Source organism: Tessaracoccus massiliensis (assembly GCF_000826065.2).
GTDB classification, from domain to species: Bacteria; Actinomycetota; Actinomycetes; order Propionibacteriales; family Propionibacteriaceae; genus Arachnia; species Arachnia massiliensis_A.
In genome coordinates this window covers 76926-190069 of record NZ_LN623541.1, presented here as the reverse complement: position 1 = coordinate 190069, position 113144 = coordinate 76926, and the positions used below count along the sequence as shown (strand labels likewise).

Annotated in this window: 110 protein-coding genes (1 of these 110 only partly in view); 78 read left to right on the top strand and 32 right to left on the bottom strand. The window is 68.4% G+C overall.

Features of this window, described 5'->3' with window-relative positions; all coding sequences use genetic code 11:
* From BN1186_RS05085 to BN1186_RS05050, 8 genes are all read left to right on the top strand, one after another.
* A protein-coding gene (locus BN1186_RS05085; RefSeq protein WP_040283037.1) for a phosphoribosyltransferase crosses the window boundary here: on the top strand, positions 1–217 show its 3' portion. Its footprint begins 296 nt before the window's first position; only the last 217 of its 513 coding nucleotides appear in the window; its start codon lies off the left edge, out of view; its stop codon occupies positions 215–217.
* Positions 210–455 (top strand): hypothetical protein, encoded by a 246-nt coding sequence (locus BN1186_RS05080; RefSeq protein WP_040283036.1) that lies wholly within the window; start codon positions 210–212, stop codon positions 453–455. Before BN1186_RS05085 ends, BN1186_RS05080 begins: the two co-directional genes overlap by 8 nt.
* A gap of 153 nt (positions 456–608) precedes the next feature.
* The gene (tkt, locus tag BN1186_RS05075) at positions 609–2663 is read left to right on the top strand and encodes a transketolase (RefSeq protein ID WP_040283035.1); all 2055 of its coding nucleotides are present in this window, start codon (positions 609–611) and stop codon (positions 2661–2663) included.
* Between the two features lie 181 nt (positions 2664–2844).
* The gene (gene sppA, locus BN1186_RS05070) at positions 2845–4518 is read left to right on the top strand and encodes a signal peptide peptidase SppA (protein WP_052459820.1); all 1674 of its coding nucleotides are present in this window, start codon (positions 2845–2847) and stop codon (positions 4516–4518) included.
* Positions 4519–4609: 91 nt separating this feature from the next.
* The gene (locus BN1186_RS05065) at positions 4610–6340 is read left to right on the top strand and encodes a VanW family protein (protein ID WP_040283034.1); all 1731 of its coding nucleotides are present in this window, start codon (positions 4610–4612) and stop codon (positions 6338–6340) included.
* Positions 6341–6404: 64 nt separating this feature from the next.
* Positions 6405–6725 carry a ferredoxin gene (gene fdxA / locus BN1186_RS05060; protein WP_040283033.1) on the top strand — a complete coding sequence of 107 codons (321 nt, stop codon included), beginning with the start codon at positions 6405–6407 and terminating at the stop codon, positions 6723–6725.
* A 3-nt stretch (positions 6726–6728) separates the two neighbouring features.
* Complete coding sequence (gene dapC / locus BN1186_RS05055) at positions 6729–7820, top strand: succinyldiaminopimelate transaminase (RefSeq protein ID WP_040283032.1); 1092 nt, start codon at positions 6729–6731, stop codon at positions 7818–7820.
* A 4-nt stretch (positions 7821–7824) separates the two neighbouring features.
* Positions 7825–9126 (top strand): chromate transporter, encoded by a 1302-nt coding sequence (locus BN1186_RS05050; protein ID WP_052459819.1) that lies wholly within the window; start codon positions 7825–7827, stop codon positions 9124–9126.
* A 321-nt stretch (positions 9127–9447) separates the two neighbouring features.
* On the opposite strand, the gene BN1186_RS05045 is transcribed toward BN1186_RS05050, so the two are convergent.
* The 4 genes from BN1186_RS05045 to dapD all read right to left on the bottom strand — a co-directional run bounded on the left by BN1186_RS05045 (position 9448) and on the right by dapD (position 12927).
* Positions 9448–9774: a sulfurtransferase TusA family protein gene (locus BN1186_RS05045; protein WP_082031119.1), complete on the bottom strand. Its 327-nt coding sequence runs from the start codon at positions 9772–9774 to the stop codon at positions 9448–9450.
* A 26-nt stretch (positions 9775–9800) separates the two neighbouring features.
* Positions 9801–10871, bottom strand: coding sequence for a YeeE/YedE family protein (locus BN1186_RS05040; RefSeq protein ID WP_040283031.1), 1071 nt, complete (start codon positions 10869–10871; stop codon positions 9801–9803).
* Positions 10872–11158: 287 nt separating this feature from the next.
* Positions 11159–11992 (bottom strand): hypothetical protein, encoded by an 834-nt coding sequence (locus tag BN1186_RS05035; protein WP_052459818.1) that lies wholly within the window; start codon positions 11990–11992, stop codon positions 11159–11161.
* Positions 11992–12927 (bottom strand): 2,3,4,5-tetrahydropyridine-2,6-dicarboxylate N-succinyltransferase, encoded by a 936-nt coding sequence (gene dapD, locus BN1186_RS05030; RefSeq protein WP_040283030.1) that lies wholly within the window; start codon positions 12925–12927, stop codon positions 11992–11994. Before dapD ends, BN1186_RS05035 begins: the two co-directional genes overlap by 1 nt.
* Positions 12928–13023: 96 nt before the next feature.
* Here dapD and trhO point away from each other — a divergent pair, with 96 nt between their 5' ends.
* The 5 genes from trhO to BN1186_RS05005 are packed head-to-tail and all read left to right on the top strand — an operon-like array spanning position 13024 to position 16437.
* Positions 13024–13926 carry an oxygen-dependent tRNA uridine(34) hydroxylase TrhO gene (gene trhO, locus BN1186_RS05025; RefSeq protein ID WP_040283029.1) on the top strand — a complete coding sequence of 301 codons (903 nt, stop codon included), beginning with the start codon at positions 13024–13026 and terminating at the stop codon, positions 13924–13926.
* Between the two features lie 10 nt (positions 13927–13936).
* Positions 13937–15010 (top strand): succinyl-diaminopimelate desuccinylase, encoded by a 1074-nt coding sequence (gene dapE / locus BN1186_RS05020; RefSeq protein WP_040283028.1) that lies wholly within the window; start codon positions 13937–13939, stop codon positions 15008–15010.
* Positions 15010–15774, top strand: a complete 765-nt coding sequence (locus BN1186_RS05015; RefSeq protein ID WP_040283027.1) for an LOG family protein — start codon at positions 15010–15012, stop codon at positions 15772–15774. The genes dapE and BN1186_RS05015 overlap by 1 nt, the downstream gene beginning before the upstream one ends.
* A gap of 3 nt (positions 15775–15777) precedes the next feature.
* Positions 15778–16224 carry a DivIVA domain-containing protein gene (locus BN1186_RS05010; protein ID WP_052459817.1) on the top strand — a complete coding sequence of 149 codons (447 nt, stop codon included), beginning with the start codon at positions 15778–15780 and terminating at the stop codon, positions 16222–16224.
* A 45-nt stretch (positions 16225–16269) separates the two neighbouring features.
* The gene (locus BN1186_RS05005; protein WP_074436935.1) at positions 16270–16437 is read left to right on the top strand and encodes a DUF3117 domain-containing protein; all 168 of its coding nucleotides are present in this window, start codon (positions 16270–16272) and stop codon (positions 16435–16437) included.
* 111 nt (positions 16438–16548) lie between these two features.
* On the opposite strand, the gene glgA is transcribed toward BN1186_RS05005, so the two are convergent.
* Positions 16549–17736, bottom strand: a complete 1188-nt coding sequence (glgA, locus tag BN1186_RS05000) for a glycogen synthase (RefSeq protein ID WP_040283160.1) — start codon at positions 17734–17736, stop codon at positions 16549–16551.
* Positions 17737–17845: 109 nt separating this feature from the next.
* Between glgA and glgC the strand changes: the two genes are divergently transcribed.
* Positions 17846–19072: a glucose-1-phosphate adenylyltransferase gene (gene glgC, locus BN1186_RS04995; protein WP_040283026.1), complete on the top strand. Its 1227-nt coding sequence runs from the start codon at positions 17846–17848 to the stop codon at positions 19070–19072.
* Positions 19073–19152: 80 nt separating this feature from the next.
* Here glgC and dapA read toward each other — a convergent pair whose 3' ends face one another.
* On the bottom strand, positions 19153–20058 hold the full coding sequence (gene dapA / locus BN1186_RS04990) for a 4-hydroxy-tetrahydrodipicolinate synthase (RefSeq protein WP_342777354.1): 906 nt from the start codon (positions 20056–20058) through the stop codon (positions 19153–19155).
* 48 nt (positions 20059–20106) lie between these two features.
* On the opposite strand from dapA, the gene BN1186_RS04985 reads away from it, so the two are divergent.
* The 4 genes from BN1186_RS04985 to BN1186_RS04970 all read left to right on the top strand — a co-directional run bounded on the left by BN1186_RS04985 (position 20107) and on the right by BN1186_RS04970 (position 23661).
* Positions 20107–20751: an O-methyltransferase gene (locus tag BN1186_RS04985; RefSeq protein ID WP_040283025.1), complete on the top strand. Its 645-nt coding sequence runs from the start codon at positions 20107–20109 to the stop codon at positions 20749–20751.
* A gap of 425 nt (positions 20752–21176) precedes the next feature.
* The gene (gene sigE, locus BN1186_RS04980) at positions 21177–21770 is read left to right on the top strand and encodes an RNA polymerase sigma factor SigE (RefSeq protein WP_139650852.1); all 594 of its coding nucleotides are present in this window, start codon (positions 21177–21179) and stop codon (positions 21768–21770) included.
* Complete coding sequence (locus BN1186_RS04975) at positions 21771–23192, top strand: anti-sigma factor family protein (protein ID WP_040283023.1); 1422 nt, start codon at positions 21771–21773, stop codon at positions 23190–23192.
* Positions 23193–23220: 28 nt separating this feature from the next.
* Positions 23221–23661 carry a sec-independent translocase gene (locus BN1186_RS04970; protein ID WP_040283022.1) on the top strand — a complete coding sequence of 147 codons (441 nt, stop codon included), beginning with the start codon at positions 23221–23223 and terminating at the stop codon, positions 23659–23661.
* A 9-nt stretch (positions 23662–23670) separates the two neighbouring features.
* Here BN1186_RS04970 and BN1186_RS04965 read toward each other — a convergent pair whose 3' ends face one another.
* The 5 genes from BN1186_RS04965 to BN1186_RS04945 all read right to left on the bottom strand — a co-directional run bounded on the left by BN1186_RS04965 (position 23671) and on the right by BN1186_RS04945 (position 27413).
* Positions 23671–23985, bottom strand: a complete 315-nt coding sequence (locus BN1186_RS04965) for a YqfO family protein (RefSeq protein WP_040283021.1) — start codon at positions 23983–23985, stop codon at positions 23671–23673.
* A gap of 11 nt (positions 23986–23996) precedes the next feature.
* On the bottom strand, positions 23997–25163 hold the full coding sequence (locus tag BN1186_RS04960; protein WP_040283020.1) for an Mrp/NBP35 family ATP-binding protein: 1167 nt from the start codon (positions 25161–25163) through the stop codon (positions 23997–23999).
* A 94-nt stretch (positions 25164–25257) separates the two neighbouring features.
* Positions 25258–25659, bottom strand: coding sequence for a hypothetical protein (locus BN1186_RS04955; protein ID WP_139650850.1), 402 nt, complete (start codon positions 25657–25659; stop codon positions 25258–25260).
* Entirely contained in the window at positions 25637–26149 is a 513-nt protein-coding gene (locus BN1186_RS04950) for a DUF1003 domain-containing protein (protein WP_040283018.1), read from the bottom strand. Before BN1186_RS04950 ends, BN1186_RS04955 begins: the two co-directional genes overlap by 23 nt.
* Entirely contained in the window at positions 26142–27413 is a 1272-nt protein-coding gene (locus BN1186_RS04945) for a magnesium transporter MgtE N-terminal domain-containing protein (protein WP_052459816.1), read from the bottom strand. The genes BN1186_RS04950 and BN1186_RS04945 overlap by 8 nt, the downstream gene beginning before the upstream one ends.
* 30 nt (positions 27414–27443) lie before the next feature.
* On the opposite strand from BN1186_RS04945, the gene BN1186_RS04940 reads away from it, so the two are divergent.
* The 6 genes from BN1186_RS04940 to BN1186_RS04915 all read left to right on the top strand — a co-directional run bounded on the left by BN1186_RS04940 (position 27444) and on the right by BN1186_RS04915 (position 31491).
* On the top strand, positions 27444–28358 hold the full coding sequence (locus BN1186_RS04940) for an HpcH/HpaI aldolase/citrate lyase family protein (protein ID WP_040283017.1): 915 nt from the start codon (positions 27444–27446) through the stop codon (positions 28356–28358).
* 40 nt (positions 28359–28398) lie between these two features.
* Positions 28399–28650: a hypothetical protein gene (locus tag BN1186_RS04935; protein WP_040283016.1), complete on the top strand. Its 252-nt coding sequence runs from the start codon at positions 28399–28401 to the stop codon at positions 28648–28650.
* Between the two features lies 1 nt (position 28651).
* The gene (locus tag BN1186_RS04930; protein ID WP_040283015.1) at positions 28652–29074 is read left to right on the top strand and encodes a type II toxin-antitoxin system VapC family toxin; all 423 of its coding nucleotides are present in this window, start codon (positions 28652–28654) and stop codon (positions 29072–29074) included.
* A 32-nt stretch (positions 29075–29106) separates the two neighbouring features.
* On the top strand, positions 29107–29607 hold the full coding sequence (locus BN1186_RS04925; protein WP_052459815.1) for a general stress protein: 501 nt from the start codon (positions 29107–29109) through the stop codon (positions 29605–29607).
* A complete protein-coding gene (locus tag BN1186_RS04920) occupies positions 29604–30215 on the top strand; it encodes an SAM-dependent methyltransferase (protein WP_040283014.1) in 612 nt (203 codons plus the stop codon). The genes BN1186_RS04925 and BN1186_RS04920 overlap by 4 nt, the downstream gene beginning before the upstream one ends.
* Before the next feature lie 451 nt (positions 30216–30666).
* The gene (locus BN1186_RS04915) at positions 30667–31491 is read left to right on the top strand and encodes an alpha/beta fold hydrolase (RefSeq protein WP_040283013.1); all 825 of its coding nucleotides are present in this window, start codon (positions 30667–30669) and stop codon (positions 31489–31491) included.
* Between the two features lie 170 nt (positions 31492–31661).
* Here BN1186_RS04915 and BN1186_RS04910 read toward each other — a convergent pair whose 3' ends face one another.
* Positions 31662–33101 (bottom strand): aminopeptidase P family protein, encoded by a 1440-nt coding sequence (locus BN1186_RS04910; protein WP_040283012.1) that lies wholly within the window; start codon positions 33099–33101, stop codon positions 31662–31664.
* A gap of 23 nt (positions 33102–33124) precedes the next feature.
* Positions 33125–34090 (bottom strand): type I pantothenate kinase, encoded by a 966-nt coding sequence (gene coaA / locus BN1186_RS04905; RefSeq protein WP_052459814.1) that lies wholly within the window; start codon positions 34088–34090, stop codon positions 33125–33127.
* 172 nt (positions 34091–34262) lie between these two features.
* Between coaA and glmS the strand changes: the two genes are divergently transcribed.
* The 3 genes from glmS (at position 34263) to BN1186_RS04890 (ending at position 38047) form a co-directional block, all read left to right on the top strand.
* On the top strand, positions 34263–36098 hold the full coding sequence (glmS, locus tag BN1186_RS04900) for a glutamine--fructose-6-phosphate transaminase (isomerizing) (RefSeq protein ID WP_040283010.1): 1836 nt from the start codon (positions 34263–34265) through the stop codon (positions 36096–36098).
* 213 nt (positions 36099–36311) lie between these two features.
* Positions 36312–36662, top strand: a complete 351-nt coding sequence (locus BN1186_RS04895) for a holo-ACP synthase (protein WP_040283009.1) — start codon at positions 36312–36314, stop codon at positions 36660–36662.
* Positions 36659–38047 carry an NAD(P)H-hydrate epimerase gene (locus BN1186_RS04890; protein WP_040283008.1) on the top strand — a complete coding sequence of 463 codons (1389 nt, stop codon included), beginning with the start codon at positions 36659–36661 and terminating at the stop codon, positions 38045–38047. Before BN1186_RS04895 ends, BN1186_RS04890 begins: the two co-directional genes overlap by 4 nt.
* Before the next feature lie 182 nt (positions 38048–38229).
* Here the strand turns inward: BN1186_RS04890 and BN1186_RS04885 are convergent, their stop codons facing one another.
* Positions 38230–39435 (bottom strand): Dyp-type peroxidase, encoded by a 1206-nt coding sequence (locus BN1186_RS04885; protein ID WP_040283007.1) that lies wholly within the window; start codon positions 39433–39435, stop codon positions 38230–38232.
* 87 nt (positions 39436–39522) lie between these two features.
* On the opposite strand from BN1186_RS04885, the gene BN1186_RS04880 reads away from it, so the two are divergent.
* From BN1186_RS04880 to BN1186_RS04815, 14 genes are all read left to right on the top strand, one after another.
* Positions 39523–40041: a copper chaperone PCu(A)C gene (locus BN1186_RS04880; protein ID WP_052459813.1), complete on the top strand. Its 519-nt coding sequence runs from the start codon at positions 39523–39525 to the stop codon at positions 40039–40041.
* Positions 40042–40120: 79 nt separating this feature from the next.
* On the top strand, positions 40121–41260 hold the full coding sequence (locus BN1186_RS04875; RefSeq protein WP_040283006.1) for a glycosyltransferase family 4 protein: 1140 nt from the start codon (positions 40121–40123) through the stop codon (positions 41258–41260).
* Positions 41261–41493: 233 nt separating this feature from the next.
* Complete coding sequence (locus BN1186_RS15950) at positions 41494–43626, top strand: DEAD/DEAH box helicase (RefSeq protein ID WP_052459812.1); 2133 nt, start codon at positions 41494–41496, stop codon at positions 43624–43626.
* Positions 43627–43698: 72 nt separating this feature from the next.
* Positions 43699–44616 (top strand): tRNA (adenosine(37)-N6)-threonylcarbamoyltransferase complex ATPase subunit type 1 TsaE, encoded by a 918-nt coding sequence (gene tsaE / locus BN1186_RS04865; protein WP_074436934.1) that lies wholly within the window; start codon positions 43699–43701, stop codon positions 44614–44616.
* On the top strand, positions 44613–45254 hold the full coding sequence (tsaB, locus tag BN1186_RS04860) for a tRNA (adenosine(37)-N6)-threonylcarbamoyltransferase complex dimerization subunit type 1 TsaB (RefSeq protein ID WP_040283005.1): 642 nt from the start codon (positions 44613–44615) through the stop codon (positions 45252–45254). The genes tsaE and tsaB overlap by 4 nt, the downstream gene beginning before the upstream one ends.
* Complete coding sequence (locus tag BN1186_RS04855; protein ID WP_052459811.1) at positions 45251–45733, top strand: GNAT family N-acetyltransferase; 483 nt, start codon at positions 45251–45253, stop codon at positions 45731–45733. The genes tsaB and BN1186_RS04855 overlap by 4 nt, the downstream gene beginning before the upstream one ends.
* Positions 45726–46769 carry a tRNA (adenosine(37)-N6)-threonylcarbamoyltransferase complex transferase subunit TsaD gene (tsaD, locus tag BN1186_RS04850; protein ID WP_040283004.1) on the top strand — a complete coding sequence of 348 codons (1044 nt, stop codon included), beginning with the start codon at positions 45726–45728 and terminating at the stop codon, positions 46767–46769. The genes BN1186_RS04855 and tsaD overlap by 8 nt, the downstream gene beginning before the upstream one ends.
* Positions 46770–47006: 237 nt before the next feature.
* The gene (locus tag BN1186_RS04845; RefSeq protein WP_040283003.1) at positions 47007–48977 is read left to right on the top strand and encodes an ABC transporter family substrate-binding protein; all 1971 of its coding nucleotides are present in this window, start codon (positions 47007–47009) and stop codon (positions 48975–48977) included.
* 149 nt (positions 48978–49126) lie between these two features.
* A complete protein-coding gene (locus BN1186_RS04840) occupies positions 49127–50647 on the top strand; it encodes an ABC transporter permease subunit (protein ID WP_040283002.1) in 1521 nt (506 codons plus the stop codon).
* A 12-nt stretch (positions 50648–50659) separates the two neighbouring features.
* The gene (locus BN1186_RS04835; RefSeq protein WP_040283001.1) at positions 50660–51637 is read left to right on the top strand and encodes an ABC transporter permease; all 978 of its coding nucleotides are present in this window, start codon (positions 50660–50662) and stop codon (positions 51635–51637) included.
* Between the two features lie 12 nt (positions 51638–51649).
* On the top strand, positions 51650–53392 hold the full coding sequence (locus BN1186_RS04830) for an ABC transporter ATP-binding protein (protein WP_052459810.1): 1743 nt from the start codon (positions 51650–51652) through the stop codon (positions 53390–53392).
* Positions 53393–53401: 9 nt separating this feature from the next.
* Entirely contained in the window at positions 53402–54376 is a 975-nt protein-coding gene (locus tag BN1186_RS04825; protein WP_040283000.1) for an endonuclease/exonuclease/phosphatase family protein, read from the top strand.
* 32 nt (positions 54377–54408) lie between these two features.
* Complete coding sequence (locus tag BN1186_RS04820) at positions 54409–55515, top strand: class I SAM-dependent methyltransferase (RefSeq protein ID WP_052459809.1); 1107 nt, start codon at positions 54409–54411, stop codon at positions 55513–55515.
* Positions 55494–55973 carry an NUDIX hydrolase gene (locus tag BN1186_RS04815; RefSeq protein WP_040282998.1) on the top strand — a complete coding sequence of 160 codons (480 nt, stop codon included), beginning with the start codon at positions 55494–55496 and terminating at the stop codon, positions 55971–55973. Before BN1186_RS04820 ends, BN1186_RS04815 begins: the two co-directional genes overlap by 22 nt.
* 590 nt (positions 55974–56563) lie before the next feature.
* Here the strand turns inward: BN1186_RS04815 and BN1186_RS04810 are convergent.
* The 4 genes from BN1186_RS04810 to BN1186_RS04795 all read right to left on the bottom strand — a co-directional run bounded on the left by BN1186_RS04810 (position 56564) and on the right by BN1186_RS04795 (position 60366).
* Entirely contained in the window at positions 56564–56746 is a 183-nt protein-coding gene (locus tag BN1186_RS04810; RefSeq protein ID WP_040282997.1) for a hypothetical protein, read from the bottom strand.
* A 149-nt stretch (positions 56747–56895) separates the two neighbouring features.
* Positions 56896–58092 (bottom strand): MFS transporter, encoded by a 1197-nt coding sequence (locus tag BN1186_RS04805; RefSeq protein ID WP_040282996.1) that lies wholly within the window; start codon positions 58090–58092, stop codon positions 56896–56898.
* A 181-nt stretch (positions 58093–58273) separates the two neighbouring features.
* Entirely contained in the window at positions 58274–59329 is a 1056-nt protein-coding gene (gene bioB / locus BN1186_RS04800) for a biotin synthase BioB (RefSeq protein ID WP_052459808.1), read from the bottom strand.
* Between the two features lie 173 nt (positions 59330–59502).
* Entirely contained in the window at positions 59503–60366 is an 864-nt protein-coding gene (locus BN1186_RS04795; protein WP_040282995.1) for a hypothetical protein, read from the bottom strand.
* A 352-nt stretch (positions 60367–60718) separates the two neighbouring features.
* Between BN1186_RS04795 and groES the strand changes: the two genes are divergently transcribed.
* The 8 genes from groES (at position 60719) to BN1186_RS04760 (ending at position 69966) form a co-directional block, all read left to right on the top strand.
* Complete coding sequence (gene groES, locus BN1186_RS04790) at positions 60719–61015, top strand: co-chaperone GroES (RefSeq protein ID WP_040282994.1); 297 nt, start codon at positions 60719–60721, stop codon at positions 61013–61015.
* An 82-nt stretch (positions 61016–61097) separates the two neighbouring features.
* A complete protein-coding gene (gene groL / locus BN1186_RS04785) occupies positions 61098–62684 on the top strand; it encodes a chaperonin GroEL (protein ID WP_040282993.1) in 1587 nt (528 codons plus the stop codon).
* Positions 62685–62797: 113 nt separating this feature from the next.
* Positions 62798–66007 (top strand): nSTAND1 domain-containing NTPase, encoded by a 3210-nt coding sequence (locus tag BN1186_RS04780; RefSeq protein WP_040282992.1) that lies wholly within the window; start codon positions 62798–62800, stop codon positions 66005–66007.
* The gene (locus BN1186_RS15400) at positions 66007–66393 is read left to right on the top strand and encodes a WD40 repeat domain-containing protein (protein WP_040282991.1); all 387 of its coding nucleotides are present in this window, start codon (positions 66007–66009) and stop codon (positions 66391–66393) included. Before BN1186_RS04780 ends, BN1186_RS15400 begins: the two co-directional genes overlap by 1 nt.
* A 94-nt stretch (positions 66394–66487) precedes the next feature.
* Positions 66488–68011 carry an IMP dehydrogenase gene (gene guaB, locus BN1186_RS04775; protein WP_246043242.1) on the top strand — a complete coding sequence of 508 codons (1524 nt, stop codon included), beginning with the start codon at positions 66488–66490 and terminating at the stop codon, positions 68009–68011.
* A 13-nt stretch (positions 68012–68024) separates the two neighbouring features.
* Positions 68025–69125, top strand: coding sequence for a GuaB3 family IMP dehydrogenase-related protein (locus BN1186_RS04770; protein ID WP_040282990.1), 1101 nt, complete (start codon positions 68025–68027; stop codon positions 69123–69125).
* A 2-nt stretch (positions 69126–69127) separates the two neighbouring features.
* Entirely contained in the window at positions 69128–69436 is a 309-nt protein-coding gene (locus tag BN1186_RS04765; protein ID WP_040282989.1) for a chorismate mutase, read from the top strand.
* A gap of 113 nt (positions 69437–69549) precedes the next feature.
* The gene (locus BN1186_RS04760; protein ID WP_052459807.1) at positions 69550–69966 is read left to right on the top strand and encodes a hypothetical protein; all 417 of its coding nucleotides are present in this window, start codon (positions 69550–69552) and stop codon (positions 69964–69966) included.
* Between the two features lie 45 nt (positions 69967–70011).
* Here BN1186_RS04760 and BN1186_RS04755 read toward each other — a convergent pair whose 3' ends face one another.
* Positions 70012–70392, bottom strand: a complete 381-nt coding sequence (locus BN1186_RS04755; protein WP_040282988.1) for a globin — start codon at positions 70390–70392, stop codon at positions 70012–70014.
* Between the two features lie 58 nt (positions 70393–70450).
* On the opposite strand from BN1186_RS04755, the gene BN1186_RS04750 reads away from it, so the two are divergent.
* The 6 genes from BN1186_RS04750 (at position 70451) to BN1186_RS04730 (ending at position 74741) form a co-directional block, all read left to right on the top strand.
* Entirely contained in the window at positions 70451–71092 is a 642-nt protein-coding gene (locus BN1186_RS04750; RefSeq protein ID WP_040282987.1) for a TetR/AcrR family transcriptional regulator, read from the top strand.
* Positions 71089–71973, top strand: a complete 885-nt coding sequence (locus BN1186_RS04745; RefSeq protein WP_040282986.1) for an ABC transporter ATP-binding protein — start codon at positions 71089–71091, stop codon at positions 71971–71973. Before BN1186_RS04750 ends, BN1186_RS04745 begins: the two co-directional genes overlap by 4 nt.
* On the top strand, positions 71970–73601 hold the full coding sequence (locus BN1186_RS04740; RefSeq protein WP_040282985.1) for an ABC transporter permease subunit: 1632 nt from the start codon (positions 71970–71972) through the stop codon (positions 73599–73601). The genes BN1186_RS04745 and BN1186_RS04740 overlap by 4 nt, the downstream gene beginning before the upstream one ends.
* A 34-nt stretch (positions 73602–73635) precedes the next feature.
* Positions 73636–74214, top strand: a complete 579-nt coding sequence (locus BN1186_RS04735; RefSeq protein ID WP_074436933.1) for an NUDIX domain-containing protein — start codon at positions 73636–73638, stop codon at positions 74212–74214.
* On the top strand, positions 74214–74384 hold the full coding sequence (locus tag BN1186_RS15395; RefSeq protein WP_180349019.1) for a hypothetical protein: 171 nt from the start codon (positions 74214–74216) through the stop codon (positions 74382–74384). Before BN1186_RS04735 ends, BN1186_RS15395 begins: the two co-directional genes overlap by 1 nt.
* Positions 74385–74504: 120 nt before the next feature.
* Positions 74505–74741 carry a hypothetical protein gene (locus BN1186_RS04730; protein WP_040282984.1) on the top strand — a complete coding sequence of 79 codons (237 nt, stop codon included), beginning with the start codon at positions 74505–74507 and terminating at the stop codon, positions 74739–74741.
* Positions 74742–74827: 86 nt separating this feature from the next.
* Here BN1186_RS04730 and cysK read toward each other — a convergent pair whose 3' ends face one another.
* The gene (gene cysK, locus BN1186_RS04725) at positions 74828–75757 is read right to left on the bottom strand and encodes a cysteine synthase A (protein WP_040283147.1); all 930 of its coding nucleotides are present in this window, start codon (positions 75755–75757) and stop codon (positions 74828–74830) included.
* A 134-nt stretch (positions 75758–75891) separates the two neighbouring features.
* On the opposite strand from cysK, the gene guaA reads away from it, so the two are divergent.
* Complete coding sequence (gene guaA, locus BN1186_RS04720) at positions 75892–77442, top strand: glutamine-hydrolyzing GMP synthase (protein ID WP_040282983.1); 1551 nt, start codon at positions 75892–75894, stop codon at positions 77440–77442.
* 49 nt (positions 77443–77491) lie between these two features.
* Here the strand turns inward: guaA and BN1186_RS04715 are convergent, their stop codons facing one another.
* From BN1186_RS04715 to BN1186_RS04705, 3 genes are read right to left on the bottom strand one after another with little or no spacing between them, the layout of a single operon-like run.
* A complete protein-coding gene (locus tag BN1186_RS04715; RefSeq protein ID WP_040282982.1) occupies positions 77492–77761 on the bottom strand; it encodes a PspC domain-containing protein in 270 nt (89 codons plus the stop codon).
* Positions 77758–77955 carry a hypothetical protein gene (locus BN1186_RS04710; RefSeq protein WP_040282981.1) on the bottom strand — a complete coding sequence of 66 codons (198 nt, stop codon included), beginning with the start codon at positions 77953–77955 and terminating at the stop codon, positions 77758–77760. The genes BN1186_RS04715 and BN1186_RS04710 overlap by 4 nt, the downstream gene beginning before the upstream one ends.
* Positions 77952–79121, bottom strand: a complete 1170-nt coding sequence (locus BN1186_RS04705; protein ID WP_040282980.1) for a PspC domain-containing protein — start codon at positions 79119–79121, stop codon at positions 77952–77954. The genes BN1186_RS04710 and BN1186_RS04705 overlap by 4 nt, the downstream gene beginning before the upstream one ends.
* Before the next feature lie 113 nt (positions 79122–79234).
* Between BN1186_RS04705 and BN1186_RS04700 the strand changes: the two genes are divergently transcribed.
* Both BN1186_RS04700 and BN1186_RS04695 read left to right on the top strand, forming a co-directional pair.
* Positions 79235–80485 carry an ATP-binding protein gene (locus BN1186_RS04700; protein WP_040282979.1) on the top strand — a complete coding sequence of 417 codons (1251 nt, stop codon included), beginning with the start codon at positions 79235–79237 and terminating at the stop codon, positions 80483–80485.
* Positions 80482–81147: a response regulator gene (locus BN1186_RS04695; RefSeq protein WP_139650848.1), complete on the top strand. Its 666-nt coding sequence runs from the start codon at positions 80482–80484 to the stop codon at positions 81145–81147. Before BN1186_RS04700 ends, BN1186_RS04695 begins: the two co-directional genes overlap by 4 nt.
* A 4-nt stretch (positions 81148–81151) precedes the next feature.
* Here BN1186_RS04695 and BN1186_RS04690 read toward each other — a convergent pair whose 3' ends face one another.
* On the bottom strand, positions 81152–81493 hold the full coding sequence (locus BN1186_RS04690; protein ID WP_040282977.1) for a hypothetical protein: 342 nt from the start codon (positions 81491–81493) through the stop codon (positions 81152–81154).
* Positions 81494–81660: 167 nt separating this feature from the next.
* Here BN1186_RS04690 and BN1186_RS04685 point away from each other — a divergent pair, with 167 nt between their 5' ends.
* Positions 81661–81939, top strand: coding sequence for a GlsB/YeaQ/YmgE family stress response membrane protein (locus tag BN1186_RS04685; protein ID WP_040282976.1), 279 nt, complete (start codon positions 81661–81663; stop codon positions 81937–81939).
* Positions 81940–82003: 64 nt separating this feature from the next.
* On the opposite strand, the gene BN1186_RS04680 is transcribed toward BN1186_RS04685, so the two are convergent.
* The gene (locus BN1186_RS04680) at positions 82004–83236 is read right to left on the bottom strand and encodes a phospholipase D-like domain-containing protein (protein ID WP_040282975.1); all 1233 of its coding nucleotides are present in this window, start codon (positions 83234–83236) and stop codon (positions 82004–82006) included.
* 55 nt (positions 83237–83291) lie between these two features.
* On the opposite strand from BN1186_RS04680, the gene pcrA reads away from it, so the two are divergent.
* On the top strand, positions 83292–85715 hold the full coding sequence (pcrA, locus tag BN1186_RS04675) for a DNA helicase PcrA (RefSeq protein WP_040282974.1): 2424 nt from the start codon (positions 83292–83294) through the stop codon (positions 85713–85715).
* A gap of 96 nt (positions 85716–85811) precedes the next feature.
* On the opposite strand, the gene BN1186_RS04670 is transcribed toward pcrA, so the two are convergent.
* The gene (locus BN1186_RS04670; protein WP_052459804.1) at positions 85812–86870 is read right to left on the bottom strand and encodes a M23 family metallopeptidase; all 1059 of its coding nucleotides are present in this window, start codon (positions 86868–86870) and stop codon (positions 85812–85814) included.
* 230 nt (positions 86871–87100) lie between these two features.
* Here BN1186_RS04670 and sucC point away from each other — a divergent pair, with 230 nt between their 5' ends.
* Together sucC and sucD are read left to right on the top strand one after the other, a co-directional pair.
* A complete protein-coding gene (gene sucC, locus BN1186_RS04665) occupies positions 87101–88279 on the top strand; it encodes an ADP-forming succinate--CoA ligase subunit beta (RefSeq protein WP_040282973.1) in 1179 nt (392 codons plus the stop codon).
* A gap of 2 nt (positions 88280–88281) precedes the next feature.
* On the top strand, positions 88282–89181 hold the full coding sequence (gene sucD, locus BN1186_RS04660) for a succinate--CoA ligase subunit alpha (protein WP_040282972.1): 900 nt from the start codon (positions 88282–88284) through the stop codon (positions 89179–89181).
* A gap of 1 nt (position 89182) precedes the next feature.
* Here sucD and BN1186_RS04655 read toward each other — a convergent pair whose 3' ends face one another.
* Positions 89183–90829 carry a hypothetical protein gene (locus tag BN1186_RS04655; RefSeq protein WP_040282971.1) on the bottom strand — a complete coding sequence of 549 codons (1647 nt, stop codon included), beginning with the start codon at positions 90827–90829 and terminating at the stop codon, positions 89183–89185.
* A 97-nt stretch (positions 90830–90926) separates the two neighbouring features.
* Here BN1186_RS04655 and BN1186_RS04650 point away from each other — a divergent pair, with 97 nt between their 5' ends.
* The 5 genes from BN1186_RS04650 to BN1186_RS04630 are packed head-to-tail and all read left to right on the top strand — an operon-like array spanning position 90927 to position 95546.
* Complete coding sequence (locus BN1186_RS04650) at positions 90927–92204, top strand: cell division protein PerM (RefSeq protein WP_052459803.1); 1278 nt, start codon at positions 90927–90929, stop codon at positions 92202–92204.
* Between the two features lie 9 nt (positions 92205–92213).
* Entirely contained in the window at positions 92214–92789 is a 576-nt protein-coding gene (gene purN / locus BN1186_RS04645) for a phosphoribosylglycinamide formyltransferase (protein WP_040282968.1), read from the top strand.
* Positions 92786–94345 carry a bifunctional phosphoribosylaminoimidazolecarboxamide formyltransferase/IMP cyclohydrolase gene (gene purH, locus BN1186_RS04640; RefSeq protein WP_040282967.1) on the top strand — a complete coding sequence of 520 codons (1560 nt, stop codon included), beginning with the start codon at positions 92786–92788 and terminating at the stop codon, positions 94343–94345. The genes purN and purH overlap by 4 nt, the downstream gene beginning before the upstream one ends.
* A gap of 27 nt (positions 94346–94372) precedes the next feature.
* Positions 94373–95233 (top strand): bifunctional methylenetetrahydrofolate dehydrogenase/methenyltetrahydrofolate cyclohydrolase, encoded by an 861-nt coding sequence (locus BN1186_RS04635; RefSeq protein WP_040282966.1) that lies wholly within the window; start codon positions 94373–94375, stop codon positions 95231–95233.
* Positions 95217–95546 carry a DUF3017 domain-containing protein gene (locus tag BN1186_RS04630; RefSeq protein ID WP_052459802.1) on the top strand — a complete coding sequence of 110 codons (330 nt, stop codon included), beginning with the start codon at positions 95217–95219 and terminating at the stop codon, positions 95544–95546. The genes BN1186_RS04635 and BN1186_RS04630 overlap by 17 nt, the downstream gene beginning before the upstream one ends.
* Positions 95547–95720: 174 nt before the next feature.
* On the opposite strand, the gene BN1186_RS04625 is transcribed toward BN1186_RS04630, so the two are convergent.
* Positions 95721–96983, bottom strand: a complete 1263-nt coding sequence (locus tag BN1186_RS04625; RefSeq protein ID WP_082031114.1) for a PrsW family intramembrane metalloprotease — start codon at positions 96981–96983, stop codon at positions 95721–95723.
* An 86-nt stretch (positions 96984–97069) separates the two neighbouring features.
* Here BN1186_RS04625 and BN1186_RS04620 point away from each other — a divergent pair, with 86 nt between their 5' ends.
* Positions 97070–97735 (top strand): vitamin K epoxide reductase family protein, encoded by a 666-nt coding sequence (locus BN1186_RS04620; protein ID WP_246043240.1) that lies wholly within the window; start codon positions 97070–97072, stop codon positions 97733–97735.
* Between the two features lie 77 nt (positions 97736–97812).
* Positions 97813–98802, top strand: a complete 990-nt coding sequence (locus tag BN1186_RS04615) for a malate dehydrogenase (RefSeq protein ID WP_040282962.1) — start codon at positions 97813–97815, stop codon at positions 98800–98802.
* A 104-nt stretch (positions 98803–98906) separates the two neighbouring features.
* On the opposite strand, the gene BN1186_RS16450 is transcribed toward BN1186_RS04615, so the two are convergent.
* Genes BN1186_RS16450 through BN1186_RS04605 form a run of 3 tightly spaced genes read right to left on the bottom strand, consistent with a single transcriptional unit; the run spans position 98907 to position 100650 of the window.
* Positions 98907–99233, bottom strand: a complete 327-nt coding sequence (locus BN1186_RS16450; RefSeq protein WP_425471476.1) for a hypothetical protein — start codon at positions 99231–99233, stop codon at positions 98907–98909.
* Positions 99137–100336 (bottom strand): solute symporter family protein, encoded by a 1200-nt coding sequence (locus tag BN1186_RS04610; protein WP_425471472.1) that lies wholly within the window; start codon positions 100334–100336, stop codon positions 99137–99139. Before BN1186_RS04610 ends, BN1186_RS16450 begins: the two co-directional genes overlap by 97 nt.
* Positions 100333–100650 (bottom strand): DUF485 domain-containing protein, encoded by a 318-nt coding sequence (locus BN1186_RS04605; RefSeq protein WP_040282961.1) that lies wholly within the window; start codon positions 100648–100650, stop codon positions 100333–100335. The genes BN1186_RS04610 and BN1186_RS04605 overlap by 4 nt, the downstream gene beginning before the upstream one ends.
* A gap of 195 nt (positions 100651–100845) precedes the next feature.
* Between BN1186_RS04605 and BN1186_RS04600 the strand changes: the two genes are divergently transcribed.
* From BN1186_RS04600 to BN1186_RS04560, 9 genes are all read left to right on the top strand, one after another.
* Positions 100846–101685 carry a formyltetrahydrofolate deformylase gene (locus BN1186_RS04600; protein ID WP_040282959.1) on the top strand — a complete coding sequence of 280 codons (840 nt, stop codon included), beginning with the start codon at positions 100846–100848 and terminating at the stop codon, positions 101683–101685.
* A 13-nt stretch (positions 101686–101698) separates the two neighbouring features.
* Positions 101699–103042: a hemolysin family protein gene (locus tag BN1186_RS04595; protein WP_040282958.1), complete on the top strand. Its 1344-nt coding sequence runs from the start codon at positions 101699–101701 to the stop codon at positions 103040–103042.
* Entirely contained in the window at positions 103035–104246 is a 1212-nt protein-coding gene (locus BN1186_RS04590) for a phosphotransferase (protein ID WP_040282957.1), read from the top strand. Before BN1186_RS04595 ends, BN1186_RS04590 begins: the two co-directional genes overlap by 8 nt.
* 128 nt (positions 104247–104374) lie before the next feature.
* Positions 104375–105550 (top strand): BMP family lipoprotein, encoded by a 1176-nt coding sequence (locus tag BN1186_RS04585; RefSeq protein ID WP_040282955.1) that lies wholly within the window; start codon positions 104375–104377, stop codon positions 105548–105550.
* Between the two features lie 110 nt (positions 105551–105660).
* Positions 105661–107214: an ABC transporter ATP-binding protein gene (locus BN1186_RS04580; RefSeq protein ID WP_040282954.1), complete on the top strand. Its 1554-nt coding sequence runs from the start codon at positions 105661–105663 to the stop codon at positions 107212–107214.
* Positions 107207–108409 (top strand): ABC transporter permease, encoded by a 1203-nt coding sequence (locus BN1186_RS04575; protein WP_052459801.1) that lies wholly within the window; start codon positions 107207–107209, stop codon positions 108407–108409. The genes BN1186_RS04580 and BN1186_RS04575 overlap by 8 nt, the downstream gene beginning before the upstream one ends.
* Positions 108406–109710 (top strand): ABC transporter permease, encoded by a 1305-nt coding sequence (locus tag BN1186_RS04570; protein WP_040282953.1) that lies wholly within the window; start codon positions 108406–108408, stop codon positions 109708–109710. The genes BN1186_RS04575 and BN1186_RS04570 overlap by 4 nt, the downstream gene beginning before the upstream one ends.
* A complete protein-coding gene (locus BN1186_RS04565; RefSeq protein ID WP_040282951.1) occupies positions 109710–110099 on the top strand; it encodes a cytidine deaminase in 390 nt (129 codons plus the stop codon). The genes BN1186_RS04570 and BN1186_RS04565 overlap by 1 nt, the downstream gene beginning before the upstream one ends.
* 808 nt (positions 110100–110907) lie before the next feature.
* Positions 110908–111789: a transposase gene (locus tag BN1186_RS04560; protein ID WP_052459800.1), complete on the top strand. Its 882-nt coding sequence runs from the start codon at positions 110908–110910 to the stop codon at positions 111787–111789.
* Here BN1186_RS04560 and BN1186_RS04555 read toward each other — a convergent pair.
* Positions 111767–113091, bottom strand: a protein-coding gene (locus BN1186_RS04555; protein ID WP_139650766.1) for an IS3 family transposase whose coding sequence is annotated in 2 segments (ribosomal slippage) — positions 111767–112800 and positions 112800–113091 — 1326 coding nt in all. Because the reading frame shifts where the segments join, the coding sequence is not laid out codon by codon here. The genes BN1186_RS04560 and BN1186_RS04555 overlap by 23 nt on opposite strands.
* Between the last annotated feature and the right edge of the window lie 53 nt (positions 113092–113144).

Sequence of the window (113144 nt, the reverse complement as noted above, 5' to 3'; positions counted from 1 at the left end):
GACCCTCGTCGTCGACGACGTGGCTGATTCCGGACGAACGCTGCACCTGGTGATCAAGCTGCTGCGCGGCTTCGGCGCCGACGTGCGCTCCTGCGTGCTGTACGCCAAGCCCCGCACGATCGTGGCGCCGGATTACATTTGGAAGTCCACCGATCAGTGGATCGTGTTCCCCTGGTCGGCCGAGCCGCCTGTCACTGAGGAGGAGAGCCATGGCTGAGACCCGTAAGTTCGAGCCGGGAGACCCCGAGGGGCTGCAGAAGCTCGTGCGCGAGGCGCTGGGCGAGACGACCCGCCCCTTCCAGCCCGGCGAGGAGCGCTCCCGCAGCGAGCAGGCAGAGCCCGAGCACCCCGAGCAGCCCGACGCTGACGAGATCGCCATCGCCAAGGCCGGTGAGATCCCGGACGCCTGGTGGTCCGGCGGCGGCGCCGGTGGTGGAGGCGGCGGCGCCTGGTAGTCGGGCGGGCGGCTGTGCGTGAGCAGTTGCCCAATGTTGCCAGATGGGCCACCCGGCCCGTGGTTCCGGCCGGGGCGCGCGATAGGCTTGACCCATGATCGCCGCAGCAGAGACGCATGCGCTGCGCCAACCCCTATGAGTTAGGAACTAACAGTGACTCTTGAGTGGACCGAGAAGGACGCCCGCGCCGTCGACACCGCCCGGATCCTCGCCGTCGATGCAGTCGAGAAGGTCGGCAACGGGCACCCCGGCACGCCGGTTTCGCTCGCCCCCGCGGCCTACCTCCTGTACCAGAAGGTGATGAAGAGCGACCCCACCGATGACCTCTGGCTCGGCCGTGACCGGTTCGTGCTGTCCGTCGGCCACGCCTCCCTGACGCAGTACACGCAGCTGTACCTCGCCGGGATGGACATGGAACTCGACGACATCAAGGCACTGCGCACCTGGGGCGCCAAGACCGCCGGTCACCCCGAATACATGCACGCGAAGTTCATCGAATGCACCACCGGCCCGCTGGGCGCCGGCATCTCCAACGCCGTGGGCATGGCCATGGCCGCCCGCCGCGAGCGTGGCCTCTTCGACCCCGAAGCGCCCGAGGGCGAATCGGTGTTCGACCGCTTCGTCTACGTCGTCGCCGGCGACGGCTGCCTGCAGGAGGGCGTCGCCTCTGAGGCGTCCTCGCTGGCCGCCACGCAGAACCTCGGCAACCTGATCATGATCTACGACGACAACCGGATCACGATCGAGGGCAAGACCAGCATCTCGTTCACCGAGGACGTCAGCGCCCGCTACGAGGCCTACGGCTGGGATGTGCAGCACGTCGACTGGACCAACGGTGGCACCGAGTACAAGGAAGACCTCCAGGCGCTCTACGACGCGATCGAGAAGGCCAAGTCCGTCACGGACAAGCCCTCGTTCATCAAACTGACCACCATCATCGGCTGGCCCCTGCCCAACAAGCAGGGCCAGGCCGCCATCCACGGTTCGAAGATCGGCGCCGACGAGATCGCCGCGCTGAAGGATGCGCTCGGTTTCGAGCAGGAGCCCTTCGCCGTCGACCAGGACGCCGTCGCACACGCTCGTGAGAACGCCGCCGCCCGCGGCAAGGCCTTCCGCGAAGAGTGGGACGCCAAGTTCGAGGCGTGGCAGCAGGCCAACCCGGAGCGCGCCGCGCTGCTGGAGCGCGCCGCGGCCCGCAAGCTGCCCGAAGATCTGTCGCTGCCGGTGTTCGAGGAGGGCAAGAAGTCCACCCGCGCCGCCTCCGGCGAGGTGCTCTCCGCATTGGCCGGCCAGCTGCCCGAGTTGTGGGGCGGCTCCGCCGATCTCGCCGGCTCGAACAACACCACCATGAAGGGCGAGCCCTCCTTCCTGCCGAAGGAGCGCACCACCGACGCGTGGCCCGGCAACCCGTACGGGCGCACGCTGCACTTCGGCATCCGTGAGCACGCCATGGGCGGCATCCTCAACGGCATCAACCTCTCGGGCCTGACCCGCGCCTACGGCGGCACGTTCCTCGTGTTCGCTGACTACATGCGCCCCGCCGTCCGGCTGGCCGCCATCATGAAGGTGCCGTCGGTGTTCGTGTGGACGCACGATTCGGTCGGCGTCGGCGAGGACGGCCCCACGCACCAGCCCATCGAGCACCTCGCGTCGCTGCGTGCGATCCCGAACCTCGACGTGGTGCGCCCGGCCGATGCGAACGAGACCTCCGTCGCCTGGGGTGAGATCCTGCGCCGCACGGACCGCCCCGCCGGCCTGATCCTGTCGCGTCAGGACCTGCGCACGGTCGCCCGCGGCGAGAAGTACGCCTCGGCCGAAGGCGTCGCCAACGGCGCCTACGTGCTGAGCGAGGCCTCGGCGGAGCCCAAGGTGATCCTGATCGCCACCGGCTCCGAGGTCGCCATCGCGCTGGACGCCCAGGAACAGCTCGAGGCTGATGGCACGCCCACCCGCGTCGTGTCGATGCCGTGCCAGGAATGGTTCGAGGAGCAGTCCGACGAGTACAAGGAGTCGGTCCTGCCGAAGGCGGTCACCGCGCGCGTCAGCGTCGAGGCCGGCATCGAGATGGGCTGGGGCAAGTACGTCGGCGCCCAGGGCACCTCGATCAGCATCGAGCACTACGGCGCCTCCGCGTCGGGTGCCAAGTGCTTCGAGGAGTTCGGCTTCACTGCGGACAACGTCGTGAAGGCCGCCAAGTCCATCCTCTGACCCCCGCTGGTTGAGCCGCGCTCGGTCCCTGAGCGTGAGTTCTACGAACGACGAAGGGCTCCCGCAGCTTTCTGACACCTTGACCCGATGGTTGAGTTGTCGGGGACGCTGCGGGGGCCCTTCGTCGTGCCCGGGCTCGTTCCTCTCCGGGGCACGCTCAGGGACCACGTAAAGTGGATGCATGAGTCTCAAGGACGTGCTTGCCAAGATCGTCGGCGACAAGCCGGTGGTGCTCGAACTCGATCTGGCCAGGGGGGTGCTCGTCGCGAAGCCGAGCAATCCGCTGCAGGCCATCCAGTTGATCAACAGCCCCACGCTGCCCGCGCTGCGCCAACACCTGGCAGAGGCGGCAGACGACGAGCGGGTGCTCGGCCTCATCGTGCACGCCACCCCCACCCAGTTGACCATCGCGGACACCGAAGAGGTCTCCGGTCTCATCGAGGAGTTCGGCGCCAAGAAGAAGACCATGGCCTGGGCCGAGTCCTTCGGCGAACTGATCCACGGTTTCGGCGCCTACCGGGTGGCGGCCGCAGCTCAGGAGATCTGGGTCCAGCCCACCGGCATGCTGTCCATCGAGGGCCTCGAGGTGACCATCACCCTCCTGAAGGGCCTGTTCAACAAGGTGGGCGTGGAACCGCAGTTCGGTCAGCGGCACGAGTACAAGACGGCCGCAGACAGCTACGCAGCAGACCACGTCACCGAAGCCAACCGAGAGATGATGCAGCGCGTCGGCCAATCCATCGTCGACGAGATGGTCGAGGCCATCGCCCGGCTCCGTGGCGTGCCAACAGAGACCGTCTGGGACGCCGTCAACTCCGCGCCCGTGGAGCCTGATCGGGCCAGGGAACTGGGCCTGATCGACCACATCGGCTACCGCGACGAGGCCTACGACGCCGTGCTGAAGGCCTGGGGAGCCGAGCCGGAGAACCTCCTGTTCGCCCACCGCTACCAGTCGCGCTCCGCGCTCATGAAGAAGCTGCGCCCGAAGCAGGCCAAGGTGGCCGTCGTCAGCCTCCGTGGCGCCATCGTCACCGGCCGTGGCGTGCGCTCACCGATGGGAGGCCAGCAGGCCGGGGCCGACGTCGTGGACGAGCAGCTGCGCGCCGCGCTGCGCGACGATGACGTCAAGGCCGTGGTCTTCGACGTCGACTCGCCCGGCGGCTCCGCCGTCGCATCAGACTTCATCCGGCGATCCGTACTGCGGCTGAAGGAGGCGGGCAAGCCCGTCGTCGCCCACATGGGCGCCGCTGCTGCCTCGGGCGGTTACTACGTGTCGATGCCCTGCAACGAGATCGTCGCCCAGGCGGCCACCCTCACCGGCTCCATCGGTGTGCTCGCCGGCAAGATGGTCACCGAGGGCCTCTACGACAAACTGGGCCTGGTCCGCGAGACCATCCCCGTGGGCGCCGCCGCCGGCACCTTCTCCGACGCGCACGAGTTCTCGGAGGAGGACTGGGAGCGGCTCAACCGCTGGTTGGACCGCATCTACCTGGACTTCACCACCTTCGCCGCCCAGGACCGTGGCATGGACTACGAGGAGCTCGAGCGCCTCGCCCGTGGCCGCGTCTGGACGGGTGCGGACGCCAAGGAGCGGGGCCTCGTGGATCACATCGGCCGGCAGAGGCTCGCCGTCGAGCGCGCCTGCCGCCTCGCCGGGCTGGACCCTGAGGCCGCCAAGCTCACCCACATCGCCGACGCCGGGATCCTGGACCTGCTCAAGCCCGCCACGTCGTCCGAGACGGTGGCAGGGGGAGCGGCGGTGCCGGATGCCGAGCAGATGTTCAACGCGCTCGCGGCCCGCGTCGGGCTGCGCTCCCATGGGGCGCTGAGCATGCCTTTTGCCGTCAAACTGTGAGGCGACGAGGAGGACGCGCAGTTTTGGGAGTAGTTGACGTCTCAACGTACGATGGCGGGGTTGTGCCGTCACGGCACGTGGAGGGGTGGAAGTGAGTAGAGCCGGCAAGATCGCCATCGGAACCATCATCGGGCTGTTGATCCTCGTGGGCGGAGCCTATGTGGCTTCGTACTTCGTGGCCGGCAACCAGGTGCCAGCGAAAGCCTCGGTAGACGGGGTGGCCATCGGAGGCCTGTCACCTGAGCAGGCGCGGGAGAAGCTGGAAACCGAACTGGCCCCCAAGCTCGCCGAGCCCATCACTCTGAGCGCGGGCGGCACATCCGCAGACATCGTGCCCGCCGACGCAGGGCTGGGCTTCGACTACGAGGCCACTGTGCGGGCAGCGGGCGGCGGCCACTCCTGGAACCCCGCAGATATCTACGAGACCCTCACCGGCGGCGGCGAGGTAGACGTCGTCCGCACGGTCGATGAGGGTGCGCTCCGCTCGGCTGTCGAGGCCAAGGCGTCCGAGTTCGCCGTCGACGGCGTGGACGCCACCGTCAAGTTCGACGGCGGCAAGATCGTCCGCACGGAGGCCACCGACGCGCAGGCCATGGACGTCGACGCCACCACCGCCACCGCCAAACAGGCCTTCGAAGAGGCCAAGGGCAACGTGGCCGTGACCATCCAGAACACCCCGCCTGCGGTGACCGATGAGATGGTCGACGACGTGGTGACCAACTTCGCCGAACCGCTGATCAGCGGCCCCGTCGTGCTGACCCACGGCGACGTGCAGATGGAGATCGCGCCCGGCTCCCTGGCGGAGGCTGCCTCCCTGAACGTCGAGGGTGACAAGATCGTCGGCACGCTGGACACCAGCGAACTCTTTGAGCAGACCGCCGAGGCCCGGCGCTCCCTGGAACTGTCCGAACCCAAGAACGCGTCGCTGAAGTTCGAGGGCGGCAAGGTCGCCGTCGTGCCGTCGACCTCGGGCCAGCAGCTGACCGAGGAGGCGTTCACCGCCTCCGTCGAGAAGGCCGCCACCGCCACGGGCGAGGGTCGCACCGTGCCCGTCGAGTTGGAGGGCCAGGAGCCGGAGTACTCGACGGAGGACTTCACGGCGCTGGGCGAGTTCGTCGTCGTCGGGGAGTACACCACGCAGTACCCGCATGCCGCCTACCGCAACACGAACCTCACCCAGGCGGCGTCGTCGGTCAACGGCACCGTGCTGCTGCCTGGCGAGACCTTCTCCCTCAACGACACCCTCGGCGAGCGGACCACCGCCAATGGCTACGTCGACGGCTACGTGATCAACAAGGGGCGCCTCGTCAAGGAATCGGGCGGCGGCATCTCCCAGGCGGCCACTACGCTGTTCAACGCAGGGTTCTTCGCCGGCTACAAGGACGTGGAACACAAACCGCACAGCCTCTACTTCGACCGCTACCCGGCCGGCCGCGAGGCCACCGTCTACTACGGGGCGCTGGACATGAGGTTCCAGAACGACACCGAGTACCCGGCCATCATCCAGGGCTTCACCAACCCGTCGTCGTCCGGCAAGCGCGGCAGCGTCACGTTCAAGATCTGGTCCAAGCCCACCTATGACCTGCGTACCAACGACCAGGGCGGGGTGGCGCAGGCGATGTCCACCGAGCTGAAGAAGTCCGGCTTCTACCGCGGCACGGACCGTACCGTCACCGGCGATCCGAACTGTGAGTCGCAGGCGCCGATCCAGGGCTTCAGCGTCAACTGGGAGCGGATCTTCTACAAGAACGGCGAGATCGCCAAGCGCGAACCGTTCTCGTGGAAGTACAACGCCGGGGACCGCATCATCTGCCAACCCTGACCTTGCCTGGCAAGCCGGTCCGGGCGCGCTAAGCTGGGCACGCCCCGCTCTCGAAGGAGAAATTGTGACGTACATCATCGGACTTCCCTGTGTCGACGTGAAGGATCTCGCCTGCGTCGAGGAGTGTCCCGTCGATTGCATCTACGAGGGCAACCGCATGCTCTACATCCACCCGGAGGAGTGCGTCGACTGCGGCGCCTGCGAGCCCGTCTGCCCCGTCGAGGCCATCTACTACGAGGACGACGTGCCGGAGGAGCAGGCCCAGTTCTACGACGTGAACGTGCAGTTCTTCGACGAGATCGGCTCCCCCGGCGGCGCCGCGAAGATGGGTGCCATCGACAAGGATCACCCGGTCGTCGAGGCGCTTCCGCCCCAGGGCAACTGACCGATGGGCCTGGGGGCCCGGCTGCCCGATTTCCCCTGGGACACGCTGGCTGAGGCCAAGCGCGTCGCCAGCGCGCACCCCGGCGGTCTGGTTGATCTGTCCGTCGGCACGCCCGTCGACCCCACCCCGCAGCTCGCCATCGACGCGTTGGCGGAGGCGGGGGATGCGCACGGCTATCCGACGGTGTGGGGCACGCCGGAGGTCCGTGCGGCCATCCGGGGCTACCTGGAGTCACGCTGGGATTCGGTGCCGCTGACCGATGAGTGCGTGTTGCCGGTGGTGGGCACCAAGGAGTTGGTGGCCTGGCTGCCGCTGCTGCTCGGCGTCGGGAAGGACGAGGCCGTCGTCTTTCCGGAATGCGCCTACCCCACCTACGAGGTGGGCGCCCTGGTGGCCGGTGCGCAGCCGCTGCCGCTGGACGATCCGGACGACATCCCGGACAACGCCCGGCTGATCTGGATCAATTCGCCGGCCAACCCGACGGGTCGCATCCTGCCACTCGAGGAGCTGCGCGCCTTCGTGGCCGCGGCACGCCGCGTCGGCGCCGTGCTGGCCAGCGACGAGTGCTACGGCGAGTTCGCCTGGGACGCCGAGGCCATCTCCGTGCTGGACCCGCGCGTCAACGATGGGGACCACAGCAACCTGCTGGCCGTGCACTCGGTCTCCAAGCGCTCCAACGCCGCCGGCTACCGCGGCGGCTTCGTGGCGGGCGACCCCACCGTCGTGCTGCCCCTCGTTGGGGTGCGCAAACACCTGGGCATGATGCTGCCCGCCCCCGTGCAGGCCGCGATGGCCGCGCTGCTGGGGGACCAGGCCCACGTCGAGGAGCAGCGCGAGCGCTACCTCGCCCGCCGCGCCGTGCTGAAACCGGCGCTGGAGGAGGCCGGGTTCCGGGTGGACCACTCCGAGGGGTCGCTGTACCTGTGGGCCACCCGCGGCGAAGGGTGCCGCACCACCATCGACTGGCTCGCCGAACGCGGGATCCTCGCTGCGCCGGGGGACTTCTACGGAGCGGCCGCCGCACAGCACGTGCGCGTGGCGCTGACCGCCACCGACGAGCGGGTCGCCGCCGCAGCGGAGCGCCTCAGGGGATGATGATGTGAAGCTTGCCGGTCTCCTGGGCTCCATGCTCAAGGTGGGCACCATCGGCTTCGGCGGTGGCGCAGCCCTCATTCCGGTCATGGAGAAGGAACTCGTCGGCAAGGCGCTGGACGAGCGCACCTTCGGCACGCACACCCTCATCGCCAACATCACGCCAGGGGCCCTGCCCGTCAAGCTCGGCGCCCTCGCCGGAGCCGAATCCCACGGCTGGCTGGGCTCGCTGCTGGCCGCGTTCGCCGTCTCACTGCCCGGCACGCTCGCCACGGTGGGCCTGCTGGCCGGATTCAACGCCATCGGCGCCGGCGCCATCCGCTACGTCGAGTTCGCCGCCATCGGCATCGCCGCCTTCATCATCGTGCTGCTCGCCCTGTTCATCGCCAAGGTGTTGCGAGCCGGGAAACAGAGGCTGCGCGTCTACGTCGTCGTGGTGCTCGCCTCGTTTCTGGCCACCGGTGCCGACCAGGCCATCGCCGCGGTGGGCGAACTGTTCGGGCAACGCTGGGAAACGTCGCTGCCGCAACTCGACGCGCTCCAGCTCATCCTCGTGACACTGGTGGTGATCGGGGCCTGGTCCGTGGCCCGGCGCAGGGCCTCGACGCCGGCGGCTCCCGGAGCGCCGCCCACAGCATCGTCGCGGGCCGCATGGTGGTCTGCTGCCGCCTTCACGGTTGTCGTCGCCGCCGTCACGTTGGCCTCGTTCGTCGTGGGCGGCGCAGGTTTCCTCGGCCTGATCGGGTTGTCCACCGTCACCTCCTTCGGCGGCGGCGAGGCCTACGTCGGCGTGGCCGACGGATTCTTCGTGGCCAGCGGCATCGTGCCAGGCAGCGAGTTCTACGGCCAGGCCGTGCCCGTGGCCAACGCACTGCCCGGGCCCATCCTGGTCAAGGTCGCCGCTGCGCTGGGCTACTCCTACGGGCTGCAGTCCGGCGGTTGGCAGTTGGGCCTGCTGTTCGCACTGGCCACCTTCCTGCTGTCGGTGGCGGCCTGCTCCGCGATCGCCATGCTGATCATGGGCGGCTACGGGAAGGTGTCGAACTCCGCGTTCGTGCGTCGCCTGGGCGCCTACGTGCTGCCCGTGATCTGCGGGCTGTTGATCACCACCTGCCTGTCGATGCTGCGCGCCAACATGGCGATCGCCAGGAACGCCGACGTCAACGCCCCCACCGTCGGCTGGGCCACCATCGTCGGGGCGGCGGGGCTGTGGCGGTTGGACCGCCGCTTCCATCTCCACGACGTCCTGCTCCTGCTGGTGGCCGGCGGCCTCAGCCTCCTCGGCATGACGCTCCTCACCGCCGGGTGAGCCTGCGAGCTTGATCAGCCAATTTGTTGGTTGAGCCTGCGAGCGCAGCCAGCAGTGTCGAAACCTCTGCAGCGTTTCTGACACCGTGATGAAAACTTGGTCCCGCAGTCTTTTGATGGGGCCTTCGCCGCCCATGGCGGAGGCGGTCGCTCGGTGGCAGCTCCGAGGTGCGTGGCGCATGGTCGCCGCCACGGTTCGGCGCCTGTTCCACTGCGGGTGGGCGCTGCCGAGGCTGGGGACTCTTTGGCCTCTGTTGTGCTGTGGTGAAGGGTTTGGTACCGACTGCGGTACGAAACCCTTCACCTAAGACCAGACTGGCGGCTACGCCTTCTGGACCGTGATGGTCCAGGAGGCCTCGCCCACCTGCTGGAAGTTGGTCACCGGGTAGCCGGCGGCCGCGGCCCAGTGGGGGATCGAGTCGGTGGCCTGGGTGCAGTCGAAGTCGATGATCAACTCGTCACCGGCCTTGAGCCCCTTGATGGCCTGCTTCGCCTCGACGAGGGGGAACGGGCAGACCTGGCCGACGGTGTCCAGCTTGTACTGGCGTGCCTCGCCTGCGGGTGCGTCGTCGGCAAGTACGGCGGTGGCGGTGGGGCCGCCGTCGGCGCGGCCGAGGAGGGGCTTGGTGAGACGGTCGAAGAAGCTCATGATGTGGTCCTTTGCTGTGTGGGTGCTCAGTGGGTACGCACGAGGGTGCTGGGGGAGGTGACCTGGATGGGTGTTGCGCCGGCGCGCTTGTGGGTCTGGATGAAGAAGCGCGCGGCCACACCCACGCCGAGGAAGGTGAACAGGAACGCGGCCCAGCCCTGGTAGCTGAACAGGGCGGTCTGGACCAGCGAGTTGCCGATGGTGCAGCCGCCGGCGACCGCGGCGCCGACGCCCATGAGGGTGCCGCCCGCGATGGCGCGGATGGTGGTCTTGGCATCGGGGGCGCGGAGGCGGAACTCGCCTGCCAGCTTCGCGGCGATGTAGGAGCCGGGGATGAGGCCCAGCACGAACAGCACGCCCCAGTCGATGCGCGAGGCGTCGCCGGTGGTGAGGAAGTTGACGATGTTGGCCGACGGCGTGGTGATGCCCAGGCCCGAGTTGCGGCCGGTGGCGTTGGACAGGGGGTAGGCGACAGCGGCCAGGACCCCGACGACGATGGCGGAGGCGTAGGGGCTCCAGGGACGCTCGAGCAGGAGATGGGCGAAGCCGGAGCGTTTCGTCTCGAGGCGCGCCACGGGCTGCTTGGCCACGCGCTGCTGCCAGATCAGCCAGCCGGTGACGCCGGCGAGGACAGCGACCAGCAGCCACGGGCTGATGCCGAGCGATTCGTGCACGGTGGTGAGGCCGGACTTCTGGGCCAGGGCCGCGTCGGTGACCGGCTTGAGCGCGCCGTACTTCATGATCGAGGCGAAGCCGGCGTAGAAGATCAGCGCGATCCAGGAGCCGATCAGGCCCTCGCCGGAGCGGTAGTAGGTGCCGGTGGCGCAGCCGCCGGCGAGCACGATGCCGATGCCGAACAGGAATGAGCCGCCGATGACGGCGAGCCATGCGATCTCAGGCACCTTTGCGGTGATGAGGCCCTGGCCCAGCAGGCCCTGGACCAGTACGGCCTGTACGACGATGGCGAGGAGGAATGCGGTCAGCCAGCGCTTCGAGCCGCTGAGCCACACGTCGCGGAAGGCTCCTGTGACGCAGAAGCGGCCGCGTTGAAAGACGAATCCGAGGGCGATGCCCAGGGCGAGACCGGTGAGGATCATGGGGGTACTCCAGAAGAAGAGGATGGGAAATGGGCATGCTGGACAGGCCCTGAGAAGAGGGGATGCAAAAGGTCAACGCCCGGACGGCGTGCGGCACGAATGTGTGCGGATGGGGGTCTGTGCGTCAGTGCAGACAACAGCAGCGACAGCCACGGATGTCGCTACAAGCGCGGCCGAAGAATCGGGCGCGAGCCGGGATCAAGCTCATGGCCGAGATCCTGCCACGGGGACAGGCCGGTGGGAACCGCTGTCCACGCCGTTTCGCCCCCGGCGGAACCGGGAATATCTCAACCGGCGAAAGTGACCAGGACCGTGAGCCCCGAGTCGCGGCTGTCCGACTCGATCCAATCGCGACTCTCCGGCTCCCAGACGTGGGTCCCGAGTTGCACACGCGTCACTGCCGCCGCGTAGGAGTTCGCGACGACGTGGTGGGCCGCCGCCCAGGCGGAGGCCTCGTCCGTGGCGGTGATGCGCAGCCCTCCGTCGGTACGCTCGACGGTGAGCGCGGCCCCGAAGGCCCCGAGCGCCTTGTCGAGGTCCGCGCTGTCGGGGCTGGCGTCCGCCTCGAAGCTCACGCAGCCCAGAGATGCGGGCTTCGCCCCTCGCAGCGTCGCCGCCACGGCCCTGGAGTTGCCCTCGTGCTTGCGGTAGGCCTCCGGGTGGCCGCTGCGCTGCACCTTCTGCGCGATGTCGTTGACGTCGGTGGTCTCCCAGTCGGTGAACTTCACCAGTTCCTCGTAGAAGCGGTGCGAGGCGTACCAGGGGTCCATCAACTGCTCGGGTGTGCCCCAGCCGTACGAGGGACGCTGCTGGAAGAGGCCGAGGGAGTCACGGTCGCCGTAATCCAGGTTGCGCAGGCCGGACTCCTGATACGCGGTGGCGAGGGCGATGACCGCCGCCTGCTCCGGGAGCCCCCTCTCGACGGAGGCCGCCACGATGATGGACGCGTTGCGCGCCTGGGCCGGCGACAGCGACAGCAGGCGCCCGTGGTCGGAGAGCTGCACGTGACAGACCTCAGGTGTGATGCGCTCGTGGACGAAGCGGTAGCCGAACCAGCCGGCCACCCCCAGCCCGGCGACCACCAGGACCGTGACGAGCGCCACGATCAGGGGCCGCTTCATCAGTCGTTGGCGTGCAGCGCGGAGTTGAGCTCAACCTTCTGGCCGCGACGGTGGCGGGCCATGACCGAGCCGTGCACCGAGTCGCGCAGGAACAGCAGGTCGTCCTGGCCGCTGAGCTCGCGGGCCTTGACGACGGACCCATCCGCCAAGGTGACCTTCGTGCCGGCGGTGACGTAGAGACCGGCCTCCACCACGCAGTCGTTGCCCAGCGAGATGCCGACGCCGGCGTTGGCGCCCAGCAGGCAGCGTTCACCGAGGTGGATGGTCTCCTGACCGCCGCCGGAGAGGGTGCCCATGATGGAGGCGCCGCCGCCGATGTCCGTGCCGTCTGCCACCACCACGCCGGCCGAGATCCGGCCCTCCACCATGGAGGTGCCCAGCGTGCCGGCGTTGAAGTTCACGAAGCCCTCGTGCATGACGGTGGTGCCCTCGGCCAGGTGGGCGCCGAGGCGGACGCGGTCCGCGTCGGCGATACGCACGCCGCTGGGGGTGATGTAGTCCACCATGCGGGGGAACTTGTCGATGCCGTAGACCGTGAGTTGTTCGCCGCGGGCGCGCAGCAGCACCCGCACGCGGGGCACATCGCCGAGGCGGACCGGCCCGATGGTGGTCCAGGCGTTGTTGGGCAGCACGCCGAAGATGCCGTCGAGGTTGATCGCGTGCGGCCGCACCAGGCGGGCGCTCAGGAGGTGGAGCCGCAGGTAGGCGTCCTCCACCGTCTCAGGCTTCTCATCGAGGTTGATCTCCACCCGGACCGTCTTGGCCTCCACCTGGCGGATCTCGTCGACGTACTGGGCGTCGGTGAGCAGCGAGTTGGGTTCGTCGGTGATCTGCGAGCCGAGCTTCGGCTCCGGGAACCAGGCGTCGAGGACGGCGCCGGTGGTGTGGACGGTGGCCAGGCCCCAGGCCCAAGCGGTGCGGATCTCATCGGTCATGCGCGCAAGTCTAATCGTGCGCTGGCGAGGAACTACCCCTCAATGGCTGGGGTGGGCACTGCGGGTGAACGGTGCGGCGTGGCTACACTGCCGTGCATGTCAGTGGCGAAGATCCTCCTGTTCTACCGGTTCACACCCCTGGCGGATCCTGAGGCGGTCAAGCTCTGGCAGGTGGAGTTGTGTACGCGGCTGGGGCTGCGCGGCCGCATCATCGTCTCCCCGCACGGCATCAACGGCACCTTGGGTGGGGAACTCGACGCCTGCAAGGCCTACCTGAAGGCCACCAAGCGGTACGCGCCCTTCAAACAACTCGACGAGAAGTGGTCGCCCGGTACCGGCCTCGACGGCGGGGGTGGGTCCCTGGACTTCCCGCGGCTGAGCGTCAAGACCCGCCCCGAACTCGTGGCCTTCGGGGAGCCCGGCCTCGCCGTCGATGATGAGGGCGTGATCGGCGGGGGAGGCCGCCTCACGCCCGAGGAGGTGGACGCCTTCGTCGCAGCGCACCCCGGCGCGGTGTTCTTCGACGGCCGGAACAAGGTGGAGGCGGCCGTGGGCCGCTTCGAGGGCGCGGTGGTGCCCGAAGTGGCCACCACGCACGACTTCGTCCCCGAGCTGGAATCAGGAAGGTACGACCACCTCAAGAACCGCCCGGTGATCACCTACTGCACCGGTGGGGTGCGCTGCGAGATCCTCAGCAAGCTGATGAAGGACCGCGGCTTCGAGGAGGTCTACCAACTCGACGGCGGCATTGTGCGCTACCTGGAGTGCTTCGGCTCCGGCTCCCACTGGAAGGGCGCGCTCACCGTCTTCGACGGCCGCGAGACGGTCGCGCCCGAGGGGGCTGAGCACATCGGCTGCTGCCACCGGTGCGGATCGCCCACCTCGAAGCTGGTCAACTGCGCCGATCTGGCGTGCCGGGAGCGCCTGGTCACCTGCGAAGCCTGCGCCGAGTCGCCTGTTGGCTGCAAGGAACACGCTGAGGCGCTGAACAATCGGTAGTCTCGGGGGCATGACCGCCGAGATCGCGAAGCTGCTGCAGGAGATCATGGACGTGGAGTCCGTGTCCGGGAACGAACGGCAGTTGGCAGACCGCGTCGAGCAGCGACTCAAGGCACTCGGCCACCTCACACTCTTCCGCGACGGCGACTGCGTCGTCGCCCGCACCACCCTCGGGCGGGCGGAGCGCGTCGTGATCGCCGGGCACCTCGACACGGTGCCGGTGGCCGGCAACCTGCCGTCGCGCTATGTCGAGCATCCCGACGGCGACCGCATCTGGGGGCGGGGCGCATGCGACATGAAGGGCGGTGTCGCCGTCATGCTGCACCTCGCCGAGCAGCTCACCGAGCCCAACCGTGACATCACCTGGATCTTCTACGACAACGAGGAGGTGGAGGCCACCCGCAACGGGCTCGGCCGCCTCTCCCGCAACCGCCCGGATCTCCTCGAGGCGGATTTTGCCGTCCTCATGGAGCCAACCTCCGCGCACATCGAGGGCGGCTGCCAGGGCACCATCCGCGTCGAACTGACGACGACGGGCGCAGCCGCGCACTCCGCCCGCGCCTGGATGGGGCACAACGCCATCCACGACCTTGCTCCCGCGCTGCAGACGCTCGCCGAGTACCGCTCGGAGGAGATCGAGGTGGACGGCCTGGTGTACCGGGAGGGCCTCAACGCCGTCGCGGTCTCCGGAGGCGTGGCCTCCAACGTGATCCCACCCGAGGCGACGCTCACCATCAACTACCGCTTCGCGCCGGACAAACTGGGCGACGAGGCGCTCGCGCGACTGGGGGAGTGGTTCACGGGCTACGAGCTCAAGGTCACCGACCTCTCACCCGCGGCGCGCCCCGGCCTGGACCTGCCCCTCGCGCAGGATTTCGTTGCCGCCATCGACGAGCCTGCAGGGCCCAAGTACGGCTGGACAGACGTGGCCCGCTTCAGCGCGCTGGGCGTGCCCGCCGTCAACTACGGGCCAGGCGATCCCAGCTACGCGCACCGCGACGACGAATTCTGCCCGGTTTCCGATCTAGAAAAATGTGCAGCGGGGCTCACCCGCTGGCTCAACCCAGCCAAGGAGAACAGCTGATGACTGAACCCCGCCCCCAAGATCTGCAGCCCGGCAACCGCCGCCGCCAAGGGCCCATCGTCCTGCGCGGCGAGGAGATGCGCCAGCCGATGGCGGACCGCGCCCTCCTCGAGGACAAGGACCAGAAGGACTGGAACCAGCGGGATCCGTGGCGGGTGCTGCGTATCCAGTCTGAGTTCGTCGACGGCTTCGACGCCCTCTACGACCTGCCGCCGTCGGTCAGCATCTTCGGTTCGGCACGCACCAAGCCCGGCGACCCTATGTATGAGGCGGGCGAGGAACTCGCGCGTCGCCTGGTGCGGAAGGGCTTCGGCATCATCACCGGCGGCGGCCCCGGCATCATGGAGGCCGGCAACAAGGGCGCCATGGAGGCCGACGGCTGCTCCGTCGGGCTCGGCATCGAACTGCCCCACGAACAGGGCCTCAACGAATACGTCACCCTGGGCATCAACTTCCGCTACTTCTTCGTGCGCAAGACGATGTTCCTCAAGTACAGCCAGGGCTTCATCACCATGCCCGGCGGCTTCGGGACCCTCGACGAACTCTTCGAGGCGCTCACACTGATCCAGACCGGGAAGGTCACGCACTTCCCGATGGTGCTGTTCGGCACCGAGTACTGGACCCCGCTCATGGAATGGGTCAGGGACACCGTGCTGGGCGGGGGCTACATCTCGCCAGGCGACCTCGATCTGGTCACCGTGACCGACGACATCGACGAGGCCGTGGAGGTCATGGGCGAGCCCGGCCAGTTCGGTACTGTTTAGCCCATGTGGATCGCCATTGTCGCAGTCGCCGTCGCCGTGCTGGGGGCCGCCGTCTACGCCGGCCGCGGCACGTTGGGGGAGATGCCCGCCTCGGCCGTCAACGACCGCCCCAAAGGCGTCGTCCCCGACGGCCCGGTCACTCCGGAACTGTTGGCCGAGCTGCGCATCCCCGAGGCGCTGACCGGCTACCGCCGCGACCAGGTGGACGCGTACCTCGACGACGTCGCCGTCGGCATCGCAGGCCCCGCAGCCGCGCAACATTTTGACGTGGTGCGCGGCGGCTACGACATGCAGGTGGTCGACGACCTCATCGAGCGTCCCCGCGTCGACGAACTTGCCAACGTCTCTGCTGCCGAGGCGCCGACGGGAGAGGAAACACGGCCTCAGGAGCCAGTTGACGGGGACTCATTGGACACCCAACCGGGCAGAGATTTGCCGGATGCGGAATAATAGAGGTCAACCGCAGTTCGATTATCTACAGAATGAGGGTTGCAGATGGCAGCGATGAAGCCCCGCACCGGCGACGGTCCGATGGAAGTCACGAAGGAGGGTCGCGGCATCGTCATGCGCGTTCCCGTTGACGGAGGTGGACGTCTGGTCGTCGAGATGAACCCCGACGAAGCCACCGCCCTCCTCGATGCCCTCAAGGACGTCGTCGGCTGAACACCTGAAACTCTGACCCGCGAAGGGCCGCCCCGTACGGGGCGGCCCTTTTCGCGTCGTGCGCTGGTCCCTGGCTCGCAAGCTCGCTGGCGGACGCTCAGGAGCGCCCACTCAGCCAGCGTGGTGCGACTCGATGGCCTTCTGGTACACGTCGACGGTCTCCTGGGCGATCTTGGCCCACGAGAACTCGTCGATGCAGCGCTGGCGGCCGGCCTTGCCGAAGCGTTCAGACAGCGCGGAGTCGCGGGTGACCTGGTTGACCTTCTCCGCGAAACCGGCCTCGAACGCCGAGACGTAGCCGGGGTCCTCGGCCTGTGCCGGGTCGTAGGGCACCAGCAGGCCCGTCTCGCCGTCGACGACGACCTCGGGGATGCCACCCACGGCGCTGGCGACCACGGGGGTCTCGCACGCCATCGCCTCGAGGTTGACGATGCCGAGGGGCTCGTAGATCGAGGGGCAGGCGAAGACCGTCGCGTTGGTCAGGACCTGGCGCACCGAGGCGCGCGGCAGCATCTCCTGCACCCAGATCACCGGGGCGCTGCGCTGCTGCTGCAGCTCGGCGAACGCGTCGTTGAACTCGGCCGCGATCTCCGGGGTGTCCGGCGCGCCGGCCAGCAGCACCACCTGGGTGTCCGGGTCGAACTGGGTGGCTGCGCGCACCAGGTGCACCAGACCCTTCTGGCGCGTGATGCGGCCCACGAACGCGACCGACGGGCGGTCGAGGTCGACGCCCAACTCCTTCACCACCGTGGTGTCGTGATCCGGCCGGAACTCGTCGGTGTCGATGCCGTTCTTGACCACATGCGTCTTCGCGGGATCCAGGTTGGGATAGGACTCCAGCACGTCGGAGCGCATGCCGGCGCTGACGGAGATGACGGCATCTGCAGCCTCGTAGGCGGTCTTCTCCGCCCACGACGAGACGCGGTAGCCGCCGCCCAACTGCTCGGCCTTCCACGGGCGGTGGGGTTCCAGCGAGTGCGAGGTGACCACGTGGGGGATGTCGCGCATCAACGCGCCCAGGTGCCCGCCCATGTTGGCGTACCAGGTGTGCGAGTGGATGATGTCGACATCACCGATCGCGGCGGCCATCGACAGGTCGGCGCCGAATACCCGCAGGGCCGCGTTCGCGTCGGGCGGAAAGTCCTCCGCGTGCGCGGTGGCGCCGTCGCGGGGCTCGCCCATGCAGTGCACCTCCACGTCGATCAGCTTGCGCAGCTGAGGCACCAGTTGGGCGACGTGGACGCCGGCACCCCCGTAGATCGACGGCGGGTATTCACGGGTCAGGAGGGACAACTTCATCGTCATGCAAACATCGTTGCACATACTGTCTGTCTCAGCGCCCGAGATGGGGGTAGGCAATTCATGGAAACACAGGCAACCGACCCTGAAAGGCAATAGGTTCATTGTCATGCTCGCACGTCCCAAAGTCTTGTCCATTGTCCTTGCCGGCGGTGAGGGTAAGCGGCTGATGCCGTTGACCGCGGACCGCGCGAAGCCAGCGGTGCCCTTCGGCGGCACATACCGGCTGATCGACTTCGTGTTGTCGAACCTCGCCAACTCCAACCTGCGTCAGATCGCGGTGCTGACCCAGTACAAGTCGCACTCACTGGACCGGCACATCTCGAAGACCTGGCGGTTCTCGACGATGCTGGGCAACTACGTCGCCCCGGTGCCCGCGCAGCAGCGGCTGGGGCCCCGGTGGTACCAGGGTTCTGCCGATGCGATCTACCAGTCGCTCAACCTCATCCTCGACGCGAAGCCTGACTACATCGTCGTCCTCGGCGCGGACAACATCTACCGCATGGACATCGAGCAGATGCTCGACGCGCACATCGACTCCGGCCTGGGCGCCACCGTCGCCGGCATCCGCGTGCCCCGGCACGAGGCCTCCGCGTTCGGCATCATCGACGCGGCCGCCGACGGCAAGATCAAGAGCTTCCTCGAGAAGCCGGCTGACCCGCCTGGCCTGCCGGATTCGCCGGACGAGTCGTTCGCCTCGATGGGCAACTACGTCTTCTCCAGCAACGCGCTGATCGAGGCGCTCAAGGCTGACGCCGACGACCCCACCGCCCGTCACGACATGGGCGGCGACATTATCCCGTGGTTCACGGACCAGGGCCAGAGCCAGGTCTACGACTTCAAGCAGAACCGCGTCCCGGGCGCCACGGAGAAGGACATCAACTACTGGCGCGACGTGGGCACCATCGACGCGTTCCACGAGGCCCACATGGACCTGGTCAGCGTGGAGCCGGAGTTCAACCTGTACAACGACGACTGGCCCATCTGGACAGATCAGGTGCAGGCGCCCGGCGCCAAGTTCGTGATCCGCGGCCGCGCCGAGGATTCCATCGTCAACGCCGGCTGCATCATCTCCGGCGGCGAGGTGGAACGTACCGTGCTCAGCCCCAACGTGCACATCGACAAGTGGGCCCAGATCTCGGATTCGGTGCTGATGGAGAACGTCCGCATCGGCCGCGACGCCGTGGTGCGCCGCGCGATCATCGACAAGAACGTGGTGGTGCCCGACGGTGTGCAGATCGGTGTCGACACCGAGCACGACAAGGCCCGCGGGTTCGACGTCTCGCCCGGCGGCGTCGTGACGATCGGCAAGGGTGTCACCGTTCCGCGCGACTGATCTCAACAGACAACGGGCCCGGCATGATGCCGGGCCCGTTTCGTGTCTGAGCCAGCCGCTCGCGGCTGGTCGAAGGACGCTCAGGCGTTGAAGCCCAGGTTCTCCAGCAGTTGGGCGTACCGGGCCGCCACACCGTCGGGCACGACCCCCATGGGCGCGCGGCAGGGGCCGACGTCGAACCCGCGCAGCGCGAGGGTCTCCTTGACCATCATGCAGCCCTGCGTGGCGAAGACACCCTGGAATGCAGGCAGCGCCTGCTGGTTGGCCATGGCGGCCTCCTGGACGCGGCCACTGCGGTACAGGTCGATGATGGTGCGCGCGGCCGCGGCGGTGAAGTGCGTCGAGGTGCCCACCACGCCGACCCCGCCGACGGACAGCAGCGGCAGCAGGTAGGCGTCGTCGCCGGCGTAGTAGGCGAGGTTGGTCTGTGCCAGCACGTTGGAGGTGGACACGATGTTGGCCTTCGCGTCCTTGACGGCGCGGATCCGGGGATGGGCGACGAGGCGGATGAGCATGTCCTCCGGGATGGGCATGCCGGAGCGGTGCGGGATGTCGTAGAGCATCACCGGAAGCTCCGTCGCGTCGGCAACAGTGGTGAAGTGTGCCTCCAACGCATCCACCGGGGGGCGCGAGTAGTAGGGGGTCACGACGAGCAGCCCATCGGCACCCACGGAGGCGGCCTGCTGGGCGAGCTCGACGGAGTGCGCGGTGTTGAAGGTGCCGACGCCGGCCACGATGCTGGCGCGGTCGCCGACGGCGGTGATCACCGCGTCGAGGATCTGCCGCTTCTCCACATCCGTGGTGGTGGGTGCCTCGCCCGTGGTGCCGTTGACGATCAGCCCGTCGTTGCCCAGGTCATCGACCAGATGCGCCGCCAGCCGTGCGCACTGCGCGTAATCGACCTCCCGACCATCGGGGGTCATGGGCGTCACCATTGCGGTGAGGACCCGGCCGAACACCGGCATCATGTCGTCGTCTGGACTCATGCGCCACATCTTAGGTCAAGACACCAGTGGGCTTAGTAGGCTGGGGGCGTGAGCACACCAGTCGAGACCCCCACCCCCGCCAGTTGGACGTTTGCGGAGGACCATGTGTCGCCGTCCGAAGCCGTCGCCGAGGCCCGTGATGAGGCCACGGTCTCCGGCCTGACGCCCATCACCACCGGCGAAGCCGCCATGCTGAAGGTGCTGACGCGAGCGGTCCGCGCGCGGGCCGTCGTCGAGATCGGCACGCTCATGGGCGCCACCGGACTGTCGTTCCTCGAGGCGATGGAGCCTGACGGCATCCTGACCTCCATCGACGCGGAGGCCGACAACCAGAACCCCGCCCGCCAGTTCTTCACGAAGGCCGGCTTCCCGACGTCGCGGTTCCGCCTGATCGCCGGTTCGCCCATCGAGGTGATGCCGAAGCTCCGCGACGGCGCCTACGACATCGTCTACGTGGCCGGCGACAAGCTGGAGTACGTGGAGTACGTCGCCGGCGCGCTGCGCCTGCTGCGCCACGGAGGGCTGCTGATCGTGGGGGACGTGCTGTGGCACAACAAGGTCGCCGACGAGTCCGACGAGTCCGATGAGGCGATCATCATCCGCGAGGCGCTCGAGGCGATCACGGAATCCGAGTCCTACACCCAGGCGCTGACGCCCGTCGGCAACGGCCTCCTGGTCGCCGTCAAGGACTGACCCGCTTCCTCGCTGCAGGCATTGAAAACCCTGCTCGTCGTACCCGCGTGTCCGCCCCTTGCTGCGGCGCGGGAGGGCGGCCGCTCGTCCGAAGTCCCGGCTCCCGCGCTGCGCTGCGGGGCTGGGCCGGGTGGTTGCGCTCGGTTGCAAGGTGACCGTTCTGCCTCGGCGCCAACGGAGATTCGTCGTCGACAACGTAGATTTCTCCGCGCCTGAGCTGTTTTTCGTCGCCGGCGACACATCACAGGCGTCGAGTAACAGCCCTGGCTCGGAGAAATGTGGATTGGCGGGGAGCACCTGAGCGCTGGCGGGGAGGATCGGTTCATTGGCGGCGAAACCGGAAGCGGGAACTTTCTGAGAGCCCCGGGCGTTATACATAACGAGTCCACAGCTTGTTCACAGGTTGGGTCGGCAAGGTAAGGCACATGGAAAGGCGCGCGATGTTCCGAGGTGGCAAGGCGGCGAAGGCCGCTGAGCAGACCTGGGTCGCGCCCACCTGGCAGGAACTGGTCCGCGACCACTCCGCTCAGGTGTACCGCCTCGCCTACCGCCTCACCGGCAATCAGCACGACGCGGAAGATTTAACTCAGGACGTGTTCGTGCGCGTGTTCAAGTCGATCCACAACTTCCAGCCAGGGACTCTCAACGGCTGGTTGCACCGCATCACGACGAACCTCTTCCTCGACCAGGCCCGCCGCAAGCAGCGCATCCGCATGGACGCACTGTCTGTGGCCCCAGACCACGTCTGGGGTTCCGCGACCGGCCCCGAGGAACTTCACACAGACGCCGAGCTTGACGCCGACGTCGCCGCCGCCCTCCGCGCGCTCAACCCTGAGCAGCGGGTCGCGGTGGTCCTGTGTGATATCGAGGGGCTGAGCTACGAGGAGATCGCCAAGGTCCTCGACGTCAAGCTCGGCACGGTGCGCTCCCGGATCGCCCGCGGCAGGGCCGCACTGCGCGAGGCACTCGCGCACCGTGCGCCAGCCGAGGGACGAACGCGCTATGCCGGAGTGTCATAGATGGCCAAAGGCCCCTGCGATCGCTTCACCCCGGACCTGTCAGCCTTCGCCGACGGCACGTTGCCGCCCAAACGCTGGGAGCAGGTCGGCTACCACTTGGCCGGCTGTGAGACGTGCCGTGAGGAAGTCGCCGCCATCAGCCAGGTCTGCTCGACGCTGAGCGCCTCACGCCGCTCCGATACCCCCGAATCGCTCAAGGCCCGGCTGGAATCCATCGCCGGGGAGCACGCCTCGATGCCCCTCTACATGGCCAACGGCACAAGCGAGCTACCGTCGGCCCGACGCCAGCGCGTGCGCCGTGCCGCCCAGGGCAGCGTCGCGCTCATCGCGGTGATGGTCTCCGCCGTCGTCATCGCCGTGCTGGTGGCCCCCGCCCCTGCCAAGATCACAGACCCGGTGAAGGCCGCGCGCGAGCACTACTCCCGCTCCCTGGCCGCCATCAGCGTCAACGAAGCCGTCGGTGCCATGCTGCTGGCCAATGAGCGAGGCGCGGATTTCGGGGTCTCCGAGACCTACGAGCCGCGACTGTCGGAAACTGAATCGATCGGCATCTCCCGCGAGTTGGCGGCGAACCTGCTGCGCCGCGCCGCAGACGTCGACCTCAGCCTGAAAGGGATCCAGCAGGTGTGGGCCAGCGACGCGGAGGGGATGTACCGCACCGCCGACGTGCGCACCAGCAAGATGGCGGGCTACGGCGCCCAACTCGAGGTGCTCGACGTGCGCGGCAACCTCTTCAGCTCCAGCTTCCTGCCCGACCGGGGGACGCCCCACGTGGAGGCGCCCTGGGGGTGGAGCTACGTGCGCAGCGCCACCGTCGAGCAGATCGCCGGGCGCGACACGGTGCGCATCCAGGCCAACGCGGACGGCCAAGTGGTGGCCAAGTGGTGGGTCGACGCCGCCACGGGTCTGATGATGTGGTCCGAGCGCTACGGCCCCCTCGGCGAGGTGAACCTGGCCGTCGGCTACAAGCAACTCACCCTGGACGATGCCTCCTTCCGACCCGACGACGGGGCCCAGCTGATCTCGCTGCAGCCCGCGTCGTCCTCGCAGGGCGGGGACTGGTGCCGGGGCTTCGAACACTGCCCGCAGACCGTCGACGAGTTGGCATTGGTGGCGTACTCATCCTCCGGCTCCGAGGATGACTTGGCGATGAACCTCGTCTACTCCGACGGCTTCCACACCGCGGTGGTGGGGTGGCGGCACGGCGTGCTGGACGACGGAGCGCTCACACGTTCTGATCGAGGCGCGGACATGGCTGTGGAGGTGTGGCAATCCGGCGACGCCGTGATCTCGGCAACCTGTGACTGCCCTCCGGCCCTGCTGTCGGCCATCGTCGCGGAGCTGCCGGGGGAGGAGCCCTACCGGAAGACGGTGGGGGAGAAGATCGCCGAAGGTCTCGACCGGCTGACCGGGGTGCGCTGAACCGCCCGGAGACGGGTAGCCTAGAGCCGTGTTTGGTATCAGTGCGACGGACCTCGTCCTCATCCTCGTACTTGCCATGGTCATGTTCGGTCCCGAGAAGCTGCCGGAGTATTCGCGCAAGGCCGCGCGGCTGTTCGTCTACTTCCGCGACATCGCCAACAGCGCCAAGACCACGCTGCGCACCGAACTCGGCCCAGAGTATGCAGATCTCGAGCTGAAGGACCTGCACCCGAAGACGTTCATCGCCAAGCAACTCCGCGAAGAGGTGGCCCTCATCGAGGACGCCAAGAGGGAACTGCTGGACGCCTCGAACACGCTGAAGGACTCCGCGGCCGAGGTCAAGAACGCCACGGACCTCAGCGCCTTGAAGGCCGCAGCGGCCGGCGATTCGGCGCTCGCCGAACCACCGTCGGACGCCATGGCACTGGTGGCCCCCGTCACCTCGCCGTTCGACCCTGAGGCCACCTGACGGAGAGCCTCAGCCCAGGTTGAGGGTCTCGTAGGAGTGCCAGGCCGGCTCCTCGTACGGGTGTGCGGCCAGCATCGCGGCCACCGCTTCCTTCGCCCGCTCCGGCGTGCAGACCGCCTCGATGCGCACCTCGTCGACGACGCTCAACTCACCCTTCGTGCCGGAGAACGGGTCTGCGTTCTCCGACGGGCGGAAGCGACCCTCGCCCCGGGCGCTGAAGCTGCAGGCTGAGTACTCGCCGAGCCGCCCCGCGCCGCCCTCGGCCAGGGCGGTGCGCACGGCGTCAGCGTGGGATGGCGGGGCGAAGCAGACGATGACGATCATCGGGCTCGGCCTCAGTTCGTGTTGAGGGGAAGGCGCTGGCCCAGCAGGCCGCGCTTCTTCTCGGCGATCCTGTTGGCCAACTCCACCAGAGCGGTGGCCGACGGGTGTTCGGGGTGGGACTCCACGATCGGGGTGCCGCGGTCGCCGCCGGCCAGCAGCGCCTCGTCGAAGGGGATCTGCGCCAGCATGGGCACCTCGTAGACCACCCGGTCCGTCAGCGCCTCGGCCACGAGGGTGCCGCCGCCGGCGCCGAACAGCTCGACACGGTGGGTCTCCTCGCAGTGCGGGCACGTCGTCTCGAGCCAGCTCATGTTCTCGACGACGCCGATCACCCGCTGCTCGAGGATGTGGGCCATGGTGCCCGCCCGCTCGGCGACTTCGGAGGCGGCCGACTGTGGTGTGGTCACCACCAGCACCTCGGAGTTGGGGATCTTCTGACCCAGCGACATCGCCACGTCGCCGGTGCCGGGAGGCAGGTCCAGGAGGAGGTAGTCGAGGTCGCCCCAGTAGACGTCCGCCAGCAGCTGGGTGAGCGCACGGTCGAGGATCGGGCCGCGCCAGGCGACCACCTGGTCACGCGACGGCTTCAGCATCCCCACCGAGATCACCTTCAGGCCGCCGAGGGCGGGCACCGGCATGATCATGTCGTCGACGACGGTGGGACGGGCGTCGCCCAGACCCAGCAGATCAGGGATGGAGTGGCCGTAGATGTCGGCGTCCAGGATGCCCACGGAGCGGCCCTGCTTCGCCAGCGCGAGCGCGAGGTTGACGGTCACCGATGACTTGCCCACGCCGCCCTTACCGGAGGCCACCGCGATGACCCGGGTGAGGTTGCCGGGCTCGGCGAACTGGATCTTGCGCTCCTCCACACCGCCGCGCAGCATCGTGCGCATCGCGTCGCGCTGCTCGTCGTTCATGACGCCGAGTTCGACGTCAACACTGGTGACGCCCTCGACGGCCTCAACGGCACTGGTGACGCGCCCGGTGATCTCAGAGCGCATCGGGCACCCGGAGACGGTCAGCAGGACGCGGACGAAGACCTTGCCGTCGTCGTCGGCCTGGATGTCGTCGACCATGCCGAGGTCGGTGATCGGGCGCCTGATCTCGGGATCCTCCACGGTGTGGAGGGCGGCGCGGACGTGCGGGATCAGAGGGTGTTCAGTCACGGTGTCCTTCATAGCGGATGAGTTGATGGAATCCAACGTACCCGTCCGGTACGGGGAAGGGGCATCCGGACCGGCTGCGGGGGCCCCTCGCCGTGCCCGGGCTCGTTCAGGAGCGTTCGTTGAGGGTGTCGCCGAGGATGACGACGCACGTGGCCACCAATGCGGGAACCCACAGGCCCGCCAAGCTGGCGATGATCACGACGATGGGGCCAGCGACCAGGCTCACCGTGAGCCGCTCCTTGTAGCCCAGACGAGCAGTTGACCCGGGGGCCAGCAGGAAGCGCCACAGCGCGAAGTAGCCCAGCACGAACAGCGCCCCCACAGCGGCGCCCACCCACCAGCCACCAGCGATCCGCCACAGGGCTACGGCGCCGATGGCCATGAGGGCCAGATGGCCCAGGAGCAGGACCACGCCGAACCAGCGCACCTCCGTCGCGGTGTCGGCGACCTCGGAGACCTCGTCCGGGTGCACGTCGGGGTGGGCGTCAGGGCCTTCGGTCACGCTCATTGCTCTCCTCATCGGCGCGTTCCAGCCGCTCTGCCAGATCGCGAAGTTCGCTGCGCAGCTCGCCGCGGACGAAATCCCGCGTCGCCAGGTCACCCAGATGCATCCGGATGGCGGCGATCTCACGGGCCAGGAAATCCATGTCCGCGCGCGACTGCTGCGCCACCCGTCGATCCTCATCGAGGCTCAACTTGTCGCGCAACTCCTGACGATTCTGCGCGAGCAGGATCAGGGGCGCGGAGTAGGAGGCCTGCGTGGAGAAGAACAGGTTCAGCAGGATGAACGGGTACGGGTCCCACTTCAGGCCGAACAGGCCCACGAGGTTGATGATCACCCACACCACCACGAAGACCGTCATGTAGACGAGGAACTTCGCGGTGCCCATGAAGCGCGCGAAGCTCTCCGCGAACACGCCGAAGGTCTCCGAGTCGACGGCGACCTTGGGCAGCCACGACCGCCTGCCCGGCGTCGACAGCGGGTTGCGCTCAGACATCGGCCACCTCGCTCACCTCGACCTCGTCCATGAGGTCGCCTCGCCAGTCGTCGGGCAGCATGTGGTCGATCACGTCGTCGACGGTGACCGCGCCCACCAGATGCCCCTCGCTGTTGACGACGGGGGCCACCACCAGGTTGTAGGTGGCGAAGAAGCGGCTCACCTGCGCCAGCGGGGTATCGGGCCTCAGCGGCTCGAGGTTCTCGTCGATCAGTGTGGTGACCATGATGGTGGGTGCCTCGCGCAGCAGCCGCTGGATGTGCACGGCGCCGACGTAGCGGCCCGACGGCGTCTCCAGCGGCGGGCGCGCCACGAACACCATCGAGGCCAGGGCGGGGGTCAGCGACTCGACGCGGGCCAGGGCCAGCGCCTGCGCGACGGTGGCGTCGGTGTCGAGGATGATCGGCTCGGGCGTCATCATGCCGCCGGCGGTGAACTCCTCGTAGGCCATGAGGCGGCGCACGTCGGCCTGCTCCTCGGGCTCCATCCGCTGCAGGAGGTCTTCGGCGACATCCGCAGGGAGGTCGCGGATCAGGTCGGCCGCGTCGTCGGGGTCCATCTCCGAGAGCACGTCCGCGGCGCGTTCAGTGTCGAGACCGGAGATCAGCTCGATCTGCTCGTCCTCGGGCAGTTCCTCGATGGCCTCGGCGAGGATGTCGTCGTCGAGCGCCTCGACGACCTCGGCGCGCGACTCAGAATCCATGTCGTGGAGTTCCTGCGCGATGTCTGCCGCCTTCATGTCGGTGAACTCGGCGATCAGGTGCGCGGCGGTGCGGCCGGTGGACAGGATGAGATCCGGGATCTCCTTCCAGTTGACCACCTCGGGCTTGCCGCGGCCGCCGAATCCGAAGCGGCTCACGACGGTGGACGCGCGCAGCGCCACCGACTCCAGCTCCCACACCCGGTTGCGCACCTGCACCATCGAGACATCCTCGATGCGCGTGGGGCGGTCGCGGGCGATGCTGCGATCCAGGAGATCCGCGGCGACGAGCACCTCGGCCTCGCGGCGCTGGAACCGGCGGGTGTCCACCTGGCCCAGGATGGCCACCTGGTTGGGCGTGATGTCGTGCACGCGCACCATCGGCACGAAGATGCGGGCCCGCGCGAACAGCTCGACCACGAGACCCTTGACGCGGGGCGCCCGCCCATCGGCGCGCAGGAAGCACACGACGTCCTTGACCCGCCCCACCTGGTCGCCCGCAGCGTCGACAATGGGCATGCCAAGCACACGCGAGATGAATACCTGCGTATCTTTGCTGACCATGGGGGTCAATCTAGTGGGAACGGAGCGGAAATGACTTCTCGGCCGCCGCGCGCCCGCCGCACGATCCTGGCGGTGCCGGGATCCAGCGAGCGCTTCATCGCCAAATCCACAGGCCTGCGGGTCGACGAGGTGTTCCTCGATCTGGAGGACGGGGTCGCCGTCGGCGCCAAGAAGGACGCCCGCGGCCAGATCGTCGAGGCGCTCACCACCCGCACCTGGGAGGCCCCGACGGTGGCCGTGCGCGTCAACGACTGGACCACACCCTGGACCTACGGCGACGTGCTCGAGGTGATCGGGGGAGCGGGCTCTCGCGTGGACGCGGTGATCCTGCCGAAGGTCTCCACTCCCGGGCACGTCGAGGCGCTCGACCTGCTGCTGACGCAGGTGGAACGCGAGCACGGCCTCGCCGTCGGGCGCATCGGCATCGAGGCCATCATCGAGGACGCGCGCGGGCTGGCTGCCGTGCAGGCCATTGCGGCGGCCAGTCCCCGGCTGGAGTCGCTGACCATGGGGCCGGGCGACATGATGGCGTCGCTGGGGATGCCCGGCCTGGGGGTGGGCGCGCTGGTTGAGGGTTACCCAGGGGACCCGCTGCACCACGTCTTCGCGCAGATCCTCGTCGCCGCCCGCGCCCACGGGCTGCAGGCCATCGACGGGCCGTTCGTCGGCATCCACGACGTCGACGGGTTCCGCGCCGCCGCAAGAAGGGTCGCGGCACTGGGCTACGACGGCAAATGGGTGCTGCATCCCGCCCAGGTGGAGGCTGGCATGGAGGTCTTCACGCCGTCGGAGGAGGCCATCGAGCGGGCCCGGGCGATGGTCGACGCCGCCGACCGGGCCGCCGAGGAGGGCATCGGCGCCGTGATGCTCGGCGACGAGATGGTCGACGAGGCGGGCGTGAAGCTCGCGAGGACACTCCTGGCGCGGCTGCCCTCGCACACCTAGTCGCATCATTGCATCACTGGTTGTGATGCTATGATGCAGTATGCGTACGACCATCACCCTTGACCCGGACGTGGCCCTGCTCGTGGAACAGGCGATGAAGGAACGCAACGCCAAGTTCAAGGACGTGGTCAACGAATTGATCCGGCGTGGGGCCGGGGCGGTGCCAGCCGCGGAGACACCCCTGCCGACGCTGTCCCTTGGCCAGCCGCTCGTCGATTTGACCTTCGCCAACAGCGTCGTCGAGCAGATGGAGGACGATGAGCGGATCCGCGCGATGCAGGTCGGTCGGTGACGTGCTGATTCTCGACGTCAACGTGCTGACCTATGCGGTGAACGAAGATGCACAGCAGCATTCGGTCACGCGCGGCTGGTTGGACAGCGTGCTCCCGACGCCGGAGATCGTGGGAATTCCGTGGATTGTGGGCCTGGGGTTCATCCGGTTGGCGACCAGTCCTCGGGTGATGTCGCGGCCCGCAACCCCGGAGGCCGCCCTGAGGGCGTTGGAGGGGTACCTTCAACTTCCCACTGTGGTGACTCCGGAGCCCACGGCCAGGCACTTCGACGTCCTCCGCGGGCTGCTGCTCAGCGCTGGCACGGCGGGCAATCTCACGACAGACGCGCACATCGCGGCACTCGCCGTCGAATACGGAGCCCGGGTGGCAACATTTGATCGGGACTTCGCACGCTTCGACGTCACCGTGGTCGTTCCGTCCTGACGTAGGCTTGATCCGGTTCGAAGGAGGACACGATGGCCGAGCCGGCATCCCCCATGGGCAAGATGATGAAGCTCAACTACCCCCAGCACGTGGTCGAGTATTCGACGTACGAGGAAGCGCAAACCGCCGTCGACTACCTCGCGGACAACAAGTTCCCCGTCGAGAACATCATGATCGTGGGCACCAACCTCAAGCTCCTCGAGCGCGTCACCGGCCGCCGCACGTGGGGCGGCGTCATCGCCGCCGGCGCCGCCTCCGGCATCATGACCGGCCTGCTCGTCGGCCTCATGCTGATGTTCTTCGTGGGCGACGGCAGCCTCATGATGCTGTGGGTGGGCCTGGCCATGGGCATCATCTTCGGCATCATCGCCCAGGGCCTCACATATGCGCTGAGCGGTGGCAAGCGCGACTTCAACTCGCAGCGCATCACCGTGGCCGCCAGCTACGAACTGTTGGCCGAACACAAGGTGGCGCAGGAGGCGCGTGACCTGCTCATGCAGCGCCCCGGCGCCCGGGCGGCGATGTTCGAGTGACCTCAGAGCTCTGGGATGACCGCTACGCGCACCCCAACTACCTCTACGGCTACCGGCCCAACGACTTCCTGAAAGACCAGGCCCGGCTGCTCAAGCCCGGCTCCCGCGTGCTGTGCCTGGGCGACGGCGAGGGACGCAACGGCGTGCACCTCGCCCAGCAGGGCCACAGCGTCGTCAGCCTCGACTTCTCCCGCGTCGCACTCGACAAGGCCGAGGCGCTGGCTGCCGAGAAGGGCGTCGAGTTGGAGACCTGGCACGTGGACCTCGCCGACTGGGTCGACCATCCAGATCCGTTCCAGCCATGGGACGCCGTGGTGTCGATCTTCGTGCACCTCCCCGTGGGGCTGCGTCGACGCGTGGCGGAGGTGGTCACGCGGCAGTCGCGCCCGGGTGCCAAGCTCATCCTGGAGGCCTACACGCCCGCCCAGCTGTCGCTCGGCACCGGCGGGCCGAAGGACCCGGAGCTGTTGATGAAGCGCGACGACGTGGCGTCGGATTGGCAGGGCTGGCACCTTGACGTCCGCCTCGTCGAACGCCGGATCTTCGAGGGCATGGGCCATCAGGGGCTGAGTTCGGTCGTCCAGGCGCTGGGGCTGCGCAGCTCCTGAGCGTTGGATGAGCTACGACGAGGGGCCCAAGCTCGGATCGGTCGCAGCCGGGCCCCGAGTCGCGCGAGTTTCGTTGGTGGTGGTCGGCGGCATCTGTGAGGTGGTGCGGCTTGAGCCTTGAGCTCGCGCGCTTCGGTGCCCGGCTGCGTCCATGTTCTGCGGCGTTTGTTGGTGGTGGTGTCCGCTGCTGTGGTTGCCCGGGTGCCGTCGTCTCCGCCCCTTGCTGCGGCGCGGGATTGCGGCCGCTCGTCCGAAGTCCCGGCTCCCGCGCTGCGCTGCGGGGCTGGGCCGAGTGGTTGCGCTCGCTTGCCGCGCTGCGGGGCTGGGCAGAGTGGTTGCGCCGCTCTTGTTCCCTGAGCCAGCCGCTCGCCGCCGGTCGAAGGGCGGGCCGGGCGAGTGGTTCCCACGGGGTCCCTTTCCGCTGAATCCGTGCTCGGGTAGGTTTTACCGCATGGATCTCAACTGGACGTACTACAACCCGAACACGCCCGCGGAGCGTGTGTTGCTCGTCGGGCCCAGCCTCGGCGGGAACGCCGCCCACCAGTGGACCAAGGTTGCCGCAGAACTGATCGACGACGCGCGCATCGTGTTCGTCGACCTCCCCGGCACCGGGCTGGGCGAGGTGTGGGACGACGCGGATGAGCCCACCCTTGACACCGTCGCCGAAGCGATCGCCAAGGTCGCAGACGAGGTGCGCTCAGACGTCGGCGCGGACGTGCCGGTGTACTTCGCCGGACTGTCGATCTCCGGCGCCACCGCGCTGCACCTGGCCCGCGACTACGACAAGACCTTCGCCGCCGTCGCCGTCGTGGCCTCCGCCGCCACCGTCGGCGAGCCTGACCGCTGGATCGAGCGCGCCGAATCCGTCGAGGCCAACGGCACCCAGCAGCTCATCGACGAGACCACCAAGCGGTGGTTCACCCCCGCATACCGGGCACAGCAGCCCGCCGTCGTCGAGGCCATCATGGAGGGCCTGGCCGCGGCCGATGACCACTCCTACGCCCAACTGTGCCGCGCGCTGGCCGAACACAACCTCGTCGACGACCTGCCGCTGATCCGGATCCCCGTCATGGTGATCGCCGGCGAGCGCGACACCTCCACCCCCATCCAGAACGTGGAATACGTCGTGGAGAACGTGCTGCGCGGCGTGCTGCGCGTCGTCGACGGGGCGGCGCACATGGCGCCCGTGTCGCACCCGGTGGAGGTCGCCGGGCACATCCGCAGCCTGCTCGAGCGTCCGCTGGCCAGCCGCGTCGTCAGCGAGTCGAACGACTGAGCGGTCCCTGAGCGCGCCCCGCGACGAAGGAGCCGGGCACGACGAAGGGCCCCCGCAGCGTGCCCAACACCTCCTCTACTGGAATGAGGTGTCACACGCGCTGCGGGGGCCCTTCGTCGTGACGCGGTCCTCGTACCCCGGGCGCGTCACGCCCAGGGACCAGACCGGCGCTACTTCTCGAGCTTCGCCATCCACTGCTCGACGGCGTCGGCCTCGCGGGGGAGCGACTCCGAGAGGTTGACCGGATCACCATCGGTGATCAGGATGTCGTCCTCGATGCGGATGCCGATGCCCCGGTACTCCTCGGGCACCAGCAGGTCGCCCTGCTTGAAGTAGATGCCGGGCTCCACCGTGATGATCATGCCGGCCTTCAGAGTGCCGCCGCGGTACAGCTCAGCGCGGGCGCGGGCGCAGTCGTGCACGTCGAGGCCCAGGTGGTGGCTGGTGCCGTGCACCATCCAACGACGGTGGAAGCCGCCCTCCGCAGCCAGCGACTCCTGCGCGCTCACCGGCAGAATGCCCAGTTCCTCGAAGAACTCGGCCAGCACCGTGATGGCCGCCAGGTGCACGTCGGCGAACAGCTTGCCCTCGCGGCACGCTTCGATGCCGGCGGTCTGCGCCGCCAGCACGGCGTCGTAGACGCGGCGCTGCGCGTCGGTGAACTTCCCGTTGACCGGCATGGTGCGGGTCACGTCGGCGGTGTAGAGGGTGTTGACCTCCACCCCGGCGTCGAGCAGCAGGAGGTCGCCGTCGACGAGGTCGCCGTCGTTGCGGATCCAGTGCAGCGTGTTGGCGTGGTCGCCGCCCGCGGAGATCGTGTCGTAGCCGACGGCGTTACCGAGGTGCCGGGCGTGCAGGCCGAAGATGCCCTCCACCCAGCGCTCGCCCCGACCGTTCTTCACGGCGTTGGGCAGTTCGCGGGCGACAGCCTCGAAGCCGACGCGGGTGGCGTCGACGGCGCGCTTCATCTCGCCGATCTCGAAGTCGTCCTTGCAGAACCGGGCCTCCGAGGCGGAACGCTCCAGGTCGGCGTCGAGGGCCGTGGATAGATCGCCGCGGGCCTCATCGACCAGAGCGGTGACGTCCGGATCTGCGTCGCGGATGACGCGGATCTTGTTGCCGGCGTCGCGCAGCACCTCCGGCAGGTCCGAGATGGGGCGGCAGGTCAGCTGGGTGGCCGCGGACATCTCCTCGAGGGAGTCGCGCTTGCCCACCCATACCTCGCCGTAGCGGGAATCGGCGTAGAACTCGCGGTCCGTGCGCGGCGCGCGCGGCCGGAAGAACAGGGTGGTCTCCTCGTCTCGGATCACCAGCACCGCGTCAGGTTCGCGGTCCTCGCCCAGGCCGGAGTAGTACGTGAACGCGGTGTGCGGGCGGAACCGGTAATCGGTGTCGTTGGAGCGTACCTTCAGCGGGCCCGCCGGGATCACCAGCGTCGTGCCGGGATACTCGGCGGCGAGCTTCTCGCGTCGGGCGGGGGTCCAGTCGCTGGCGGGCAGCTTCTCGGGCATCACGTCCGAGTACGGCTCCCAGTCCTGGACGATGAACTTCTTGAAAGCCTCCGAGTACGGGTCGCGGCGGTTTTCGTTGGAGTCAGAACAGGTGGTCATGCCAGCCACCTTACGCTGCGTCGTCAGACCTTACGGATGCGGATGGACTCGATGGTGTGATCCGGGCCCTTCACCAGGATCGCCGTGGCGCGCTCTCTGGTGGGGGCGATGTTCTGGCGCAGGTTGGGGCCGTTGATGGTGTCCCAGATCTGGCTGGCCAGCTGCGTCGACTCCTCGTCGGAGAGATCCGTGAAGCGGCGGAAGTAACTGCGGTCGTCCTGGAATGCCGTCTCGCGCAGCGCGAGGAAACGGTCGGTGAACCAGGTCCTGATGTGCTCCTCCTCGGCGTGCACGAAGACGGTGAAGTCGAAGAAGTCGCTCACCGCCAGACCTGGGCGGCCGTCGGCCTCCACCCGGGCGGGCTGCAGCACGTTGAGGCCCTCGACGATGAGGATGTCGGGGCCCTCGACGACGATGTGCTCGTCCTTGACGATGTTGTAGACCAGGTGCGAATACACGGGGGCCAACACGCGGGGCTCGCCGGACTTCACGTCCATCACGAACTGCAACAGCGCCCGCCTGTTGTAGGACTCGGGGAAGCCTTTGCGGTCCAGCAGCCCGCGGCGCTGCAACTCTTCATTGGGGAACAGGAATCCGTCGGTGGTGACCAGGTCGACCTTCGGGCTGCCCGGCGCCCGGCGCAGGAGTTCCTGCAACAGGCGCGACACCGTCGACTTGCCCACGGCCACCGAGCCCGCAACGCCGATCACGAACGGGGTGCGCCCCACGTCGAGGCCGAGGAAGTCGTTGGACTGCGCGTACAGTCGCCCGGTGTTGACCATGTGGAGGTGCAGCAGCTGCGTCAGCGGGCGGTACACCTCGACGATGTCCCGCTGGTTGGTGGGATCGCCGAGACCCCTGAGCCGGTCGAGCGTCTCCTCGTCGAGGTTGATCTGGGTGAGGTTGGACTTCTCGGCCCACGCGCGGCGTTGCAGCGTGACGTACGGTTCGGGCACAGCGCTCCTTGGTTGCTGGTTGCAGCGGCCCAGCTTACGCCCGCGCCCCCGTCGCCGTTGAGCCCCGTGAGCAATTGGATAGGGTCACGGATCCGAAACGGTGTTTTGTCGGCGTGTCGCGACCGTGACCCTATCCAATTGCTCACGGCGACATGCGCAACGGGGGATGTCAAGAAGTGCGCAATCATGCTGTACGGTTTCCGACGTGTGTGGAATCGTTGGATACCTGGGAACCCGTGACGGACTCGACGTTGTACTGAGCGGCCTGCGCCGCCTCGAGTACCGCGGCTACGACTCGGCTGGCGTCGCCATGCCGGTCGACGGCCGCATCGCCTGGCGCAAACGCGCGGGCAAGATCGCCAATCTGGAGGCCTCCCTCAAGGAGGAGCCGCTGCCGCGGGCCACCGTCGCCATCGGGCACACCCGCTGGGCCACGCACGGGGCGCCCGTCGATGCCAACTCGCACCCCCACGTCGTCGGCCGCGTCGCCGTCGTGCACAACGGGATCATCGAGAACCACGACCTGCTGCGCGCCGAACTCGACGGCGCCGAGTTCGCCTCGGAGACCGATTCCGAGGTCGCCGCGCACCTCCTCAACAGGGAACTCGACGGCGGGGCGACCAGCCTCGTCGACGCGATGCGCACCGTCGTCGGCAAGCTGGAGGGCGCCTTCACCCTGGTGGCCGTCGACGCCAAGGACCCCGACCGGATCGTCGCGGCGCGCCGCAACTCGCCGCTGGTGGTGGGCAGGGGCGACGGCGAGTACTTCCTCGCCTCCGACGTGGCGGCCTTCATCGCCTACACCCGCGACGCGATCGAGCTGGGCCAGGACCAGATCGTCGAGATCACCCGCGACGGCGTCGAGGTGACCACCTTCGACGGCGGGCCGACCGAGACCACGGACTTCCACGTCGACTGGGACCTGGAGGCCGCGCAGAAGCAGGGCTTCGACTGGTACATGCGCAAGGAGATCTTCGAGCAGCCCAAGGCCGTGGCGGATACGCTGCTGGGCCGCCTCAACGAGCGCGGCGAACTGGTGCTCGACGAGCTGCGCATCCGCCCCGAGACGCTGCGCCGGATCAACAAGATCGTGATCGTGGCCTGCGGCACGTCCTTCTACGCCGGCATGGTGGCCAAGTACGCCATCGAGCACTGGACCCGCCTCCCCTGCGAGGTGGAGCTGGCCTCCGAATTCCGTTACCGCGACCCCATCGTCGACCCCATGACCCTGGTGGTGACCATCTCCCAATCCGGTGAGACGGCCGACACGCTGATGGCCATCCGGCACGCCCGCGAGCAGCACGCCAAGGTGATCGCCATCTGCAACACCAACGGCGCCACCATCCCGCGCGAATCCGACGCGGTGATCTACACCCACGCGGGCCCCGAGATCGGTGTGGCCTCCACCAAGGGGTTCACGACGCAACTGGTGGCCTGCTACCTGCTGGGGCTGTATCTCGCGCAGGTGCGCGGCATGAAGTACGGCGACGAGATCGCCGCGCTGCTGGGCGAGCTGGAGCGCATGCCCGAAGCGATGCAGCAGTTGCTGGACAACCAGCAGCCCGTGCTGGATCTGGCGTCCGAACTGGTCGACGCCACCTCTGTCCTGTTCCTGGGCCGCCACGTGGGCTACCCCGTGGCCCTCGAGGGGGCGCTCAAACTGAAGGAGCTGGCCTACATCCACGCCGAGGGCTTCGCCGCCGGCGAGCTGAAGCACGGCCCCATTGCGCTGGTCTCAGACGGCCTGCCGATGTTCATCGTGGTGCCTCCCCGGGGTCGCGACCAACTGCGCGACAAGGTGATCTCCAACATCGCCGAGGTGCGCGCCCGCGGCGCCCGCACCATCGTGCTGGCCGAGTCCGACGATCAGGAGGCGCGCGCGGTCGCCTCCAGCTTCATCGAGCTGCCGCGGGTCTCCACCCTGCTGCAGCCGCTACTGGCCGTGGTGCCGTTGCAGCTGTTCGCCTGCGAGCTGGCCACGGTGAAGGGCCACGACGTCGATCAGCCGCGCAACCTCGCCAAGTCGGTGACCGTCGAGTAGTCGCTGGTTGAGCCACAGCTGGTTGCGCTGTCTCTGACGGGGGTGCTGCTCGCTGCTGGTGGGGGGTGACCGTCTTCTGCAACGCCCGACCCACCTGCTCAGGCCCCCATCAGAGACTGCGTGATTGTGGGGCGTCAGTGCTGGGCTGCGGCCGAAACTGTTGGTGGTCGTGTTGCCGGAGCGTCCGGTGTTGGGGGCCAGTAGGCTCGAGGCATGATCGTGGGCATCGGTACCGACCTGGTGGTTATCGAGCGCTTCAAGCAGATGCTCGAGCAGCGGCCCGCGCTGGGGGAGCGGCTGCTGACCGACGGCGAGCGCAGGCTCTCCGTCGAGTCCCAGGCCGCCCGGTTCTCCGCCAAGGAAGCCCTCGCCAAGGCGCTCGGATCACCCGGCGGGATGCGCTGGCTCGACTGCGAGGTGGTGCGCTCGGCAGACGGCATGCCGTCGTTCGTGACGTCAGGCTCCGTCGCGGCGCGGATCGAGGCCCTCGGCATCACCCGGATCCATCTGTCCATCAGCCACGACGGTGGCTTCGCAACAACCATGGTGGTGTGTGAGGCATGAAGCAGGTCATCAGCGCCCAGGAGATGCGCGACGCCGAGCAGCGGGTCTTCGACGCCGAGCCGGAGGTCGACCTCATGGGCCGAGCCGCCCGCGCGGTGGCGAAGCTCGCCGAGAGGCTCGCGCCCAGCGGCCCCGTCGTCGTCGCGGTGGGGCCCGGCAACAACGGCGGCGACGGGCTGTTCGCCGCCGCCCACCTCGCCGACCACCGGCACGTCACCGTCTGGCTCGCCATGGGCAAGGGGCACGACGCCGAGCTCGCCGCAGCGAAGGGCGCCGGGTGCCACGTCGTCGACGCCGTGGGTGCAGCCTCCGCGCTGGGGGACGCGGTGCTGGTGATCGACGCGGTGACCGGTCTGGGGTCGCGGCCGGGGCTGCCCACCACGACGGCGACCTTCGCCGAAGCCTGCGAGGCGGCAGGCGTGCCCGTGCTCGCCGTCGATCTGCCCAGCGGCCTCGACGCCGATTCCGGCGCGCTGCACCCCAGCTTCGTCGCCGCCCACACCATCACGTTCGCGGCGTTGAAGGCGTGCCACGTGCAGGAGCCCGCGGCGTCGCGCTGCGGCGAGGTGCACGTCGCCGACATCGGGGTGGCTGGCCCCGAACACGCCGACGTGTGGCAGGCCGAGGAAGCGGACATCGCCCGCTGGTGGCCGACACCCCATGCCACATCGGACAAGTACTCCCGCGGGGTGGTGATGCTTGACACCGGCTCCGAACAGTTCCAAGGCGCGGCGCTGCTCAGCCTCGCCGGCGCCCTGAACTCCGGCGCCGGCATGGTGCGCTACACCGGCCGCGTGCACTCGGGGCTGCTGCTGACCCGCTTCCCCAGCGTGGTGATCGGCGAGGGCCGCGCGCAGGCGATGGTGCTCGGCTCCGGCTGGGGCGACACCGAGGGCGCCGAGGGTCGCGTGTCGAACGCGAAGCTGCACGGCCTGCCCGCCGTCGTCGACGCCGACGCGCTGTACTCGCTGCCGCAGGGTCGCCTGGACGGCTGGCTGCTCACCCCGCACGCGGGGGAGTTGTCGCGGATGCTGGGCTGCTCCCGCTCACACGTGGAGAACGAGCCGCTCAGTTGCACCCGCGAGGTCGCCCGCACGACCGGGGCCGCGGTGCTGCTGAAGGGGGCGACGCAGTACGTGGCGGAGCCGTCGGGCCGCGTCACCATCGCGGTGCCCGGCCCCAACTGGACGGCGCAGGCGGGCAGCGGTGACGTGCTGGCCGGCGTCTGCGGCACGCTGCTGGCCGCCGGGCTGCCGGCGTGGCAGGCGGGCGTGGTGGCGGCGAGCATCCAGGCGATGACCGCAGGCCGACATCCCGGGCCCTACCCGCCCGACGCGCTGGCGTCGCGGCTTCCCGACGTGATCGCCGGGATCACCGCTGGTTGAGCCGACCACCCCCCGAGCTCCTGTCCTGACCAGGCGACGACGAAGGGCGCCCGCAGCGTGAACGAGGCCCCGATCCGGCGGTGAAGGTGTCAGACCGGCTGCGGGGGCCCCTCGTCGTTCGCTGGCGCTCACGCTCAGGGACCAGCGGGCGGGTTTCGACACTGCTCGCTGCGCTGGCAGGCTCAACCAGCGAAGAGGCCTTCGCCGATCCAGCCGCCCTCCTGGAAGCCCGGCGGGATCGCGAACACAGCGGAGCCGATCGCGGTGGTCCATTCGTTGAGCGCATCGCCCTGATCCAGCATCCGCTGCACGGGGATGAACTGATCGGCGATGTTGGCCTGGAAGGCGCAGAACAGCAGGCCGGAGGTCTCCACCGGCTCGCCGTCGATCCATTCGTCATGCGTGTAGTTGAGGCCCCGGCGCATCATCCGCCGGCCGGAGTTGTGGTCCGGGTGGCTCCTGCGGGCGTGCGCGTCGAGCGCGATGATCGGCTCGCCGTCGGATTCAGCCTCCAGGTCGATGTCGTCGAGTTCGTCTCCGCCGGTCAGGGGTGCGCCGTCGCTCAGTCGGCGGCCGACGGAGGCCTCCTGCCGGTCCCGCACGGCCTCGTCCCAGCCCGCCAGATCCATCTCGATGCGCCGCACCACCAGCTGCGTGCCGCCGCTGAGCCAGTCGTCGTGGGAGATGACCGTGTCCATCAGCACGTCGTCGCGCGGGTTGGCTGAGCCGTCGATCTGGCCGAACAGGTTGCGACCGGTCACGGGGGTGCCGCTCTGGTCAACGGAGCGCCAGAAGCCGCGCTGCGTCCACCGGCGGGTGGCGAAGGGCGCGGCGTCGGTCACGAAGCGACGCACGGCGTGCGAGACGCTGGTGGCGTCGTCGGCCGAGACCCACACCAACAGGTCCCCGCCGTTCCAGCGCTCGTCGAGCTTGTCGTGCTCCATCGGCGGGATCTCCTGGAAGCCGGCGGGTCGCTTCGCCTGCAGCCCGTCGAGCTCGAAGACGCCGGAGCCGAAGCCGATCAGGGCGGTGAAGGAGACGCCGGGTTGCGCCATGTCCGGCGCGAAGTCGCCGGCGGCGGGCCGGCCCTCGGTGAGCGCCACGACGTCGCCCGTCCAGGTGCGCAGCAGCCGGCCGAGCGCGGCCTTGTCCGTCTGGGGGAGAAGGTCGAAGGCGACGAGGTCCGAGACCTGCGTCTTCGGGGTGAAGATGCCCGCCTGGTGCTCACCGTAGGGGGAGTAGGTGCGCCCGATCACGCCGTCGTCGGTGCGGGGCGTGCCCGCCACCGTCTCCGGCGCCGTGATCCGGCCGGCGGCGATGCCCGCCGCACCAGCCACGCCGAGGGCGCCGGCGGCACCGAACACTGATCGACGGCTCACCTGGCACATGGCGCTCAGTGTACGTCTCCTCCAGCGGGCGCCTCAAAGCGGTCCGGGTTACCCCTGGGGGTATCTATGCGGGTGTATGGTCGCGGCATGACGTTGCGCCACCTCGTTGTCGTCCTGCCGGCCCTCCTGATCGCCGGCTGTTCCGCGGCCGCACCTGCGGAGACCCCCGGCGTCCTCGCCGCGGACCCCTGGGTGCGCACCACCGACGGTGCCCAGCGCCCGGACATGACCGCCGTTTTCGTGAACCTCACCAACCCGTCGGATGAAGACCGCATCCTGGTGAAGGCCGATTGCGGCGACGTCGCCGAGCGCACCGAACTGCACGTGATGGAGATGGTCGACGGAAAGATGGTCATGATGGAGGCCGAGGGCGGCATCACCGTGCCGGCGGGCAAGCACTGGCACCTCGCGCCCGGCGGCCCCCACATCATGCTGATGGGCCTCACGCGCGAGTTGCCGCCCGGCTCGGAGGAACTCACGTGCACCATCGAGTTCGACGACGGCCAGACGATCGAGCTGCTCGCCCCCATCAAGCAGTTCACGGAGGAACAGGACACGTACCACGAGCACCTCGAGGACGGCACCGAGGTCACCCCGGGCGGCTGACCGCCCCACTTCATCCGTCGTTCACCCGCCGTTCTCCTGACTAGGCGGTTCGGTTCATCGGGAGGAGTATCCTGAGGCTGTGAGAGTCGCGATCGTGGCAGAATCGTTCCTGCCGAACGTCAACGGAGTGACCAACTCGGTGCTTCGCGTTCTGGAGCATCTCAAGGCGCACGGGCACGAGGCGATGGTCATCGCACCCTCCGACGGGGATCGCACCCCGAAGGACTACCTGGGCTTCCCGATCATCCCGGTGATGTCGATCGGCCTGCCCCGCTACGACCTGGTGCGCGTGGTGACCACCACCTCGCACAACATCGAGAAGATCCTCACCAACTTCCGCCCCGATGTGGTGCATCTGGCCGCGCCGTTCATCGTCGGGTTCAAGGCCGCCTCGGTCGCCGCGAAGCTGGGCATCCCCATGGTGGGCATCTACCAGACGGAGATCCCCACCTACGCCGCCCGCTACGGCGTGCCCTCGCTGGAGTCGGTGTTCTGGCACCACCTGGTGCAGACCCACTCGCTGGCCACGCTGAACTTCGCACCCTCCACCTTCGCCCGCGACCAGCTCATCGACCAGGGCGTGCCCCGCGTGGGGGTGTGGGCCCGCGGGGTGGACTCCGTCCGCTTCGACCCTGCCAAGCGCAGTAGCGTCTTCCGCGCCCGCTACGCGCCCCATGGCGAGCGGCTGATCGGCTACATGGGCCGCCTGGCCTCGGAGAAGCGGGTCGAGGACCTGGCCGCCGTCGCGGGCATCCCGAACACCCGCCTGGTGATCATCGGTGACGGCCCGTTGCGTGGCCAGTTGGAGGCCACACTGCCCAACGCCGTGTTCACCGGCCAACTGACGGGGGAGGAACTCCCCGCGGCGCTGGCCAGCCTCGACATGTTCGTCCACCCGGGAGACCTGGAGACGTTCTGCCAGGCCATCCAGGAGGCGAAGGCGTCAGGCCTGCCCGTGGTCGCCCCGCACCGCGGCGGTCCCATCGACCTCATCGACCAGTCCCGCACCGGCTGGCTCTACCGGCCGGGTGACCTGACGGCGATGCGCGGCCACGTCGTCGACCTGATCGGCGACGATGCCAAGCGCGCCGCCTTCGGCGCCGCCGCCCGCGAGTCGACGCTCGAGCGCACCTGGGAGAAGCTGTGCGGAGAGTTGGTGGGCCACTACTCGAAGGCCATCCGGATGTCGATGCGCGGCGGCCACCTCGTCGCCGGCTGAGCTGCTGGGGCAACTAGCCGGGGTTTCGACTCTGCTCGCTGCGCTCGCAGGCTCAACCAGCGTCGAATAGGGTCTGCCGCGGATCTGGTGTAAGCTTGACGGGCCCGATACGGCGCCGAAAGACGCGCCCACGTTGGCGCCCAAGCGCCAAAGTTTTCCGATGAGCGGGCAGTCCAGTCTCAGGTGGACACATTCCCTGGGCGCATATACCCCTCGAAGGGCATTAACAACACATGACTTCACCGAAGCGTAAGGCTCGGTGGTCCGCTGAAAAGCGCGCCACCAAGGGCCTCAATCCTCAGCGTCGTGGCGGCAGCCGCGACGACCAGCGCAGCAGCTCTGCGCCCCTCAACCGTAAGCAGCGCCGCGCGTTGCAGTTCGCCGATCAGCCTCCCTACTCGGAGCGTCGCGACGACCGCGGCGACAGCCGTCCTGCCTCGAACAACCGTTCCGCCTCTGCCGGACGCCGCAACGACGACAGGCCCGCCCGCGGTGGTTGGGGCGAACGTCCCCGACGCGACGACCGCGACGATCGCCGTCCCCGGTTCGACCGGGACGACCGCCCGCGTCGCGATGACCGCGACGACCGTCGCCCCCGGTTCGACCGCGATGACCGCCAGCGGTTCAACGACCGTGATGACCGCCCGCGTCGTTTCGACCGCGACGACCGCCGCGGCGATGACCGTTACGACCGTGGTGACCGTGGTCGTGGAGGCTACGGGCGCCCGTCGTCAGACGCTGGTTCCTCGCGGTCCGCTCAGGGATCGCGTTACGACGACCGTCGTCCCCGTTTCGACCGGGATGATCGCCCCCGCCGTGACGACCGGTTCGATCGGGACGACCGTCGCCCGCGGTTCAACGACCGTGACGACCGCCGCCCCCGTGTTGACCGCGACGACCGCCGCCGCACCTCGTTCGACCGCAAGCCCGGCCGCAACTTCGAGCCCCACGGCCGCGAGGAGCGTCGCCCCCGCTTCGAGCGCGAGCGCGACTCCTTCTCCTCGCAGAGCCACGAGGTGGAAGCCGATCAGATGAGCTGGGAGGCCACCACGGCCGAGGGCGTGCAGGGCGAGATCTCGTCCGGCTTCCTCGAGTTGGGTGTCGACGAGCAACTGGTCCGCGTCCTCGCGGCGCAGGGCATCACCGAACCGTTCCCCATCCAGAGCGCCACCATCGCCGACGCGATCGCCGGGCGAGACGTGCTGGGCCGCGGCCGCACCGGCTCCGGCAAGACGCTCGCCTTCGGGCTGCCAATGCTGACCCGCTTGGCCGCCGGCACCCCCGTCGGCTCGCCGCGCGCCATCATCCTGACCCCCACCCGTGAGCTGGCGCTGCAGATCGCCGACAACCTGGCGCCCCTGGCCGCCGCCGTCGGCATCGACCTCACCCTCATCGCCGGTGGCATGAGCTACGGCCCGCAGTTGAAGGCCTTCGCCCGCGGCGTCGACGTCGTGGTGGCCACCCCCGGCCGTCTCATCGACCTGATCGAGCAGGGCGCCGCAGACCTCAGCCAGGTGGAGATCACCGTCCTGGACGAGGCCGATCACATGGCCGACATGGGCTTCCTCACCGAGGTCACCTCCATCCTCGACGCCACGCCCGAAGAGGGCGGCCAGCGCCTGCTGTTCTCCGCCACGCTCGACAGGGCCGTGGGCTCCCTGGTGCGCACGTACCTCAAGGACCCGGTCACGCACGAGGTGGATTCGGAGAAGGCCTCGGTCACGACGATGCTGCATCGCCCCATGCTGGTGAAGCCGCACCACAAGAACCAGGTCACCGCCGAGATCGCCAACCGCGACGGCCGCACCGTGTTGTTCGCCCGCACGCAGATGGGCACGGACCGCATCGCCGGCCAGCTCCGCGACGCCGGCGTCATGGCCGGCGCGCTGCACGGCGGCCTCACGCAGGGCGCCCGTGCCCGCATCCTCGCCGCCTTCCGCGACGGCACGGTGCCGGTGCTCGTCGCCACCGATGTCGCTGCGCGCGGCATCCACGTCGACGACGTGACGCTCGTGCTGCAGGTGGACCCGCCGCGCGATTCGAAGGACTACCTGCACCGCGCCGGCCGCACGGCCCGCGCCGGGCATGAGGGCGTCGTCGGCACCATCGTGCTGCCGCACCAGCGCAAGATGGCGCGTCGTCTCCTCGACCAGGCCGGCGTCCGCGCCGAGGGCCTGGAGGTGGAGCCCGGCTCGCCCGAGCTCCGCGAGGCCACCGGCGCCCGCCCCGTCTCCGGCGTGGCGATCCCTGAGAGCGAGTACCTGGCCCTCATCGCGCCGAAGCAGCAGGCGCGTCGCCGCCCCGACGGACCCCGAGGGGGCCGTGGCGGCTTCCGCGGCGGAGGCCGTGGCCGCAAGCGCTGGTGAAGCTGGCCCCTTCGTCGTCGCGCGGGGCGCGACGCTCAGGAAGCGATGTGGAAGGCGTAGTATTTCTCCGCTATGACAACTGACCTCGAACTGCGGGTCGCCGAACCGGGCGATGCCGCCGAGCTGCTGGGCGTGATCCGCGCAGCGTTCTCGGCGCGCCGCCCGGTCGAGCCTCCCGCCGACGCCCTCACCGACGACGTGGCCGACATTGAGCGCGTGCTCACCGTCGGCACCGGCGTGGTGGGGGAGGTCGACGGTCGGATCGTGGCGGGGCTCCTCCTCGAGGTCGACGACGACGTGGCCACCCTGCGCCGCGTCTCCGTCGCCCCTGAACACGCAGGCAGAGGCTTGGCCAGGGTGCTGGTGGAGGGGGCGCTGACGCTCGCCGTCGACCTGGGCGCCAGCCGCGTCGAGCTCATGGCGCGCGAGGAGTTCCACGAGATCCTCGCCTGGTGGCGCGAGCACGGTTTCGAGATCCTCAGCGAAGTGCCGCACGGCTACACGCTGGGCCGGGAGTTGCCGGTCATCGTGGACGTGCCCACCGCCGACGACATGCGCGCCCTCGGCGCCCGCCTCGCGCAACTGCTGCGCGCGGGTGATGTGATCGTCGCCACCGGAGACCTCGGCGCCGGCAAGACCACCCTCACCCAGGGCATCGGCGAGGGCCTGGGCGTGGCGGGGCCCATCATCTCGCCCACCTTCGTGATCTCCCGCGTCCACCCGCACCCTGGCGACGGCCCGTCGCTCGTGCACGTGGACGCCTACCGCCTCGGCGACGCCTCTGAACTCGCCGACATCGACCTCGACGCCTCCCTTGCAGAGGCCGTCACCATCGTCGAGTGGGGCTCCGGCCTGGCCGAATGGCTGGCCGATTCCCGCCTCGAGATCGACATCGTGCGCGGCCTCAGCACGGACGAGCGCACCGTCCACCTCACCGGCATCGGCCCCCGCTGGGCCGGCGCCCTCGAACCGCTCAGGGAGCTGTCATGACCTGGACCGTGGGGATCGACACCAGCCACGTGGTGGCCGTCGGCATCGCCCGCGACGGCGAGCCCGTCGCCCGCGTGATCGTCGACGACACCCGCGCGCACGCCGAGGCGCTCATGCCCACGGTGCTCGAGGCCTGCGAGCAGGCCGGCATCGCGCTGACCGACGTGGACGAGTTCGCCGTCGGGATGGGCCCCGGGCCGTTCACCGGCCTGCGCGTCGGCATCGCCACCGCCCGCACCCTAGCGCTCGCCGGCGGGAAGCCGGTGCACGGGGTGTGTTCACTCGACGTGGTCGCCCGCCAGTGGGTCAACCCGCCGGCACAGTTCGTCGTCGCGGCGGATGCGCGGCGCAAGGAGCTCTACTGGGCGCTCTACGACGGCGAGGGCAACCGCATCGGCGAGCCGCAGGTCTCCGCTCCCACCGCCCTGCCCGCTCTTCCCGTCGCCGGCGCCATCCCTGAGGAGTACGCCGCGCTCCTGGACAGGCAGGGCCCGGATCAGCTCGACCCGGCCGTCCTCGCGGCCCGCTGGAGCACGCTCGCCCCCGCCGGTGAGGAGCCCTATTACCTGCGCCCCGCCGACGCGACCGTCCCGGGCAAGCCGAAGTCCGCCCTGCCACGGCTGCGGGCCCGCCGATGAACGTCGACGTCGCCACCCTGGAGGACCTGCCGTCGATCCTCAGCCTGGAGGCCAACTTCGACACCGTCTGGTCCGAGGAATCCTGGCGCGACGAGATCACCGGCGCGGGCCGCCTCGTGCTGATCGCGCGGCAGGCGGAAGGCGTGGTGGGGGTGGCCTGCTTCCAGCATGTCGACGAGGTGGTGGACCTCCACCGGATCGTGGTGGCCCCGGAGCAGCGACGCCTGGGCTTCGCGCGGGTCATGCTCGTGGCCGGGCTGCAATGGGCGATCTCCCGGGGCGCCACGCGGATGCTGCTGGAGGTGGACCACGCCAACGAGCCAGCCATCGCGCTGTACCGCGGCTACGGCTTCCGCCAGGTGGCCACGCGCCGCGACTACTACGGCCCGGGCTCGGACGCGCTCATCCTGGAGCGGCACCTCGAAGGCGTCGACGCGGATTCCGTCGGCATGTGGGATATGGAGGCAGAAGATGACTGAACACTTGGTACTCGGCCTCGAATCGTCGTGCGACGAGACGGGCGTGGGCATCGTCCGCGGCCGCACGCTGCTGGCCAACGAGGTGGCAAGCTCGGTGGACCTGCATGTGCGCTTCGGCGGTGTCGTGCCGGAGGTCGCCAGCCGCGCGCATCTGTCCGCACTGATTCCCACCATCGAGCGCGCCGCGGAGAAGGCGGAGATCGACCTCAAGGATCTCGACGCCATCGCCGTGACCGCCGGCCCCGGCCTCATGGGCGCCCTCGTCGTGGGGCTCGCCTCCGCCAAGGCGCTGGCCGCCTACCTCGGCAAGCCGCTGTACGGCGTCAACCACCTCGTCGGCCACGTCGCGGTGGACCTGCTGGATCACGGTGAGTTGCCCACCCCGTCGATCGCGCTGCTGGTCTCCGGCGGCCACACCTCCCTGCTCCACGTGGAGGACATTGCCACCAAGATCACCGAGATCGGCGCCACCATCGACGACGCGGCGGGTGAGGCCTACGACAAGGTGGCCCGCATCCTGGGCCTCTCGTACCCCGGCGGCCCCGTCATCGACAAGCTCGCCCAGGAGGGCGACCCCACCGCCATCCGCTTCCCACGCGGCCTCACCGCCCGCCACGATCTGGAGAAGCACCGCTACGACTTCTCGTTCTCCGGCCTCAAGACGGCCGTCGCCCGCTGGGTGGAGCAGATCAGGCTCGACGGCGGGGAGATCCCCGTCGCGGACGTCGCGGCGTCCTTCCAGGAGGCCGTGTGCGACGTGCTCACCAGCAAGGCCGTGGCCGCGGCGCAGGAATATGGAGTGGGCACGATCCTGCTGGGCGGGGGAGTGGCCGCCAACTCCCGCCTCCGCACCCTCCTCGAAGAGCGGGCGGCCGCCGTCGGCATCGAACTGCGCAGGCCCCGCCCCGCGCTGTGCACCGACAACGGCGCCATGATCGCCGCCGTGGCCAGCGAGGTGATCCGCGCGGGTGTGGCGCCGTCGGGGATGGGCATCTCCGCGTACTCCGGCCTACCGGTCAACACCATCAGCGTGTGATCTGCGCGCGGCGGGGGCTCTTCGTCGTCGCCTGGCCCGCAAGCTCGCCGGGCGACGCTCAGGGATCGTGCAAAGCGGCCAGACAAGGCCGGGAGCAGAAAGACACAACTGGGTAACAATCTGGTGTCAAAGCGTGGGCACTGCTTCCACACGCGCCATAAAGCTCGCTAAGGTCCAGTCACTAAGCCGGGCTCGCTGTGTGGAGCCCGCGAGAGTCGGAGACGACAAGGAGATTCAATGAAGTTCAGGCGAACCACCGCCTCGCTGGCCGTCGTGCTCAGCGGCGCGCTGATGCTGGGCGCGTGCACCAGCGGCACAGAGACCGAGACCCCGGGGACGGACGACACCACGGCCGCCACCACCGAGACCACCGGCGCCACCACCGACGAGACGACCCCCGCCGAGGGTGGCGAGACCACCGCGGCTGAGCCTGGAGAGGGCGGCGGCGCTGCCTCCTGCCTCCAGGACGTCGGCATCACCGAGACGCAGGACGGCGACGTCCGCTTCACGGCGGGCCCCGGCGACTGGAGCGGCTACAACTCCATCACCTCGAAGACCTACTCGACGTACAACTCCGCTGTTGCGCAGCACATGTTCTCGAGCTTCGTCTACTTCGGCACCGATGGCACCATCTGCGACAACACCGATTTCGGCACCTACGAGGTCCTCTCCGAGGATCCGCTGGAGATCAAGTACACCATCTCCGAGGAGGCCGTCTGGTCCGATGGCACCCCGGTGACCATCAACGACTACCTGATGGACTGGGCCGCCCAGAACCCCGAGTTCCTCGTCCCCGGCTACGCGACGGGTGAGAACCCCGACGCCGCGCCGATCTTCGACCACGTCTCCGCCTCCTTCGCGCAGTACGTGCCCGAGGGCCCGCAGGGCGAGGTGGGCTCCAAGGAGTTCACCGTCACCTACTCGGATCCGTACCCGGATTACAAGCTGGTCATCGGCTCGGCGCTGCCGGCCCACGTCATCGCGCAGCAGGCCGGGCTCGAGCCCGACGCCCTCGCGCAGGCCGTCCTCGACCGCGACGCCGAGACCGTCAAGTCCACCGCCGATTTCTGGAACACCGGCTGGGCCTACAACCCGGGCGAGCTGCCCGCGGACATGGGCACCGTGCCGTCCTCCGGCCCGTACAAGCTGAAGGCTGACGGCTGGACCGCCGGCCAGTCCATCACGCTCGAGGCCAACGACAAGTACTGGGGCACCCCCGCCGGCACCCAGAACCTCGTCTTCCGCTTCCTGGATGACGCCCAGCAGGTGCAGGCCCTCCAGAACGGCGACGTCCAGGCCGTTGAGCCCCAGGGCACCGTCGACATGATGGGCCAGCTCGAGGCCATCGGTGACGCCGTCACCGTCGAGTCCGTCTCGTCGCTGACGTGGGAGCACCTCGACTTCAACTTCCGTCCCGCCGGCCAGGTCCCCGTGCTCGACGACGAAGGCAACGAGACCGGCGAGACCCGCGACTACGCAGGCTCCGTGTTCGCCGACGACCAGGGCGGCATCGCCCTGCGCCAAGCCTTCGCCTACTGCGTGCCGCGCCAGCAGATCGTTGACCAGCTCATCAAGCCGCTCAACCCGGATGCTGTCGTCATGAACGCCCGCGAGGTCTTCCCCTTCCAGGACACCTACCAGGAGGTCGTGGACGCCGCTTACGGTGGCGAGTACGACGAGGTCGACATCGAGAAGTCCAAGGAGCTCATCGCTGAGGCCGGCATCGCCACCCCCATCGATGTGCGCATCGGCTACCGCGCCGGTAACCAGCGTCGTACCGACATCGTCGCTTCGATCGCCGCTTCCTGCAAGGACGCCGGCTTCAACGTGATCGACGCCAACGCTGCCGACTTCTTCGAGGTGGCGCTGCCCAACGGTGACTACGAAGTTGCTCTGTTCGCGTGGGCTGGTTCCGGCCAGATCGCCTCCGGCCAGAACATCTACGCCTCCAACCGCCCGCAGAACTACGGCAAGTACTCCAACGCCGACGTTGATGCTGCGTGGGAGAAGCTCGCCACCACGCTGGACGAGTCCGTCCAGCTCGAGGCGACCAAGGAGATCGAGAAGCTGCTCTGGGACACGCTGTACGGCATTCCCGTCTTCGCCCACCCGAAGACTGTCGCTTCCGATGCGAACATGAAGAACGTTCGCGCCACGGCCACCCAGGACGGCATTTCGTGGAATGCCCCGCAGTGGCAGAACAGCTGAGCCTGAACCCCGTGTTCAGTAGCTGACTGGAGAGGGGCAGGTGACCCGGGCATCGGGTCACCTGCCCCTTTCACGTTGTCTACGTGTAGACTCCCCACCGGCCATTGGTGGCACAGCCACCCGGCAGCACCCACCCACAAGGACCATCCGTGATCAGATACATCGCCAAGCGCTTGGGGATTTCGCTCCTCGTCCTGCTGCTCGGTTCGCTGTTGCTGTTCGTTCTGACGATCAACTCCGGCGACCCGCTCGAGGATCTTCGAGAGTCGAACGCCCCCAACCGCCAGAACCTCATCAACCAACGCATCGCCTTCATGAGGCTCGATGACCCGTGGTACGAGAGGTACTTCGACTGGTTGAGGGGAGCGGCTGGCTGCGTCGTCGGTGCGTGTGATCTGGGCGTCGACCGCAAGGGCCAGGACGTGGGCGCCATGGTGGTGCACGCGGCCGGCTCCACACTCCGGCTCGTGGTGCTGGCCACCTTCTTCGCGATCATCATCGGTGTGGCCCTGGGTATCGTCACCGCCATCCGCCAGTACAGCGGTTTCGACTACGCCGTCACCTTCATGGCGTTCGTGTTCTTCTCGCTGCCGGTGTTCTGGTTCGCGGTGCTGCTGAAGCACTACGCCGCGATCGAGTTCAACGACTGGATCGTCGAGGCGGCCATATCGCCGCCGACGATATTGATCATCTCCGCCATCCTCGCCTTCATCCTGATGGCCGCGATGGGCGGCCACTGGAAGCGCCGCCTGGCGTCCTTCGGCATCGCGTTCGTGGTGTTCGCCGCGGCCCTGTTCTACTTCGACGCGGTCACCTGGTTCCGCCAGCCGTCGATCGGTCTGCCGATCTTCGCGATCGTGGGGCTGGCCATCGCCGCCCTCGTCATCGTGATGACCACCGGCTTCGACAACAAGGCCGTGCGCAACGCCGTGGCCACCACCGCCGTCGCGGGCATCATCGGCTACGGCCTCATGCGCGGCACGCTCATGTCGAACCCCTCCACGCTCATGCTCTTCCTCTGCCTGCTGGCGGCCATCGCCGTGGCGGTGATCAGCGGCTTCGCCTGGGGTGGGTTCTCCCGCCGCCAGGCCATCTCGGGCTCGTTCATCTGGGCGCTGCTCGCCTCGCTCCTGGCGCTGGCCGATCTCGCGCTGAGCAACTGGAACGGCTACCTGCAGGACCAGCGTCGACCCATCCCGACGATCGGCTCGGAGACCCCGAACTACTCGTCGACCTACTGGAACCACTTCATCGATTCTGCCACCCACCTGGTGCTCCCGACGATCGTGCTGACGCTGATCTCCGTGGCGGCCTACACGCGCTACACCCGCGCGTCGATGCTGGACGTCCTCAACCAGGACTACATCCGCACCGCGCGGTCCAAGGGCATCTCGGAGCGCAAGGTGATCACCCGCCACGCGTTCCGCAACTCGCTGATCCCGCTGGCCACGATCGTGGCCTTCGACTTCGCCGGCCTCATCGGCGGCGCGGTCATCACGGAGAGCGTCTTCGGCTGGCAGGGCATGGGCGCCATGTTCCAGACCGGCCTCAACCAGGTGGACCCCCAGCCGGTGATGGCGTTCTTCCTCGTCACGGGCACGGCGGCGGTGGTCATGAACATGATCGCCGACCTCGCCTACGCCTTCCTCGACCCGCGGATCACGCGCTAAGGAGCGGGAAACATGACTCAAGACCCCAACAACCTGCTCAACGAGCGCGAAGAGGACCTTCAGTACTCGATTGAAGAAGACGTCCAGACGACCAACACCAGGTCGTACTCGCAGGGCCAGCTGGTCCGCCGTCGCTTCTTCCGGCACAAGGGCGCCATGATCGCCCTGGTGATGCTGATCTTCATCGTGCTGCTGGCCTACACGTCCATCGGCTTCGGCCCGGTGCCCGGCTGGTGGGACAAGAACTACCTGGACACCTACGCCCCGGTCAACGGCGGCAAGCCAACGTTCCAGTTCTGGCCCCTCCAGTTCGGTGAGCACCCCATGGGACAGAACACCATCGGCAAGGACTACTTCGCCCTGGTGATGAAGGGCGCGCAGCAGTCCCTGTTCATCGCCTTCATGGTGGGCCTCCTGGCCACGTTCATCGGCACCGCCGTCGGCGCCATCGCCGGCTACGTGCGCGGCTTCGCCGAGTCCCTCCTCATGCGCATGACGGACCTGTTCATCATCATCCCCACGCTCGTGCTCGCCGCCGTCCTCGGCCGGATGGCCGGCGCCAGCATCTTCCTGCTCGCGCTGGTGCTGGGCCTGGTGTCCTGGACCGGCCTGGCCCGCCTCGTGCGCGGCGAGGTGCTGAGCCTCCGCGAGCGGGAGTTCGTGGCCGCCGCCCGCGCCGTCGGCACGCCCACGCCCCGGATCATCGTGCGTCACATCCTCCCCAACGCGCTGGGCACCATCGTGGTCAACGCCACGCTGCTGATCTCCTCGGCGATCCTGCTGGAGACCGCCCTGTCCTTCCTCGGCTTCGGTGTGAAGGCGCCTGACACCTCGCTGGGCCTGCTGGTCTCCGAGTACCAGAACGCGCTGACCACCCGCCCGTGGCTGTTCTGGTGGCCGGGCATGTTCATCCTCGCGATCGCGCTGTGCGTCAACTTCATCGGTGACGGCCTGCGCGACGCATTCGATCCCCGTCAGCAGATGGACTGAGGTAGACCAAGCATGACCATTCATCACGGATACGAGAAGTCCCGTTTCAAGGGGGAGAACCCCGCGCTGAAGTTCGACGACCTCGACGTCAAGTTCAAGACCGAGTTCGGCACCGTCCACGCCGTCAAGGGCCTCACCCTGGCCGTGGAGCCGGGCGAGGTCATGGCGCTGGTGGGCGAATCCGGTTCCGGCAAGTCCGTCACCGCCACCACCGCGCTGGGCCTCCTGCCCAAGACCGCCCGCATCGAGGGCCAGACGATCGTCTCGGAGAAGAAGATCGGCGAGCTGAGCGCCCGCGAGCTGCGCAAGCTGCGCGGCAACCGCGTGGCCATGGTGTTCCAGGAGCCCATGACGGCGCTCAACCCCGTCATCCGGATCGGTGACCAGCTGACCGAATCGATGGAGGTCCACGGCGTCGCGTACGGGCGGCAGGCGTGGGACCGCGCCATCGACCTGCTCAACGCCGTCGGCATCCCCAACGCAGAGCGCCGCGTCAAGCAGTTCCCGCACGAGCTTTCCGGCGGTATGCGTCAGCGCGTGGTCATCGCCATGGCGCTGGCCTGTGACCCGGAGGTGATCATCGCCGACGAGCCCACCACCGCCCTCGACGTGACCGTCCAGGCCGAGATCCTCGACCTGCTGCGCTCGCTGAAGGACAAGCTCAACACCGGTATCCTGCTCATCACGCACAACATGGGCGTCGTGGCCGACATGGCCGACAACGTGGCGGTGATGTTCAAGGGCAACATCGTGGAGCGCGGCTCCGTCGAGGACGTGCTGCTCCACCCCGAGCACCCCTACACCAAGAAGCTGCTGGCTGCGGTGCCGCACCTGGGGGAGGGCCACGGCCAGTTCGGCGTCGCGCCCAACCCGGTGGAGGCGGACGCCGAAATGGCGCTCGACGTGAACAACCTCGTCGTCGAGTACAAGCGCTCCGGTAAGAAGCCGTTCCGCGCGGTCGACGATGTGAGCTTCGACGTGCGCCGCGGCGAGATCGTCGGCCTCGTCGGCGAGTCCGGCTCCGGCAAGTCCACCATCGGCCGCGCCCTCCTGGGTCTCATCCCGTCCGAATCGGGCGAGGTGCGGGTGCTGGACCAGGACCTGTTGGCCATGAAGGGCGCCGAGATGCGCAAGCTCCGCAAGCGCATCGGCGTCATCTTCCAGGACCCGGCCGCCTCGCTGAACCCCCGCTTCCCCGTGGGCGACGTCATCTCGGAGCCCCTGGAGGTGCACAAGGTGGGTAACGCGAGGGAGCGCGAGAACCGCGTGCACGAACTCCTCGAGGCCGTGCAGCTGCCCCGCTCGGCGTACAACCGCTACCCGCACGAGCTGTCCGGCGGTCAGCGCCAGCGCGTCTCCATCGCGCGTGCGCTCGCCCTCCGTCCGGATCTGCTGATCGCGGACGAGCCCACCTCGGCGCTCGACGTGTCGGTGCAGGCGCAGGTGCTGGAGATGTTCACCACGCTGCAGAAGGAGTTCGGCTTCGCCTGCCTGTTCATCTCGCACGACCTGGCGGTCATCGACTCGTTGGCCCACCGCGTCGTCGTGATGCAGTACGGCAAGATCGTGGAGGCCGGCACCCGCGAGGAGGTGCTCCTCAACCCCCAGCAGGAGTACACGAAGCGACTGCTGGCGGCCGCCCCTGTCCCGGACCCGATCGAGCAGCGGGAGCGGCGCGAGAAGCGCCACGCACTGCTGCGCGAACTGGGCGACACCGTGGTGGAGCTCGACACCCGCGAACTCGACCAGGGGTAGCCTCCGCGCATGCGCGTCCTCGGCTGGATCCTCCTGATCCCCGGCGCCCTCGGGGCGCTCGTGCTGGTGCTCCTTCGACTGTTCCCGGCGACGCACGCCTGGCACGCCGCCGTGATCGTCGCGGCCACGTTCATCCCGTTCCTGTGGCTGCCGGCGACGGTGGCGCTGCTGGGGCTGCTGCTCGTGGCGCGCGGCTGGTTGCGCCTGCTCGCGGTGCTGGGGCTGGTGGCCGCGCTGGTCTTCTGGGGGCGGGGCTTCCTGCCCGAGCCGGAGCGTGACGGTACGCCGGACACACTCGGCTTGAGCGTGTTCATGCTGAACACGCAGTACGGGCGCGCAGACGTCGCCCAGGTGGCCGCCGTCGTCGACGAACATGACCCCTACGTACTGGTGTTCCTCGAATACACCTCCGGGTTCGACGCGGCCCTGCGCGAAGCCGGCCTGCTGGACGACTTCCCGCACCAGGTGGGCACCATCCGGGAGGACGCCGGCGGCACCATGATCCTCGGCAAGGCGCCGCTGACCGAGGTAGAGCGACTCGAGACCACGCCGTTCGACAACATCGTGGTGACCACCACCACGCAGACCGCCGTGGGCGAGGTGGAGTGGACCCTCGCGGGCATCCACACCGCCCCGCCGCAGATGGGCGCAGACCTGTGGGCCGCAGACGGCGTGGCCGTGCGCGACCTGGCCGGGCGGCACCTGACGGACCGGCTGGTGATGGTGGGCGATTTCAACGCCATCGACCAGCACCACACGATGCGCCTGTTGACCAACGCCGGCATGATCAACCCGCGGTCGAAGGCGGAGGGGTTCGACGGTTGGCGCCCCACGTGGCCCGTCGGCAAAAGAGTGCCTCCCTTCGCGCACATCGACCACTTCCTCCACTCGCCGGGCGTGGCGGGCTGGGCGCCCACCGCGGTGGAGATCGACGGCAGCGACCACATGGGCCTGGTCGTCCCGGTGCCCGCGCCGCGCTCGTGACGGGGAGGCGGCTGGCCGCGCTGGAGGTGGCGATGACCGAGGCGGATCCGTCGTCGCTGAAGGCGGGGGAACGACTGCGCGCCAGCTTCGCGCCCGAGGATGTGGCCTGGGCGCTCACGCAGGCCGTGCTGCGCCGCAAGGCAGCCGCGAAGTTCTCCCGGGCGCACCAGATGCTGTTCACCCCCGACGGCCTGGAGCAGGCCTCCCGCGAGCCGGTGGCCCGGTGGCGCGCCGAGCGTTTCGCCGCGGCGGGAGTCGCGGAGGTGTGGGACCTCGGCTGCGGCATCGGCGCTGACGCGATGGCCTTCGCGGATGCCGGGCTGCGGGTCGTCGCGGTGGAGGTGGACGCTGAGACGGCGGCGGTGGCTCAACACAACCTCGACCTGGCGGGCGCTGGAGAGGTCCGCGTCGGTCGCGCGGAGGACATGGACGTGCCTGCTGGCGCGGCGGTGTTCCTCGATCCGGCGCGCCGCACGGCCCGCGGCCGCACCTGGCGGGTGGAGGATTTCACGCCGTCGTGGGCCTTCGTGCTGGGCCACCTGGCGGGGGAGCGGTTCGCGTGCGTGAAGCTCGGCCCCGGCGTGCCGAAGGAACTCATCCCCGCCGGCGTGCAGTCCACCTTCGTCAGCCACCGCGGAGATGTGGTGGAGGCCTCGCTGTGGAACCGGCTACCGGCGGGTGCGCGTGCCGTGCTGGTGGGCAGCGGCGAACTCGGCCCTGAGCACCGACGCGAGCTCGCGGTGCGCCCCGTCGGCCGTTATGTCATCGAGCCCGACGGCGCGGTCATCCGGTCAGGCCTGCTCGACGCCGTCGCCCCGGAGCACGACCTGTGGCTGCTGGACGCGCACATCGCCTACCTCTCCTCCGACGAGCCGCTCTCCTCCCCGTTCGCCACCACCTTCGAGGTGATGGAGGACCTCTCCTACGACGCCAAGCGGCTGCGGGCCTGGGTGCGCGAGCACGCCGTCGGCACCCTGGAGGTCAAGAAGCGGGGGATCGACGTCGACCCCGCCGCGCTGCGCAGGCAGCTCAAACCCAAGGGGCCCAACGCCGCCACGCTCATCCTCGCCCGCACCGTCGAGGGCACCCGCGCGTTGGTGTGTAGGAGAATCGAGCCATGCCCTTCTCACCGGAACTGACCACGCTCGGCTACATCACCTCGGCGGACCGCTCGAAGGTGCTGCTGTGCCCCCGCGTCGCCCGCTCGCACGACGAGCAACTCGGCAAGTACAACGGGCTGGGCGGCAAGGTGGAGCGGGGCGAGGACGTCGCCGAAGCGATGCGCCGGGAACTCCGCGAGGAGGCGAACATCGAGGTGACCGGGATGGAACTGCGGGGCACCGTGGCCTGGCCCGGCTTCAACGGGCGAGACGTGTTCGGCTTCGTGTTCCTGATCACGGGCTTCACGGGGGAGATCCCCGCCAGCAACGATGAGGGCACCCTCGCCTGGCACGACGTGGCCACCATGATGGAGCTTCCCATGTGGGACGGGGACCGCCACTTCCTCCCGCTGGTTTTCGATGGCGGCCCCCAGTTCCACGGCGTCATTCCATACGACGGCGGCCACAGCGTCGGGTGGCGGGTGTCCCGAGGCTAACTACCGCAGCCCACGTGCCCGTCCACGTCAGCGGTTGCCCGGTGAGCTCGGCCGGGAGGCTGCTCACGCCTGCTCTGGGGAGCCCTGGCCGGGGCCGTGGCGCCGGCGTGCACCTGGGGCGCTCAACGGGTCGCGTCGGAGGCGCGGTCGTGGGCGGCGCAGTGGTCGGCGGGGGCGTGGCCCGGGGGAGGCGTCTCCGCGCACACCTCCACATCGACCTGGGCGTCGCCTCGGCGAGGTGGCTTCCTTGGTGTCAGTAGCGCACACCTCCACATCGACCTGGGCGTCGCCTCGGCGAGGTGGCTTCCTTGGTGTCAGTAAACATCCCTGTGAAACATGGTGACCCCCATGCGTGTCGTCGGACGACGCCGCTGCTCACCGCCCCGACCTGCCCCCCCCGCCCTCCGTGAGCAATTGGATAGGGTCACGGCGCGACACGCCGGGGAAAACGCCCTCGACGGCCGGTGACCCTATCCAATTGCTCAAGGAGGCACAGTTGCGCACCGACCACTGGGGCCTCCACACGGTCACCGAGTTCAGGCCTCCGCCGCCGCAGGCATGATCACCAGATCCGCGACGGCGCCGTACGCCTACGCGGAGACTGCCATCGTCGACCTGTGTTGCGAGGCGGGCTTGCTCGTGGTGAAGACCACGGCCGGCGCCGTGACGCTGAACCACACGTGCCAGGTTGACGACGACGCGGAGGTGCCGCTGAGGGGCAGCAACACCGTCGAGGTCATGTGGGCTACGCCGGACGGCACCGAGTGCAGCACCAGTCACGAGGTTGTGCTTCCTGGCCGAAGCCCGTCCTGGGTGGACCGGGCCGGTGCGGAGCAGCCGGGTCTGGTGGTGGCGTTGATGACGGTGCTGCTGGGTCTCGGCGCGTTGGTCAGGCATCGCCGGGGCGGGCGCCGCTGGCGTATCAGGTGGCCCTCCTGCCCTCCAACACCGCGGCCAGGAGTGCCACCAGCAGGCCCGCCAGTGGCACGATGAGCAGGCCCATGCGCAGTGAGGCGTTGTCGGCGATCGCCCCCACGATGGGTGGGGAGACGAGGAAGCCGACGCGCAGCAGCCACGAGACGATGGTCAACCCGGTGCCGGGCTTCAGGCCCTTGACGTTGTCGCCGGCGTGCATCGCCGCGGGCACCAGGGTGGCGCAGCCCAGGCCCGCGGCGGCGAAGCCCGCCACGGTGCCTGGGATGCTGGGGAACGCCAGAGCCAGGCCCATGCCTGCGGCGATGAGGAGGCCTCCGGCGCGGGCGACGGTACGCTCGCCCCAGCGGTTGACGAACCAGTCGCCCAGGATGCGGCCCACGAACTGTGCCCCCACCAGCGACACGAAACCGAAGGCGGCCAGCGCGGCTGGCGCGCCCAGCGTCTGGAGGTAGAGCGTGGCCCAGGAGGTGCCGAGGTCCTCCACGATGCTGCCTCCGATGGAGATCAGCGAGAGTGCGGCCAGCACTGCGACGATCCGCCAGTTGACGCCGCGACGGGTCTCTCCCGCCACCTCGCCGGGGCTGGCTACGGCCTGCTCGTCGCCGTCGCGCCCGGGCAGTGCGTTGCGTTGGGCCAGGACGGCCACGACGGTGAACAGCGCCGCGGAGATCGTCAGGTGGATGCCCAACGACAGCCGCAGCGCGATGGCGGCGGCTGCCATGAGTCCGCCGGCGACCGCGCCCATGGACCAGAAGGCATGGAACGAGTTGATGATCGACCTGCCGTAGCGGCGCTGCACGCGCAGGCCGTGGGCGTTCTGCGCGACGTCGATGATGGCGTCGGCCGCGCCCACCGCGAGCAGCGACAGCGCGAACAGCGCGAGGTTGGGGGACAGGCCTGCGGCGAGGATGCACAGGCTGGCCAGCATGGTGCCGAAGGTGGCCACCCGGGCGGAACCGAACCGTCGGATGAACCAGCCGGCGGCCAGGCCCGCCACGATGGCGCCCACCGGCATCGCGGCGACGGCGAGGCCGTAGACGGTATTGCCCAGCCCCAGCGCGGCCTTGATCTCCGGGTAGCGGGGCACCAGGTTGGCGAGGATGGCGCCGTTGGTGAAGAACATCGCGTTGACGGCGAGGCGCGCGTTGCGGTCGACGCGTGAGGGGGTGGGTCCAGCAGGCATGGGTACGAGCGTACGCACATCGTCCTCGCCGCCCTGTCCACCGTGAGCAATTGGATGGGGTCACGGTGCGACACGCCGGGGAAAACGTCCTCGACGGTCGGTGACCCTATCCAATTGCTCACGGCGACATCCGGCCGGGCTCCGGCCGTCGGCCTGTCCGGATCAGTCGCAGGCGGTCATCTCAGCTGTTGGCAGCCACCGGCGTGCCGGCGCCGCGGCGGCGGATCTCCGGTGCCAGGGGCGCCGTCGATCTCGGCTGTTCGTCCGATCCCCAGATGGTGTAGCCGCCATCGGCGAGCATCTGTAGATCAGCCTCGCCAGCTTGTCCCTCTGACGTGAGATAGTCGCCGAGGAACAGGGAGTTGCAGATTTCCAGGGACAGCGGCTGCAGTGAGCGGAGGTGCTGCTCGCGCCCGGCCGAAACCCGCACATCCGCGGCGGCGTGGATGAAACGGATCATCGCCAGGATGCGCAGGCACTTGTGGGGGGTGAGTTCGACGTGGCCCTCGAGCGGGGTCCCGTCGAAGGGCATGAGGAAGTTGACGGGTACAGAATCGGCACCGATCCCCTTGAGCTGGAACCCGGCCTCCACGAGCTGCTCGTCGGTCTCGCCCATGCCTGCGATCAGTCCGGAGCAGGCGGAGAGGCCGTGCTCGCGGGCGTGCTGGACCGTGTCGCGGCGGTCGTTGTAGTCATGCGTGGTGCAGATGTTGTCGTAATGGGATTCGGCGGTGTTGAGGTTGTGGTTGTAGGCGTCCGCCCCCGCGGAGGCGAGCCGTTCGGCCTGCCCGTCCTTGAGGATGCCGAGGCAGGCGCACACTTCCACGCCCGGGTGCTCGTCCTTGAGGTCCTCGATGATGCGCCCCACGCGGTCGACGTCGCGGTTCGACGGTCCGCGCCCGGAGGCGACCAGGCAGACCCGTCCGGCGCCGGCGCGGATCCCCGCGTGTGCTGCGGCGAGGGCGTCCTCATGGGTGAGCCAGGTGTAGCGCAGGATCTCGGCGTTGGAGCCCAGCCGTTGCGAGCAGTAGAAGCAGTCCTCCGGGCATCTTCCTGATGTGAGGTTGACCAGATAGTTGACCTTCACGGTGCTCCCGTGGAAATGGCGGCGCACGCGCCCGGCGGCCGCGACGAGCTCGTAGATGCGCTCATCGGGCAGACGGAGGATCGCCAGCGCCTCGTCGGGTGTGATGGTTCCGTCGACGATCGCTCGCGTGGCCAGGTCCTGCAGGTCCATGGTGGCTCCCACTCCAGATTTGAACAGTGTTCAACCGGATCTTAACAGTCCACGCCGTGGTTGCGGTCTCCGCCGTGAGCAGTTGGATGGGGTCGCGGGCGATTGGAGGTGTTTTGTCGGCGTGTCGCGAGCGTGACCCCATCCAATTGCTCACAGATCGTCGGGCTCAAGGGCTACTCGAGGCCGAGCAGGGCGCGGCGCTCGGCGAGGATCCGGGGCAGCACGTCACCCAGTCGGCCGATGGTCTTCTGTGTGAAGTGCGCCGGAAGCCAGCCGACGCTCGCCAGGTCCGTGTCCCGGTCGCGGTCGCCGTGGAAGGAATCCTCGCTCGAGTGGAAGGCGAAACCGTCGAACTCGACGGCGACCTTCTCCCGCTGGAAGGCCGCATCAATGTAGTAGACGATGCCGTTGACGCTGACGCGATGGTTGGACAGCCATCCTGTAATGCCGTGCGCGCGCAGGATCTGGTGGCCCTCCTTCTCGAGGAAGGACCACGGTTGCTTCGCGCATGCCTTGAGGATCTCGCGGCGGCGCCTGTTTCCTCGACGCTTCGGGGTCAGGCGGAGCGCCCGTTCCAGGCTTGCGATGGTCACCTTCTTGCGCCGTAGGGCCTGATAGACCACCTGGTCATCGAACTCTGGAATGAGGTCGAGCACAGTCAGCTCGGGCACGGTCAGAGCGGCACCCGCCAGCCTGGTGGTGAGTTCCACAGGGATCAGGCGTTGTTCGACCTCGAGGCCGTACCCGGGGTCGATGGGGCGCGGGCAGGCGAGTTGCCAGGTCTCGGGTAGGTCCAGGTCCTCCCACCAGGTGAGCGCGGCGGCGGCATGTTTCGTGACCACGAGGTCCGGTCCGTAGGCGCCGATCGCCCGCAGCTTGCCATTCGGCGACGACGCCGCGTCGGGCAGGGCGTAGACGCCTGGCAACACGCGAGCCAGTTGCCCACGGAAGGCGTAGGAGTTGAGCGAACGTGCGCGCTCGGGTGCGAGGCGTGAGCTCATCACGCCGTCGGGGAGGAAATCTGCCAGCCCACTCATGTATCCGATGCTGTCTCGGAGGGAGGGGTAAGGGAAGGGGCGATTCTCCGCCTGTGGATAACTCGTGAGCAATTGGATGGGGTCACCGTCGATCGGGAGCGGTTTTACCGGCGTGTCGCGCCGTGACCCTATCCAATTGCTCACGGAGGGGGCCTGCAGTGGGGAGAGGGGTGTATCGGTGGGGGTCTTTGGCACTCGGCTTGATTGAGTGCTAAACCCGCGATAGCTTTGTGTCTGGCACTCGACCACGTCGGGTGCTAACGCCTAGGCGGCACCCGCGACGACGCCCAGGCCCAACAGGTAAGCATTTCAGCCGGCCCACCCGGCCGGATCACAGAGAAAGGTGTTTGACGTGGCAACCACGATCAAGCCTCTCGAGGACCGCATCCTCATCGAGCCCCTCGAGGCCACCCAGCAGACCCAGTCGGGCCTCTACATCCCCGACACCGCCAAGGAGAAGCCGCAGGAGGGCAAGGTCATCGCCACCGGCCCCGGCCGTATCGACGACAAGGGCAACCGCGTTCCGCTCGACGTCGCCGAGGGTGACGTCGTCATCTTCTCCAAGTACGGCGGCACCGAGGTCAAGTACGACGGGCACGAGTACCTGCTGCTCAACGCCCGCGACATCCTCGCCGTCGTCTCCAAGTAACAAACGGGGGCAAGCCCCCGTTACCCCCAGGCAGTGGCCAACGGGGGCAGGCCCTTTTCAGCCCTGAAGATTTAGGAATTCAATGGCAAAGATTCTCGCTTTCGACGAGGAAGCCCGCCGCGCGCTCGAGCGTGGCGTGGACATGCTCGCCAATACCGTCAAGGTGACGCTCGGCCCCAAGGGTCGCTACGTCGTCCTGGACCAGAAGTGGGGCGCCCCGACCATCACCAACGACGGTGTGACCGTCGCCAAGGAGGTCGAGCTCGACGATCCTTACGAGGATCTCGGCGCCCAGCTGGCCAAGGAAGTCGCCACCAAGACCAACGACGTCGCCGGTGACGGCACCACCACCGCCACGGTGCTGGCCCAGGCCATGGTGCACTCCGGCCTGCGCGCCGTCGCCTCCGGCGTCAACCCGGTGGGCCTCAAGCGCGGCATCGACAAGGCCGTGGAGGCCGTCGTCGAGCGCCTGCGTGAGAACGCCCGCCCGGTCGACACCACCGCCGACATGGCGTCGGTCGCCACCATCTCGTCGCGTGACGAGCAGATCGGTGAGTTGATCGCCGAGGCGTTCGACAAGGTCGGCAAGGACGGCGTCATCACCGTCGACGAGTCCCAGACCTTCGGCACCGAGCTCGAGTTCACCGAGGGCATGCAGTTCGACAAGGGCTACCTGTCGCCGTACATGGTCACCGACACCGACCGCATGGAGGCTGTGCTCGAGGATCCCTACATCCTCATCCACAGCGGCAAGATCTCGTCGATGAACGAGCTGCTCCCGCTGCTGGAGAAGGTCATCGCGGCCAAGGGCACGCTGTTCATCGTGGCCGAGGACGTCGACGGCGAAGCCCTCTCGACGCTCGTGGTCAACAAGATCCGCGGCACCTTCACCTCCGTGGCCGTCAAGGCCCCCGCCTTCGGTGACCGCCGCAAGGCCATGCTCGAGGACATCGCGATCCTCACCGGCGGCCAGGTCGTCGCCCCCGAGGTGGGCCTCAAGCTCGACCAGGTGGGCCTCGAGGTCCTCGGCCGCGCCCGCCGCGTCGTCGTTACCAAGGACAACACCACCATCGTCGACGGCGCTGGCGACTCGTCCGAGGTTGAGGGCCGCGTCGCCCAGCTGCGCGCCGAGATCGAGCGCACGGATTCGGATTGGGACCGCGAGAAGCTCCAGGAGCGTGTCGCGAAGCTCGCCGGTGGCGTGTGTGTGATCCAGGTCGGTGCAGCCACCGAGGTGGAGCTCAAGGAGAAGAAGCACCGCATCGAGGATGCCGTCTCGGCCACCCGTGCGGCCATCGAGGAGGGCATCGTCGCCGGCGGCGGCTCCGCCCTCATCCACGCAGGTGCCGTGCTCAAGGACTCCCTCGGCCTCGAGGGGGACGAGAAGGCCGGTGTCGACGTGATTGCCAAGTCCCTGGTCGAGCCGCTGCGGTGGATCGCCGAGAACGGTGGCGAGAACGGCTACGTCATCACCACCAAGGTCGCTGACCTGGAGGTAGGCCACGGCTACAACGCCAAGATCGGCGAGTACCAGGATCTGGTGGCCAACGGCGTCATCGACCCGGTCAAGGTCACGCGCTCCGCGCTGGCCAACGCCGCGTCGATCGCCTCGCTGCTGCTGACCACCGAGACCCTCGTGGTTGACAAGCGCGAAGAGGAAGACGCCTGATCGGCTGATTCCCTGACTCGAGACCCCGCCGGGATTCCGGCGGGGTCTCGTGTTTCACGGGCTCTATCGTGACCCCGCGGAAAATTGTCGCTGGGTCCCGCTAGGTTTTTTTCATGGGGATGCCGACAACGCGCCAGGGTCTCGCGGAAGCGCTGGGTGAAGCGCGGCTGCGCTCCGGGATGTCGCTGAGGCGACTGGCCAAGGAGGCCGGGGTTTCGGCGTCCACGCTCCAGGGCTGGTTCGAGGGGAAACACCTGCCAACGCTGGCGCTGCAGGGCCAGTTCCTGTCGCTCGTGCGGCTGCTGGGCCTCACAGAGGAGGCGACGGAGAGCCAATGGCTGCTCGCGCTCGGGAGGCTTCGTGCCAACGGGCATGTGGGGGACAACCCCTACGTGGGAATGCGCGCCTACGGTCCTGATGACGCTGAGCACTACTTCGGTCGCCAGGTGTTGCTCGACGAACTGGTGGCGGCGGTGGAGAAGGCGCAGACGGCACCCGGGGCCAGGCTCGTGGCGGTGGTGGGTGTCTCCGGCGCGGGCAAGACGTCGTTGCTGCAGGCCGGGCTGATCGGCATTGAATGCAGGCGAGGACGGCTCGGCCGCTTCACCTGTATGACCGCCGCCCCAGAGGAACTGGCGGGCTGGGAGGCTCCACCCGAGGACGACGTGCTGTTGGTGGTTGACCATGTGGAGCGGGTCCGCGCCATGCCCGAGGACACGGCACATGCGACGCTGACTGCGCTGACGAGCCTGCCCCGAAACGTCACCTGCGTGTTCGGGCTCACCGCGGATTCCTTCGGCTTCGTGGCCGCAGACGGGCGGCTCCGGCAGGCGCTCGCCGCCCCGGTCCTGGTGGGGACGCTGACGGAGGAGGAGTTCCGCGACATCATCTGCCGGCCCGCTGAGTTGAGCGGCCGGCCTGTGGACGACGCGCTGGTCACCCTCATCCTCAAGAGCCTCTGGCGCTATGGCGAGCCGCCGGCCTCGGTGCTACCCATGCTCTCAAACTCTCTGCGGCAGGCATGGGATGAAGCCTCGGGCGCCACCGTCACGGTGGACGACTACCTGGCCAGGGGCGGCATCTGGGGCGGTCTTGAACGGCTGGCCGAAGGGATCTACGACGCCGCGTCGCCGTCGGATCAGCTGGGTATCCGGAGTGTGTTCCTCGACCTGGTGCAGATCAGCTCGGACGGGATCGAGCGCAGGCAGATCGATGTGGGGCACCTGCCGGAGGAGAGCCTCCCCCTCGTCGAGGAGTACCTCTCTGCACGGCTGCTCACGCTGGAGGGCAACCTGGTGAGCATCGGCCATTCGGCCCTCCTCGGCCGCTGGAAGCGGTTGGGTTCCTGGGTGGAGGAGGAACGCGAGCAACTGATGTTCCGGCGCCGCATCGCCAAGGCCGCGGAAGTCTGGGAGGAGTCGAACCGGGATCCGCAGGCGCTCATCCCAGTGGAGGCGCTGGTCTTCGACCAGTTCGCGCGCCGCACGGATGTCGCCCTCACTCCACTGGAGACGGATTTCTTTGAGGCGAGCGTGGCCAGGGCGGAGGAGGAGACGCGGGCGCAACGAGGTGAGGTGGGCAAGCTCCGCCGTCGCAACGCACTCATTTCGGTGCTGGCCGTCGTGGCCGTGCTCGGTGTGGTGTTGGCGCTCATTCAGGTGCGGCGCGCGGATTCGTTCAGCGCCGCCGCGGACCAGGCGCGGGCTGAAGCGCAGTCCCGGCAGTTGGCCCTGCTCGCGGAGGAGGTGCGCGGCTCGGACCGCAACACCGCAGCACAGCTCAGCCTGGCCGCGCTGGAGACCGCCCGCACCCCGGAGGCGCAGGCCGCAGTGCTGAAATCCGCGGGCATGGGGGTCCCACACCGCGTGACGGGGCCTGCCGGCACCACGAGAGTCGCCTCGCTCGATGACGGGGCGGTGCTGGTGCGCGCGGACGCCTCCGGCTCGGTCGCACTCTGGCGGGACATGGCTCTGGATGAAGATCCCGTCACGTTCAGCCCCGGTGACGGGCAACTCTTCGCGGTGGCACTGGCCGAGGTGCAGGGACGTGTGCTGGCCGCTGTGGCTGGCCAGCAGACCGCCTCCCTCTGGGACGTGACGCAGCAGCCGGAAAAGCTCGGGGAGTTCGGCACAGAGGAGGTCGGCTACTCCGCGGCATTCGGGCCAGAGACGGTGTACTTCGGGGTGCAGGCCGGGCGCGTGCTGCGGATCTCCCTCGCGGATCTGAACGGACTCGAGCCGTTGCCGGAATGGAACGCCGGTGCCTCCGGCGACATCCTGGCCTTGCAGGTCACTGCACAGGGAGCGGTGTTGGCGGGCAGCGGCAGCCAGTTGGTGCTGTGGGACGCCGATGGGCTGGTGCGAACGGTCGAGATGGGCGGCACTGTGTTCTCCACAAACCTGAGCCCCGACGGGAGAAGCGTCGTGGTCGGCGGCGCCAACGGATTACTGCAGGCCGTCTCTTTGGATGCTGGTGATCCGGTCGAGGACCCTCTCGCGACGGGCGGTTCGGCGGTGACGAGCGTGTTGCACCTCGGGGATGCCGTCGCGGCGGGGTACGGGGACGGTGCCGTGCGTGTGCTTCCGTTGGATGGCTCCCCGGGGCGCGAGTGGTTTGAGCCCACCTCTGTGACGGGCCTGCTCCAGGTACGGGGCCGGTATCTCACCGCCGCGCTCGACGGCGCGGTGCGGTGGTGGCCGAGCGTCCCGGATGGTCTGCTGCGGCCGGCCCAACCGGATCCCCGCTTCTTCATCCCCGGGCGGGGCTGGCTGCCGGAGCTCACCCCGGAGGGGATACGCCTGATCTCCACGCATGACCCTGAACAGCCTCCCCTCGAACTCGCAGCACCGGAAGGGGTGGGATTGCGGGCGGTGGTGGCAGTCGGGGAGGACGTGGTGTCAGCGCCCACAGACGACGGGCGCATCGTGGCCTGGCCGCTCGTGGACGGCCGTGGGGGCGAACCTACCGTCAGCCGTATCGAGAGGAGGGGGTGGCGTACCAGTTCCCGTCGGACGGCAGCGCCCAGGTGGCGCTGCTCGAGCCATTCGCGGTGGAGGAAGCGGTGGTTGTCCGCCGGGAAGGCACCCGCTGGACGGAGGTTGGTGTGGTGCCCACCTTCACCACGCTGGCCTCCGACATCTCTGACGATGGGGCGCTGTTGGCAGCGGTCAGCGTCGATTCGAAGTCGGTGGTGCTCTACGACATTGCAGGCTCGGTCGAGCCGCTGGGTGAGGTGGAACTGGTTGCCGATGGTGCGGCCATCAGCGCAACCTTCGCCCCCGGTGATGAGCGGCTGTATCTGGCCACGGATGCCGGGGACCTGATGATCGTCGATACCTCTGAACCTCAACAGCCTCAGTTGTTGCGCACCGTCCGGGACAGCCACACCGGGTTGTCTTCCGTGTCGGTCAACCCGGACGGCTCCGTGGTGGCTGCCACCAACTCAGACGGTCGGGTGCTGGTCTGGGATGCTGCCGACGACGAGTTCCCGCTGCTCTATCAGCTGCGGCCCGGCCTCGGGTCGCTGGGCGACGTCGACCTCTACGACGGCCAGATCACCGTCGGCGGTAACAACGGGGCCGTGTTCACCTGGGGCGTTGATGTGGCATCGGCGCGCACCCAGGTCTGCGAGGGGCTGGGGGATCTGCTCAGCCCGGATGAGTGGCGGGCGATCGTGCCCGGTATCGAGTCCATGCGGATCTGCGAATGATGGCGCGTCCGCGGGTGCGCATCCTGTTCGACCACCTCTGGCAGAGCGCGTAGACTGGGGCCTTGCTCCCCATTGCCTTGCGGAAGGATCGTGCGTGTCCGAGGAACTGACTGGATCTGGGGTGCCTGCGCCGTTTGCGACCTTGGGTCTCACCTACGACGATGTGCTGCTGCAGCCGGGCGAGACCGATGTGATCCCCAGCGAGGTGGACACGACCGCTCAGTTGACGCGTGGCATCACCCTGAAGCTTCCTCTGCTGAGCGCCGCGATGGACACGGTCACCGAATCCAGGATGGCGATCGCCATGGCCCGCCTCGGCGGCCTGGGCATCCTGCACCGCAACCTCTCCATCGAGGATCAGGCCTACCAGGTGGACCTCGTCAAGCGCACCCAGACGGGCCGCATCACCAACCCCGTCACCATCGGCCCGGACGCCACCCTGGAAGAACTCGACGCGCTCTGCGGCCAGTACCGCGTCTCCGGGCTGCCCGTGGTGGCGCCGGACATGAAGCTGCTGGGCATCTGCACCAACCGCGACCTCCGTTTCACCCCGGTGGCGGAGTGGGGCACCACGCTGGTGCGCGACGTGATGACGCCGATGCCTCTGTTCACGGCACCTGAGTCGATCAGCCGGGACGACGCCACCGCGCTGCTGCGCCAGAACAAGCGCGAGCGGCTGCCGCTGGTCGACGACGAGGGGCGCCTCACCGGCCTCATCACGGTGAAGGACTTCGTCAAGTCCGAGCAGTACCCCCTTGCCTCCAAGGACGCCCAGGGGCGCCTGCTCGTGGGCGCCGCCGTCGGTTTCTTCGGCGACGCCTGGGACCGGGTCACCGCGCTCGTCGATGCGGGGGTGGACGTGCTGGTGGTCGACACCGCCAACGGCCACGCCCGGCTCATGCTCGACATGGTGCGCCGCCTCAAGTCTGACCGCGCCACGCAGCACGTGCAGATCATCGGCGGCAACATCGCCACCCGAGCCGGCGCGCAGGCGCTGGTGGACGCCGGCGCTGACGCCGTGAAGGTGGGGGTGGGCCCCGGCTCCATCTGCACCACGCGCGTGGTCGCGGGCGTGGGCGTTCCCCAGGTGACAGCCGTCTACGAGGCGGCGCAGGCCTGCCGCGCGGCAGGGGTCCCGGTGATCGCCGACGGCGGGCTGCAGCACTCCGGCGACATCGCCAAGGCCTTGGTGGCGGGCGCCTCCACCGTGATGGTGGGCTCCCTGCTGGCCGGCTGTGAGGAGAGCCCCGGCGAGACGGTGTTCGTCTCCGGAAAGCAGTACAAGCGTTACCGCGGCATGGCCTCGTTGGGGGCCATGACCAGCCGCGGGGACCGTCGTTCCTACTCGAAGGACCGCTACTTCCAGGGCGACCTGAGCGACGACGAAATCATCACCGAGGGCATCGAGGGGCAGGTGCTCTACCGCGGCCCTGTCTCGTCGGTGGTGCACCAGCTCATGGGCGGCCTGCACCAGTCGATGTTCTACGTGGGGTCCAAGACGATCCCCGAACTGCAGGAGCGCGGCAAGTTCATCCGCATCACGGCCGCCGGCCTGCGCGAATCCCACCCGCACGACGTGCACAACATCGCCGACGCCCCCAACTACAACCGAAGCTGAAGGATTTTCCACCATGTACGAGCTCGAGCGTTCCAAGCGCGCCTCCCGCGCCTACAGCTTCGACGACGTGGCCATCGCCCCCACCCGCCGCACCCGTGGCGACGAGGAGGTGGACCTCTCCTGGAAGATCGACGCCGTCAGCTTCGAGGTGCCCATCGTGGCCGCCCCGATGGATTCGGTGATGTCGCCGGCGGCCGCCATCCGCATGGGTGAACTCGGCGGCCTGGGCGTGCTGAACCTCGAGGGCCTCTGGACCCGCTACGAGGACCCGCAGCAGCAGTACGACCTGATCACGCAGGAGTCGGATCAGGTCACCGCCACCAAGCGGCTGCAGGAGGTCTACGCCGAGCCGGTCAAGGCTGAGCTCATCCGCGACCGCCTCGCCGAGATCCGCGACTCGGGGGTTCCGGTGGCCGGTTCCTTGTCGCCTGCGCGGACGCAGGAGTTCGCGCCCGTCATCGAGAAGGCCGGCATGGACTTCTTCGTGATCCGCGGCACCACCGTCTCCGCCGAGCACGTCGGCGGCGAGGACACCCTCAACCTGAAGGACTTCATCTACCGCTTCGACACCCCGGTGCTCGTGGGCGGCGTGGCCACCTACCGCGCGGCGCTGCACCTGATGCGTTCCGGTGCGGCAGGCGTGCTCGTCGGCTTCGGCGGCGGCGCGACCCACACCACCGCGTCGGTCCTGGGCATTCAGGTGCCCATGGCCTCGGCCGTGGCCGACGTGGCTGAGGCCCGCCGCGACTACCTGGAGGAGTCCGGCGGCCGCTACGTGCACATCATCGCCGACGGCGCCGTCGGCCGCTCCGGCGACATCGCCAAGGCCATCGCCTGCGGCGCGGACGCCGTCATGGTCGGATCCCCGCTTGCCCGCGCCACCGAGGCCCCCGGCCGCGGCTGGCACTGGGGCTCGGAGGCCTGGCACGCGTCGCTGCCCCGCGGCCAGCGCTCGTTCTTCGATCAGGTGGGCACCCTCGAGGAGGTCGTCTTCGGCCCGTCGCGCGTCCCGGACGGCACCATGAACCTGGCCGGCGGCCTCCGCAAGGCCATGGCGCTGACCGGCTACACCGATCTCAAGTCGTTCCAGCGCATCGACCTCATCCTGCTCTGATCATGGTGATCTCCCACGACGAGGCCCTCGCCGAACTGAAGAGGATGCGCGGCAGCATCGACAACATGGATTCGATGCTGATCCACCTCCTCGCCGAGCGGTTCAAGGTGACCCAGCGCGTCGGGCTGCTGAAGGCCCGCGCAGGGCTCCCGCCGGCGGACCCGAACCGCGAGGCGGAGCAGATCTCCCGCCTGCGGGCCCTCGCGACGGAGGCGGATCTCGACCCGGAGTTGGCGGAGAAGTTCCTGACGTTCATCGTCCGCGAGGTCGTCCGCCACCACGAGCAGATCGCCGCCGAAGAGCAGGACTGAAGCGGCATCTGGGCAGCGCGTGTGACCTTGCGCGCTGCGGAAGGTGTCTTTGACAAGCGCCGGGGTGACCACATCGCCGGATTGAGCGACTGCTAGGTTGAAGGGCTGTCTCAGTGACGCTGAACGTCTCGGGTTCGTGGGGCGTTGTGGACAAGTGGAGAGGGTGCGAGTGGCGTGATTCGCTGTCCGTGTGCGCGGACGCCATCGAGTCCGGTCTGCTCAACTCCACCGGAGAGGGCCGAGTGCCGACGCAGCTCGCCTACGCGGCGGATTCCTGCAATCTGGAGGAGCGCCTGGCCGACGAGGGCAGCAGCATGACTCTCGACGTTGGCGGGGCCAGTCCAGTGACAGTCGATGACGTGTCGTGCATCCTGAACAGCTCGGAAGCCCCGCAGCACGTTCGTGACCACATTGAGAGCACCCGGGCGCTCGACGGGCAGCAAGAGGACCAGTGGGGAGACGGTCTCAAGGCGCGTTGGACCTATCACCCCGATTCGGGTCTTCGGATCACCTTTATCGAGGAAGGCTGATAGTTTCCAGCGGCGGGGCGTGGCCCCCCTTCGTGTCCTGCACGATCAGCCAGGGGCATTGATCATGAAGGCAGCGGCGCGGACGAGGTAGTCGCGCAAGGCCGCGTCGTCGTCGGGCGTCAGGTCCAAGGTGTCGCAGGCGTTCATCATGTGATGCACCCACCTGTCGCGCCGCAGGGGAGTGACCGTGAACTCGAGGTGCCGCATCCGTAACCGCGGATGCCCGCGCTGCTCCTGGTACGTCTTGGGCCCGCCCCAGTACTGCTCGAGGAACATCCGCAGCCGGTCTTCGGCCGGGCCCAGATCCTCCTCGGGATACATCTCGCGCAGGGGCGCGTCGTCGGCTACCCCCTTGTAGAACTCGTGCACCAACTGGTGGAACGTGGCGTGCCCGCCCACCCGCTCGTAGAAGGTCTTGTCAGTCACGGGACCATTGTGACAGCCTCCTGTTGTACGAGTGTATAGGAAGCTATACATTCGTATCATGAGTGACGACAGGACCACCTCCGCCAAGCTGCGCGACGCGTGCATCGAGCTCGTCGCAGAGTCCGGCACCAAGGCGGCCACCGCCCGCGCCGTGGCAGAGCGGGCAGGGGTGTCGCTGGGCCTCATCCGGCACCACTTCGGCTCCATGGGGGAGCTGCTGGCGGCCTGCGACCTGCACGTGGCGGAGTTGGTGCGCAGCCGGAAGGCGGAGGCTGTCGCGCAGGGGGCCGGCCTTGACGCGCTGGGCGCAGTCCGCGCCACCGGGTCCGGCCACATCATGGGCTATCTCGCGATGCGGTTGGGCGACGACGCGGAAGGGATCAACAGGCTCGTCGATGTGATGATCACAGATGCGGAGGGCTACATCCGCGCCAGCGTCGACGCCGGCATGATGTCGCCCAGCGACGACGAGCGTGCGCGCGCCGCGATGCTGACGCTGTACGCGCTGGGCTCGCTGAGCCTGCACCAGCATCTCCAGCGGCACTTCGACCTCGACATCCGCAGCACCAACCTCTCCGCCGAGCCCGGCTTTGCCCGCTACCTGCGCGTGCAGATGGAGATCTTCTCCGGCCTCATCGAGCCATCGCTTCGTGACCAGTACGCCTCCGCCATCGATCAACTGTCCGAGGAGGACGCATGATCCCCATCCAGGCCCGTGGCCTCACCAAGCACTACGGATCCTTCCCCGCGCTGGTCGACCTCGACCTCGACGTCCAGCCCGGTGAGGTCTTCGGCTTCCTCGGCCCCAACGGGGCGGGCAAGTCCACCACCATCCGCGTGTTGATGGGGGAGCTCAACCCGACGTCGGGCTCAGCCACGGTGCTCGGCGCGCCGCCCCGCGAGGTGGGGCACCGTCGTCGGCTCGGCTATCTGCCTGCCGACCTGGCGCTGTGGCCCGCCATGACCGGCCGCGACACCCTCAAGTTCTTCGCCACCCTCCACGGCGACGTCGACTGGGGCTACGTGGATCGGCTCGCCCGGCGCCTCGACGCCGTCCTCGACAAGCGCGTCGGCGAACTCTCCAGCGGCAACCGCCAGAAGGTCGGCCTCATCGCCGCCTTCATGCACAAGCCCGATCTGCTCATCCTCGACGAGCCCAACTCGGGCCTCGACCCGCTCGTCCAGCACGAGTTCTGGGCCATGATGCGCGAGGTCGCCGACGACGGCCGCTCGGTATTCCTCTCCAGCCACACCCTCTCCGAGGTCGAGCGCGTCGCCGACCGGGTCGGCATCATCCGCAAGGGCCATCTCATCGCCGTCGAGACTGTGACGGGGCTGCGCCGCAAGAAGATGCGCCGCATCGAGATCGACTTCGACGGCGCCCTCCACGGCACCGACATAGAGGGCCTCGACGGCATCCGCGACGTCGAACTCCACCCCGGCCGCGTCGTTCTCGATTTCGACGGCGAGATGGAAGACCTCCTCGCCGCGGTCAGCGCGAAGGTCCGCCTGCGTGACATCCACACCCAGGAGGCCGATCTCGAGGACATCTTCCTCACCTACTACAAGGATCAGACATGAGCGTCGCCGTCCTTCGCAGGGGGATGCTCGACGGCTGGCGCGTCCTCGCGGTCGCCGTCGCCGCCGTCGGTGCCATGCTCGTGCTCGGCCTGGTCGTCTACCAGGACATCGACCTCAGCATCTACGACGCCCTCCCCGAGGCCGTGCGACACCTGATGGGCATCCCCGCCGACGCCGACACCTCCGTCCTGGCCTACAACGAGATGCTGGCCGCGATCGGCGCGATGGTGCTGGTTGGAGTGGGTGTCGCCATCGGTGCCCACGTCATCGCCGGGGAGGAGGGCAACCGCACCTTGCACCTCACGCTCGCGGCGCCCATCCCGCGCCTCCGCTACGCGCTGAGCAAGGCCGCCGCGATGGTCGCGCTCATCGTGGGCGCGGCGTTCGTGCTCTGGGTGATTGCAGTCGTGGCACCTGCGGTGCTGGGCATCGACATCGGCGAGGCCCACCTCGCGGCGCTCATGACGCATCTGGGAGCCAACGCGCTCTTCCATGCGGCCCTGGCGTTCGCCGTCGGGGCCCTCACAGGGCGTAAGGCGCTGGCCGCCGCCGTCGGCGCAACGACGATGGTGCTGGGCTGGCTGGGCTCCGGCCTGCTGCCGATGTGGCGGGAAGGGTCGGCCGACTGGATCCCGTGGACCTGGTTCAACGGTACGAAACCCCTGGTGGGCGGCATCGACGGCGGCCACCTGGCCCTGCTCCTCGGCGGCGCGGCCGTGCTGCTTGCAGTCGGCATCGCGGGTTTCCTGCGTCGCGAACTGCGCCTCCACCAGGGCGGCGCTGCGCTGACGGAACGATGGCGGGGCCTGCCCGTCGTCGGACGCTTCCTCACCGCCACCGGCCGCGGTAGGACGTTGTTCGGGCTGCGGTTCGCGGCCCAGCGGACGTTGTTGCTGGTGGTCACCGTCGTCATGGCGGTGCTCATGGGCCTGCTGATGGGGCCGCTGTATGCCTCGATGGAGGCCGACCTCGCCCAGTTCACCGGCAGCTTCCCCGAATCGATGGTGGCGATGTTCGGGGGCGGCGACATGAGTGTGGCCGCCGGATTCCTGCACATCGAGACCATGGGCATGATGGGTCCCATCGCGGTGATCCTCGTCGCCACCGCAGCCGCCTCGGCCGGCATCGCGGGGGATGAGCGCGCCGGCCGGCTCTCCGGCCTGCTGTCGCGCCCGATTTCCCGCGCCCGGGTCTACTGGACGACGGCGGCCACCGTCGGAGCCTACGTCGCCATCGTCTGCGTGGCCCTGTTCCTGGGTCTCTGGGGCGGGGTGGCGCTCGGCGGCCTCGACGTCGACGTCGCCAACATCTGGGCGGCCTGCTTCCTGCTCGCCTGCCTCGGCTGGTGCTTCGGCGCGTTCGCGGTGCTGCTGTCGGCGGCCACCGGGAGCCCGGCCGCCACGGTGTGGGGCACAGTGGGCGTGGCGGTGGTGACCTACTTCGGCTACACGCTGCTGATGGCCGCGCACAAGGAGCCGCTGGGTTGGTGGTCCCCGTTCCGGGCCTACCTGTACGGCCCGCCGTTGGAGGTCGGGTTGGAGTGGTGGCAGCCGGCGAGTCTGCTCGCCGCCACCGTCGCGCTCCTCGTGGCCGGCGCGCCACTCTTCGCCCGCCGCGACCTCCAATGATCGGCCCCTGAGCGTCGCCCCGCCGCTGGTCGTTGTGGTGGGCGCCGTCATCGTGAGTGGAGGGCTGGTGCTCGCGGCCCAGCGCGGGGAGGGCCGGGCGCTGCCCGGCCTCTGGGAGTTTCCCGGCGGCAAGGTGGAGGACGGTGAAACCCAGGAACAGTCGCTGCGTCGCGAGATCCACGAGGAACTCGGCTGCGTCGTAGAGGTGGGGGAGCGGTCGGTGCGCACCGAGCACAGCTACCCCTTCGGTCTGGCGGAACTCACCGCCTACTGGTGCACCCTGCTTGAGGGAGAACTCGTCGCCACCGAACACGCGGCCCTCCTCCTCGCGCGCCGTGTCCGGGCCACCTTCACCGCGGCGCGCGCGAACGCCGAGCGGATCGGGATGCAGTACCTGCCCGAGCAGTACCGCGACCGCGCGGGCACGGCACTGAAGGCCGCGCGCCTCGCCACGGACAAGGGTGCCGCGGCGTCCGAGCGTGAGACCGCGCTGCGCCGCGCCGTCGAGATCCTCGACGAGTTGGCCCTGTACTTCCTGCCCACGGGAACGGATGCGCGCAAGGCGATCACGGGCCGGGCCCCGCTGGCGCTGCCCGGTAGGAGGTCGTCCTGATGTACTCCCCGTGGGACCCGGTGCATCTCGACACCTCCTGGGGCGTATTCGCCCCGGGCGCTGTGCTCTTCTACACCGATGAGGACGCCGTCGTCGTGGATGCCCGCCGCAAGGACAAGAAGATCAAGCTGCGCATCCAGCGCATCAACGGCGAACGCATCGAACGTTAGGTCAAGCTGTCTGAGAGCCTGCGTGCCCAGGTGATCGCCATGATCAAGGAGGGCCAGGTCCGCGCGCCGTGGCGCTGCCCGCCGTGACCCACCGCTGCGCTCGACGACCTGGCCACCGAGGTGGAGCTCACCTTCAACGTCGCGCAGGCCAACGCCGAACGGCTGGGCCTGGAGCACCTGCCCGAGGGCGCCCGCTCCGATGCCCGCCGGGCCGGGAAGGCGGCCCGCTTGGCGGCCGGTGCGACGACGCCGGGGGAGCGGCAGGCCTCGCTGGCGCAGGTCAAGCGCATCCTCGATTCGTTGGCGCTGTACTACCTGCCCACCCTTGTTGAGCGGCTGGCCATCGAAGCTGGTTGAGCCGCGAGCATGTCGAAAACCTCAAACATGCACGCACGCTGGGGGGTTTCGACACTGCTCACAGAGCTTGCAGGACCAGCCAGCGGTCAGTTGTCGAGCAGTCCCTCGAACAGGACGGTCGAGAGGTAGCGCTCGCCGAAGTCCGCGAGCACGACGACGATCGTCTTGCCGGCGTTCTCGGGGCGGGCGGCGACCTCGACGGCGGCCGACAGCGCGGCGCCGGAGGACAGGCCGACGAGCAGGCCCTCCTCGGTGGCGGCCTTGCGGGCGAACTCGATGGCCTGGTCGATGTTGCGGGGGAGCACCTCGTCGATCACGTCACGGTCGAGGATCTCCGGGATGAAGTTGGCGCCGATGCCCTGGATCTTGTGCGGGCCGGGCTGGCCGCCGCTCAGGATGGCGGATTCCTGCGGCTCGACGGCCACGATCTTGACCTCGGGCTTGCGCTCCTTGAGCACCTGGCCGACGCCGGTGATGGTGCCGCCGGTGCCGATGCCGGCCACGACGATGTCGACCTGGCCATCTGTGTCCGCCCAGATCTCCTCGGCGGTGGTCTCGCGATGGATCTTGACGTTGGCCTGGTTGGCGAACTGGCGGGCGAGGATGCCGCCGCGCTCGGCCGCGATCTCCTCGGCCTTCTCGACGGCGCCGCGCATCCCGGCGGGGCCGGGCGTGAGCACCAGTTCGGCGCCGTAGGCGCGCAGCAGCGCGCGACGCTCGAGCGACATCGTCTCGGGCATGGTCAGCACGACGTTGTAGCCGCGGGCGGCGCCCACCATCGCCAAGGCGATGCCGGTGTTGCCGGAGGTGCCCTCGACGATGGTGCCGCCGGGCTGCAGCTCACCAGCGGCCTCGGCCGCGTCGATGATGGCCACGCCGATGCGGTCCTTGACCGAGTTGGCCGGGTTGTAGAACTCCAGCTTGGCGGCGACGGTGGCGTTGTCGCCGGCCACCCTGTTCAGCTTCACGAGGGGGGTGCGGCCGACGAGGGCCGTCACGTCAGGATAAATGCTCATGTCGCGGTCAACCTCCGTCACCGGCGGTTTATTCCCATGGCGCCAGGTGAGTTTCGGCGGGGGTCACCGTCGGCAGCCGGCCGCATCGTCGGGCGGGTGGCTCGAGGGGGCCGCGGATCACTAGACTCACCCTCATGACAGCCCACGAGAAGGTGCTGGTCGTCGATTTCGGTGCCCAGTACGCCCAACTCATCGCGCGCCGCGTGCGCGAGGCCAACGTGTACTCGGAGATCGTCAGCCCCCGGCTGAGCGTCGATGAGCTGCTGGCCCAGCAGCCCGCCGCGATCATCCTCTCCGGCGGGCCTTCGTCCGTCTACGCCGACGGCGCCCCCTCCGTTGACACGGCCATCTTCGACGCAGGCGTGCCGGTGCTCGGCATCTGCTACGGCTTCCAGGCGATGGCCCAGGCGCTCGGCGGGACCGTCAACAAGACCGGTCAGCGCGAGTACGGCCGCACGTCCCTGTCGATCGCCGAGGGCGGCCGACTCCTCGAGTCCATGCCGAACACCCTCAACGTGTGGATGAGTCACGGCGACAGCGTGGCCAAGGCACCCAAGGGATTCAAGGTGCTCGCCCGCTCCGCCGGCGCACCGGTGGCTGCCTTCGAGCACACCGAGCGTCAACTGGCGGGCGTGCAGTGGCACCCCGAGGTCAACCACAGCCAGTGGGGCCAGCAGGTCATCGAGCACTTCCTGTTCAACATCGCCGGCCTCACGGCGGACTGGACGCCGGAGAACATGGTCACCGAGTCCATCAACGCCATCCGCTCCCAGGTGGGCGACCGACGCGTGCTCTGCGCGCTGTCCGGCGGCGTCGACTCCGCGGTGGCCGCAGCCCTCGTCCAGCAGGCCATCGGCTCGCAGTTGACCTGCGTGTTCGTCGACCACGGTCTGCTCCGGCAGGGCGAGGTGGAGCAGGTGCGCACCGACTTCGTGGCCGCCACCGGCGTCGACCTCGTCTTCGCCGACGAACGCGAGCGTTTCCTCGCCGCGCTGGCCGGCGTCAGCGACCCCGAGGAGAAGCGCAAGATCATCGGCCGGGAGTTCATCCGCACGTTCGAGGAGCAGGCACGCCAGATCGCGGGCGACCGCGGCATCGACTTCCTCGTCCAGGGCACCCTCTACCCCGACGTGGTGGAATCGGGCGGCGGCGAGGGCGCGGCCAACATCAAGAGCCACCACAACGTCGGCGGCCTCCCGGACGATCTGCAGTTCACGCTCATCGAGCCGCTGCGGCAGATGTTCAAGGACGAGGTGCGCGCCGTCGGCGAGCAGCTCGGCCTGCCGGAGGCCATGGTGTGGCGCCACCCGTTCCCCGGCCCCGGCCTGGGCATCCGCATCGTCGGCGAGATCACCGAGGACCGCCTGGCCATCCTGCGGCAGGCAGATGCCATCGCCCGCGAGGAGTTGGCCAACGCCAAGCTCGAGCGCGAGATCTGGCAGTTCCCCGTCGTACTCCTGGCCGACGTCCGCTCGGTGGGCGTGCAGGGCGACGGCCGTACCTACGGACACCCCATCGTGCTGCGGCCCGTCGTCTCCGACGACGCGATGACGGCCGACTGGGCGCGCCTGCCCTACGAGTTGCTGGAGAGGATCTCCAACCGCATCACCAACGAATGCCCCGAGGTCAACCGTGTGACGCTCGACATCACCAGCAAGCCCCCGGGCACCATCGAGTGGGAATGACACGAAGCGCCGCCGGCAGATGCCGGCGGCGCTTCTTTATGACTCCGGATCAGATGTCGTAGTTGGGGCCCTGCGGGCCCTTGCGGTTGCGGTCGTCGTACCAGGCGCGGGCCTTGGTGAAGCCCTCCTCGGCGATGGTGCCGCCCTCTTCGCGGGGGATGACCGCCCAGAGGATGAGGTAGACCAGCAGGCCACCGCCGGCGAACAGCGAGACCAGGATGAACGCGATGCGCACGATGGTGACGTCGACGTTGACGGCGCGGGCGATACCCGAGCAGACGCCGCCGATCATGCCGTTGCGGGAGCGGGAGAGGTTCATGAGAGTTCCTTTCGGTTGGGTGTGCGGCCACGCGAGGCGATCAGTCCGATCGTGCCGGCGGCGGCCAGGGTCACGGCGAGGATCGGTTGGATGAGGGGAGAGGAGATGTGGTCTGCCAACAGCAGCACCACGGCGAATCCCATGGCGGCCAACCCGATGGCGAGGGCTGCGGCGTCGAGTGCGGGGCGGTTCATGGTGCGTCCTTGATGGTGACGTTGGAGGCTTGGGCTGAGATTTCCACCTTCAGTTGGAGTGGCGTGATGCTCGGATGGACCGGCTCGCTGAGGTCCGTGACGTCGCTGGCCAGGTTCTCCACGGTCTCGACCTGCAGCACGGGGCCAGGGAGGATGACGTCCACGTTGGATGCGACGGCTTCGATGCGGACGGTGTCGTAGCCGCGGAGATCGAGTTCGCCCAGGTCGACGACGGCGTCCTCGGCGGTGACCTGCACCACGCGGGTGTCCGGGCCGACGACCGGGAGCGGTGCCTGTGCGGCGAGCCAGCCGATGGCCACCATGGGCAGCGCCACCAGGGCGAGCACGAGGCGGGGGAGACGACGGCTGCGCGCCACCAGCGCGAAGAGCACCGCACCAAGGCCCCCGACGGCGGTGCCGACGGCGAGCGTCACGGTGGCGCTCGCGCCCAGCATGATCCCCGCGATGGCGGCCGCGGCGATCATCGCCGCCAGTACCGCCAGGCCGCCCAGCCAGCTCGACCTGGGCCGGGGCGCCGGCGGCAGCAGTGGCTCCTCCTGCGCATCGGCGTAGAGGTCGACCTCCGGCAGTTGCGGCACGGGCACCGCCGCGCGGTGGGTGCCGACAGCTTCGGTGATGCTGCGCCGCCAATGCTCCACCAGTGCCTGGTCATCCACCGGATGGGCGGGGCTCAATGTGGTGGGGAGGGCGGAGGTGGGGTAGCGGTCAGCAGCGGACGGTGGCTGCCCCGGGGCTGCGGCCGACCTGGACCGACGGCTCCAGAGGGCCAGCACGATCAGCATCAGCACCCCGGCGCCCCACGGCAGCGGGAACGCCGCGCCGATGGTGAACATCAGCGCGATGGTGGAGGCGATCACGAGGGTCTTCTGCGCGAGTGCCGACCAGTCGTGGAAGCCCGGCAGCCACCGGTCGATGGGGCGGCTGCCCTGCGGGCCGCGGGTCAGGGCGGTACCCCAGGCGTACAGGCCGACTCCTAGGCCGGAGCACATCGCCAGCACCACGAACACGACCCGCACGAGGACCACATCGACGGCGAGCCGTTCCGCGACGGCTCGGCTCAGGCCGGTGCCGACGCCGGAGGCCTCCCGGCGCTGGACGGCGCCGAGGCTCGGGTCGAACCAGCCGAGGTCGAGTTCTGTGGACATGGCTCCAGTCTTCCCTGCCGGGTGCCCGTTACCCATCGGGTGTCCCCCTGAAGGACCCCTGGAAACACGTCTCAGGACTGGCCCGGTCGGCATCTGCGTGAGAATCTGGAGCCATGACTCAGCTCCCGGCGGTGCCCAGCGCGCCCACGCGCGCCCCGCTCCAGCGGCGCACGGACTCCGGCATGATCGCCGGCGTGGCAGCGGGGCTGGCTGCGCATCTGGGTGTCAACGTCCGGCTCGTCCGGCTGGGTTTCGTGCTCTTGTCGCTGGTCTCCGGCCTGGGCCTGCTCGCCTACGGCGCGCTCTGGGTCATGCTTCCCGCAGGCCAGAACGCTGACGAGCCCGCCGGCCTCGAGGCCGCGAGGCGTCGCGGCATGCGACCGGCCGCGGCGCAACCATCGCAGCGCCCGGACAGCGGTGTGCTGATCTCCGGTGGCCTGATCGTCGTGGGGCTGCTGTGGCTGTTCGTCTCCGGCGGCGTGGTGCCGGCGGGGCTGTTCTGGCCCATGATCATCGGCGGCATCGGGATCATCGTGATCTGGCTGCAGGTCGACGAGCGCGTCACCCTCGCCGGCCAACGCACGTTGTGGGCGCGCCTCACGCGCGGCGGCGGCACGATGAGCATCGTGCGTCTCGTCGGCGGGCTCGTGCTTGTGGGCGCGGGCATCTCCTGGACGCTCGCCACCCAGATCGGGTTGGCCCAGCTCCCCGGGGTGCTGGGGGCCTCCGCCCTCCTGCTCGCAGGCCTGTTCATCGTGGCGGCGCCGTGGCTGTACCAGCACCGCAACCGGATCCGCCGGGCCGACGCGGAGCGGCACCGCGCGGAGGCGAGAGCAGACATGGCCGCCCACCTGCATGATTCGGTGCTCCAGACCCTCGCCCTGATCCAACGCCAGTCCGACGACTCGGCCACCGTCGCCCAGTTGGCCCGCCGTCAGGAGCGTGAACTGCGTACCTGGCTCTACGGCGAGACCACCCGCGCAGCCTCACTGCACTCGGCGCTCCAGGAACTCGCCGCCGATGTGGAGAGCCGCTTCCCGGTGGACGTGGAACTCGTCTGCGTGGGCGACGCCGCCGTCGACAACCGGGTGGAGGCGGTGATCCTGGCCACGGGCGAGGCCGTCACCAACGCTGCCAAGCACTCGGGCGCGGCCCGCATCGACGTGTACGCCGAGGCCCAGGATGGCCACATCGAGGTGTTCATCCGGGACCGGGGCAAGGGCTTTGATACGGAGCAGGTGCGCGAAGGCCGGATGGGCGTGAGAGAATCAATCCGGGCTCGCATGGAACGTCACGGGGGGAGTGCAACGATCCGCTCTGAGCTCGGGGACGGCACTGAAGTGAAATTGGAGATGAGCGGATGAGCGAGGATCAAGCTCTTGACGTCAGCGGGCTCAGGGTCGTCATCGTCGACGACCACGCGATGTTCCGCGCAGGAGTCAACCACGAGATCGGGCAGCACGTCTCCATCGTCGGCGAGGGCGAGGACGTGGAGACCGCCGTCAAGGCGATCGTGGAGACCGAGCCCGACGTCGTGCTGCTGGACGTGCACCTGCCCGGCGGCGGCGGTGCCGAGGTGATCAAGCAGGTGCTGGCCGTCAAGCCGGAGGTGAAGTTCCTGGCGCTGTCGGTCTCCGATGCCGCGCAGGACGTGATCGGCGTCATCCGGGCCGGCGCCAGGGGCTATGTGACCAAATCGATCAGTTCCGAGGACCTCATCGAGGGGATGGCTCGCGTGGCCGCGGGGGATGCGGTGTTCTCGCCGCGGCTCGCGGGGTTCGTGCTGGATGCGTTCAATGGGGCGATCGATATCGCCCAGGTGGATGAGGAACTCGACAAGTTGAGTGCCCGCGAGCGCGAGGTGATGAAGCTCATCGCCCGCGGCTACTCCTACAAGGAGGTGGCCAAGGAGTTGTTCATCTCCATCAAGACCGTCGAGACGCACGTCTCATCCGTGCTGCGGAAGCTCCAGTTGTCGAACCGCCACCAGCTCACGAAGTGGGCGACGGATCGACACCTGGTCTGACAGATCACCAGAAGACGGCGATGCCCGCGTTGAGGAGGGTCAGCGCGAAGATGCCCCAGAACGGGCCGTCGTCGACCTTGTCCTTCTTGCGGTTCATCAGCACCAGCACGAAGATGACGATGAGCAGGAGCAGCTTGATGCCCACCTTGACGTGATTGACGGTGCCGTCGCCCATCTCCAACGAGCCCACCAGAAGGATGCCGGTGATCAGCATGGTGAGGGCGCCGTGCCACATGGCGGGGTTGACCACGCGCTTGGGGCCCTTCAGTTGAACGAAGGCGCCGCCGAACAGGGCCGCGAAGCCCACGAAGTGCAGTAGCAGAAAGATGTTATGCAGGATATCCATGCCCCGGAGCCTAGCCAGCCGGGTGCGTAGGGGCGAACCGGTGGCACCTCCGACGGGGCCCCCAGTACGCCCAAAAGGATGTTTCTGTACCCTGAAATCCCACCTCAGGGGCGAATCAGGGTGGTGGGAGCTTGCCAGCACACGCCAAACCCTGCAATGCTGGGGACATGATTTGGAGCATTATTTCCTGGATTGTCATCGGTCTCCTCGGAGGCGCAATTGCCAAGGCCATCATGCCCGGGCGTCAGGGCGGCGGTTGGGCCGCCACCATGATCCTCGGCATCATCGGCTCGTTCGTCGGTGGCCTCCTCGGCTCGCTCATCTTTGATGGCAAGCTCGACTTCTCCGGCCCGAACTTCTCGATCGGCGGCCTGATCACCTCGATCGTCGGTGCCCTCATCGTGCTGGCCATCTACGGCTGGATGCAGGGGCGCAACCGCGCCTGAGCCAACCAGTTCACCTATCAACAGGAACGACCCGGCTTCGGCCGGGTCGTTGTTTTGTGTCCACTCAGAAGAACGGGCGCCAGGGGGAGAGGAACAATTCGGTGGCCTTCGCCACCCACGAGCGGTGCGCCCACCGCGTTTCGGTCAACTCGATGGTGTTGGACTGGTCCGTGCGGAACACGCCCTCCATGAACGAGGCCACGTCCTCATCGGTGACCTCGAGGTTGACCTCGTAGTTGCCCCGCAGGCTGAGCCTGTCGAGGTTGGCGGTGCCGATCGTCGACCACATGCCGTCGATGGTGGCGGTCTTGGCGTGCACCATCGCCCCCTTGTAGAGGTGGAGCTTGACGCCGGAGCGCAGCAGATCCGTGTAGTAGCCGCGCGAGAGCCAGTCCGCCACCACGTGGTTGGAGCGCTCGGGGACGATGATGCGCACGTCGACGCCGCGGTTGACGGCGTCGCGTAGCGCCGCGACCAGGTCGTCGTCAGGGATGAGGTACGCGTGGGTCAGCCAGATCCGGGACGCGGCCCGGTCGATGGCCTCCAGGTACATGTTGCGGATGGGGTAGACCTGGATGCGGGGCGTGTTGCGGTGGAGGCGGACGGTGGTCAGCCAGTCGCGCTGCGGGTTGTGCTCGATGCGCCCGTTGTTGCGCTTGACGTGCAGGTTCCAGAAGTCGATGAATGCATTGTCCAGCTCCGCGACGCCGGGGCCGACGATGCGGGCGTGGGTGTCGCGCCAGCCCGTGGCGTACAGCGAGCCGATGTTGTAGCCGCCTACGAACCCGATCCGCCCGTCGACGGTCAGCAGCTTGCGGTGGTCGCGGCCCCAGCTTCGCGGTGACCAGGGAATGGGAATCGCCGGGTGCGGCATGGTGTGGATGGCGCTCGGGATGGACCGGAAGAAGGAGCGGGGCACCACCAGGTTCGCGAACGAATCCCACACGGCGTAGACCTCCACCCCACGATCCGCGGCCCGGGTCAGCGCGTCGCGGAACCGGCGGCCCGTCGCGTCGCCCTTCCAGATGTAGGTCTCGAAGTAGATGGTCTCCTCTGCCGCGTCGATCGCCTCGATCATCGCGTCGAAGAGGTACTCCCCGTAGGTGTAGACGGTGATCTCGTCCTTGTGCACCGGCAGCGGCTCCGGCCTGGTCACGGGAAACTTGCGCAGCTTGCGCTTCTTCTTGCGCAGCGCCTCGGCCGCGGTCAGCGCGAGCATGGCCAGGATCTGGGTGATCAGGACCGTCGCGGTGAGGCGGTTGAAGATCCTTCGGAACCGGGCCCAGACGTGATGCATGCGCCCAGCGTACCGACGGGGTGGGCAGGGTGAGACGGTAGGCTTGGCAGCCGACATGAGTGACTCCCTGTTCCCTGACCTGTTCTCCGTCTTCCGGCCCGACGAACCCGCCCCGCGGCACCCGGAGGCTGCCCAGCATGCGCGCAAGGCGAAGGCGAGGCAGGTCAGCGAGGAGGAACTGCTGGAGGGTCTCAACCCGCCGCAGCGCCAGGCCGTCGTGCACGCCGGGGGACCCGTCCTCGTGGTGGCCGGCGCCGGATCGGGCAAGACACGGGTGCTCACCCGCCGCATCGCCCACCTGGTCAGCCAACGCGACGTGCATCCCGGCTCCATCCTGGCCATCACGTTCACCAACAAGGCCGCCGCTGAGATGCGCCAACGGGTCATCGAATTGGTCGGCAACCGTGCCAAGCTGATGTGGGTCTCTACGTTCCACTCCGCCTGCGTGCGGATCCTGCGCACCGACATCGACCGCTTCGGCCTGACGAAGTCGTTCTCCATCTACGACGATGCGGATTCCAAGCGGCTGATGTCCCTGGTGGTCCGTGATATGGAACTGGACCCGAAACGCTACCCGGTGCGTGCGGTGATGAACGCGGTGAGCAACTACAAGAACGAACTCATCGACCACGAGCGGGCAGCGTCGGAAGCGGAAGGGCCTCGCCAGGAGACCATCGCGCGGGCCTACGCCGATTACCAGTCCCGGCTGGCAGCGGCCAACGCGCTCGACTTCGACGACCTCATCATGACCACCGTGCACCTGTTCCAGGCCTTCCCGGACGTGCGCGAAAAGTACCGACGCAGGTTCCGCCACGTGCTCGTCGACGAGTACCAGGACACCAACCACGCCCAGTACGCGCTGATCCGTGAGTTGTGTGCAGGCGAGGTCACGGGCGTGGTGGACGGTTCCCCGACGGTGGAGCCTGCCGAGTTGATGGTGGTGGGCGACTCGGATCAGTCGATCTACGCCTTCCGCGGCGCCACCATCCGCAACATCCTCGACTTCGAGTCAGACTTTCCCGGCGCGAGCACCATCGTGCTCGACCAGAACTACCGCTCCACCCAGAATGTGCTCACCGCCGCCAACGCGGTGATCTCCCGCAACCAGGGGCGGCGTGAGAAGCACCTGTGGTCCGATCTGGGCGAGGGTGATCTCATCACCGGCTGGGTGGCCGACAACGAGCATGACGAGGCGCAGTTCGTCGCCGATGAGATCGACAGGCTTTCCGACGCGGGGGAGAGCCAGTACGGCGACACCGCCGTGTTCTACCGCACCAACGCCCAATCGCGTGCCTTCGAGGAGGTCTTCATCCGCGTGGGCATGCCCTACAAGGTCGTCGGAGGCGTGCGCTTCTACGAGCGCCGCGAGATCCGCGACGCCATCGCCTACCTGCGCGCCCTCGTGAACCCGGCAGACGACGTGTCGGTGCGCCGCATCCTCAACGTGCCCAAACGCGGCATCGGGGACCGCGCCGAGGCCGCCATCTCGACGCTGGCCACAGCGGAGCGGATCAGCTTCTTCGACGCCCTCCAGCGCGCCGAGGATGCCCCGGGGCTGGCCAGCCGTTCCGTGAAGCTGATCCAGGGTTTCGTCGACATGATGAACATCCACCGCGCCATGGTCGCCGCGGGCAAACCTGCCGACGAGGTGCTCACCTCCATCCTGAAGCTGTCGAACTACCTCCCGGAGTTGGAGGCCTCCACGGACCCGCAGGATGAGACCAGGATCGAGAACCTGGTGGAGTTGGTGTCAGTGGCTGCCGAGTTCGTGGCCGCGGCCAACACCATCGACCTCGACGACGAGGACGCCGTCGAGTCCGGCCTTGTCTCCGGCATGCCGGAGCCCGACGACTCCCTGGCGGCATTCCTGGAGCGCATCGCCCTGGTGGCGGATTCGGATCAGGTGCCCGATCATGAGGAGGGCAAGGGCATCGTCACGTTGATGACGCTCCACACCGCCAAGGGCCTCGAGTTCGACACCGTGTTCCTCACCGGCATGGAGGAGGGGATGTTCCCGCACATGCGGGCACTGACCGATCCGGTCGAGTTGGAGGAGGAGCGACGCCTGGCCTATGTGGGCATCACCCGGGCCCGCAAACGGCTGTACGTGAGCCGCTCCGCGGTGCGCGTGACGTTCGGTCAGCCGGCCTACAACCCGGCCTCACGGTTCCTCGACGAGATGCCGACGCACGTGATGGACTGGCGCCGCACCGGATCGGCCACCACGCAGTGGGCGAGCAGCGCCGCCACGCGCAACCGGCAGACCACCGCGTCGATCCAGAGCTTCGGCTCCGGCAACGGCCCGCGCAAGACCGTGCCCACCGTCGCGGTGGGGGACAGGGTGCTGCACGCCAGCTTCGGCATGGGCACGGTGATGGCGGTGACGGGAACGGGCGACAATGTGCGCGCTGACGTCGACTTCGGCTCGGCCGGCACCAAGCGCGTCAGCGTCAAGCACGCCCCCATGGAGAAGCTCTGACTGTGGTACCGCCAGCGAACGTGCAGTGACTCAGGTCATGGCCCAGCTGCGGGGCCCTGCGTCGTCTCGCAAGCTCGCAGGCTGAACCAGCAAGGGTCAGCGGACGCCGAGGGAGCTGAGGAACGCCATCGGGTTCGACGCGCTGTACACGTCGCCGGGGGTGACACCGGGCTTGTAGTACTCGAAGTGCAGGTGCGAGCCGAAGGAGCGGCCGGTGTTGCCCACGTAGCCGATCAGCTGGCCGGCCTTGACGGTCTGCCCGGGGCTGACCTTCTTGCCGCTCAGGTGGGCGTAGAGCGTGGAGCCGCCGTTGCTGTGCTGGATGACGACGTTGATGCCCGCCCAGCCGCCGGCGGTGGGGCTGAGGACGACGCCCGAGGCAGCGGCGTAGACGGGGGTGCCGGTGGGGGCGGGGAAGTCCTGGCCGGTGTGGTAGCGCGACCAGCTGCCACGCTTGCCGAAGCCGGCGCCGATGCGGTAGCCGGACTTGACGGGCATCGAGCCGCCCTTGCTGGTGAGGTTGGAGATCTCCTCGGCGGACATCGGGTCGACGTCGGCGACCTCGAGGCCGGCGGCCTTGGCGGCTTCAGCGGCCTCGGCGGCCTTGCGGGCCTCTTCGAGACGCCGGGCGGCCTCCTCGGCCTCCTTCTTCAGCTTCTCGGACTGGGCGGCGACGGCCTTCATGTCCTCGTCCATGAGCCTGTCGCGCTCCTCCATGGAGAGATCGGCCTCGGCCTTGGTGGCGGATTGGTTGGAGACGCCCAACGCGTCCCGGCGTTCCTTGGCGGCCTGGTTGGCCACGACGTCGTCGAGCCCGCTGCGCACGGCGTTGCGGCTGACGTCCGCGCTGCGGTCCTCGAAGCTCTCGGCTGCGGCGGACATGGCAGCGGCCGGAATGGCTGCGGTGGCGTCTGCTGCCTCGCTGATCTCGTCGAGGTCGGCGTCGCGGGCGGCGAATGCGAATGCGAAGATGGCGGAGGCGCCCACTGCCCCGGCGATGCTCATGGCGACGATGCGACGGGAAAAGCCCCCGATGGCGGCGCTTGCGCGACGGGCGGGGGCGGCTGCTGCGACGACCTCAACTTCGAGGATGGCGTCGACTGACGAGTCTGCATCTGCGGCGCGACGTGCGCTTCGCTGAGGGGTGATGTTCACCGGACTCCTGAACTTGCTGCTGGGGGGCGTTTCCGAATGGAACCTTAACAGTTCTCAGGAATCTCTCAAAATTTTGTCGTGTCATCGTTCACATCCGGGGTCCAGGCGTCATTCCTGCGCCCGCGCGAGATCGGCTCTCCTCTGTCTCTCCGCCGAATCCCTACCGCATCACCCCCTGTCCCGGTACGCTGGCGAAGGTTTAGCATTCTCAACCATGGATAGGAATCAGGGTGGATCTCCTCGAATATCAAGCGCGCGAACTCTTTGAGCGTTTCGACGTACCGGTGCTGGCGGGGCGCACCGCCACCACACCGGAGGAGGCGCGGCAGGCCTACGCCGAACTTGGCTCCGGCACGGTGGTGGTCAAGGCTCAGGTCCGCACGGGTGGGCGGGGGAAGGCGGGCGGCGTCAAGCTCGCCAGGAGTGAAGAGGCCGCCGTCGAGACGGCCGCCGAGATCCTGGACCTCGAGATCAAGGGTCATCCCGTCGACGTGGTGATGCTGAGCCCCGGCGCCGACATCGCCGAGGAGTTCTACTTCTCCATCCTGCTCGACCGCGCCACACGCGGCTATCTTGCGATGTGCAGCGTGGAGGGCGGCGTCGACATCGAGACGCTCGCCGAGGAGCGACCCGAGGCGCTGGTGAAGATCCCGCTGGACGTCGACGAGGGCATCACCGCCGACGTGGCCCGGCGCATCGTCACCGAGGCAGGCTTCCCCGAGGACATCCACGCCCCCGTGGGGCAGGTGCTGCAGAAGCTCTGGACCGTGTTCAAGGAGTCCGACGCCACGCTGGTGGAGGTCAACCCGCTGGTCAAGACCGCCGACGGCACCATCCTGGCGCTCGACGGCAAGGTCACCCTTGATGAGAACGCGGACTTCCGCCACGAGGAGTGGCAGCAGTACGACGAGACGACCGGCCAGGTCGACCTGGAGCGGCAGGCCCGCGAACTCGACCTCAACTACGTCAAGCTCGACGGCTCCGTCGGCGTGATCGGCAACGGCGCGGGCCTCGTGATGAGCACGCTCGACGTGGTGGCCGCCGCGGGCGAAGAAATGCCCGGCAAGCCCAAGCCCGCCAACTTCCTCGACATCGGCGGCGGCGCGTCCGCGCAGGTGATGGCCAACGGGCTGCGCATCATCATGAGCGATCCGCAGGTCAAGTCGGTCTTCGTCAACGTCTTCGGCGGCATCACCGCCTGCAGCGACGTGGCCAACGGCATCGTCAACGCGCTCGAGATGCTGGGCGACGAGGCGCGGCTGCCCATCGTGGTGCGCCTCGACGGCAACTCCGTCGACGTCGGCAAGGCCATCCTCGCCGAGGCCGACCACCCGCTCATCACCGTCAAGAACACCATGGACGAGGCGGCCCGCACGGCGGCCAAGCTCGCCGCTGAAGGGAAAAACTGAACATGGCGATCTACATCGACGCATCCTCGCGCGTCCTCGTCCAGGGCATGACCGGCCGGGAGGGACGCAAGCACACACAGCGCATGATCATGTCCGGCACCCGCGTGGTGGGCGGCGTGACACCCGGCAAGGCCGGCGAGTCCGTCCTGTTCGAGGAAGACCCGGTACCGGTCTACAACTCCATGGTGGAGGCGGTCGCCGCCACCCACGCCAACGTCTCGGTCGTGTTCGTGCCGCCGAAGTTCGCCAAGGCCGCCGTGATGGAGGCCATCGAGGCGGAGATCGAGCTGTGCGTGGTGATCACCGAGGGTATCCCGGTGCGCGACGCCGTCGAGTTCCAGGCCGCCGCGGAGAAGGCGGGCACGCTGATCATCGGGCCCAACTGCCCCGGCATCATCTCGCCCGGCAAGTCCAACGTCGGCATCATCCCCGCCCACATCTCCGGCCCCGGCCGCATCGGGCTGGTGTCGAAATCCGGCACGCTGACCTATCAGATGATGTACGAACTGCGCGACCACGGATTCTCCACCGCGGTCGGCATCGGCGGCGACCCTGTCGTCGGGCTCAAGCACATCGACGTGCTGCAGGCCTTCGAGGACGATGAGGACACCGACGTGATCGTGATGATCGGCGAGATCGGCGGCGACGCGGAGGAGCGGGCCGCCGAGTACATCAAGGCCAACATCACCAAGCCGGTGGTGGGCTACGTGGCGGGCTTCACCGCGCCGCCCGGGCGCACCATGGGCCACGCGGGCGCCATCATCACGGGTTCCTCCGGCACGGCGCAGGCCAAGAAGGAAGCGCTCGAGGCGGCAGGGGTGCTGGTCGGGGAGACCCCGTCGCAGACCGCACAACTCGCGCGCGACGCGATCGCCGCGCTGCGCGCCAAGCAGCTGACCTGAATCAGGCGGGCAGTTGGCTGGCCCGGATCGAGATCCGGGCGGCCAGCTCCGTCAACTGCTCCGGCGTGAACTGCGCCTTTGGTGCGGCGGAGATGATCGTGTAGGCCACCTTGTTGCCGGCCACGGACACGATGAGCTGGTAGGTCAGCTTTTCAGTGTCCGAGATGGCCTGGGTGGCCGTGAAGACGCGCGAGGAGAGGGCGTTGCCCTCCGCGTCGCGGGCGGGTACGGCGTCGTGCTCGGTGACCTCTGCCGTGTTGGCGCGATCCTTGCAGCTGTTGAGGTTGGCGCCCAGCTTGGTGACGAACACCGCCGCCTCCTCGACCGTGTCGAAGGTGAACAGCAACTCGTCGATGCCGAAGCGTTCCGGCACAGCCGCGTCGCGGGTGAGTGCGTAGGCGGTGCGCTGCCTCTCGACCGGGCCGGGTTCGGTGGCCAGTTCCATGTCCTCGCAGCCCATGTTGGTGCCGTCGACGGGGTGGGGACCGGTCATGGTCCAGCGACCGGTGCCCGCGTGCAGCCGGGGCAGGTCGATGGGCACGAGCCAGCCCGGGGGCTCAGCAGGGGGCACGACGGCGGGCGTCGCCACCGGGGTCGTCGGGGCCGGGACGTCCTGCGCCTCTGCCAGCCGCGCCTGGGGGCGGACCAGAGCGAGCGCTGAAGCCGCCGGCTCGACGGGCTCCTCGTCGCGGGCCACATCGAAGAGTTGGACGGCGGCGCCGTCGCGGGTCATCAGCACCGTGTGGTACTTGACGGGCGTCTCCTCCTGCAGGAAGGTCACCTGGAAGGTCTCCTCGGCCATGCCGTCGATGCTCGAGGCGCGCTCGATGCGGGCCGGCAGCTCGGTGCAGCTGGACAGCGCGGCGACCCGCTCCGTCCAGACCTCTTCAGCAGCCTTGGGCGTAGCGTAGACGTCGATGCGGTGGAGTGCGGCCAGCTTGTCGGCGCCCGTCGTGCCCAGCGTGCGCTGGAAGGAGTGGGTGGAATTCTGCGCAGGCTGGGTGGTGCTCAGGCACACCGCACGCATGTCATGTTCCGCCTGGCTGTAGGTGGTGGTGATCACCGACCATTCCGAGGCGGGCGCGATGGGCACCAGATCATCCGCGGTGACCAGATCGGTCATCTCGGCCGGCTCGGCGCTCTCGGTGGGCGACGGGGAGGCGCTCTGGCTGGGCGACGGGGGCCCCGTCGGGTCTGTGACCGGTTCGGTGGCGCCGGTGCTCCGGGCCACGAAGAAGGAGATCAGCCCCGCGATGAGGGCGCCCACCACGCCGACGGCGGCCCACGTCGCCAGCGTGCGACGGTTGGCGGCCACCCAGGACGTGGGCTCCTGGGCCGACCCGGCCCCGGATTCGACGGGGGTGTCGCTCGACAGGGCGGAGCGTCGCGGTGCGGGGCTGGGGCTGTCCGAGAACTCGCCGGCAGACCGGGGGAACACCGGAGCGGGGATCATCGGCTCAGCCGGGATGGGCTGCTCGGCCTCGGTGCTGCCTGGGCGCGCGAACGGATTGACCGGATCCTCAGGCGCGCCCGCGCCGCGTCGGGGGCTGGGGGCGCCGTCGGCTGCGGTATCTTCTGGAACCAGTGGCTCCTGCAGATCGTCGTCAGGTTGCCAGGCCCGTCGGGGACGAGACGTCTCGTCAGACACGGGGGCTCACCTCCTCCGGAGCGCTGGTCGGCCACGTTACGTTTGGCCAGACTACCGGGGTAGCTGAAAACTGCGCGACAACCTCAAGGGAAGGGTGATGGTGGAAGCCTCCAAACACCGCACCGTAGCCGTCGACGTCGATTCGACGCCGGAGCCTGAACCACGCCACTGGCCGTGGCCGTGGTACCTGCCCGCCGTGGTGGGCCCGCTGGCCGTGCTGCTGGGCGGATGGCTGGTTCTGGCGGGCCTCACCGCCGTGGGCTGGCTCACCTCGCCCGATGCGGAGCTGAGCCCGGCGCTGCGGCTCGCCACGCAGGTGCTCGTGCTTGCTCACGGCGCGCCCGTGGACCTGGGCGGCCAGCCGGTATCCATCGCCCCGCTCGGGCTCACCATCCTGCTGCTCTTCCTCGCCACCCCCCTCGCCTCGCACGCCGTGCGGCAGGCGGCCAGCCACGGCGCGCGCCCAGACGACAACGGTGAACTCTGGGTCGACGGCGAGCGGCTGATGGTCAAGGTCGGCGGCACCTTCGGCGCCACCTACGCCGCGGCCGTCGTCGCGCTGTCGCTGGCCATGGGGGCAGGCTCGTGGCGCGCCCTGGTCGGGGGCGTCGTGGTCGGCGGGATCGCCGGCTTCTGGGGCGCGGCCCGCGGCATCGGCTATGACCCCACCGAAGCCTGGCCCGAGTGGCTGCGCGCCGTCCCCCGCGCCATGGGTGCCGCGCTGCTGACCGTCTTCGCCGGGGCTGTCGTCGTCGCGGGCCTGGCCGTGTGGTCCGGCTGGGGCCGGATCCGCGAGATCGCCGCAGCTCTCGACGGCGGCACCAGCGGCCTCATCCTGCTGATCGCCCTGCACCTGCTCTACCTGCCCAACCTGGTGCTCGCCTGCGCGTCCTGGTTGCTGGGTGCCGGGCTCACCGTCGGGGACGGGTCGCTGATCACCATGGCCATCTCGGACGTCGGCCTCCTCCCCGCCATTCCCATCTTCGGCGCCGTGCCACCCTCCGGCCCCGCGCCGCAGTGGATGCTGTGGTGGCTGGCCGTCGGTGCGCTGGCGGGCGTGGCCGCCGCCCTGTTGGTCGTCTTGGCCCGGCCCCGTGCCCGGTTCGACGAGACCGCGCTGGTGGGCGGCTTGTCGGGAACGGCTGCCGGCCTGATCATCGCAGCGCTGTGCGGCCTGGGTTCCGGCGCATTGGGCGCAGACCGGCTCAGCCACATCGGCGCCCGCATGCCGGAACTGCTCGTCTTCGCCCCCACGCTCCTCGGCATCTCCGGAGTGATCGCGGGCCTGGTACTGGGGCTCATCCGCCGCCCGGTTCGCGCAGAGTCCGGGGGCGAGGATGACGCGGACGCGACACCCGAGGGGCCGTCGGCGTAGGGTGTGCAGGTGACCACCCGCGTCGTCGTCCTGCTCTCCGGCTCCGGCACCCTGTGCCAGGCGCTGCTCGACGCGGTCGACGCCGGCGGCGTGGACGCCGAGGTGGTCGCCGTCGTCTCGGACCAGGCCGACGCCTACGGCCTTGAGCGGGCCCGCCGGGCGGGGATCCCCGCCGTCGCCCACCCGTTGGCCAAGGGCGCAGACCGGGCCGTGTGGGACGCGGAGCTCACCAGGATCGTCGACGGCTACGAGCCGGATCTGGTGGCCTCCGCCGGCTTCATGAAACTGCTGGGGGAGAGCTTCCTCGCCCGCTTCGGTGGCCGCACCATCAATACCCACCCCGCGCTGCTGCCCAGCTTCCCCGGCATGCACGGCCCCCGCGACGCGCTGGCCGCAGGCGTCAAGGTGGCCGGGGCCACCGTCTTCCTCGTCGACCCCGGCATCGACACCGGTAGGATCCTGCTGCAGGGCGCCGTCGATGTGCTGCCGGACGACGATGTCGACACCCTCCACGAACGCATCAAGGTGGTCGAACGCCGCCTCCTGATCCAGGCCGTCTCCGAATGGAAGAAGGAAAACCCGTGACCGAGCTGACCCCTCTGCGCCGAGCGCTTGTCTCCGTCTACGACAAGACGGGGCTGATCGAACTCGGCAGAGACCTCGTGGCCGCCGGCATCGAGATCGTCTCCACGGGCTCGACCGCCGCCAAGCTGGCCGACGCCGGGATCGCGGTCACCGGGGTGGAATCTGTCACAGGTTTCCCCGAGTGCCTGGACGGCCGGGTCAAAACGCTGCACCCGCACGTGCACGCCGGCATCCTGGCGGACCGCCGCCTCGACAGCCACCGCACCCAACTCGACGAGCTGGGCGTGGCCCCGTTCGACCTGGTCATCACCAACCTGTACCCGTTCGCCGCCACGGTCGCCTCCGGGGCCTCGCAGGACGAATGCATCGAACAGATCGACATCGGCGGGCCCACCATGGTGCGCGCCGCGGCGAAGAACCACGCCTCCGTGGCCGTGATCACCTCCGCCGAGCAGTACCCGATGCTCCGCGCCGCCCTCACTGCCGGCGGCCTCACGCTGGCGCAGCGCCGCGAACTTGCTGCTGCGGCCTTCGTGCACACCGCCAACTACGACGTCGCGGTGGCCTCCTGGATGTGCAGCGAAGTCGTCGAATTCCCCGATGACAGCGGCTTCCCCTCCTGGTACGGCGCCACCTGGAACAAGGTGGCAGACCTGCGCTACGGCGAGAACTCGCACCAGAAGGCCGCCGTGTACCGCAACAGCCACGGCACCGCAGGCCTGGCCGATGCCACGCAGCTCCACGGCAAGGAGATGAGCTACAACAACTACGTCGACGCCGACGCAGCCCGCCGCGCCGCCTACGACTTCGACGAGCCCGCCGTCGCCATCATCAAGCACGCCAACCCCTGCGGGATCGCCACCGGCACCGACATCGCCGATGCGCACCGCAAGGCCCACGCCTGCGACCCCGTCTCCGCCTTCGGTGGCGTCATCGCCGCCAACCGGCTCATCTCGGTGGCGATGGCCGAGCAGGTGGCCGAGATCTTCACCGAGGTGATCGTCGCGCCCGGCTACGAGGAGGGCGCCGTCGAGGTGCTGGCCCGCAAGAAGAACATCCGCATCCTGATCGCAGAACCGGCCTCCAACGACGGCCTCGCCGTCCGCGAGATCGACGGCGGGCTGCTGGTGCAGCAGACCGACGCCATCGACGCCGACGGCGACGACCCCGCCAACTGGACCCTCGCCGCGGGCGAGGCCGCCGACGAGGACACCCTGGCCGATCTGGTCTTCGCCTGGCGGGCTGTACGCGCCGTCAAGTCGAACGCCATCCTGCTCGCCCACGACGGCGCCTCCGTGGGCGTCGGCATGGGCCAGGTCAACCGCGTCGACTCCTGCCACCTCGCCGTCGACCGCGCGGGGGACAGGGCCAAGGGCTCCGTCGCCGCCTCTGATGCGTTCTTCCCGTTCGCCGACGGCGCCCAGGTGCTGCTCGACGCCGGTGTGCGCGCCATCGTCCAGCCCGGCGGCTCGGTGCGCGACCAGGAGGTCGTCGACGCGGTGACCGCCGCCGGGATCACGATGTACTTCACCGGCACCCGCCACTTCTTCCACTGACACAGGTTTGCACCGACGGAGGCACCCATGACCGCAGCCACGCTCGACGGCAAGGCCACCGCGGCCGAGATCAAGGCCGAACTGACCACCCGCGTCGCCGCGCTCACACAACGCGGCGTCACCCCCGGCCTGGCCACGGTGCTGGTGGGCTCAGATCCGGCCAGCCAGAACTACGTGCGGATGAAGCACCGCGACTGTGAGCAGGTGGGCATCGCCTCCATCCAGGTGGAGTTGCCCGAGGACACCACCGCGGACCAGCTCCGCGAAGCGATCGAGGGTCTCAACCAGGACCCGGCCTGCACCGGCTACATCGTCCAACTGCCCATCCCGAGGCACCTGGATGAGAACTGGGCGCTGTCGCTCATCGATCCGGACAAGGACGCCGACGGCCTGCATCCCATCAACCTGGGGCGCCTCGTGCTCAACGAGCCCGCCACGCTGCCGTGCACCCCGCGCGGCATCGTCGAGCTGCTGCGCCGCCACGACGTCGAACTGAACGGCGCTGAGGTGTGCGTCGTCGGCCGGGGTATCACCGTCGGCCGCCCGCTGGGCCTGATCCTCACCCGCCGCAGCGAGAACTCCACCGTGACCCTCTGCCACACCGGCACGCGGGACCTGGCGGCGCACACGCGGCGCGCCGACGTGGTGGTCGCCGCCGCGGGCGTGCCCGGCATGATCACCGTGGAGATGATCCGCGAGGGCGCCGCGCTCGTCGACGTGGGCGTGAGCCGCGTCGACGGCAAGACGGTGGGCGACCTCGCGCCGGATGTCTGGGACAAGGCGGGCTACGTCACCCCCAACCCCGGCGGCGTGGGGCCCATGACGCGGGCGATGCTGCTGAGCAACGTCGTCGACCGGGCAGAACTGCTCCATGGTCTTCAGCGATAGGCTCCAAGGTCGCCTGGCCCGGCGCGGCAAGGACCGGCCGGCGGAGTCCTACCCGGACAGCCCCTGGGCGCTGCTGGCGGCCCTCGGTGTGCTGGGCGCCGGGGTGGCATGTGCAGCCATGGGTCGCTGGCGCATGGCGTCGATGCTCATCGGCGCCTCCCTCCTGCTGGGGGCGCTGCTGCGGCTGATTCTGCCGCGCATCGCCGCGGGTCTGCTGGTCGTGCGCCGCCGCTGGATCGACGTGCTGGTCCTCGCCCTGTTTGGCGCCGCCGTCGTCGTTCTCGCCCTGGTGGTCCCACCCTCCACCCCCTGACCGCATGGTCCCTGAGCGTTCTCCTGCGAGCTTGCGAGCCAGCGAACGACGAAGGCGTCGTCCTGAGTGTTCGTGAGGAACGAACGAACGTATCGAAGGAGCCCCCGCAACCGACCAGGCGCCAGAGACGCTGCGGGGCCCTTCGTCGCGGGGCCACGCTCAGGGGCCAGATGCTCAGCCCCAGTGCTGCGAGCCCCAGGACTGGCCGGGGGGACCCTCCATCGGCGACCAGCCTCCGCCGCCGCTGAGGATGCGATGCACCTCGCCGCGCTGGGAGGAGACCAGTTGGGTGAGTTCGCGGTGCAACTCGATCCAGGCGGCGGGGGGCTGCCCGTCGGTGTTCGACTCGAGCCGGCCGCGGAGGAGCGAGAGTTCCGTGACGTTCTGGATGAAGTCCTTCAGCAGCCTCTTGTCGCCGCCGGCGGAGGCGATCATGTTGCGGCGGGCGGTCAGGTCGTGCAGCCACCCAGCCTCCAGCGGCGTGATCCAGCCGAAGTGCACCAGGGCCGGGAGTTGCTGCATCACGGTGTCGCGCTCCCGGTGGCGGGCCTTGACGCCCAGGATGATGAGGCCCACGAACACGACGATCTCGATGACGGCCGCCACGATCAGGCCGGCGCCGCCCATGAGCACGACGGAGGTGTTGTGCAGGAAGTGCAGGGCCACCGCCAGGACCCAGGCCAGGATGGGCCATCCGAAGCGCATGGGGCCGGTGGCGTTGATGCCTGCCCAGATGCCCACGGACACGATGATGGTCAGCATCGGGTGCAGGTAGGCCACCAGGAGGAGACGCACCAGGATGACCTGCGTGGACTCGCCCATGGTCTCGGGCGTCATCGCGTAGGTGATGTGCTCGATCCACGAGAACCCGAGGCCCACCATGCCGCCGTAGACGATCACGTCGGTGAGGCTGTTGAGTTCGGCGCGCCCACGCTTGGTGCTCAGCAGCACGACGACGAGGAAGAGGCCCTTGGTCGATTCCTCGATCAGCGGGGCCGAGAAGCTGGCGGCCGCCTGCTGGGACTGCGTGGAGTACGCCACGAGCGTGTTGACGATGCCGCTGATCAACGCCGAGACGCCGGCGCCCCACACGAAGGCGCCGATGATGAACATCGGGGGCTCCGGCTCCCACCTGTCCAGCCAGTGTATGAACCATAGGCCGATCGCCAGAACGATGCTGAACGTGGCCACTGCCACGAACGACTGGGTGAGGGGCCGATCCAGAACCACCAGCATGCCGAGCAGCGTCGCCAGGCCACCGATCACCAGGAAGATGATCGGCACGAGGACGGCCTGCTGCTTGTGCTTGTGCCCCTGCACGTAGGCCGGATACTGCGACAGCACAGGCGACTGGTACGGCGGCATACCCATCGGCGGGGCCTGCTGCGGGAACGGTGCGGGCGAACCCTGTGGCTGCTGGGGAGGCGGAAAGTTCATTGTCACAAGGACCACCGTAGGGGGTCATGGGGCAGATGGGGTGACCCGCGGGCTGTGTCCTTGCGGCCGACAGTTACCATGTAGGCGTGCAAGAGCAGACGACCCATGCGTCTCCGGAGATCCTCGATCCCGCGAATCCGGGAGCAGACCCACGCCCGGTGCCGCCGAAGCGGCAGCGCTACATCTTGTTCGGTGAGATGCTCGTGTTCGCCATCGTCAGTCTCATCGCCTCTTGGGTGCTGAGCTACGACGCCATCGTGCTGGCCGCAGACCCCAACGCGGATCTGGCCTGCTCCATCAACGCCGTGCTCGACTGCGCACGAGTGGGCGCCAGTTGGCAGGCCAACGTCTTCGGGTTCCCCAACGCCTTCCTCGGCATGATCGCCGAGCCCGTGGTGATGACCATCGCCGTGGCCGCCCTGTCAGGAGTGCGGTTCCCGCGCTGGTTCATGTTCACCGCCAACGTGGTCTACTTCCTGGGCGTCATCTTCGCCTACTGGCTGCTGTACCAGTCAACCTACGAGATCGGTGCCCTGTGCCCTTGGTGCCTGACCGTGACCGTCTCGACGACGTTCGTGTTCTGGTCCATGACCGCCTGGAACATCCAGGAGCGCAACCACTACTTCTCCGGCAAGGTGGCCGAGAAGCTGGAGCGCATCCACCGCGGGGGCTGGCTGACCATCGGTTTCATGGCGTGGATCGCAATCGTGCTAATCATCGAGATCCTGCACTGGGCGCCGCGCTACCTCTGAGCCCCCGCGTGTCCCTCCCAGGGGGAGCGGTAGAGTCTGCTGCGTAGAACCTACCGTTCCAAGAGAGGAATGAACCTGTGAGCACTGGAGCTCCCGTCAAGATCGCCGTCACCGGTGCAGCCGGTCAGATTTGTTACAGCCTGCTGTTCCGTATCGCCAGTGGATCGCTGCTGGGCGACACCCCCATCGAGTTGCGCCTGCTGGAGATCACCCCTGCCCTGAAGGCGCTCGAGGGCGTCGTCATGGAGCTTGATGACTGCGCGTTCGGCAACCTCGTCAACATCGAGATCGGCGACGACCCCAAGAAGGTCTTCGACGGCGTGAACATGGCCATGCTCGTGGGCGCCATGCCCCGCAAGGCCGGGATGGAGCGCGGAGACCTGCTCTCGGCCAACGGCGCCATCTTCACCGCGCAGGGCAGGGCCCTCAACGACGTGGCCGCCGATGACGTCAAGGTGCTCGTGACCGGCAACCCGGCCAACACCAACGCCCTGATCGCCATGAAGAACGCGCCGGACATCCCGGCAGAGCAGTTCAACGCGCTGACCCGGCTCGACCACAACCGCGCGCTGTCGCAGCTGGCCGCCAAGCTGAACGTGCCCGTCGACACGATCACGAACATGACCATCTGGGGCAACCACTCGGCCACCCAGTACCCGGACCTCTTCAACGCCAAGGTCGACGGCAAGAACGCCGCTGAGCTGGTGGACGACCAGGAATGGCTGGAGAACACCTTCATCCCCACCGTCGCCAAGCGCGGCGCCGCCATCATCGAGGCGCGCGGCCTGTCGTCGGCCGCCTCGGCCGCCAACGCCACCGTCGAGCACATGCGTGACTGGGCGCTCGGCACCCCGGACGGGGACTGGGTCTCGATGGCCGTGCCGTCGGACGGCTCCTACGGCGTGCCCGAGGGCCTCATCTCCTCGTTCCCGTGCACCGTCGAGGACGGCAGGTACGAGATCGTCCAAGGCCTGGAGATCAACGAGTTCTCCCGCGCCAAGATCGACGCCTCCGTGGCCGAACTGGCCGACGAGCGCGACGCGGTCACCGAGCTCGGCCTCATCTGACGAGCGACGCAGGACACTGAACCGCCAAGCGCGATCCCCTGGATGGGGGATCGCGCTTGGCGGTTTCGACGCTGTCTCGCAGAGCGAGCCGGGCTCTACCAGCGTCAGTGGTCGAGCGCCGCCGCGGCGCCCGCGCCGGTCATGGAGCGGACCTCCATCTCGGCGCCCTGATCGGCGTAGGCATCGCCGTCAGGCTTGACGACGGAGCCCAGCCAGCCGAGGAAGAAGCCCACCGGCACCGAGACGATCGCCGGGGAATCCCACGGGAACCACGAGAAGTCCACGTTCGGGAACATGGAGCCCGGAGCGCCGGAGACCGCGGGGGAGAAGGCGATCAACACGATGGCCGTGACCAAACTGCCGGCGATGGACCACACGGCGCCCGCCGTCGAGAAGCGCTTCCAGTACAGGGAGTACAGGATGGAGGGCAGGTTGGCCGAGGCGACGATGGCGAAGGCCAGCGACACCAGGAAGGCCACGTTTTGCTCCTTGCGAACGCCACGCCGGCGATGACTGCCATGAGGACGGCGCCACCGAGGTGGTAGGCGAGCGCCGGCGCGGCGGCGTTGGCGCCACCGGGCATGCCGGCGATGGCCTCCGGGCCGACGAGCCAGGCCGCGCCGTAGCCGAGCACCATGGTGAACAGGTAGAACGCGCCGATCAGACCGATGGCCCAGGTCACCGAGCGGCGGGCCTCTTTGGCCGTGGACACGGTGTAGAAGCGCATCAGTACGTGCGGCAGGCCTGAGGCACCGAGCACCAGCGCCATGCCCATCGAGATCAGGCCGATGGGATCGGTGTAGCGCTCCATGGGGGCCAGCAGGTCGATGGTGGAGCCGTCGGCTGCGGTCTTGTCGATGGCCTCGCCGATCAGCGCGGACATGTTGAAGCCCTTGAACGCCAGCACCCACACCGTCATGACGCCGGCGCCCGCGATGAGCAGGACGGCCTTGATCATCTGCACCCAGGTGGTGCCCTTCATGCCGCCGATGAGCACGTAGCCCACCATCAGGATGCCGACGATGCCGATGACCAGGTTCTGGCCCCAGCCCGAGGTGATGCCCAGCAGCAGCGATACCAGCGCGCCTGCGCCCGCCATCTGCGCGAGCAGGTAGAACAACGAGATCACGAGCGTCGAAGTGGCTGCGGCCGTGCGGACGGGCTTCTGCCGCATGCGGAAGCTCAGCACGTCGGCCATCGTGTACTTGCCGGTGTTACGCAGCGGCTCGGCCACCAGCAGGAGGGCGACGAGCCAGGCGACCAGGAAGCCGACGGAGTACAGCAGCCCGTCGTAGCCGTAGAGCGCGACGGCGCCGACGATGCCGAGGAACGACGCGGCCGAGAGGTAGTCGCCTGCGATCGCGAAGCCGTTCTGCCGGCCGTCGAACTGTGCGCCGCCGGTGTAGAAGTCGCCGGCCTTCTTCTTGCCGCCCTGACTGACGCGGATCACCACGAACATGGTGATCACCACGAAGGCGGCGAAGATCGCGATGTTGATGATGGGGCTGCCCAGCTGGGCCTCGAGAGTGATCATCGTGCCGTTCCCTCCAAGTCAGCGCGCAGCTCGGTCGCGATGGGGTCAACCTTCTTGTTCATGTGCCTGATGTAGAGCCACGTGATCAGGAACGTGCTGACGAACTGACCGATGCCGAACAGGAATCCGACGGTCACGTTGCCGAAGACCTGCGTCATCATGAGGTCCTTGGCGAAGATGGAGCCGAAGACGTAGGCCAGGTACCAGACCAGGAACACCACGGTCATCGGGAACGCGAAGGAGCGGAAAACCTTCTTCAACCGGCCGAACTCTTCGGATTGTTGTACTCGGTGGAACTCCGCGGGGGGGGGGATGATGCCCTTGTTGGGCGTGTGAGCGTCGTTCGTGAAAACGATCCTCCTCAGTGGGGATGTCGCGCTTCGTTGCGCGCCTGCAGACTAGCAATCGATCACCGCCTATGCGCGAAACTGTGATTAATCCCATTTTCCCGCGTGTCGCCGGACAACACCGTGTCAAGGGCGCCAGCGTGGTCGCGATAGGCTGGCGCCATGCATCAGCTCGTCGTCACTCTCGACTGCCCCGATCGTCCCGGCATCGTCCACGCGATCACCGGCGGCATCGTCACGGCCGGGGGCAACATCACCGAACTGCAGCAGTTCTCCTCGCCGGACACGGGGCACTTTTTCACCCGGATCCAGGTCGACGGCCCGGATTCCGAGGTGTTGCGCGCCAGCATCGAGGAAGCGACCGCAGCCTTCGACGCGCAGTTGAGGGTCGACGACGCCCAGCGGCGGGTCCGCACGCTGCTGCTCGCCTCCAAGGCGGGCCACGCGCTCAACGACCTGCTGTTCCGCTGGAAGGGCGGCGACCTGCCCATCGACGTGGTGGGCATCATGGCCAACCACGCCGTCCTGGCTCCCATGGCAGCGTTCTACGACGTGCCGTTCAAGCACCGCTTCGTCACCCCTGAGACCAAGCCGGAGTTCGAAGCGGAGATCCGCCGCGTCGTCGAGGAACAGGACGTCGAGCTGGTGGTGCTGGCGCGCTACATGCAGATCCTCAGCCCCGAGTTGTGCGAGTTCCTCGCCGGCCGCGCCATCAACATCCACCACTCGTTCCTGCCGGGTTTCAAGGGAGCCAACCCGTACCGCCAGGCCCACACCCGCGGCGTCAAGCTGATCGGCGCCACCGCCCACTTCGTCACCGGAGACCTCGACGAGGGGCCCATCATCGAACAGAACGTGGTGCGGGTGGACCACAGCATGGATGTGTCCAAGCTGGTGCGCAAGGGGCAGGCGCAGGAGTCGCAGACGCTCGCCGAAGCCGTCCGGCTGTTCGCGGAGCACCGCGTGCTGGCCGACGGTGACCGTACCGTGATCTTCCGCTGACCAGGGCCCTGGAGTGTTAGCTGAGATCGCGCTCATCGCGCTGTTCGTCCTCATCGGGGGCGTGTTCGCCGCCGCCGAGATGGCGCTGGTCACGCTGCGCGAATCCCAGATCCGGCACCTGTCCACCAAGGGCAAGCGCGGCCGGGCGATCGAGCGGCTCACGTCGAACCCCAACCTGTTCTTGTCGTCTGTGCAGATCGGCGTCACGGTCTCCGGGATGCTGTCGGCGGCGTTCGGTGGCGCGACCATCGCGGCCCGGCTCGCGCCGGTGTTCGTGGGCTGGGGGATGCCGGCATCGGTGGCCAACCCCCTCTCCCTGGTGCTGATCACCGTGCTGATCGCCTACTTCTCCATCGTGGTGGGTGAACTCACCGCCAAGCGCCTCGCCATGCAGCGTTCCGAGGCGTTCTCGCTGGGCCTGGCGCCTCTGGTCTCCGGTATCGCGACGCTGGCCCGCCCGTTGATCTGGCTGCTCGATGTGAGCACGAACTTCCTGGTGCGTCTGCTCGGCGGGGACCCGGGCCGGGCCAGGGACGCCGTCACCGACGAGGAGTTGCGCGCCATGGTCACCAGCTCGACGTCGCTCGGCGTAGAGGAACGCAGCATCGTCGACGAGCTTTTCGACGCAGGTGAGTTGAGCCTCCGCGAGGTGATGGTGCCGCGCACCGAGGTGGATTTCCTGCCCGCAGACATGCCGATCTCCCTGGCCTACCGTGAGGTCCGCGGCGCGCCGCACTCCCGCTATCCCGTCACCGACGGCTCTCCTGACCGGATCGCCGGCTTCCTCCACGTGCGCGACCTGATGGATGTCGAGGGCGCAGCCCGTGCGGGGGAGGTCCGCACGCTGGTTCGGGAGGTGCTGTTCCTCCCGGAGACGGTCAAGATCCTCACGGCCATGACGGCGATGCGCAGCCGCGGGGCCCACCTCGCCGTCGTCCGCGACGAGTACGGCGGCACCGCCGGCATCGTGACGCTCGAGGACCTGTTCGAGGAGCTCATCGGCGACATCACCGACGAATACGACGTGCCCAGCGGCGAGGACCCGCGCGAGGTCGACGAGGTGGAGGGCCTGACCACCATCGAGGAGTTCGCCGAGCTCACCGGCCACGTCATCCCCGAGGGCCCCTACGACACGGTGGCCGGCTACTACATGGCGATGGCGGGCAAGCTGCCCGCAGTCGGTGGCATGATCACCGTGATGCTGGAACCGGCGGCTGACGATCCGGAGGCGCAACCTGCCTGGTTCACGCTGGAGGTTTCGCAACTCGACGGCCGCCGCGCCGCCTGGTTCGCACTGAAGAAGGAGGCCGCGAAGGACGCGGCCGAGCCCGAGGAAGAGGGAGGGCCGGATGCCTGACGACGGTATGGGGCTGTTGACCGGCCCCCGCGTGGAGCCCCTGCTGCGCGCAGCCGTCGAGCATCAGGGCGGTGTGTTGCTGGGCTGGTCACTCGATCACGTCGACGCGGCCCCGGAACACTCCACCACGGCCACGTACCTGGCGCAGATCCGCTGGGAGCACGGCGAGCGCACCGAACTGCTGGGCGTCAGTGCCCGCACCGGCGAGCTGTCCGCCTCAGATGCGCGGGCCGAGATCTTCGACGACGGCAACCGCAGCGTCGCCGTGTGGCTCTACCCGCACGACCCTGATCTGCTGGGGCTCCCGACGGCGGCGTTCCCGGACCGGATGGCTGACGCCCTCAACGGCGGGGGAGTGCTGGCACGGCCGGTCACTGCCGGTCAGCTCTCGCTGTCGATGATCGGCTACCGGCCACGCAGGCGGGCCGTGGTCAAGGTGGTGGTCAGCGACCCACACGAGGTGTTCTACGTCAAGGTGCTGCGCGAGCGACTCTTCGCGGATGTCTACGGCAAACACACCATGCTGCGGGAGGCGGGCATCCCGGCGCCGGAGGTGGCGCTGACGACGCCGGACCACCTCCTGGTCACCCGCGAGGCGCCGGGGATGGCGCTGGCGCGGGCGCTGTTCGAACCCGGGGACCCCTGCACCGCAGAGGACCTCATCGGGATCCTCGACGCCATGCCGCCTGCCGTCGCCGCGCTGGAGCGCCGCCCGCCGTGGGCCGACGCGGTGCACCACTACTCCCGCATGGTTTCGGCCACCCTGCCCGAGGCGGGGGAGGAGTTGGCGTGGATGGCCGAGCAGATCGGCACAAGGCTGGCGCAGTATCCGGTGGGCATTGAAGCCACGCACGGCGACTTCCACGAGGGTCAGCTCCGAGTCGACGGTGGCCGCATCGTCGGCATCCTCGACGTGGACACCATCGGGCCTGGCCGGCGCGCCGACGATCTGGCGTGCCTGATCGGCCACCTGTCCACCATCCAGCGCATGAACCCGGCGCAGGAGGCCAAGGTGCGAGACCTGCTGGCGCGCTGGGTGCCGGTGTTCGACCGCCGGGTGGACCCCGTCGAACTGCGGCTGCGTGCCGCGGCGGTCATCATCTCCCTGGCCACCGGTCCGTACCGCAGCCAGGAAGTGGACTGGCGTCAGCAGACGCTGCAGATGATCGGCTCCGCAGTCGCCCTGGTGCGCCAGGTTTCCTAGCGGCGGGTCACTCTCCGCGACGCTGTGATTGTTGCGTATCCATAACGATCAACACCACGGTTCACATACTTCCGACAAGGGCGGTATTGTCGCTTTGCCCAACTGAATTTGATCCAAGGAGGATCTTCGTGAAGAAGTCTCTGCTGAGCATCCTTTCGCTCACCGCAGTCAGCGCGCTCACGCTCGCCGGCTGCGCCGAGCCGCCGGCCACCACCGAGCCCCGTGACGGCGACCCCACCGCCGCTGTCGAAACCACCGACGCCGGCACCGCCACCGAAGAGAGCCCCGCCGCCGGCGAAACCACCGCTGCTGGCGAGCCCGGCACCGACGCCGCCAACTTCACCGCCTGCATGATCTCCGACGCCGGTGGCTTCGATGACAAGTCTTTCAACGAGACGGCCCACAATGGCATGATGCGCGCCAAGGACGAGCTCGGCATCCAGACCAACGAGATCGAGTCCAACGCCGAGGCTGAGTACGCCGGCAACGTGCAGGCCATGATCGACGCCAACTGCAACATCATCGTCACGGTCGGCTTCGCGCTGGCAGACGCCACCCAGGCTGCCGCCAAGCAGAACCCCGATGTGCAGTTCGCCATCGTCGACTACGCCTCCTTCGAGGGCGTCGACAACGCCAAGGGCCTTCTCTTCAACGCCGCCGAGCCCGCCTTCATGGCCGGCTACCTGGCTGCGGGCATGAGCGAGACCGGCACCGTCGGCACCTTCGGTGGTGCCAACTACCCCACGGTGTCGATCTTCATGGACGGCTTCCACCAGGGCGTCAACCACTACAACGAGACCAAGAACGCTGACGTCAACGTCATCGGTTGGGACGAGGCCGCACAGGATGGCCAGTTCATCGGTGGCAACAACCCGTTCGGTGACATCCCCGGCGGCAAGAACACCGCCAACACCCTGATCTCGCAGGGCGCGGACGTCATCATGCCCGTCGCTGGCCCGGCCGGCATCGGCGCGCTGCAGGCCGCCCAGGAGTCCAACGGCAAGGTCAACGCCATCTGGGTTGACACCGATGGCTACGAGTCCGCCTCCGAGTACGGCCCGCAGATTATGACGTCGGTCGAGAAGATGATGGACGTCGCGGTGTTCGAGGCCATCAAGGCCGCCCTGGACGGCAACTTCGACTCCGAGGCCTACGTCGGCACCCTCGCCAACGGTGGCGTCGACCTGGCTGACTACCACGACTTCGACGCCACGATCCCCGAGGAGCTGAAGTCCGAGATCCAGCAGGTCAAGCAGGACATCATCGACGGCAAGATCGAGATCACCTCGCCCAGCCAGCCGTGATCGCCTGACTGACGGGAGGGAGGGGCGCAACGGAGCGCCCCTCCCTCCTCTCATGTCTTGACCCGCTACGCTTACCATCCACGCCGCCGACGGCGAGGGGGAGGAAATCCGTGACAGTCACCACTGCGCAGGCACCGACGCTGACGCTGCAGAACATCACCAAGCGCTTCGGACCGCTGACCGCCAACGATGCGATCACCATCGACATCACTCCGGGCCGCATCCACTGCCTGCTCGGTGAGAACGGCGCCGGCAAGTCGACGCTGATGAACATCCTGTTCGGCCTCCTCGAACCCGACGAGGGCGAGATCAGGATGGGCGACGAAGTACTCACCCTGACCAACCCGAAGCAGGCGATGGGCCGCGGCATCGGCATGGTGCACCAGCACTTCATGCTGATCCCGGTGTTCACCGTTGCCGAGAACATGGTGCTGGGCCGCGAACCCGGCACCGGAGGCCTGCTCGACCTCAACTCGGCACGCAAGACCGTGCGCGAGTTGAGCCAGCGCTACAAGCTCGACGTCGACCCTGACGCCCTCGTCGAGGATCTTCCCGTCGGTATCCAGCAACGCGTCGAGATCCTCAAGGCGCTCGCGGGCGGCGCCCAGTACCTCATCTTCGACGAACCCACCGCGGTGCTGACGCCGCAGGAGATCGACGAGTTGATGATCGTGATGAAGACCCTCCGCGACGAGGGCCGCGCGATCGTGTTCATCACCCACAAGCTCCGCGAGGTCCGCGAAGTGGCCGATGACATCACCGTCATCCGCCGCGGCAAGGTCGTCGGCCAGGCCAAGCCGGAGGACTCGGAGGCCGAGCTCGCCTCGATGATGGTGGGTCGCAACGTCTCCCTCTCGGTGAACAAGAAGCCGGCTGAGCCGGGTGAACCGCGCCTGATCATCAAGGACCTCACAGTGGCCGCGCCGTCGGGACAGGTCGCCGTCGACCACCTGAGCCTGGAGGTCCGCGGCGGTGAGATCATGTGCATCGCCGGCGTACAGGGCAACGGCCAGACCGAACTCGCCGAGACGCTGCTGGGCACCATGACCCCGCTGAGCGGCACCGCCCACCTCGACGGCGTCGACATCGCCCGCGCCAAGCCCGCCAAGACCATCAAGGCCGGCCTGGGATACGTGCCGGAGGACCGGCACCGCGACGGCTTCGTCGGCGAGTTCTCCATCGCTGAGAACCTGGTGCTCAACAACCTCGACGAGTTCTCGCGGGGAGGATCGCTGCAGTTGAAGAAGATCGCCGCCAACGCCGAGGAGCGCATCGAGGAGTTCGACATCCGCAGCAACTCGGCCTCGCAGCCGGTGCGATCCCTCTCCGGCGGCAACCAGCAGAAGGTGGTGCTCGCCCGCGAGTTGAGCCGCCCGCTGTCGCTGCTGCTGGCCAGCCAACCCACCCGCGGCGTCGACGTCGGCGCCATCGAGTTCCTCCACACCCGCATCGTCGAGGAGCGAGACCGGGGCACTGCAGTGCTGATCGTCTCGACCGAACTCGAAGAGGTCGAATCCCTCGCCGACCGGATCGCGGTCATGTACCGCGGCAAGATCGTCGGCATCGTCCCCCCGAACACGCCACGCGACGTGCTGGGCCTCATGATGGCCGGCATCAGCTACGACGACGCCGTGGCCACCACCAAGGAGTCCAGCCATGAGTGAGAATGTGGCTACGCCGGCGAAGACGACATCGTCGCGCCCCGCGTGGGTGACCTCCACCATCATCACGGTCGCCTCCCTGATCCTGGCATTCATCGTCAGCTCCATCGTGATGCTGGTCTCGGATGCCGAGGTCGCCCAGACCTGGACCTACTTCTTCTCGCAACCCGGGGATGCACTCTCCGCGTCATGGGACAAGATCTCCTCCACCTTCTACGCCATGTGGGTGGGATCCATGGGCTCCTGGGTGGCCATCACGAACACCACGGCTGAGGCCGCCCCGCTGATCTGCGCCGGCCTCGGCGTCGCCGTCGCCTTCCGGGCCGGACTGTTCAACATCGGCGCCCAGGGCCAGTCCATGATGGGTGCGCTGACCGCCGCGTTCGTCGGCTTCTCCATCAAGGGCCTGCCGATCTTCATCCACCTGCCGCTAGCCATCATCATCGGCATCATCGCGGGCGCCATCTGGGGCGGCATCGTGGGCTTCCTGCGTGCCAAGACCGGCGCCCATGAGGTCATCCTGACCATCATGCTCAACTACATCGCAGGCTCGCTGCTGGCGTTCCTGATGCTGCAGTCCTACTTCCAGACGCCCGGCCGTGCAGACCCGATCTCGCCGGTCATCGAATGGACCGCGACGATGCCCCGCCTGGCCGGCACCCGCCTCCACCTGGGCTTCTTCCTCGCCATCGCTGCCGCGATCCTCGCGTGGTGGCTGCTGGAGCGCACCAAGTTCGGCATCCACCTCAAGGCCGTGGGCCTCAACCCGCATGCCGCCGCCACCTCCGGCGCCAGCGTCCAGAACGTCACCATGCTCACCATGGCGTTGGCCGGTGGTCTCGCGGGTCTCGCGGGCGTCATGACCGTCACCGCCCCGCAGTTGCTGACGGGCACGCCGACCCAGATGACCGGCACGATCATCGGCACGTTGGGCTTCGACGCCATCACCGTGGCGCTGCTGGGCCGCTCCCGGCCGCTGGGCGTGGTGCTGGCGGGCCTCCTCTTCGGCGCGCTGAAGGCGTCGCGCCGCACCATGGTCACCATGGCCGGCACGCCGGACAAGCTGACCGACCTGATCCAGGCACTCGTCGTGCTCTTCGTGGCCGCGCCCGCGTTCGTCGCGTGGCTGCTGCCGTTCCTGCGGGAACGCAAGATCAAGCGCCAGAACGTCCCTGCTGCGAAGGTGGCTGAAGCATGAGCACCCAGACCCAGACCCACCCCGACAGCGATCTGACGCTGGTGCAGAAGGTCGAGTCCCCGCAGGCCAGGACCCAGCGACTCTCCGCGGGGACCCTCATCACCATCCTGGGTGCCATCCTGCTCGTGATGGCGTTCACGGTGGACAAGTCCGGCCGCATCGCGCTGTCCGACGCGTTCTCCGAGGTGCAGCTTCCCACCCTGGAACTGCCAGGCACCGCCACGGTGCTGATCGCCGGGCTGCTCGTGACCGGCGCCGGCGTCGGCTACCTCAGCGGCAAGCTCACGGGCAGGCTCCGCACGATCGCGGCCGTGGTCGCCGGCTTGGGCGTGGTGCTCGGCTTCATCGTGTGGGCCGCAGCCAGCTCCCCGCTGCCGTTCACGCTCACCAGCCAGCTCAACCTCACCCTCGAGTACGCCACCCCGCTGTTCTTCGGTGTGCTCGGCGGCATCCTGGCTGAACGGGCCGGCGTGGTCAACATCGCCATCGAGGGCATGTTCCTCACCGCCGCGTTCGCCGCCTCGCTGACCTTCGCCATCACGCAGTCGTTCATCGCGGCGCTGTTCGCCGCCGCACTGGCGGGCCTCATCATGGCCGGCGTGCTGGCGCTGTTCACCCTGCGCTACCTGGTGGACCACGTCATCATCGGCGTGGTGATCAACGTGTTGGCCACGGGCCTGACCGGCTTCATCTTCCAGCAGCTCGTCGCCAAGGACATGGCCACCTACAGCAACGTGCGACCCATGCTGCCCGTCGCGATTCCGCTGCTGAGCGACATCCCCTTACTGGGGCCCATCCTGTTCACGCAGCGCCCGCTGACCTACATCGCGTTCATCGCGATCCCGCTGGTGTGGTTCCTGATCTTCCGCACCAAGTGGGGCCTGCGGGTCCGCTCGGTGGGCGAGCATCCGCACGCCGCGGACACCGTCGGCATCAACGTGATCTGGACCAAGGCGTCGGCCGTCCTGCTGGGCGGCGTGTTCGCCGGCATCGGTGGCGCCTACTTCACCGTCGGTTCGGTGGGTGCCTTCCAGGACAACAACCCGACGGCGGGCAACGGCTTCATCGCGCTGGCCGCGGTCATCATGGGCCGTTGGCACCCCATCCTCGGTGCGTTCGTCGCGCTGTTCTTCGGCTTCGCCCGCGCCCTGGCGCAGAACACGAAGCTGATGCAGCTGCCCATCCCCAGCGACTTCATCGAGATGCTGCCGTACCTGGCCACCGTCATCGCGGTCGCCGGGCTCGTCGGCCGCGTCCGCGCACCCGCCGCGGACGGCGACCACTTCGTCAAGAGCCACTGATGCAGATCGACTGGGAATCCCTACGGGCCACCGCGCTCGACGTCATGTCCCGCGCCTACGCCCCCTACTCGAACTTCCGGGTGGGGGCGGCGGCGCTGGTCGACGACGGGCGCGTGGTCAGCGGTTGCAATGTGGAGAACGCCGCCTACGGCGTCGGGCTCTGCGCCGAGTGCGGGCTGATCTCAGACCTCATCGCCGGGGGAGGGGGACGCCTGGTGGCGTTCACCTGCGTCGGCGGTGAGGGCGAGGTCATCACCCCGTGCGGGCGGTGCCGCCAGTTGCTGTTCGAGCACGGCGGCAACGACCTGACGATGGAGACTCCCGCCGGGATCCTGACGCTCAAGGAGATGCTGCCCCAGGCCTTCGGCCCGGACAACCTCGGCCCCTGAGCGTCGCGCCCCCCGCAGCACTTGGTCCCTGAGCGTGCCCCGCGACGAAGGAGCCGGGCACGACGAAGGGCCCCCGCAGCATGTCTAGCACCTCGGCCACAGCTTGGTGCCGCAGTCTCTGATGGGGGCCTTCGCCGCCCATGCCGAAGGCGGTCACACTGTGCCTGCTCCGAGCCAGGATCGGGGTGACCGTCTTCGGCAACGCCCGACCCACCCTCTCAGGCCCCCATCAGAGACTGCTTCAAACCCTCAGGGTGGTGTGGGGGTGGTGCCCGAAACCGTTGCTGGGGTTGTTGCCGGAGCGTCCGGCGGCGGGGTACTCCGAGGATGGTCGGCGTTGCCGGGCAACAACTACCTGGGTGGGGTCCGGTGTCGCGGCAGGTACTTGCACCTCCCCCGCCCCCGGCCACTCCTTGACGCTGAGGCCGACCGCCGGTGCCGGGCTGAGGTTCTGGGACGGTGAGGGTTTGAGCCGTGGGGAAGGGGCCGGGTTCTGGGTAGGCTCGGGCGTTCGGGAGAGGCCGGTGTCCGCGTCAGGGCCGCAACCATGCGCCCAGGTGTGCGCGCACCGGCCGATGGGCTCCCTCGGGCGGGGACCCGGCCCTTTCCCACGGCGATCCGGGCGGTGGCTGAGGTGTCAGACACGCTGCGGGGCCCCTTCGTCGCCGCGCGGGGCGCGACGCTCAGCCTTGATCCACCGGTGGTGGTGGGGTTCTGTGGTGCGGCGTTGCAGGCGAAATGCCTTTTGACTTGGGAGAATGGGGTTTTCCACAACGCACATCTACCAAGAACAAAAGGCATTTCTTAGATGAAAGCATCTCACATTCTTCGCCGGGGCCACGATGACGCGTCGCTGGTCGGGGTAGCGGGGCTGGTTCCGGTGATGAGGTTGGCGCAGCAGGCCGGGCTCCATGACCTGTTGGTCGAGCATCTCACGGCGAGGACGTCGACCGATGCGTTGAAGGCTGCCGGGGTGATCGCCGGGATGCTGGCAGGCGCGGACAGTATCGATGACCTCAACATGCTGCGGCATGGGGCCATGACACAACTGTTTGACGGGGTGCGGGCACCATCGACGTATGGCACGTTCCTACGCTCAGCCACGGCCGGGACCGCGGCCCAACTCCAGGCAGTCAACAGCCGTCTGCTGGGCCGGCTGGGTCAGGCCACGGGGATGGTCGCGGTCGAAGGGCTCACGATGATCGATATCGATGACACGATCCGTGAGGTCCACGGTTACCAGAAACAAGCCGCCCGCTACGGCCATACCCGCCAGTTGGGGCTCAACATCCAGTTGGCCACGATCAGTAGTGATACCACTGGCCCGGTGATCGCGGGGGCGAGGCTACGCCGTGGTAACACCACCTCGATGAACGGGGCTGAACAGATGGTCACCGACGCTATCGGCTGCGCCGGCCGGGCCGGGGTCACCGGCCAGGTCATGGTCCGGGTCGATGCCGGCTACTACGCCCACAAAGTCGCCTCCGCAGCCCTCAAGGCCGGGGCATGGTTCTCCATGACAGCTAAACAGGACACGGCCGTCAAACGGGCTATCGCCACTATCCCGGAAGAAGCGTGGACAGCCATCGAATATCCCGAAGCGATCTACGACGAGGAACAACATCGCTGGATCAGTGTGAATCGCCCCGGGTTCGGTGGAGACTCGGTTAGCTGGTTCCGGTCTTGGTGAGGACCTTGTCCTCACGGTAGTGGTTGGTGTGGTGTTGGGACCAGTGGTTGGTCTCGAACTCGTTGGGTGGGACGTGGCCGAGTTCTCCGTGGAGTCGTCGGTGGTTGTACCAGTCGATGTACTCGGCCACGGCGATCTCGACATCGGTGACGTTCTTCCAGCCGCCTGCGGGGCGCATGGCTGGGTTGCGGATGCACTCGGCCTTGAAAAGCGAGTTCAGCGCCTCGGCCATCGCGTTGTCGTAGGAGTCGCCCTTGCTGCCTACGGAGGCGACAGCCTCGGCTTCGGCGAGACGCTGGGTGTAGCGGATGGCTCGATACTGGACTCCGCGGTCGCTGTGATGGACCAAACCGGTCAGGTCGGCCCCAGTGCGGCGGCGGGCCCACAGCGCCATGTCGAGAGCGTCCAGGGCCAGATCGGTGCGCAGGGAGGTGGAGACCTGCCAGCCCAGCACGATCCGGGAGAACACGTCCAGGATGAACGCGACGTAGACCCAGCCGGCGTGGGTGCGGACGTAGGTCAGGTCGGCCACCCACAACTGGTTCGGGGCCTCGGCGACGAACTGCCGCTCGACCAGGTCCTCGGGGCGGGGTGTCTCGGCGCCGTCGGAGCGGGTGGTGTGGAGGGTCTTGGCGCGGGTGATGCCACGCAACCCTTCAGCCCGCATCAACCGTTCCACGGTGCAGCGTGCCACCTGTTGGCCCTGCCGCCGGAGTTCGGCATGGACCTTCCTGGCACCGTAGACGCCCAGGTTCTTGCTGTGCACGGTTCGGATCTCCTCGGTCAGTTCGGCATCGCGGACCGCGCGCGCCGAGGGGGTGTAGTGCTTGTTGGCGTAGTAGGTGCTCGGAGCGATCTGCACGCCTGCTTCCCGCAGGACCCGGCAGATCGGCTCGACTCCGAGTTCACGGCCCTCCACGATGCGGCCGCGGTGAGCGTCGATGTAGTCGACGACCACCGCGACCGGCACCTCCCCAGTGGCTACCTGATCTTGCGGTCGAGCTCCGCTGCTGCGAAAAAAGCTGCGCTGGTCTTGAGTATCTCGTTGGCTCGGCGCAGCTCCCGGACCTCGCGTTCCAACTCGTTGATCCGGGTCTGGTCGTCGGTGGTGATCCCCGGACGAAGGCCGCCGTCGACCTCGGCGTGACGGACCCAGTTGCGTAGTGCTTCGGGGTGGATCCCCAGCTGGTCAGCGACGCGCTTGATCGCGCCACGGCTCGTCTCGGGGTCCTTCCTCGCATCCAACGCCATCCGCGTCGCCCGCTGCTGCAGCTCAACGCTGTACTTCCTCGGTGGTGCCATAACTCTCATCCTTCACTGATTTGAGAGCCTCCACCAGACCCGGGGCGATTCAG

What these genes read in the sequence shown, in the direction of transcription:
- pcrA (WP_040282974.1), top strand. Translation starts at nt 83,292, where the DNA reads ATGAGTGACTCCCTGTTCCCTGACCTGTTCTCCGTCTTCCGGCCCGAC.
- BN1186_RS04820 (WP_052459809.1), top strand. Translation starts at nt 54,409, where the DNA reads ATGACCGAGGCGGATCCGTCGTCGCTGAAGGCGGGGGAACGACTGCGC.
- BN1186_RS05015 (WP_040283027.1), top strand. Translation starts at nt 15,010, where the DNA reads ATGACTGAACCCCGCCCCCAAGATCTGCAGCCCGGCAACCGCCGCCGC.
- BN1186_RS04795 (WP_040282995.1), bottom strand. Translation starts at nt 60,366, where the DNA reads ATGAGTGGGCTGGCAGATTTCCTCCCCGACGGCGTGATGAGCTCACGC.
- BN1186_RS04950 (WP_040283018.1), bottom strand. Translation starts at nt 26,149, where the DNA reads ATGTCTGAGCGCAACCCGCTGTCGACGCCGGGCAGGCGGTCGTGGCTG.
- BN1186_RS04745 (WP_040282986.1), top strand. Translation starts at nt 71,089, where the DNA reads ATGATCCCCATCCAGGCCCGTGGCCTCACCAAGCACTACGGATCCTTC.
- BN1186_RS04575 (WP_052459801.1), top strand. Translation starts at nt 107,207, where the DNA reads ATGAGTGAGAATGTGGCTACGCCGGCGAAGACGACATCGTCGCGCCCC.
- sigE (WP_139650852.1), top strand. Translation starts at nt 21,177, where the DNA reads ATGGAAAGGCGCGCGATGTTCCGAGGTGGCAAGGCGGCGAAGGCCGCT.
- BN1186_RS04925 (WP_052459815.1), top strand. Translation starts at nt 29,107, where the DNA reads ATGGCCGAGCCGGCATCCCCCATGGGCAAGATGATGAAGCTCAACTAC.
- BN1186_RS04750 (WP_040282987.1), top strand. Translation starts at nt 70,451, where the DNA reads ATGAGTGACGACAGGACCACCTCCGCCAAGCTGCGCGACGCGTGCATC.
- bioB (WP_052459808.1), bottom strand. Translation starts at nt 59,329, where the DNA reads ATGGACCTGCAGGACCTGGCCACGCGAGCGATCGTCGACGGAACCATC.
- BN1186_RS04855 (WP_052459811.1), top strand. Translation starts at nt 45,251, where the DNA reads ATGAACGTCGACGTCGCCACCCTGGAGGACCTGCCGTCGATCCTCAGC.
- BN1186_RS04570 (WP_040282953.1), top strand. Translation starts at nt 108,406, where the DNA reads ATGAGCACCCAGACCCAGACCCACCCCGACAGCGATCTGACGCTGGTG.
- BN1186_RS04680 (WP_040282975.1), bottom strand. Translation starts at nt 83,236, where the DNA reads ATGCATCACGTCTGGGCCCGGTTCCGAAGGATCTTCAACCGCCTCACC.
- BN1186_RS04565 (WP_040282951.1), top strand. Translation starts at nt 109,710, where the DNA reads ATGCAGATCGACTGGGAATCCCTACGGGCCACCGCGCTCGACGTCATG.
- BN1186_RS04695 (WP_139650848.1), top strand. Translation starts at nt 80,482, where the DNA reads ATGAGCGAGGATCAAGCTCTTGACGTCAGCGGGCTCAGGGTCGTCATC.
- BN1186_RS04590 (WP_040282957.1), top strand. Translation starts at nt 103,035, where the DNA reads ATGCCTGACGACGGTATGGGGCTGTTGACCGGCCCCCGCGTGGAGCCC.
- BN1186_RS04740 (WP_040282985.1), top strand. Translation starts at nt 71,970, where the DNA reads ATGAGCGTCGCCGTCCTTCGCAGGGGGATGCTCGACGGCTGGCGCGTC.
- BN1186_RS04825 (WP_040283000.1), top strand. Translation starts at nt 53,402, where the DNA reads ATGCGCGTCCTCGGCTGGATCCTCCTGATCCCCGGCGCCCTCGGGGCG.
- BN1186_RS04635 (WP_040282966.1), top strand. Translation starts at nt 94,373, where the DNA reads ATGACCGCAGCCACGCTCGACGGCAAGGCCACCGCGGCCGAGATCAAG.
- BN1186_RS04770 (WP_040282990.1), top strand. Translation starts at nt 68,025, where the DNA reads ATGTACGAGCTCGAGCGTTCCAAGCGCGCCTCCCGCGCCTACAGCTTC.
- BN1186_RS05040 (WP_040283031.1), bottom strand. Translation starts at nt 10,871, where the DNA reads ATGATCCTCACCGGTCTCGCCCTGGGCATCGCCCTCGGATTCGTCTTT.
- dapD (WP_040283030.1), bottom strand. Translation starts at nt 12,927, where the DNA reads ATGACCGATGAGATCCGCACCGCTTGGGCCTGGGGCCTGGCCACCGTC.
- BN1186_RS05035 (WP_052459818.1), bottom strand. Translation starts at nt 11,992, where the DNA reads ATGAAGCGGCCCCTGATCGTGGCGCTCGTCACGGTCCTGGTGGTCGCC.
- glgA (WP_040283160.1), bottom strand. Translation starts at nt 17,736, where the DNA reads ATGAAGTTGTCCCTCCTGACCCGTGAATACCCGCCGTCGATCTACGGG.
- BN1186_RS04895 (WP_040283009.1), top strand. Translation starts at nt 36,312, where the DNA reads ATGATCGTGGGCATCGGTACCGACCTGGTGGTTATCGAGCGCTTCAAG.
- tsaB (WP_040283005.1), top strand. Translation starts at nt 44,613, where the DNA reads ATGACCTGGACCGTGGGGATCGACACCAGCCACGTGGTGGCCGTCGGC.
- BN1186_RS04835 (WP_040283001.1), top strand. Translation starts at nt 50,660, where the DNA reads ATGACTCAAGACCCCAACAACCTGCTCAACGAGCGCGAAGAGGACCTT.
- BN1186_RS04765 (WP_040282989.1), top strand. Translation starts at nt 69,128, where the DNA reads ATGGTGATCTCCCACGACGAGGCCCTCGCCGAACTGAAGAGGATGCGC.
- BN1186_RS04700 (WP_040282979.1), top strand. Translation starts at nt 79,235, where the DNA reads ATGACTCAGCTCCCGGCGGTGCCCAGCGCGCCCACGCGCGCCCCGCTC.
- BN1186_RS04885 (WP_040283007.1), bottom strand. Translation starts at nt 39,435, where the DNA reads ATGTGCCAGGTGAGCCGTCGATCAGTGTTCGGTGCCGCCGGCGCCCTC.
- groL (WP_040282993.1), top strand. Translation starts at nt 61,098, where the DNA reads ATGGCAAAGATTCTCGCTTTCGACGAGGAAGCCCGCCGCGCGCTCGAG.
- BN1186_RS15395 (WP_180349019.1), top strand. Translation starts at nt 74,214, where the DNA reads ATGTACTCCCCGTGGGACCCGGTGCATCTCGACACCTCCTGGGGCGTA.
- glgC (WP_040283026.1), top strand. Translation starts at nt 17,846, where the DNA reads ATGCTCGCACGTCCCAAAGTCTTGTCCATTGTCCTTGCCGGCGGTGAG.
- BN1186_RS05045 (WP_082031119.1), bottom strand. Translation starts at nt 9,774, where the DNA reads ATGAGCTTCTTCGACCGTCTCACCAAGCCCCTCCTCGGCCGCGCCGAC.
- BN1186_RS04610 (WP_425471472.1), bottom strand. Translation starts at nt 100,336, where the DNA reads ATGATCACTCTCGAGGCCCAGCTGGGCAGCCCCATCATCAACATCGCG.
- tsaD (WP_040283004.1), top strand. Translation starts at nt 45,726, where the DNA reads ATGACTGAACACTTGGTACTCGGCCTCGAATCGTCGTGCGACGAGACG.
- cysK (WP_040283147.1), bottom strand. Translation starts at nt 75,757, where the DNA reads ATGAGCATTTATCCTGACGTGACGGCCCTCGTCGGCCGCACCCCCCTC.
- BN1186_RS04630 (WP_052459802.1), top strand. Translation starts at nt 95,217, where the DNA reads ATGGTCTTCAGCGATAGGCTCCAAGGTCGCCTGGCCCGGCGCGGCAAG.
- dapA (WP_342777354.1), bottom strand. Translation starts at nt 20,058, where the DNA reads ATGAGTCCAGACGACGACATGATGCCGGTGTTCGGCCGGGTCCTCACC.
- dapC (WP_040283032.1), top strand. Translation starts at nt 6,729, where the DNA reads ATGGGCCTGGGGGCCCGGCTGCCCGATTTCCCCTGGGACACGCTGGCT.
- BN1186_RS04845 (WP_040283003.1), top strand. Translation starts at nt 47,007, where the DNA reads ATGAAGTTCAGGCGAACCACCGCCTCGCTGGCCGTCGTGCTCAGCGGC.
- BN1186_RS04650 (WP_052459803.1), top strand. Translation starts at nt 90,927, where the DNA reads ATGGTGGAAGCCTCCAAACACCGCACCGTAGCCGTCGACGTCGATTCG.
- BN1186_RS04625 (WP_082031114.1), bottom strand. Translation starts at nt 96,983, where the DNA reads ATGAACTTTCCGCCTCCCCAGCAGCCACAGGGTTCGCCCGCACCGTTC.
- BN1186_RS15950 (WP_052459812.1), top strand. Translation starts at nt 41,494, where the DNA reads ATGACTTCACCGAAGCGTAAGGCTCGGTGGTCCGCTGAAAAGCGCGCC.
- BN1186_RS04915 (WP_040283013.1), top strand. Translation starts at nt 30,667, where the DNA reads ATGGATCTCAACTGGACGTACTACAACCCGAACACGCCCGCGGAGCGT.
- BN1186_RS04560 (WP_052459800.1), top strand. Translation starts at nt 110,908, where the DNA reads ATGAAAGCATCTCACATTCTTCGCCGGGGCCACGATGACGCGTCGCTG.
- dapE (WP_040283028.1), top strand. Translation starts at nt 13,937, where the DNA reads ATGACCGCCGAGATCGCGAAGCTGCTGCAGGAGATCATGGACGTGGAG.
- tsaE (WP_074436934.1), top strand. Translation starts at nt 43,699, where the DNA reads ATGACAACTGACCTCGAACTGCGGGTCGCCGAACCGGGCGATGCCGCC.
- BN1186_RS05005 (WP_074436935.1), top strand. Translation starts at nt 16,270, where the DNA reads ATGGCAGCGATGAAGCCCCGCACCGGCGACGGTCCGATGGAAGTCACG.
- BN1186_RS04940 (WP_040283017.1), top strand. Translation starts at nt 27,444, where the DNA reads ATGACTTCTCGGCCGCCGCGCGCCCGCCGCACGATCCTGGCGGTGCCG.
- BN1186_RS04705 (WP_040282980.1), bottom strand. Translation starts at nt 79,121, where the DNA reads ATGTCCACAGAACTCGACCTCGGCTGGTTCGACCCGAGCCTCGGCGCC.
- BN1186_RS04815 (WP_040282998.1), top strand. Translation starts at nt 55,494, where the DNA reads ATGCCCTTCTCACCGGAACTGACCACGCTCGGCTACATCACCTCGGCG.
- BN1186_RS04830 (WP_052459810.1), top strand. Translation starts at nt 51,650, where the DNA reads ATGACCATTCATCACGGATACGAGAAGTCCCGTTTCAAGGGGGAGAAC.
- BN1186_RS04690 (WP_040282977.1), bottom strand. Translation starts at nt 81,493, where the DNA reads ATGGATATCCTGCATAACATCTTTCTGCTACTGCACTTCGTGGGCTTC.
- BN1186_RS04955 (WP_139650850.1), bottom strand. Translation starts at nt 25,659, where the DNA reads ATGAGCGTGACCGAAGGCCCTGACGCCCACCCCGACGTGCACCCGGAC.
- BN1186_RS04805 (WP_040282996.1), bottom strand. Translation starts at nt 58,092, where the DNA reads ATGCCTGCTGGACCCACCCCCTCACGCGTCGACCGCAACGCGCGCCTC.
- BN1186_RS04890 (WP_040283008.1), top strand. Translation starts at nt 36,659, where the DNA reads ATGAAGCAGGTCATCAGCGCCCAGGAGATGCGCGACGCCGAGCAGCGG.
- sucD (WP_040282972.1), top strand. Translation starts at nt 88,282, where the DNA reads ATGGCGATCTACATCGACGCATCCTCGCGCGTCCTCGTCCAGGGCATG.
- BN1186_RS04880 (WP_052459813.1), top strand. Translation starts at nt 39,523, where the DNA reads ATGACGTTGCGCCACCTCGTTGTCGTCCTGCCGGCCCTCCTGATCGCC.
- BN1186_RS04935 (WP_040283016.1), top strand. Translation starts at nt 28,399, where the DNA reads ATGCGTACGACCATCACCCTTGACCCGGACGTGGCCCTGCTCGTGGAA.
- trhO (WP_040283029.1), top strand. Translation starts at nt 13,024, where the DNA reads ATGTCAGTGGCGAAGATCCTCCTGTTCTACCGGTTCACACCCCTGGCG.
- BN1186_RS05080 (WP_040283036.1), top strand. Translation starts at nt 210, where the DNA reads ATGGCTGAGACCCGTAAGTTCGAGCCGGGAGACCCCGAGGGGCTGCAG.
- BN1186_RS04975 (WP_040283023.1), top strand. Translation starts at nt 21,771, where the DNA reads ATGGCCAAAGGCCCCTGCGATCGCTTCACCCCGGACCTGTCAGCCTTC.
- BN1186_RS15400 (WP_040282991.1), top strand. Translation starts at nt 66,007, where the DNA reads ATGATCGTCGATACCTCTGAACCTCAACAGCCTCAGTTGTTGCGCACC.
- BN1186_RS04685 (WP_040282976.1), top strand. Translation starts at nt 81,661, where the DNA reads ATGATTTGGAGCATTATTTCCTGGATTGTCATCGGTCTCCTCGGAGGC.
- BN1186_RS04910 (WP_040283012.1), bottom strand. Translation starts at nt 33,101, where the DNA reads ATGACCACCTGTTCTGACTCCAACGAAAACCGCCGCGACCCGTACTCG.
- BN1186_RS04710 (WP_040282981.1), bottom strand. Translation starts at nt 77,955, where the DNA reads ATGAACCGCCCCGCACTCGACGCCGCAGCCCTCGCCATCGGGTTGGCC.
- BN1186_RS04780 (WP_040282992.1), top strand. Translation starts at nt 62,798, where the DNA reads ATGGGGATGCCGACAACGCGCCAGGGTCTCGCGGAAGCGCTGGGTGAA.
- BN1186_RS04600 (WP_040282959.1), top strand. Translation starts at nt 100,846, where the DNA reads ATGCATCAGCTCGTCGTCACTCTCGACTGCCCCGATCGTCCCGGCATC.
- BN1186_RS04945 (WP_052459816.1), bottom strand. Translation starts at nt 27,413, where the DNA reads ATGGTCAGCAAAGATACGCAGGTATTCATCTCGCGTGTGCTTGGCATG.
- BN1186_RS04960 (WP_040283020.1), bottom strand. Translation starts at nt 25,163, where the DNA reads ATGAAGGACACCGTGACTGAACACCCTCTGATCCCGCACGTCCGCGCC.
- sppA (WP_052459820.1), top strand. Translation starts at nt 2,845, where the DNA reads ATGAGTCTCAAGGACGTGCTTGCCAAGATCGTCGGCGACAAGCCGGTG.
- BN1186_RS05010 (WP_052459817.1), top strand. Translation starts at nt 15,778, where the DNA reads ATGTGGATCGCCATTGTCGCAGTCGCCGTCGCCGTGCTGGGGGCCGCC.
- BN1186_RS04965 (WP_040283021.1), bottom strand. Translation starts at nt 23,985, where the DNA reads ATGATCGTCATCGTCTGCTTCGCCCCGCCATCCCACGCTGACGCCGTG.
- BN1186_RS04715 (WP_040282982.1), bottom strand. Translation starts at nt 77,761, where the DNA reads ATGAACCTCTCCCGCTCCCGCAACGGCATGATCGGCGGCGTCTGCTCG.
- guaA (WP_040282983.1), top strand. Translation starts at nt 75,892, where the DNA reads ATGACAGCCCACGAGAAGGTGCTGGTCGTCGATTTCGGTGCCCAGTAC.